We start from the raw sequence: 111,292 nt of genomic DNA on the forward strand, positions 1-111,292 counted from the left end.
AGCCTCGCCGCGGCGGCCCGCGCCGCGCGGCGCACCGGCCGAGCTGCGCGCGCCCACCCGGCACGCAGCCGCCGCGCCGGGCGAGGTGCTGCTGCGCGTCGACGGGGCCGAGAAGCGCTTCGGCGGGCTGGTCGCGGTCAACCGCGTCTCCTTCGAGGTGCGCGGCGGCGAGATCGTCGCGCTGCTCGGGCCCAACGGCGCCGGCAAGAGCACGCTGTTCAACCTGATCACCGGCCTCCTGCCCGCCAGCGCCGGCGCGATCACCCTGCGCGGCCAGCGCATCGATGCGCTCGGCGCGCGCCACGTGGCCGCGCGCGGCGTGGCGCGCACCTTCCAGCACGTGAAGCTGGTGGCCGACATGAGCGTGCGCGACAACGCGGCGCTCGGCTGCCACCTGCTCGGGCGCGACGGCTGGCTGCGCGCCATGCTGCGGCTCGATCGCCGCGAGGAGGCCGCGATCGAGGCCATGGCGCTGGCGCAGCTGCGGCGCTGCGGCCTCGAGGATCTCGCGGATGCGCCCGCCGCCAGCCTGCCTTTGGGCAAGCAGCGCATCCTGGAAATCGCGCGCGCCCTGTGCGCCCGCCCGCAGCTGCTGCTGCTCGACGAGCCCGCGGCGGGCCTGCGGCACCAGGAGAAGAAGACCCTGGCCGCGCTGCTCAAGCAGCTGCGCGGCGAGGGCGTGACCGTGCTCATCGTGGACCACGACATGGAATTCATCATGGACATCGCCGACCGCCTGGTCGTGATGCAGTTCGGCCAGAAGATCGCCGAGGGCGAGGCGCAGGCGGTGCGCGACGACCCGCGCGTGCAGCAGGCCTACCTGGGGAGCGCGGCATGACGCTGGAAGCCCGCGCCCTGTGCGCGTTCCATGGCCGCATCCCGGCGCTGCACGAGGTCGATGTGTCGGTACCGGCCTCGGGCATCGTCACCGTGGTCGGCCCCAACGGCGCCGGCAAGTCCACGCTGCTGGCCGCGCTCATGGGCCGGCTGCCGATGAGCGGCGAGGTCCGGCTCGACGGCACCGACCTGCGCTTCGTCTCGCCCGAGCGCCGCGTGGCCATGGGCCTGGCGCTGGTGCCCGAGCAGCGCGACCTGTTCGGCACCATGAGCGTGGCCGACAACCTCGAGCTCGGCGCCTTCTGCTGGCGCCGCGCGGGCCGGCGCGCGATCGCCGCCGAGATGGAACGCGTGTATGCGCTGTTCCCGCGCCTGGGCGAGCGGCATGCGCAGCTCGCGCACACCCTTTCGGGCGGCGAGCGGCAGATGCTCGCGCTGGGCCGCGCGCTGATGGCGCGCCCGCGCATCCTGCTGCTCGACGAGCCGAGCCTGGGGCTCGCGCCGCTGGTGGTGCGCGACATCTTCGCCACCGTGCGGCGGCTGCAGACGCAGGGCGTGGCGATCCTGCTGGTCGAGCAGAACGCGCGCGCCGCCTTCGAGGTGGCCGACCATGCCTACGTGCTCGAGATGGGCCGCGTGAGCCTGCAGGGGCCGGCCGCGGAGGTCGCGCGCGATGCGCGCGTCGCCGACAGCTACCTGGGGCGGGCCGCGGCGCCGTCCACCCCGATCGAATCGACGCCGCCCGAGAAGCTCGCGGCCTGACGAAGGAGACCCCCGATGAACGAAGAATCCCTCGCGCTGCGCGAGCGCCCTGTCGCCACCGTGATCCGCCAGCTGCGCGAACGCTTCGGCGAGCGCTGCGCGACCGGCCAGGCGGTGCGCGACCAGCACGGCAAGGACGTGTCCTTCCATCCGCTGCATGCGCCCGACGCGGTGGTGTTCGCCGAATCGACCGAGGAGGTGGCCGCGGTCGCGCGGCTGTGCCACGCGGCCTCGGTGCCGATGATCCCGTTCGGCACCGGCACCTCGTGCGAAGGCGGCGTCGCCGCGCTGCATGGCGGCATCTGCATCGACCTCTCGCGCATGAATGCCGTGCTCGAGATCCACGAGGCCGACTTCGACTGCCGCGTGCAGGCCGGCGTGACGCGCAAGCAGCTCAACGCGGCGCTGCACGGCAGCGGCCTGCATTTCCCGATCGATCCCGGCGCCGATGCCTCGATCGGCGGCATGGTGTCGACGCGCGCCTCGGGCACCAACGCCGTGCGCTACGGCACCATGCGCGAGAGCGTGATGTCGCTCGAGGTGGTGCTGCCCGACGGCGAGGTGGTGCGCACCGGCGGGCGCGCGCGCAAGTCGGCCGCGGGCTACGACCTCACGCACCTGTTCACCGGCGCCGAGGGCACGCTGGGCATCGTCACCGAGGTGGGCCTCAGGCTGCATCCGCTGTCCGAGCAGATCGCGGCCGCGCGCTGCGGCTTTCCCGACCTGCGCGCGGCCATCGAGGCGGTCACCGCGATCATGCAGACCGGCGTGCCGGTGGGCCGCATCGAGTTCCTCGATGCGCAGCAGGTCGAGGCATGCAACCGCTACGCGAAGCTCGGGCTGCCGGTCATGCCCACCTTGTTCCTCGAGTTCCACGGCGCGCCCGAGAGCGTGGCGCAGCAGGTGCGCGTGGCCGAGGAGCTCGCGGCCGAGCACGGCGGCGTGGGCTTCGCCTGGGCCGACACGCCCGAGCAGCGCAGCCGGCTCTGGCAGGCGCGCCACGACGTGTGGTGGGCCGCGCTCGCGCTGCGCCCCGGCTGCCAGGGCATGCCCACCGATGCCTGCGTGCCGATCTCGCGCCTGAGCGAGGCGGTGCTGGCGGCGCGCGCCGACGTCGAGGAACTCGGGCTCACCGCGCCGATGTGCGGCCACGTGGGCGACGGCAACTTCCATCTGTGCGTGGTGGTCGATCCTGCCGATGCCGACGAGATGGCGCGCGCCGAGACGCTCAACGCGCGGCTGATGCGCCGCGCCATCGCGATGGGCGGCACCTGCACCGGCGAGCACGGCATCGGCTACGGCAAGCTCGACTTCCTCGAACTCGAGCGCGGCGCTTCGATGCGCGTGATGGCGGCGATCAAGCAGGCGCTCGATCCGCGCGGGGTCATGAATCCGGGGAAGGTGCTGCGGCAACGCAGCGTTTGAATCTTTTCCGCTAGAGCGGCACCCGCGTCAGATCGAGCCGGGTGTCGTTCTTCACTTCGCGCAGCGCCACCGAGGTCTTGATCTGCCGGATGCCCTCGAGCTTCAGCATGAAGCGGTGCAGGAAGCGGTCGAAGGCCAGCGCGTCGGGCACCACGATCTTGAGGATGTAGTCGCCGTCGCCGGTGGTGACCCAGCATTCGAGGATCTCGGGCGTGGCCTGCACCGCGCGCTCGAAGGCAGCCACCACCGTTTCCGAATGCCGCTCGAGGCTGATCTGCGTGAACATGCAGCCGTGCAGCCCGACCTTGTTGCGGTCGACCAACGCGACGAAGCGGCGGATGATGCCGCTGTCCTCGAGTTCGCGCAGCCGGCGCCAGCAGGGCGCCGAGGACAGGCCCACCTCGTCGGCCAGTGCCTGCACCGTCATGCGGCCGTCGGCCTGCAGCAGGTCGAGGATGCGGCGCGTGGGCGCGTCGGACAGCGGCGTCGAATCGGTCTTTCCCATGGCGGCGTTCTCCGGAATGAAACATGCCGGGTTGTCACCAACACCGCATGGATCGCAATTATATATGCTGTCCAGACGGATTAATATTTGATCTTCCCCCCGATGGACGGATCCACACCATGCAGACAGAAGAAGCAGCGCCCGCGCTGGAGACAGGCTACCGGCTCGAAGACAACCGCACCGCGCGCGAAGGCCGCGTGTTCCTCACCGGCACGCAGGCGCTGGTGCGCCTGCTGTTTCGCCAGCAGCAGGAGGACAAGGCCCGCGGCTGGAACACCGCCGGCTACGTGAGCGGCTACCGCGGTTCGCCGCTCGCGGGCGTCGACACCGAGCTGTGGCGCGCGAAGTCGGACCTGGCCGAGCACGGCATCCGCTTCCTGCCGGCCATCAACGAGGACCTGGCCGCCACCGCGGTGATGGGCACGCAGCAGGTCGGCCTGGACCCCGAGCGCGAGGTCGATGGCGTGTTCGCCATGTGGTACGGCAAGGGGCCGGGCGTGGACCGCGCGGGCGATGCAATCCGTCACGGCAACGCGGCCGGCACCTCGCGCCGCGGCGGCGTGCTGATGGTGGTGGGCGACGACCATGCGGCCACCTCGTCGTCGATTCCCAATGCCAGCGACCTGTCGCTGATGGGCTGGGGCATCCCGATCGTGCATCCGGCCTCGGTCGATGAGTACGAGGCCTTCGGCCTCTGGGGCTGGGCCGCCTCGCGCCATGCCAGCACTTGGGTCGCGTTCAAGGCGATCTCGGAGACGGTCGAGAGCGCGCGTTCGGTCGAGGCCTCCTCGGGCGCGGCGCTCGCGTTGCCCGACGCGTCGGACTTGCCCGACACCTCCGCGCTCGAATACCGCACCAGCGACTTCCTCACGCCGGCCGTCGAGCTGCGGCTGGCCGCCAAGCTCGAGGCCTTCAGCGCCTTCGCGCGCGGCAATCCGCTCGATCGCCTGGTGGTGTCGGCGCCCGGCGCCACGGCCGGCATCGTGGCGGTCGGCAAGTCCTTCCACGACCTGATGGAGGTGCTGCAGCGTTGCGGCCTCGGCGCCGACGACCTGCCGGCGCTCGGCCTGCGGCTCTACAAGCCGGGCCTGGTGTTCCCGCTCGATGCCGAGGGCGCCGACCGTTTCTGCGAAGGGCTGTCGCATGTGCTGGTGATCGAGGAGAAGGCCTCGGTGGTCGAGCAGCAGCTCAAGGACCGGGTGTTCAACCGCGCGCGCCGGCCCACGGTCTGCGGCAAGCAGAACCTCGAGGGCCATCCGCTGCTGGCCTGGACCGGCCAGCTCTCGCCCGCGAGCATCGCCGCCGCGCTGCTGGCGTGGCTGCGCGCCGTCGACCATCCACTGGCCGCGCGCATCGACAGCGCGCGCTTCGCCGCGCGCGCTGCGCTGTCGAACGAGGCCGACGGCATGCGGCGGCTGCCGTACTTCTGCTCGGGCTGCCCGCACAACAGCTCGACCAAGGTGCCCGAGGGCAGCCAGGCGCAGGCCGGCGTTGGCTGCCACTACATGGCGAGCTGGATGGACCGCGGCACCGGCGGCCTCACGCAGATGGGCGGCGAGGGCACCGACTGGCTCGGGCGCGGCGCCTTCACGCGCGTGCCGCACGTGTTCCAGAACATGGGCGAGGGCACCTACTTCCACTCGGGCTACCTCGCGATCCGGCAGGCGGTGGCGGGCGGCGCCAACATCACCTACAAGATCCTGTTCAACGACGCGGTGGCGATGACCGGCGGCCAGCCCGTCGACGGCCAGACCAGCGTGCCGCAGATCTGCACCCAGGTCGCGAGCGAGGGCGCGCGCAAGGTGGTGGTGGTGACCGACGAGCCGCAGCGCTACCACGGCGTGACGCTGGCCGCGGGCGTGCAGGTGCGGCACCGGCGCGAGCTCGACATGGTGCAGCGCGAGCTGCGCGAGATCGCGGGCGTCACGGTGCTGGTCTACGACCAGACCTGCGCGGCCGAGAAGCGCCGCCGCCGCAAGCGCAAGAGCTATCCCGATCCGGCGCGGCGCGTGCTCATCAACCCCGAGGTCTGCGAAGGCTGCGGCGACTGCGGCACGCAGTCGAACTGCCTGTCGGTCGCGCCGCTCGAGACCTCGTTCGGCCGCAAGCGCCAGATCGACCAGTCGAGCTGCAACAAGGACTTCTCGTGCGCCGAGGGCTTCTGCCCCAGCTTCGTGAGCGTGCTCGGCGGCAGCCTGCGCAAGGGCACGGCGGCCGCGCCTGCGCAGGACCCCGAGGCGCTCGCGGCCGCGCTGCCGCTGCCCGCGCTGCCTTCGCTCGCGCAGCCCTTCGACCTGATGATCGCGGGCGTCGGCGGCACCGGCGTCATCACGCTCGGCGCGCTGATCGCGATGGCCGCGCACCTCGAGGGCAAGGGCATCTCGGTGCTCGACTTCACCGCGCTCGCGCAGAAGGGCGGTTCGGTCGTGAGCCACGTGCGTCTGGCCGACACGCCCGATCGCCTGCACGCGGTGCGCCTGCTGCCGGGCACCGCGCGCACCCTGATCGCCGCCGACCTGGTGGTGGGCGTGCTGCCCGACGTGCTGGGCGTGATCGGCGAGGGCCGCACGCGCGTGGTGGTCAACACCCACCTGCAGACCCTGGCCGAGTTCACGCGCCAGCCCGATCTGCCCTACCGCGAGGACGCGCTGCTCGCCAAGATCGAGGCCGCCGCGGGTGCCGCGCAGGTCGAGCGCATCGATGCGAACGCCACCGCCAAGGCGCTGCTCGGCGACGCCATCGGCGCCAACATGCTGATGCTCGGCCATGCCTGGCAGCAGGGCGGCGTGCCGGTCAGCCTGGCGGCACTGATGCGCGCGATCGAGCTCAACGGCGTGGCCGTGGCCGCCAACAAGCGCGCCTTCGCGGCCGGCCGGCTCACGGCCGCCGATCCGCAATGGCGCCAGACGCTGATGGGCGACCCCGGCAGCGTCGTCACGCTGAACCTGCCGCAGTCCTTCGAGAAGCTGCTCGACGAGCGCGTGCGCTTCCTCACCGACTACCAGGACGCGCGCTATGCGCGCCGCTACCTCGACACCGTGCGCCGCGTGGAGGCCGCCGAGCGCGCCGTCGCGCCCGGCGCGCGGCGGCCGCGGCTGGCGGAAGCGGTGGCGCGTTCGCTGTTCAAGCTGATGGCCTACAAGGACGAGTACGAGGTCGCTCGGCTGCATGCGCGGCCCGAGTTCCTGCAGAACCTGCGCAGCCAGTTCGAGGGCGACTTCAAGCTGCAATTCCACCTGGCGCCGCCGATCTTCGAGAAGCGCGGCGCGGATGGAAAGGTGCTAAAGCGCAGCTTCGGCGCCTGGATGCTCCCGGTGTTCTGCACGCTCGCGGCGCTGCGCGGCCTGCGCGGCACGCCGCTCGATCCCTTCGGCTGGCTGGCCGAGCGGCGCGAGGAGCGCGCGCTGGTGGTCGAGTACGAAGGGCTCGTCGGACGCCTGCTCGACGGGCTGACGAGCGAGCGCATCGGCAGCGCGGTGGCAGTCGCGGCGCTGCCCGAGAAAATTCGCGGCTACGGGCACGTGAAGGCGCGCGGCATCGCCGAGTACCGTCGCAACCTGCCCGTGCTGCTGGCGGCGCACGATGCACCGCCGCCCGCGATGCAGCCGCCCGCGCTGAAGACCGCTTGAGCCAGGAGCACCCGCCATGCCCATCGCCCTTGATTGCCGCTACCGCCCCGGCGGCGCGCGGGACCGCCTGCCGATCCGCGCGGTCCACCTCGACTACATGATCGCGAACCAGGCGCGCGTGCTGCACGGCGGCCCGTCGCTGGTCGACGGCGAGCTGGTCGGCATGTACCTGCTGCTGGCCACCGACGACCCCGCGCAGGCCGACGACTTCCTGACCGGCGAGCCCTATGCGCGCGCCGGGCTGTTCGCCGAGGTGCGGCGCACGCTCTTCACGGGCTATCTGCCCGAGCCGCGCGAAGGCTTCCTGCACGAACTGCGGCGCGAGGCGGCGCGCGGGGTCCCGGCATCGGACTGAGGCCGCGCGGCGTGCCTGCGCTAAAGTCCCCGGCCATGCCGTCCAAAGAGAGTGCCTCCCCCATGCCCCGCGATGCCGCCAGCGTTCAACCCGACGGCATCCTGCGCCTGAACGACTGGCTGCCCTACCAGTGCTCGGTCATCACGAACCGCGTGAGCGGCATGCTGGCGCGCATGTACTCGGAGGAACTCGGCATCGGCGTGGTCGAGTGGCGCGTGCTCGCCAACCTGGTCGCGTTCTCGCCGATGTCGGCGACCGAGCTGTCGGAGAGCACGGCCATGGACAAGGTCAGCATCACGCGCGCGCTGAACCTGCTCGTGACCAAGAAGCTGGTCTCGCGCCGCGTCGATGCCAAGGACCGCCGCAAGGTCGTGCTGCGCCTGACCAAGACCGGCGCCGACGCGTACGAGCGCGTGATGCCGCTGGCGCGCGCCATCGAGCAGGAGCTGACCAGCGCGCTCACGCCGCAGGAGCTCAAGACCGTGCAGGCCGCCATGCAGGTGCTGGTGGCGCGCGCCAACGCCACGCTGGACGACACGCGCGACTGGCGCGAGCTCGCGCCGGTCGACGCACTGCCGGCGGCCGCGGCCGTCTGAATCCCCGCGCGGCCGGCGCCGCGCCTTCCCCCTTTGCGATCGATCCGCGCCGCGCGGAGGCATGTGCGCGCCCGCTTGCTGGCGAGCCCACGGACAGAAGCAAGAAATCAATTTCCAAAAGAAACAGTTTCACAATGAAATGAATAAGCCTAGAATCCGGCGCACCCCCTAAAAAAAGGAGACAAGCCATGATTCGACGCCGCGACATCCTTGCCGGTTCGGCCTGCGCCGCAGCGGGTGCGCTGATCCCGGTCTTCCCCCTGGCGGCCGCCGCCGAAACCCCGCCCACGCTGTCGAAGACGGCGCGCATCGTGATGGGCTTCCCCGCGGGCGGCTCGGGCGATTCGATCGCGCGGCTGCTGGCCGAACGCATCAAGGGCAGCTACGCGCCGGTGGTGCTGGTCGAGAACCGCGTGGGCGCGGGCGGGCGCCTCGCAATGGACCACGTGAAGGCGGCGGAGGCCGACGGCAGCGCGCTGGTGCTGGCGCCCGCCTCGGTGATGGTGATCTATCCGCACGTCTACAAGCGGCTGTCGTACGACCCGCTCAAGGACTTCGCACCGGTGTCGACCGTGTGCACCTTCCAGTTCGGCCTCAGCGTGGGGCCGGCGGTGCCGCCCGAGGTGCGCACCGTGCAGCAGTTCGCGCAGTGGTGCAACGCCAATCCCTCGAAGGCCAGCTTCGGCTCGCCGGGCGAAGGCACGATGGCCCACTTCGCGGGCGTGGTGATCGGCAAGGCCGCGGGCATGAACCTCACGCACGTGCCCTACAAGGGCGGCGCGCCCGCGATCCAGGACGTGGTGGGCGGCCAGATCGCGGCCTCGGTCAACGTGCTGAGCGAGCCGCTGCCGTTCGCGAAGGAAGGGCGCATCCGCGTGCTGGCCACCACCGGCTCCGCGCGCTCGCCCTATCTGCCCGAGGCGCCCACCATGCGCGAGGCCGGCTTTCGCGACTTCGACATCCAGGAGTACTTCGCCGTCTGGGCGCCCGCCAAGACCCCGCCGGCCGTCGCGAACGCACTGGCCGCGCAGATCCGCGACGCCGTGGCCACGAAGGAACTGCAGGAGGCCTATGCCGCGCGCGCCTTCCTGCCGAGCGCGGTCACGCCGCGCGAACTCGACGCCATGGTGCGCGCCGATCTCGCCAAATGGGCGCCGATCGTGCAGTCCACCGGTTTTTCCATCGACAGCTGAAGCCAGGAGAATTCAATGACCCAGAAGGAACGTGCAGAGGTGCTCGGCACCGCGTTCATGGAGTTCGCAAGTCCCGACCCGCAGGCGCTGGCCGCCGTGCTCGAGCGCATGGGCTTTCGCACCGTCGCGCGGCACCGCGCGGGGCATGCGCTGCTGATGCGGCAGGCGGGTGTCGAGTTCATCGTCGGCACGCGCCAGGATGGGCATGCGATGCGATTCGCTGCCCACCACGGACCGTCGTGCGCCGGCATGGCCTTTCGCGTGGCCGACAGCGCGCGTGCGATGACGCTGGCCCGCGAGCGCGGCGCGCAGCCGCTCGACGCGGCGGCGACGTCGCTGCTGCCGGACTGCGCACTGCAGGGCATCGGCGGCAGCGCACTCTACCTGGTCGACGACGCGGCGCTCGCGGCGCTGCACGCGCAGTTCGAGTTCGATCCGGCCGCCGTGCCCGACACCGGCGCGGACTTCGCCCCCTTCGTGCGCGTCGACCACGTCACGCACTGCGTGCACCCGGGCAACATGCCCCAGTGGGTGGACTTCTACAAGAACATCTTCGGCTTCGAGGAGGTGTTCAAGTTCGTCGCCGGCGACGCCAGCAACGGCTTCGACACGATCGCGGTGCGCGATCCCGCGAGCACCGCCTGCGTGACCGTGGTGTCGCCCATGGGCCGCAGCTCGCAGATCCAGGAGTTCATCGACGAGTACAACGGCGAGGGCATCCAGCACATCGCGCTGTTCAGCGACGACCTCTACACCAGCGTCGAGCGGCTGCGCGGTGCCGGCGTGGAGTTCCTGCCCACGCCCGCGGCCTACTACGACGCGCTCGACACCCGGCTGCCGGGCCATGGCGAGGACGTGGCGCGCATGAAGTCGCTGGGCATGCTGCTCGACGGCGCCGCCACCGGCGAGAACCCCGACGCGCGGGCGCGCTTCCTGCTGCAGATCTTCACGCGCAAGATGATCGGGCCGATCTTCTTCGAGGCCATCCAGCGCAAGGGCGACACCTCGTTCGGCGAGGGCAACGCCAAGGCGCTGTTCGAGGCCATCAAGCGCGAGCAGGCGGGCGCGGACGCGCACTGAGACCATGGCCTGGCTCGTCCGTTGCCTCTATCGCCCCGGCGGCGCGCAGGACCGCCTGCCGGTGCGCGCCGACCACATCCGCCACATGCTGGCCTGGCTGCCCCGCACCGTGTTCGGCGCGGCGCTGCTCGACGCCGATGTGCGCGAGCCGACCGGCATGGTGGTCGCTCTGTCGGTCGCCTCGCGCGCCGAGGCACGGCGCTTCATCGACGCCGAGCCCTACAACCGCGCGGGCCTGTTCGCCACCGTCGAGCTCACGCCGCTGGTCCAGATGACCCCGCCCCACACGCCCGAATTCCTGCAGGCCGAACTGCGCAAGTGCCCGTGAACCGTCCATGAACAAACCCATCGTCCTTCCCATGCGCGCCGGCATCGCCTCGCGCCAGGCCCACGCGGACATCCCGCCCGGCACCTACGAGCGCGAGATCGGCCGCGAGGGCTTCGGCGGCCAGGCCACGCACATGTACCACCGCCATGCGCCCACGGCCTGGCTGCGCTGGGACGGTCCGCACCGCCCGCGCGCCTACGACCTCAACCAGCTGCCGGCCGCCGCGCAGGGCCTCGACTGCCCGCTCGACGCGCCGCTGGTCGCGGGCAATGCCCACATGCGGCTGCGCTGCTGGAAGCCCTCGGCGCCCATGCGCCACCTGGCGCGCAACGCCGACGGCGACGAGCTGCTGTTCGTCCACGAGGGCGGCGGCGATCTCTACTGCGACTACGGCCACCTGCGCCTGCGCGACGGCGACTACCTGCTGCTGCCGCGCGGCACCGCCTGGCGCTACGAGCCCGCGGCGCCGTCCTTCCTGCTGCTGCTCGAAGCCACGGGCGACAGCTTCCGCCTGCCCGAGCGCGGGCTGCTCGGCGAGCATGCGCTGTTCGATGCCGGCGTGCTCGACGTGCCGCAGCTCGACGAGGCCTTCGTCGCGCAGCAGCACGCCGCGCCGCGCGAGTGGGCCGTGCGCATCCAGGCGCGGCACCGCGTGTCCACGCTGACCTATCCGCACGACCCGCTCGACGCGCTGGGCTGGAAGGGCACGCTCGCGCCGGTGCGCCTCAACTGGCGCGACATCCGGCCCGTGCTCAGCGCGCGCTACCATCTGCCGCCCTCGGCCCACACCACCTTCCTGACGCAGCGCGTGGCGGTCTGCACCTTCTGCCCGCGGCCGGCCGAGACCGACCCGGGCGCGCTGAAGGTGCCGTTCTTCCATTCGAACGACGACTACGACGAACTGCTGTTCCTGCACGCGGGCCGCTTCTTCAGCCGCGACGGCATGGGGCCGGGCGCGATGACCTTCCATCCCGCCGGCTTCCCGCACGGGCCGCATCCCGCGGCCTACCGCAACAGCCTGTCGGCGCCGCGCACCGAGCTGCACGAGGTCGCCATCAACATCGATGCGCGCGATCCGCTCGACATCGGCCCGGGCATGGCGGCCTTCGAGCGCGCGGAGCATGCCGACTCCTGGCGCGGCTACCTCGATGCGCCCGAAGACAAGACCGAACAGGTGACCGCATGAGACTCGCGACGCTGAACAACGGCCGGCGCGACGGCCAGCTCGTGGTGGTGTCCGCCGATGCGCGGCGCTGCCTCGCGGTGCCCGAGGCCGCGCCCACCTTGCAGGCCGCGCTCGACGACTGGGATCAAGCGGCGCCGCTGCTGCGCGCGGCCGCGGCCCGGCTCGACGCCGAGCCCGCCGCGGGCCAGCCGCTCGAACTCGCGGCGCTGCTGGCGCCGCTGCCGCGCGCCTACCAGTGGGTCGATGCCAGCGGCTACCTGTCGCACATGGAGCGCGTGCGCCGTGCGCGCGGCGCCGAGATGCCGCCGTCGGCGCGCACCGAGCCCGTCATCTACCAGGGCTTGTCGGACCGCAACCTCGCCTGGTGCGAGGACATCCCCGCCGACCCGGCCTGGGGCACCGACCTCGAGGGCGAACTGGCCGTGATCGTCGGCGACCTGGGTCCCGCGCCCACGCCCGAGCAGGCGCTGGCCCAGGTGCGGCTGCTGGTGCTGGTCAACGACGTCTCGCTGCGCGCGCTGATCCCGGGCGAACTGGCCAAGGGCTTCGGCTTCTTCCACGGCAAGCCCGCGAGCGCCTTCGGCCCCTTCGCCGTCACGCCCGACGAACTGGGCGCCGACTGGCGCGAGGGCCGCGCCTTCGGCCGGCTGCGCGTCGAGGTCAACGGCCAGGTGCGCGGCGAGCTGCGCACCGGCGACGACCAGGACTTCAGCTTCGTCGACATCCTGCGCTATGCCACCCGCACGCGCGGACTCGGCGCCGGCAGCATCGTCGGCGCCGGCACGGTCTCCAACCGCGATGCTTCGCGCGGCGTGGCCTGCATCGTCGAGCAGCGCACGCTGCAGCAGCTCGCGGGGCAGGGGCCCGATGCGCTGGCGCCGTACCTGGTGCCGGGCGACACCGTGGGCCTGTCGTTCCACACCGACGACGGGCGCGAGCTGTTCGGCCGCATCGAGCAGAAGGCGGTGGCCGCATGAACGATGCGACCCTGGCCTGCATCGACGACCTGCGCGGCTGGCTCGGCGAGCGGCTGTCCACGGCGCCGGCCGTGCGCGACCAGCATGGCCGCGACACCACCTTCCATCCGGTGATGCCGCCCGATGCGGTCGCGTTTCCGCAGACCGTGGCCGAGGTGCAGCGCATCGTCGCCACCTGCGCCGCGCGGCGCGTGCCGCTCGTGGCCTTCGGCACCGGCACCTCCTGCGAGGGCCACATCGCTGCGCTGCGCGGCGGCATCAGCCTGGACACGCGCGGGCTGGACCGCATCCGCGAGGTTCGCGCGGCCGACATGGACGCGACCGTCGAGGCCGGCGTGACCCGCAAGAGCCTCAATGCGCACCTGCACGGCACCGGCCTGCAGTTCCCGGTCGATCCGGGCGCGGACGCCTCGATCGGCGGCATGGTGTCGACGCGCGCCTCGGGCACCAACGCCATGCGCTACGGCACCATGCGCGAGAACGTGATGGCGCTCGAGGTGGTGCTGCCCGACGGCGAACTGATCCGCACCGGCACGCGTGCGCGCAAATCCGCGGCCGGCTACGACCTCACGCGCCTGTTCGTCGGCGCCGAGGGCACGCTCGGCATCGTGACGGCGGCGACCGTGCGCCTGCATGCGCTGCCCGAGCACGTGGCGGCCGCCACCTGCGCCTTCGGCACCTTGCGCGCGGCGGTCGACACCGTGATCGAGACGCTGCAGGCCGGCGTGCAACTCGGCCGCGTCGAACTGCTCGACGCGCTCCAGGTGAAGGCCGTGAACCGCTACTCGCGGCTCGGCATGGCGGTCGCGCCCACGCTGTTCTTCGAATTCCACGGCAGCGAGCCCGAGGTCGCGCACCAGGTGAAGGTGGTGCGCGAGATCGCGGCCTCGCACGGCGGCCAGGACTTCGCGTGGGCGCACCGGCCCGAGGACCGCAGCCGGCTGTGGCAGGCGCGGCACGACATCTGGTGGGCCAACAAGGGCCTGCGTCCCGGCGCCGAAGGCCTGCCCACCGACGTCTGCGTGCCGATCTCCGAACTGGCCGACCAGATCGAGGCCGCGCAGCAGGACGTGCGGGCCGAAGGGCTGATCGCGCCGATCTGCGGCCATGTCGGCGACGGCAACTTCCACCTGTGCTTCATGGTCGACCCGTCGGACCCCGCCGAGATCGCGCGCGTGAAGGCCGCCTATGCACGAATGATCCGGCGCGCGCTCGCGGTCGGCGGCACCTGCACGGGCGAGCACGGCATCGGCCACGGCAAGGTCGAGTTCCTGCGCGAGGAGGCCGGCGGCGGCTTTCGCGTCATGCAGGCGCTGCGCGCCGCGCTCGATCCGCTCGGCATCCTGAACCCCGGCAAGGTCACCGGGTTCTTCTGAGTTCTTCGACCCCCTCAACCCCTGGAGATCTCCCCATGATGAAACGCCCCTTCCGGGTGGCGCTGCTCGCGCTCGTCCTCGCTCCTTTCGCCGCGCTGCCGGCGCACGCCGCCGATGCGCGCGTCAGTGTCACGGCCATCGTCGACCACCCTGCGCTCGATGCGGCACGCCAGGGCATCGTCGAGGAACTCGCCGCGGCCGGCTACGTGGTCGGCAAGAACCTGCGGCTGGACTACCAGAGCGCGCAGGGCAACACCGCGACCGCGGCCCAGATCGCGCGCAAGTTCGTCGGCGACCGGCCCGACGTGATCGTCGCGATGTCCACGCCCTCGGCGCAGACCGTGGTCGCGGCGACGCGCGAGATCCCGATCGTGTTCAGCGCCGTGACCGATCCGGTCGCCGCGAAGCTGGTCAAGTCGTGGGAGGCCACGGGCGGCAACGTCACGGGCGTGTCGGACCTGCCGCTGCTGGACAAGCACTTGGTCCTGCTGCGCCAGGCGCTGCCGACGGCCAAACGCATCGGCGTGGTCTACAACCCCGGCGAGGCCAACTCCGTCGCCGCGATCGCGCAGCTCAAGAAGCTCGCGCAGCCGGCCGGCCTGAGCGTGATCGAGGGTGCCGCGCCGCGCACCGTGGACGTGGCGAGCGCGGCCCAGAGCCTGGTCGGCAAGGTCGATGCGATCTACGCGCCGACCGACAACAACGTGACCTCGGCCTTCGAGGCCCTGGCCAAGGTGGCGGACCAGGGCCGGGTGCCGCTGATCGCGGCCGACCCCTCGCTCGCGGCGCGTGGCGCGGCGCTCGGCATCGGCACCAACTACCACGACCTCGGCCGCCAGTCGGGCAAGCTGGTGGTGCGCGTGCTCAAGGGCGAGGCACCCGGCAGCATCGCATCGCAGGTCAGCCCGACGCTGGAGCTGCTCGTGAACCAGGCCGCGGCGCGGCGGCAGGGGCTGGCGCTGTCCGACGCGCTGCTCAAGTCCGCGACCCGCTTGATCGACTGAGCGCCGGCCGGAGCATCGATGTCCCTCATCGCTTTCCAGGGCTCGCTCGAGGTGGGCCTGATCTTCGCGCTGGTCGCGCTCGGCGTCTTCATCTCGTTTCGGGTCGTGAACTTTCCCGACCTGACCGTCGACGGCAGCTTCCCGCTCGGCGGCGCGGTGGCCGCGACCCTGCTGGTGGGCGGCTGGCATCCGCTGGCCGCGACGGCGGCGGCCTTCGCCGCGGGCGCGCTCGCGGGCCTCACGACCGGCTGGCTGCACGTCAAGCTCAAGATCATGCAGCTGCTCGCGGGCATCCTCGTGATGATCGCGCTCTACTCGATCAACCTGCGGGTGATGGGCAAGCCCAACGAGCCCTTGCTGGGTGCGTCGACGGTGTTCAATACGCCGCCGCTCGAGGCGCTGCCGGGGCCGTGGACCACCGCGCTGGTGCTGCTGGCCGTCACCTTGGCGGTCAAGTTCGCGCTCGACCGCTACTTCGGATCGGAGGCCGGCCCGGCCATGCGCGCCACCGGCGGCAACGCGCGAATGGCGCGCGCGCTGGGCGTGTCGACCGACCGGCTGTCGCTGTTCGCGCTGGCGCTGTCCAACGGCATCGTGGCGCTGGCGGGCGCGCTGTTCGCGCAATCGCAGGGCGGGGCCGACGTGTCGATGGGCATCGGCACCATCGTGATCGGGCTGGCGGCCGTGATCATCGGCGAGACCCTGCTGCCCATGCGCAGCATCGCCTGGGCCACGCTCGGCTGCGTCGTCGGCGCGGTGCTCTACCGCATGCTGGTGGCGCTGGCGCTCAACAGCGACTTCATCGGCCTGAAGGCGCAGGACCTCAACCTCGTCACGGCCGTGCTGGTGACGCTCGCGCTCGTGATGCCGGCCTCGAAGCGCTTCCTGGCGCGGCGGCGCGGCGCCCTTGGCGCATCGAAGAAGAAGGAGGCCGGCGCATGCTGAAGGCACTGGACCTGCGCGTGACCTTCCACGCGGGCACGCCGATGGAGAACCGCGCGCTGCGCGGGCTCGACCTGACGATTCCGCGCGGCGAGTTCGTCACCGTCATCGGCTCGAACGGCGCCGGCAAGTCGACCCTGCTCAATGCGCTCAGCGGCGACCTGCTGGTCGACAGCGGCCGCATCTTCATCGACGAGGTGGAGGTCACGCGCCTGAGCGCCTGGCAGCGCAGCGCACTCGTGGCGCGCGTGTTCCAGGACCCGATGGCCGGCACCTGCGAGGCGCTGACCATCGAGGAGAACCTCGCGCTGGCCTGGCGGCGCGGCGAGCGGCGCGGGCTGCGCGCGGCGCTGCGAGGCGAACTGCGCGAGCTGTTCCGCGACCGGCTGCGCAGCCTCGACCTGGGGCTCGAGCAGCGGCTGAACGACCGCATGGGACTGCTGTCGGGCGGCCAGCGTCAGGCCGTGAGCCTGCTGATGGCCTCGCTCAAGCCCTCGCGCATCCTGCTGCTCGACGAGCACACGGCCGCGCTCGATCCGAAGACCGCGGCCTTCGTGCTCGCGCTCACGCAGCGGATCGTGGAGGAGCAGCAGCTCACCGCGATGATGGTCACGCACAGCATGCGGCAGGCCCTGAGCCATGGCTCGCGCACGCTGATGCTGCACGAGGGCCGTGTCGTGCTCGACGTGAGCGGGCCGCAGCGCGCCGGCATGGACGTGCCCGACCTGCTGCAGCTGTTCGAGCGCACGCGCGGCGAGACGGTCGCCGACGACGCGCTGCTGCTCGGATGAGCCCTGCGCGCATCGGGCTTTCGCGCGCCGCCGGCACGGCGCATGAAACATGCCGCGGCCTGCTCGCCGAAGGCCAAAGCGCCATTAAATATGCCGGCTGGACGGCTTAATATTTTCGTTCGACCATGACCCACTACCTGCAAGCGCACTGCATCGACGACTTCCGCGAACTGGCCCGGCGCGCGCTGCCGCGCATGGTGTTCGACTACATCGATGGCGGCGCGGGCTCCGAGTCGAGCGTGCGCGGCAACCGCAGCGCCTTCGACCGTGTCCGGCTGCTCGGCTCCGCGCCGGTCGACGTCTCGCAGCGCAGCACCGCGATGCAGCTGTTCGGCCGCTCCTGGACCCTGCCGCTGATCATCGGGCCCACCGGGCTGGCGGGCGCGGCCTGGCCCGGCGCCGATCGATGCCTGGCACGGGCCGCCCGCGCCTTCGGCATTCCGTTCGTGATGAGCACGGCCGCCACCGCGACCATGGAAGCCGTGGCCGAAGCGGCGCAGGGCAATGCCTGGTTCCAGCTCTACGTGTTCCGCGACCGCGCGATGAGCGCGCGCCTGATCGACCGGGCACGCGACCTCGACTTCGCGGCACTCGAGGTGACCGTGGACAACCCGGTCGCGGGCCGGCGGCTGCGCGACGAGCGCAACGGCTTCAGCCTGCCGCTGCGCTGGACCCCGCGCAAGCTCGCGAGCGTGCTCGCGCGGCCCGGCTGGGCCTGGCGCTCGCTGCGCGCCGGCGCGCCACGGCTCGAGCTGATGGCCGGCGAGCTCGGCCTGCAGGCCACCCACACCATCGCGCAGACCATGCAGGCCCAGCTCGATCCCTCGCTGGGCTGGGACGACATCGCCTGGGTGCGCGAGCGCTGGCCCGGCAAGCTGATCGTCAAGGGCCTGCTCGATCCCGCGCAGGGTCGCCGCGCGCAGCAGCTCGGCGTCGATGCCATCGTGATCAGCAACCACGGCGGGCGGCAGCTCGACGGTGCCGTCGCGCCGATCGAGATCCTGCCGGAATTCGCGAGCGAGACCGGCGGCCGCCTGCCGCTGCTGCTCGACAGCGGCGTGCGCACCGGCAGCGACATCGCGCGCGCGCTCGCGCTCGGCGCCACTGCCGTGCAGATCGGGCGGCCCACGCTCTATGCGGTCGCCTCGGGCGGCGAGCCGGCCGTTGCCAGGGCGCTGGCCCTGCTCAAGGAGGAATTCGAGGTCTGCCAGTGCCTGATGGGCGCCGGCAGCGTGGCGTCGATCGGCGCCCACATGGTGCGCGGGGCCGCGTCCGCGGCACCGCAAAAGGAGACGGCATGAACATCGAGCGACTGCACACCGACGAACGCATGAGCCAGGCCGTGGTGCATGGCGGCATCGTCTACCTCTCCGGCCAGGTGGATCTGGTGCAGCCCGCGGCGACCGTGGGCGAACAGATGGCGCGCATCCTGCGGCGCATCGACGCGCTCCTGGCGCAGGCGGGCTCGAACAAGTCGAGGCTGCTGAGCGCCACCATCTGGCTCGCCGACACCGACGACTTCGCCGAGATGAACCGCGTGTGGACCGACTGGCTGCCGCCCGGATGCGCACCGGCGCGCGCGACCGTGGGTGCGCGGCTCGCGCTGCCCGCGCTGCTGGTCGAGGTGGCCGTGATCGCCGCCACCGGCACCGACTGACTTTCCTTCCCTCCCTCGACGCCCATGAGCACAAACCCCGCGCACACCGCCGTCAGCCGGCGCCAGACCATCGTCGCCACCACCATCGGCAACGGCCTCGAGATCTTCGACTTCACCGTCTACGGTTTCCTCGCACTGGTGATCGGCAAGCTGTTCTTTCCCACCTTCAGCGGCTACGGCCAGCTGCTGCTCACGGTCGCGACCTTCGGCGTCGGCTTCATCATGCGGCCGCTGGGCGGCATCGTGATCGGCGCCTATGCCGACCGCGCGGGCCGCAAGAAGGCGATGACCTTGACCATCTTCCTGATGGCGCTCGGCTGCGCCGTGATCGCCTTCACGCCCACCTACGCGAGCATCGGCGTCGCGGCGCCGGTGCTGATCGTGCTGGCGCGGCTGATCCAGGGCTTCTCGGCCGGCGGCGAGGTCGGTGCTTCCACCACGTTGCTGGTCGAACATGCCACGCCGCGCAACCGCGGCTACATGGCGAGCTGGCAGTTCGCGAGCCAGGGCCTGGGCGTGATGCTCGGCGCGGTGGTGGTGGGCACGCTGACCTTCACGCTGTCGCAGCAGTCCATGGAAAGCTGGGGCTGGCGCGTACCCTTCTTCATCGGCATGCTGATCGCGCCGGTGGGCATGTACATCCGCCGTCACCTTCACGAGTCGCTCGAGATCGCGCCCGACGCGAGCGCGAAGCCGCGCGAGAGCAGCCTCAAGATCGTCTGCACGCAGCATGGCGGCACGGTGCTCGCGGCCATCCTCACCATGGTGGGCGGCACCACGGCCGCCTACGTGATCACCTTCTACATGCCGACCTACGCGGTGCGCGAGCTGGGGCTCGCGCCTTCGGTGGCGCTGTTCGGCGCGGCGATCACGGGCCTGATCCTGTTCGTGGTGTCGCCGCTGGTCGGTGCGCTGTCGGACCGCGTGGGGCGCAAGCCGCTGATCCTCTGGAGCCGCGTGTTCCTCGTGCTGCTGATCTACCCGGGCTTCCTCTGGCTCAACGCCTCGCCCACGCCCGCCGTGCTGTTCATCGTGCTCGGCGTGCTGAGCCTGGGCCTCGTGGGCCAGACCGCGCCGAGCATCACGATGCTGCCCGAGATGTTCCCGAAGGCGGTGCGTGCCAGCGGCATGTCGCTGGTCTACAGCGTGGGCGTGGCGCTGTTCGGCGGCTTCGCGCCCTTCATCAGCACCTGGCTGCTCAACGCCACCGGCAGCAAGCTCGCGCCGGCCTGGTACCTGGTCGCGATGACGGCCGTCTCCTTGCTGGGGCTGATCTGGCTGCGCGACCAGACGGGCCGCGACATCGATGCGGCCGGTGCGCACGCCTGAACGATCGCCTCTTCGAAGCTTTCCATGACCATCTCCAATCACAGCAGCGCCGCCACGCGGCATTTCTCGGCCACCTATGTCGAGGCCCGCGCCAAGTTCCTCGAAGCCGCGCGCGCTCGCGGCGCTTCGATCGAATCCTTCGTCAACGAGGCCCACCGCGGCGCCCTCGGCGAGGAACTCGCGACCGACGTCGCGCTGCTCGGCGCCATCGACGCGAAGAAGCTGCTGCTCGTGACCTCGGGCACGCACGGCCCCGAAGGCTTCTGCGGCTCGGGCACGCAGGTCGCGACCCTGCACGACGAGGACCTGCTCTCGCGCCTGCAGCAGGCCGGCGTCGCGCTGCTGCTGGTGCATGCCGTCAATCCGCACGGCTTCTCGCACCTGCACCGCACCAACGAGGACAACATCGACCTCAACCGCAACCACATCGACTTCGGCGCGCCGCTGCCGGTGAATGCCGAGTACACCGACGTCGAGCCGCTGGTGCTGCCCGCGAGCTGGCCGCCCACGCCGGCCGATGAAGCGGCCGTGGCCGCCTACATCGACAAGCACGGCATGCGCGCCTTCCGCGCCGCCGTCACCAAGGGCCAGTACGTTTCGCCCGACGGCCTGTTCTACGGCGGCACCGCGCCTTCGTGGAGCAACAGGACCATCCGGTCGATCCTGCGCAAGTACGCGGCCTCCGCCACCCACATCGGCTGGATCGACGTGCACACGGGCCTCGGCCCCTACGGCCATGGCGAGAAGGTCTACCCGGGCCGCAACGCGCCCGAGGACCTCGCGCTCGCACGCGCCTGGTGGGGTGCCGACGTCTTCGCGCTGTTCGGCGAGGACTCCGTGTCCGCGCATGTGTCGGGGCCGGTGGTTTCCGCGGCCTACGACGAATGCCCACGGGCGCGCATCGCGCCCATGGGCCTAGAGTTCGGCACCATCCCCGTCGACGACATGCTGTTGCGGCTCAGCGCCGACACCTGGCTGCGCCGCCACCCGGAAGCGCCCGAGTCGCAGCGGCGAGAGATCCGCCAGCAGCTGCGCGATGCCTTCTACTGCGACAACGACGAGTGGAAGGGCATGGTGCTGGGGCAGACGCGCGTGGTGCTGCTGCAGACGCTGCAGGGCTTGCGCGAAGCCTGAGTGCTCACTTGCCTGGGTCGGACGCGAGCGATCGGTTCATCGCGTGGCGGCCGCGCGAGGCTTTCTGCGCGGCGGCTGCGTGTTCTGCAGCGCCTGCTCGACGGCCTCGCGCACGAAGGCGGTGAAGCTGCGCACCAGGGGCCGGATCATGCTGCGGTGGGGCAGCACCGCATAGATCGTCTTCGCGCGCAGCGGGTTCCTGGGCAGCACCTCCACGAGCGTGCCGCGCGCCAGATGCTCGGCCACATGGAAGCGGTAGAAGTTGCCGATGCCCGCGCCGGCCAGGCAGGCGCTGCGCAGCGCATCGCCGTTGTCCGATAGCAGCACGGCCTGCGGCCGGATCGATTGCCACTGGCCCTTGACGTTGACGTGCCAGGTCTCGGCGACCTCCGAGAAGCGTGGGCACAGGCAGCGATGCCGCGCGAGATCGTCGACCGAGCGCGGCGTGCCGTGCGATTTCAGGTACTGGGGCGATGCGCACAGCACCTGCGGGCTCTGGGCCAGCACCAGCTGCGCCTGCTTGGTCGGCAGTTCCTCGCCGATGAACAGCGCGAGGTCGACCCGCTCGCGCACGAGATCCGGCACGTTGCTGTTGACCACCAGGTCCACGGTGGCACCGGGATGGCTTTCGAGGAATTTCGGCAGGGCGGGCGCGACGACCGCGGAGGCGAAGGAGGGCGGCGCCGTCACGCGCAGGTGGCCGCCGGCGGCCTGCTCGCCCGCGATGCCGGCCACGGCGCCCTCGAGCTGTTCGAGGATGTCGACACAGCGCGCATAGAAGGCCTCGCCCGCATCGGTGACGCTGATGCGCCGCGTGGTGCGGTGAACCAGCGCGGCGCCGGTCGCGCGCTCGAGCAGTTGCAGGTGCTTGGTGACCGAGGAGGGCGCCATGCGCAACTGGCGCGCGGCGGTCGTGAAGCTGTTGGCGTTCACCACCGCCACGAAGCAGCGCAGCGACAGCACGCTGGCCTGGTTCAGGAAGTCGGGCATGGCCGATCATTGCATCGAATCTGGAAAAAGTATCTTCTTTCGTTTCCATATTGTGTGTAGCGGGCCCGATGCCGATCATTGCGCCAGCTTCCCCGCGACACCGAAGGAGACAAGAGATTGAACCCCCACCGCGCATGCGCGCCCGGCCGATGAGCCGCTCGATCACGCTCACGTTCGACAACGGCCCTACCTCGGCCGTGACACCGCACGTGCTCGACGTGCTGGCGCGCCACGGCATCCGCGCGACCTTCTTCGCGCTCGGCCAGAACCTGGCCTCTAAGGAAGGCCTTGCACTCGCCAGCCGGGCGAGGGAGGAAGGCCACTGGATCGGCAACCACACCTACACGCACGACGTACCGCTCGGTGCATCGTCCGACCCGTTGGCGCCGCAGCAGGAGATCGGCCGCACGCAGGCCCTGATCGGCGAGCTGTCGCATCCCGACAGGCTGTTCCGGCCCTTCGGCGGCGGTGGCGTCCTCGGTCCGCATCTGCTGAGCCGCGCGGCGCTCGCATTCCTGCGCGAGGGGCGATTCACCTGCGTGCTCTGGAACTCGATCCCGCGCGACTGGGACGACCCCGAGGGATGGCCGCGGACGGCGCTCGCGCAGGCACGCGAACGGGACTGGACCCTCAGCGTGCTGCACGACTACGAGACCGGCGCGATGGCTCAGCTCGAGCCCTACATCGAACAGGCCCGGGCCGAAGGCTTCCGCTTCCGGCAGGAGTTCCCGCCGGACTGCGTGCCGCTGGTGCGCGGCGTGCCCGTGCATCCCATGGAGGCCTTCGTGTCGAACGGCCAGCCCTCTTCATTTCCCCAGGAGACATGACATGCACAACGAACCCTCGAAGACCGGCGCGGTCATCGTCACGCCCGAGGAGGCCGAGGCGATCCGGCCCTTCGGCCTCGACATGCAGGTGCTGCTCGGCAGCGAACAGACGGGCGGCAGGCTCTCGGTGATCATGGCCTGCCACCGGCCCGGCGAGGGCCCGCCGGACCATCTGCACTTCACGCAGGAAGAGTGCTTCTTCATCGTCGAAGGCACTTATGAAGTGACCGCCGGCGACACCACGCGCACGGTGGGCGCCGGCACCATCGTCTACCTGCCGCGCGGCGTCGTCCATCGCTTCCGGAATGTCGGCACCACCACGGCGCGCATGCTCGACTGGAGCGTGCCGGGCGGGCAGGACCGCTACTTCAGAGAGATCTCCGCGCTGGCGGGCCCCGGCTTCTCGGGCGAGAAGGTCGCGCTGATCAGCCAGAAGCACGACACCAACTTCCCCGCGCCGCACTGACGCGATCCGCGTCGTCCCGGCAGCGATGCCAGGCCTCGGGCCGGCGCCGCGGGGACACGCACGCCCCGAGAAAAGGACCACCGATGATCGTCGAACAACGCACCTACCGCGTGCGCGCGGGCACCGTGCGCGACTACCTCCATACCTACGAGCACGAGGGTGGGCTGGCGCTGCAACGCCAGCACCTGGGCCGCATGGTCGGCTACTTCCACACCGAGTTCGGACCGCTCAACGAGATCGTCCACCTGTGGGCCTACGACGACCTCGCGGACCGCGACCGGCGCCGCGCCGCCCTGTCGGCCGATCCGCAGTGGCAGGCCTACGCGCCGAAGATCTTCCGCTTCATCGAGACGCAGGAGTCGAAGCTCCTGAAACCCGCGGCGTTCAGCCCGAGCCATTGAGCGGCCACCAGAGCCCAGGAGACAGACATGAGCCAATCCCATTCCCTTTCCATTCGCAGGCTGCTGGCCGCGGGCGTGCTCGCGCTGGCGAGCGTCGCGGCCACCGCCCAGGCGAACTGGCCGACGCGGCCCATCCGCATCGTCATCGGGCTGCCCGCCGGCCTGGCCGCGGACGTCATCGCGCGCATGTACGGCGAGAAGCTGTCGAAGGCGCTCGGGCAACCGGTGGTGGTGGACAACAAGCCCGGCGCCACCGGCAACATCGCGCAGGACACGGTGGCCAAGGCGCCGGCCGACGGTTACACGCTGCTCTACGCGGTCTCGAATTCCTTCGTGAGCAACCCCCACGCCTTCGCGAGGCTGCCCTTCGATGTCGACAAGGATTTCGCGCCCGTCGCGCAGACGGTGCGCAACGGCCTGTACCTCGTGACCGCGCGGGACTTCCCGGCCAGGACGCTGCAGGAAGCGATGGCCCTGGCGCGCGCGGCGCCCGGCAGGTACAGCTATGCCTCGTACGGGCTCGGTGGCTTTCCGCACCTGGTCATGGAGCTGGTGCTTGCGCAGGAGAAGGTCGAGATGCTCCACGTGCCCTACAAGGGCGGCGCGCTCACCGACGTGGCGGCCGGCACCGTTCCGCTGGTCTGGGAGCCGGCCGCGAATGCCATTCCGTTCATGAAGGAGGGCCGCGTGCGGGCCCTCGCGGTCTGGGGCTACGGCCAGCGAAACCCCGCGACGCCCGAGGTGCCGAACATCGCCGAGCTGGTGCCCGGTGCCGACGTCGCGAGCTTCCAGGGCTTCTGGGCGCCCGCGAAGACGCCGCGCGAGATCGTCGCTCGCCTGAACGAGGAGATCACCCGGGCGAGCCGGGATCCCGCGCTGATCGAGAAGCTCCGGCTCGCCTATGCCGAGCCCGTGGTCTCGACGCCCGAGCAGATGGCAGCGGAGGTCCGGCGCGAGTCGGTGCGCTGGCGCCAGCTGATCCGCGACAAGAACATCAGACTCGATTGAGCGAATGGCCCGCAGACTCCTAGGTCTGCACGTACCCCACGCCCTTCGCGCTCGGCGCCGGCAGCGTCTCGCCCATCATCTCGCGCACGCTCGCCTCGATGGTGTGCGACATCGCATCGAGCGCGAGGTCGTTGGGCTCCATGCCGAAGGGCTCCTCGATCTCCGCGCCGAGCGCTTCGAGCGCGAAGAAGGTGTAGGCGATGAAGGCCACCACCACCGGCGTCATCGCGCCGATCGCATCGACCAGCCCGAAGGGCAGCAGCACGCAATAGAGGTAGATGGTGCGGTGGATGATGACCGCATAGGTGAACGGGATCGGCGTGCCCGCGATGCGCTCGCAGCCACCCAGGGCCTCGGTGAGCCGGCCCAGCGGCAGCTCGATGGCCGGCGCGAGCTCGGGCGCGAGCCGGCCCTGCAGGCGCTGGGCCTGCAGCCATTCGCCGACCATCAGCAGTAGCACGGCCGGCTTGAAGCGCACGGACCGCAGCCGCGCGCAGTCCTCCTGCGGCAGCAGGCGCGCGAGGTCGGCCGCGGCATCGGTGCCGCGCAGTTGATGCCGCAGCGCATGCACGAAGGCGATGAGCCGCGCGACCGGCAGTTCGTTGCCTTCGCGCGAGGGCAGCAGCGTGATCAGCTGGCGCACCAGCGTGCGCGTTTCGTTGAGCAGCGTGCCCCAGAGCGTGCGCGCCTCCCAGTAGCGCGCGTAGCTCGTGCCGTTGCGAAAGCCCAGGAAGATCGCGAGCGTGAGCCCGATCAGCGAGAAGGGCACGAAGTTCAGCGGCACCTTCCACTGGAACAGCCGGCCGTGCAGCACGGTCACGAGGACCGCGAAGCCGGTGGTCCACAACAGCTGCGGCACGATCGACGACAGCACCGAGCCATGCCAGACGAACAGCATGCGCAGCCAGTGGGGACGGGGGCGGACGATCATGGGGCGGCCATTATCGCCAGCGCCGCGGCCGGTGCGTCGTCGGCCTACAGGCGGCCCGCGCGGCGTTTGCAAGAATGCATCCGGCGATCTGTTCGTCGACCGATGAATGAACCAGGAGGAAGATTCGCATGCCCCACCGTCTCTCATGGCCGGTTTCCGGCTTCGCCCTGCTCGGCGCCCTCGTTGCCGTCCAGGCCCACGCACAGAGCGATGCCCAGGTCTATGACAACGCGATCGAGCAGGCGGCGCTCGTGTGTCCGGGCCACTCCGCCGAGCGCACCCGGCCCGGCATCCGCGCCGTGGGCGTCGGTGCCCTGCGCGTGCTCGCGCAACGCCGCATCACCATGTGCCCCGACCGCCGCCTCGACGCCGCCACGCCGGTGGTCTGGTATGGCCATGCGGGCGTCTTCGCGTGGAATCCCGAGGTCAAGGAGGCCGTGGCGCTGGTCGCGTCCAAGGTCGATGCGATGACGCGTAAAGATGAGTTCCCCGCCGACACGCTGGTATGGAAGGCCGACGGCAGCGAGGCCAAGGGCGTGACGGTGCCGATGTTCGAGCGCAGGGCGCGGCCGGCGGGCGGCTGAGGAACCGGTCGCTCCCGACGCGCTTCACTTGGTGCGGCGGCGGTCGAAGAAGGCCTGCCGCCAGGGCATGACGCGCACCGAGGCGAACAGGCCGCCTTGCGCGAAGGGGTCGTCGCCGATGAAGCGTTCCGCGTCCGCGCGGTCCTCGGCGTCCACGATGATCAGCGCGCCAACCGCGCGGCCGTCCTCGTCGAGCACCGCACCGCCGGCCAGCATGCGCTGCTGCCGCTCGCTCAGGTAGTCGAGGTGTGCCGGCTTGAGCGCTTCGCGCAGCGCCTGCGCGTCGGGCTGGTCGAGCGCGAGGATGACGTAGGGCATGCGGCGCTCCGGTTCAGCTCGGCGTGATGCCGGCCTTGGCGATGATCTCGCCCCAGGTCTTCATCTCGTGCGCGATGAAGGCCTGGAACTCCGCCGGCGTGCTGCCCACCGGCTCGGCGCCGTTGACCGTCAATGCCTCGCGCGTGGCGCGGGTCTGCAGGGCCTTGCGCACCTCGGCGCTCAGGCGCTCCACGATGGCCGCGTCGGTGCCCGCGGGCGCGAGCACGCCGGTCCAGGCACTGACGTCGAAGGGCTTGCCCGTGGCTTCGGCGACGGTGCGCACCTCGGGCAGCGAGGGCGAGCGCCGCGCGGTCGATGCGGCCAGTGCGCGCAGCTTGCCCGACTTCACGAGCGGTGCCGCCGCGACCACGTTCGCGAACATCAGGTCGACGTGGCCGCCCATCAGGTCGGCCAGCGCGGGGCCGGTGCCCTTGTAGGGCACGTGCGTCATCGTCACGCCCGACTGCAGCGCCAGCAGTTCCATCGACAGGTGGTCGGCCGTGCCGCTGCCGGTGGAGGCGAAGGACAGGCGCTTGGAGCGTGCCGCCGCGAGCGCATCGTCGAAGGACTGGATCGACGAGGTGGACGAAGCCACCATGATGAACGGCGACTGCACCGCGAGGCCGATCGGCGCGAAGGCCTTCGCGGTGTCGAAGGGCATGCTCTTCATCATCCACGGGTTGGTGGCATGCGGCACGCTCGCGACCAGCAGCGTGTAGCCGTCGGGCGCCGCCTTGGCCACCAGCTCCGAACCGATCAAGGTGCTGGCACCGGGCTTGTTGTCGACGAAGAAGGACTGGCCCATCGACTCCGACAGCCCCATCGCGATGGCGCGCGCCACCACGTCGGTGCCGCCGCCCGCGGTAAAGGGCACGACCACGCGCACCTGCCGGCTCGGATAGGGTGTCGCGGCGCGCGCCGGCGGCAGGGCGGCGGCGCAGGCGCCGGCCAGGGTGACGATGAATTCGCGGCGGATCATGGGAGTCTCCAGGGATGTTCTGGTGCGCGTGCTCGGGGCTACGCGTTGAAATGCAGCCGCAGGCCCGGCTCGGGCCAGGGCAGCGAGACGAGTTGCCCGGTGCCCGACAGCGTGACGTAGGCGGTCTGCATGTCGGGCCCGCCGAAGCAGAGGTTGGTGACGTAGCTGTCGGGAAAGACCAGCTGCCGCAGCAGCGCGCCGTCGGGCGCGATGACCGAGACCGCGCCGGTGATCAGCGTGGCGACGCAGATGTTGCCGCCGGCCTCGAGCGCGAGGCTGTCGAAGCGCTGGAAGCCCGGCAACCCGCAGACGATGCGCCCGCCATGCGGCGAGGGAAAGAGATGCTTGCGCACCACGCCGGGCTCGACGATGTCGAAGGCCCACAGCCGGGCCGTCTCGGTCTCGGCCACGTAGAGCACGCGCGCGTCGGGCGAGAGGCCGATGCCGTTCGGCGACAGCAGCGGATAGGCCACCTCGACGATGCGCGAGCCATCGGGCAGCGCGTAGTAGACGCCGCCGTAGTCGCGCAGCCGCGCATGCTTCTTGCCGAAGTCGGTGAAGTAGAAGCCGCCGTGCGCATCGAACACGAGGTCGTTCGGCGACGACAGCCGATGGCCGTCGCAGTGCGTGTAGAGCAGCGTGTGCTCGCCCGTGCGCAGGTCGAAGCGGCGGATGCTGCCGCCCTCGTAGTCGGCCGCGGGCCCGGTCGAGGTGAAGCGGCCCGGCACATAGGCGCTGCCGCCGTTGTCGCAGACATAGAGCGCGCCATCGGGCCCGATCGCCGCGCCGTTCGGACCACCGCCGCAGTCGGCGACGACGTGGCGCTCGCCATCGGGCGAGATTCGCACGACGAGGCCCGCGCGCATCTCGACCAGCAGCACCGAGCCGTCGCCCAGCGCCACCGGCCCTTCAGGAAATTGCAGACCCTCGGCCAGAATCCTCATGCGTTCCTTCTTGCCGCTTTCGATGCCATGCGGCTCGAAAGGGGCTTGTCTCTCGATGATTCGAGCGCTGAAGATACGTGAGGGGCCGTGGCGGCTCAATCACAATTAACTCATGCGAGAAATGATCAAAAGTCATTGCTCGCGAACGCGAGTCGCTGGCCCGGCGTCGTTCAGGCGGAGCGGACCCAGTGGCCGGACGCAGGATCCGGCGTCGCCGCTTCGCCATCTATCAGCACCTGCTCTTCCGCCAGCCGCGATGCCGTCGACGGATCGACATCGAAACGGATCCCCAGCGCGCGGACCAGTGCTTCGTCCTCGATCGGCAGCTCCCAGGTCAGGAACACCTGCAGGGTGTCGCGCTCCGCGCCGAAGTCCGCGGCATCGAATCCCTTGCCATCGCGCCGGATGACGGCATGCGGCTGGCAGGTGTCGAACAGCATGACCGTGCCGCGCGCGAGCGGAAGGCGCACGCCGGCCGATGGAAAGTGCACGTCGAGGCCAAGGTCCTCGCCGAGGAAGAGGTTGCAGAAGAGCGCGCCGCCGTACTGCGCGCCGTCGTGGTGATAGCGCGCGCCACGGCAGGCCATCAGTGCCACGTCGGCATCGCCCGGCAGGCCGGGCAATCCCTGCGTGCGCGCCCAGTCGGCCACCGCCTGCACGCACTGGCCGTACGCGGGCCAGCGCGTTCTCGCGCGTGCCAGCGACAGCGGCTCGACGTCGCCGGGCTCGAGCATCAGCTGCGTGCTCGCGTCGCGTCGCCAGTCGGCCACCAGCCGTGCCGGCGGCTCGGGAATCTCCAGCCTCGACGCGAGCACGACCGGGCTCACGCTGCGGCTGCGCAGGGCATCGCCGCGCCAGAAGTACGAGGTCAGGCGCTCAGGCATGGCGAGGCGCGAAAGGAACGGAAGCCATCGGCCGGCAGTGTAGGGCTCGAGCATCTCGCGCTCGATGAAGCGCGGGGCCGCCGCCTTCAAGGCCGCTCGGCGCGCCACCAGGCCAGCACGGCACCGAGCAACACCAGCACGGCCAGCACCGCGGGCACGGCCGCGATCGCACCGCGAAAGGCCTCGGCCGCCGCCGCGCCACCCGAGGCCAGCGCGCCGAACTGCCCGGCCGCCACGGCGTTGAGCAGCTCGCGCGGCACCGGCTCGCCGATGGCCGCCGCGAGCCGCGGCGCCAGGGCCTGCACCAGCACCGCACCCGGCACGATGGCGCCGAGCGCATCGCCGAGCAGCCGCAGCACGTTGAAGGCGGCCGATCCGGTACCGGCCAGCGCGTTCGGCAGGCTGGCCATCGCGAGGTAGTCGAGCAGGCCGTAGAGGCAGCCGGCGCCGCTGCCGCAGATGGCGAGCGCCAGCCACTCGAGCGCCGCGGGACGCGAGAGATCGGTCCACGCCAGATACAACAGGCCCAGGCCGATCGCCATCGCGAGGCAGCCGCCGACCAGCACGGCCCGCGTGCCGATGCGCACGGCCAGGCGCGAGGCGAGGGCCGGCATCACCATCGCGGGCATCAGCAGTGCGAGCAGGGTGCGCCCCGCGCGGTCCGCGTCGTGGCCGCGCGCGGCCTGCTGGTGCAGCGGCACGTAGATGAACATCGCGACCCACACCGTGGTGAACAGCAAGGTCAGCAGGCAGGCGAACACGAAGCCGCGGTTGCGCAGCAGCGCGGGCGGCAGCAGCGGTGCCGGATGCCGGCGCTGCGAGCGTGCGAACAGCGATCCCGCGACCAGCGCGAGCGCCAGGCAGGCGAGCACGGCGCTCGCGCCCCAGCCATGCTCGGCACCGAGGATGCCGAAGGCCATCGCGGCCGCGATGGCCGTGAAGCCCAGCACGGCGCCCACGAGATCGAAGCGTGCGCCCGACGGCCGGCCCGCATGGCTGCGGAAATTCCATAGCGCCAGCGCGAGCGCGGCCAGCACCAGCGGCAGATGGATCGCGAGCGCCGCGCGCCAGCCGCCCTGTGCGGCCGCGGCGCCCGACAGCAATGCGCCGAGCGTGAGCCCGACGCCACCGCAGCTGCCGAGCCAGCCGAAGGCGCGCTTGCGTTCGGCCTCGCCATGGAACACGGCCGTGAGCGCGGCCGGACCGCTGGCCGCGAGCAGCGCGCCGCCGGCGCCCTGCAGGAAGCGCGCGGCCAGCAGCCATTCGGTGCGCGTGGCCAGCACGGCCATCAGCGTGAAGGCGCTGAAGATCGCGCCGCCCGCGATGAAGCTGCGGCGCTGGCCGATGCGGTCGGCGAGCGCGCCGGCCGGCAGCAGGAAGGCGGCGAAGCTCAGCACGAACAGGTTGAGCACCCATTGCAGCGCACCGAAGCCGATGCCGAAGGCCGCGCCTATCGGCACCAGCGCCACGCCCGCGGCGGTGATCGACATCGCGATCGCGGCCATCGAGAGGCAGGCCGCGGCCAGGGTGGCGCCGCGCGTGGCGGCATCGGCCGGCGTCGGGGTGGTGAGAATGGAGGTCGGCATCGGCACGCGCATCGTCAAACCACCCAGGCTACGCAATCGCGACCGCGGCCGCGATACCAGCGCTGGCACGCCGCGTTGCAGCCGTAGAACGCGGCGCCGCGCCACGCTCGAGGGAAACGCAAGAAAGGCATCGACAGCATGGTGGAAGACCTCAACGACCTGCTCCTGTTCGCCCGCGTGGTCGAGGCGGGCGGCTTCTCGGCGGCCGAGCGCGAGACCGGCACGCCCAAGTCGCGCCTGAGCCGGCGCGTGGGCGCGCTCGAGAAGCAACTCGGCGTGCGGCTGATCCAGCGCTCGGCGCACCGCTTCCAGGTCACCGACGTGGGCGAGCGCGTCTACCGCCACGCGCGCAGCATGGCCGACGAGGCGCAGGCGGTGCGCGCCACCGTCGACGAGACGCTCGGCGAACCCGCGGGGCCGGTGCGCATCAGCGCCTCGCCGGTGTCGGGCGAGCTGCTGCTCGGCGGCTGGCTCGGCGAGTTCAGCCTGCGGCATCCGAAGGTGCGCATCACGCTCGACCTGTCGAACCGCTTCGTCGACCTGCTGGGCGAGCGCATCGACCTCGCGATCCGCTATGCGAGCCAGCCGCTGGCCTCGGCCGACATCGTCGCGCGGCCGATCGGCGTGGGGCGCATGGAACTCGTGGGCGCGCCCTCGCTGCTCGCGGCGCACGGCGAACCCACCGAGCCGGCCGACCTGCATCGCTTTCCCGCGCTGGGCCAGGGCGGCGGGCCCGACAGCGTGCGGCCCTGGGCGCTGATCGATGCCGACGGCCGGACGCTGCTGCACCATCCGCAGCCGCTCTTGATCAGCGACAACTACCAGGCCCTGCGCGAGGCCGCGCTGCGCGGCGCGGGCCTGGTTCAGCTGCCGATCGAGGCCTGCCGCGATGCGCTAGCCGACGGCCGGCTGCGCCGCGTGCTGCCGGCCTGGCCCTCGCTGGCCACGCAGGCCTACGTGCTGTACCCGAGCCGCAAGGGCATGAGCTCCGCGGTGCGCGCCGTGCTGGCCCTGCTCGAGACCAAGTACCGCGAACTCGAGCCACCCGGCGCGGCTTGAGAGGGCGCGCGCCGCCGCTGGCGTTGCAGCGGCGGCAACGCCCCGTTGCGCCCGCACGGCTCGTGCAACGCGCCGCGCGGCCCTACCTTCGAAGCTTCCTTGTCATCCCTGTTCGCAGAGAAAGAAGCTTCCCATGAACACACCGAACCAGAAGATCGCCGTCGTCTCCGGCGGCTCGCGCGGCATCGGCGCCGCCGTGGCGCGCCGCCTCGCGCGCGACGGCATCACCGTCGCGCTGCTGCACCGGAGCAATGCCGCCGCGGCCGAGGCGGTGGTGCGCGGCATCGTCGCCGAGGGCGGCCGCGCGTCCGCGTTCCAGGCCGACGTCACCGACGAGGCCGCGGCGAACGCGGCCGTGGCCGCCATCGCCGAGGCCTACGGCCACATCGACATCCTCGTGCACGCGGCCGGCACCTTCGTCGCGGCGCCGGTGGGCGAGCTCACGCGCGCCATGTTCGTCGAGCAGATGGACACCCATGCCTGGAGCACCATCGTGCTGACGCAGGCCGTGCTGCCGCATATCCCGAAGGCGGGCGGTGCCATCGTCAACGTGTCGACCGATCTGGTCCACATCCCCGGTGGCGGCACCGCGCTGTACTCCGCGGCCAAGGGCGCGGTCGAGGTGCTCACCAAGGGCTTCGCGATGGAGCTCGGCGCGCGCAACATCCGCGTCAACGCGGTGGCGCCCGCGATCACGCGCACCGACATGACCTCGGGCATCCCGGCCGATCACCTGCGCGAGGAGACCGCGCTCACGCCGCTGGGCCGGCTGGCCGAGCCCGAGGACATCGCCGACGTGGTGGCGTTCCTCGCGTCGAACGATGCGCGCTGGGTGACGGGGCGCACGGTGCTGACCGACGGCGGGCGGATCTAGGCTTCAGCGCTCGAACAGCAACTGGTCGAGCCTGGGCGGCGGCGTGCTGTCCAGCGAGGCCGACCAGGCCTCGAGCTGGTCGAGCACGCGCTTGAGGCGCTGCCCCGCCTCGCTGAGGCCGTACAGCGCATGCGCGCCGCCGGCTTCGTCGTCATGCCGCTGCACCAGCCGCGCTGCCGCGAGCTCGGCGAGCCGCTCGCCGAGCACCTTGGCGGACACGCCCGGCAGCCGGCGCGCGAGCTCGCCATGCCGCAGCGGCGCCGCGGCCAGGTGCCAGAGGATCAGTGCGCTCCAGCGATGGCCCAGCAGCGCGAGCCAGTGCTCGACCGGGCATTCGGCGGGCAGGCGCGGCTGCGGTGGCGTCGGGGTGCGGGCGCCGTGGATCGGTTCGACGACGGGTGCGATTTCCATTTGGTAAGTCTCGCCGGGCAATGCTCGAATGATGCCCGTCATCGAGGAGCATCGACATGCCTGCCGTCACCCATCCCGCCGAACTCAACCCGCGCTTCGCCGCGCTCTACAACGCACGCGACCTGGCGGGCCTGCTGTCGCTCTACGAGCAGGACGCCGCGCATCACAACGCGCAGACCGCCGCGACCGACCATGGCCTCGCGGCCATCGAGGCTTCGCTGCGGGCGCTGCTCGCGCTCGGCGGCACCATGACTTCGGTCAACAACTTCTGCGTGGTCAGCGGCGAGCTCGCGCTGCTGCGCGCGGACTGGACCCTTCGCGCGGCGGACGGCGACGTGATCGCGCAGGGCAGCTCGGCCGAGATCGCGCGGCGGCAGGACGACGGGGGCTGGAAGAGCGTGATCGATCACGCGATCGGCGCGAGCCTGGCGCGCGTGGCCTGAGCCGGCACCACCGCGCATCCTCGCATCGATGGCGCGGGCCGCGCATGCATGGCCCGTGCGCCGCAAGGATGTCATCCCCGCTTCATCCGAGCTTCACACGATCCCGTTTTTCACAAGAGGGGATCAGTCTTGAAACGCATTCTGAGCGCGTCCGCATTGGCGGCCGCGATGTTGCTCGCTGCCTGCGGCGGCGGTGGTGGTTCGTCGGTGGCCTTCATTCCGCCGCCCGCATCGGGTGGCGGTGGCGATACGCCCGGCACGCCCACGGCCCAGCCGATGGATCTGACGATCCTGCACATCAACGACCATCACTCGAACCTCGACAGCAAGACCAAGACCTTGCAGCTGCGCAGCGCCAGCGGTGGTGCGCCCGGCCCGGTGCAGGTCGATGCGGGCGGTTTCCCGCGCGTCACGGCCGCCATCGAGGCGCTGGCCGCGAAGTCCACCAACGTGCTCAAGCTGCACGCGGGCGATGCGCAGACCGGCACGCTCTATTTCAACCGCGCGGGCGCCGACGGCGAGGCCGATGCCGCGCTGATGAACACCGTCTGCTTCGATGCCTTCACGCTCGGCAACCACGAGTTCGACAAGGGCGACAGCGGCCTGAAGAAGTTCATCGACTTCCTGCACAAGGGCGCGTGCAAGACGCCGGTGCTGAGCGCCAACGTCGACTTCGGCACGAGTTCCGCGCTCCACCCCTCGCGCGCGCCGGGCTACGTCAACAAGTCCATCGTCGTGCAGCGCGGCGGCCAGTCGATCGGCCTCGTGGGCCTGACGATCGCGGCCAAGACCAAGGCCTCGTCGAGCCCCGACCCCGACACCACCTTCGAGGACGAGGCCGTCGCGGCCCAGCGCGAGATCGATGCGCTGAAGGCGCGCGGCGTGAACAAGATCATCGTGATGAGCCACATCGGCTACGAGTACGACAAGACCGTGATCGCCAAGCTCAGCGGCGTGGACGTGGTGGTCGGCGGCGACTCGCACACGCTGGTCGGGCCGGCCGGGCTGACGGCCTATGGCGTGGGCTCGCCCGCGGGGGCCTATCCCACGCGCGCGACCGACAAGGACGGCAAGCCCGTCTGCCTGGTGCAGGCCTGGGAATACAGCCAGGTGGTGGGCGAGCTCAAGGTGTCCTTCGACGCGCAGGGCAACGTGACGAACTGCGCCGGCACGCCGCATGTGCTGATCGGCGACGAGTTCAAGGTCGGCAGCGCTTCCAACGCGCCGGCCGCCACGCCCGAGCAGAACACGGCGATCCTGGCCGACGTCGCGGCCAGCGGCTTCCTGCGCGTGACCACGCCCAGCGTGGCTGCCGCGGCGGTGCTCAAGCCCTTCAAGGACAAGGTGGACGCGTTCACGAAGAGCGAGGTGGCCCTGGTGCCGACCGAGCTGTGCTCGCGCCGCGTGCCCGGCGGCGTGGGAACGGTCGACTACAGCCGTTCGAGCGTGGCCTGCAATGCGCTGGGCGAGGTCAGCCTGCGCGGCGGCGACATCCAGCAGCTCGTGGCCCAGGCCTACGTCGACGTGGCCAATGCCGAGTACGGCGGTGCCGACATCTCGCTGCAGAGCGGCGGTGGCGTGCGCGTGCCGCTCAACGGCCGCGTGACCGCCGCGAACGTGATCGAGGTGCTGCCCTTCGGCAACATGCTGTTCCGTCTCGACATCACCGGCCAGGAGGTCAAGCGCATGCTCGAGGACGGCATGCAGGCGGTCTACGGTCCCGGCGGCTCGACCGGCCCGTATCCCTACACCGGCAACCTGCGCTTCGACGTGGACGCGACCAAGGCCGAGGGCAGCCGCGTCGCCAACATCGAGGTGCGCAATGCCGCGGCCAACACCTGGGGCCCGCTGGACCTGACCAAGACCTACAAGCTCTTCGTGCTGAGCTTCAACGCCACCGGCGGCGACGGCTACAAGACCCTGGCCGCCGTGCCCGCCGCGCGCCGCCTCGACATCGGCGTGCTCGACGCGGACGTGTTCCAGACCTACATCGACGGGCAGGCCAAGGACGTGGGGACGGGGCTGCCGCTGCTGCGCAAGCTCGATGGGGCGCTGTACAGCACGAAGTCGTATGTGAAGCCCTGAGGGGCCGAACCAGCGGGCCGCGAGGCGCGGCTCGCTTCCCCAGCTTCGCCGCCAGCGGATGGACGTCCGCTGGCGGCGAATTCGTTTTCAATCCAAGTTGGTGCGAATTCGAACCTTATCTCTACGATTCTCATTACTTTGGTGCATAACCTTGAACTGTTTGTGCATGAGAATGCACGGTTTTGGTTAGAACGCACCTTTTTGGAGATAGAGGAATGAAGCACGCCAGCGCCCAAGACTTCCTGGCCCACGTGGCCCAGCGCAATCCCGGGCAGCCCGAATACCTGCAGGCCGTGACGGAGGTCATCCAGAGCCTGTGGCCCTTCATCGCACAGCATCCGCGCTACCAGACGCAGGCGCTGCTGGAGCGGCTGGTGGAGCCCGAGCGCGTGATCACCTTCCGTGTCTGCTGGACCGACGACCACGGCGACGTGCAGGTCAACCGCGGCTACCGCATCCAGCACAGCCTGGCCATCGGCCCGTACAAGGGCGGCCTGCGCTTCCATCCGTCCGTGAACCTGTCGATCCTGAAGTTCCTGGCCTTCGAGCAGACCTTCAAGAATGCGCTGACCACGCTGCCGATGGGCGGCGGCAAGGGCGGTTCCGACTTCGATCCCAAGGGCCGCAGCCAGGGCGAGGTCATGCGCTTCTGCCAGGCCTTCGCCACCGAGCTGTTCCGCCACGTGGGCGCCTACACCGACGTGCCCGCGGGCGACATCGGCGTGGGCGGCCGCGAGGTGGGCTACCTCACCGGCATGGTCAAGAAGCTCACCAACCGCGCCGACTGCGTGTTCACCGGCAAGGGCCTCTCGTTCGGCGGCTCGCTGATCCGGCCCGAGGCCACGGGCTACGGCAACGTCTATTTCGCGCAGGAGATGCTGCAGACGCGCGGGCGCAGCTTCGAGGGCCTGCGCGTGTCGGTCTCGGGCGCGGGCAACGTCGCCCAGTACACGATCGAGAAGGCCATGGCGCTCGGAGCCAAGGTGGTCACGGTGTCCGACTCCAGCGGCACGGTGGTCGACGAGTCGGGCTTCACCGCCGAGAAGCTCGCGGTGCTGATGGACGTGAAGAACCACCACTACGGCCGCGTGAGCGACTACGCCGAGCGCGTCGGCGCGAAGTTCGTCGCCGGTGCCACGCCGTGGCATGTGCCGGTGGACGTGGCGCTGCCCAGCGCGACCCAGAACGAGCTCGACGTCGAGGACGCGAAGACGCTGGTGAAGAACGGCGTGGTCTGCGTGGCCGAGGGCGCGAACATGCCCTCCACCATCGAGGCGGTCAAGGTGTTCGAGGCGGCCGACGTGCTGTATGCGCCGGGCAAGGCCAGCAATGCCGGCGGCGTCGCCACCTCGGGCCTGGAGATGAGCCAGAACGCCGCGCGCCTGTCATGGCCGCGCGAGGAGGTCGACGCGCGCCTGCTGCAGATCATGCGCAGCATCCACGAGGCCTGCCTGGCCCACGGGCGCCGCGAGGACGGTCGCGTGAGCTATGTCGACGGCGCGAACGTGGCGGGCTTCGTCAAGGTGGCGGATGCGATGTTGGCGCAGGGTGTGGTTTGAGTCGTGAGGGTGGAGAACTGAATTCAGTCCATAATCGGTCCTTCTTTCGCGGAAGGACAGGCCCGATGAAGTTCTCGACCCAAGTCAAACCCATCAGCTATCTCAAGAGCCACGCTGCGGAGATCGTCAAGGACATCTCCGAAAGTCGCGAACCTCTGTTGATCACCCAGAACGGCGAGGCGAAGCTCGTGGTGATGGATGTCCGTTCCTATGAAGAGCACGAAGAGACGCTTGCGTTGCTGAAGCTCCTGGCATTGGGCAATCGCGAGATCGAGCAGGGACGGTTTCGCGATGCCGACGAGGTGTTTGCCGACCTGGACAAAGAAGATCTCGAATGAGGGTCGTTTTCCTGCGGTCCGCCGAAGCGGACCTCAAGGACCTGAGAACCTACATCGTCAGGAAATTCGGCAAGAAGGAATGGCTTGCGAGCTATGCCAGGCTCAAGCAATCCGTGGCAATGATCGAGGAACATCCGCAGCTCGGCCGGATTCCCCCCGAACTCGAGGACCTCAACATTGCCCAGTACCGGCAGATCCTCTCGGGCATGAACAGGATCATCTATGAGGTTCGCGGCGACGTCGTCTACATCCACATCGTCTGCGACGCGAGGCGGGATCTTCAGGGACTGCTGATGAAGCGGATCGTGGGCTCGTGAGCTTCGATGTCGTTGCCGAGTGGAGTGCCCCGCCGTTCGGCTATCCCGCCTTCAACGCCCCGCTGAACTTGTAGCTGCCGAGCACCAGCCCCGACGGCGTCGTCTTGCTGCCCACCAGCTCGAAGGCCCGCGCCGGCAAGCCCTGCGCGAAAAGGCGCTTGCCGGTGCCCAGCAGCACCGGATAGACGATCAGCATCATCTCGTCGACCAGCCCGTGCTCGAGGAGCGCCGATGTCAGCGTCGAGCTGCCCCAGAGCACGAGGTCCGGGCCGGCGCTCGACTTGAGGCGGCCAACGCTCTCGGCGATGTCCGGTCCGAGGCCTTCGAACGGACCCCAGGCCAGGCTCTCGGGGCGATGCGTAACGACGTACTTGGTCGCCGCATTCAAGCCGTCCGCCATCGGCCCGCCCGGAGCCTTGGGCCAGAAGCCAGACCACAGGTCGTAGGTGCGGCGGCCCAGCAGCAGGTCGAAGCGTTCGCCGTGCGCGGCGAGGACTTCGTCGCGGCCCTCGGGCGTGCGGTAGGGCGCGGTCCAGTCGCCATGCGGGAAGCCGTCCTCGCTGGAGGACTGGATCACGCCGTCTAGCGATACGTGTTCCATGATCTTGAGCTTTCTCATGCGGGTCTCCTCGGTGGGGTTGGAGATTCAGGGGGCCGGAGTTTGACATCCAAGGCCTGCATTTGCTTGTGGGCCGATTCCTGTTGCTGTCTGCAAAAGAAGTTCAGAACGAGCGCGTGCCGCCTCCGAAATCCCACACCGGCGGCCAGCTGTCGATGCTGTCCGTCTTTCGCTGCCATGTGTAGCGGTGATTGCCCACCAATTCGGTTTCCAGGTGCACGACAGCTGCGATGCCATCGAGGCTCTCGAGCAACCGCTCGAACTTGACGAGCCATGCTTCCCATTCCAGTTCGATTGCCTTGAACGACGCGCCGAAATGAATGACACGGAAGGTATAGGCCACGTTGACTTCCACGCTCGAGGTCATGCTGAACATCGAGCGAACGAGGAATGGCCATTCATCCTGCTCGGGGAGTGCCAGGAGCGCTGCGTCGTTGAGAGTGTCGGCGTCCGGTTTGCTCGGTCGCGAGTGAAACACTTCGATCGCGCCGTATACGAGAGTCTGGTGGCCCATGGTGTGGATCTCGGTCTGCTTCCATGAAGATGTGATGCTGGCAAACGGTGCTCGTCAGGCATGACGAGCGACATGTCTCAACGCGGATGCGCCGCCTTCCAGAACGCCTCGACCGCCGTGCCCATCGGCTCGCGTCCGCGGTACAGCCGCACCTGCAGCGGCACGACCCATTCCTCGCCACCGGCCGGCACCAGCGTTCCCGCCGCGATGTCCTCGTCGATCAATGTCCTCGGCAGCCACGCAATCCCCCGCCCATCGAGCGCCATGGTCCGCAGCACCGAGGCCAGGTGCGCGGTGAACACCACCTTCGGTGCCAGCGCATCGAGCCGGCGGCCCAGCACGGCCTGCGCGATCCGCCCCAGCCCCGATTCCTGGCTGTAGGCGAGCAGCGGCACGGGCGCGGTGGCGTTCTTGCCCAGCACGTGCCGCGCGCGACCCCTGGCACCGCGCGCGCTGACCGGCACCAGCGCGTCGGCGCCGATCTGCGTCGACGGCGCGTCCGAGCCATCGAGAGAGTTCGCGGCCTCGGGATGCGCATGGCTCAGCACGAACTGCACCTTGCCCTGCGACAGCAGCAGTTCGCAGCGCGGCAGCAGGTCGGACATGAGCTGCACCGGGCCCAGCGCCACGCGCGATTCGAGCGTGCGCAGCCAGCGCGGCAGGAAGGTGAACGAGAGCGCGTGCGTGGCGGCGAGCCGCAGGGTCGCGGCATCGGCTTCGTTCACGGCGCGCGCATCGGCCGGAATGCGGTCGACGCGCGCACGCAGCTCGCGCGCGACCGTGCCGAACCATTCGCCCGCGGGCGTGAGCGTGGCGGGCTGGCCGCTGCGGTCGAACAGCTCGGTGCCCAGCCATTCCTCGAGCGCGCGCACGCGCCGGCTGAAGGCCGGCTGGGTCAGGTGGCGCTCCTCGGCCGCGCGCGAGAAGTTGCCCGTTTCGGCCAGCACCAGGAAGTCGTCGAGCCAGAGGAAATTCATGGCGGTGCTTTCAAGGCATCGAAGTCTAGAAAAAGGGCATTGGCCGGATCGGCGCCGCGCGGCCACCATCGGGTCTTCCTCAGCTCCTGGAGACCTCCCGTGAAGATCGTCGAGATCCGCGAACAGACCATCCCGATCAGTTCGCCCATCCGCAATGCGTACATCGACTTTAGCAAGATGACCCTGAGCCTCGTGGCGGTGATCACCGACGTGGTCCGCGACGGCAAGCCGGTGGTCGGCTACGGCTTCAATTCGAACGGCCGCTACGGCCAGGGCACGCTGATGCGCGAGCGCTTCATTCCGCGCATTCTCGAAGCGCAGCCCGACACGCTGCTCGACGCGAGCGGCCGTAACCTCGATCCGCACAAGGTGTGGGACACGATGTTCAAGAACGAAAAGCCCGGCGGCCACGGCGAGCGCTCGGTGGCCATCGGCACCATCGACATGGCGGTGTGGGACGCGGTGGCGAAGATCGAGGGCAAGCCGCTGTTCCAGCTGCTGGCCGAGCGCTACGGCAACGGCACGCCGAACCCGAAGGTCTTCGTCTATGCGGCCGGCGGCTACTACTACCCGGGCCAGGACCACGGCAAGCTCAAGGACGAGATGCGCAGCTACATCGACCGCGGCTACACGGTGGTCAAGAAGAAGATCGGCGGCGACTCGCTCGACGAGGACCTGCGCCGCATCGACTCGATCCTCGGCGTGCTGCAGGACGGCCAGAAGCTCTGCGTGGACGCGAACGGCCGCTTCGACCTCGACACGGCGATCGCCTATGCCAAGGCGCTGTCGCAATACGACCTGTTCTGGTACGAGGAAGCCGGCGATCCGCTCGACTTCGAGCTGCAGGCCACGCTGCGCAACTACTACGCCAACCCGATGGCCACGGGCGAGAACCTGTTCTCGATGCAGGACGCGCGCAACCTGATCCGCCACGGCGGCATGCGGCCCGACCGCGACTGGCTGCAGTTCGACTGCGCGCTCAGCTACGGCCTGGTCGAGTACCTGCGCACGCTCGACATGCTCAAGCAGCACGGCTGGTCCGCGAGCCGCTGCATCCCGCATGGCGGCCACCAGATGTCGCTCAACATCGCGGCCGGCCTGGGGCTCGGCGGCAACGAGTCCTACCCCGACTTGTTCCAGCCCTTCGGCGGCTTCCCCGACGGCGTGAAGGTGGAGAACGGCCACGTCACGCTGCCGCCGCTGCCGGGCATCGGCTTCGAGGGCAAGGCCGACCTGTACGCGCGGATGCGGGCGCTGTCGGATTGAGTGTCGGACGGAGGGGGCGATCGAACGCGCGGCCCGTGCGTCCGCTATATTCCGCCGGCCCCATCGCGGCCGGCGGGAGCGCAAGCCGCTGCGTCTCGCAACCCCTCAGGAGATCGAAGTGCATCCAAAGTTTTGCGGCCTCGTGGCCATCGTCGTGGCGCTGTCGGGCTGCAGCCTGTGGCCGAAGTCCGGCCCGTCCAGGGATGCGCCGAAGGCCGCGGCACCGAACGAGACCTACCACTCGGACCGGCCCAAGTCCTTCACCAACACCGCGGGCGTGTCGGTGCCCGAGAACCTGATGCTGCTGTGCCAGTACCGCGTGGGCAAGACGCTGGCGGAACAGGACGAGAAGAACCGGCAGTCGACCACGCCGCAGCGGCTTGAGTACGGCACGGGTGCGAGCGCGCCGCTGAAAGCTTGTTTGTCGGCCTACGGCTACCTGGAGCGCTGAGCGCGGCACTCATCCCGCGCCAGGGCGCAGCTCGGCGGGTGCATCCGACAGCTCGCCGACCAGGAAGTCCCTGAAGCTTTCGGCCGCCGGCGACAGTGCGCGGGCCCGCGCGCAGAACAGCGACAGGTGGCGGTCCACCGTCGGTGAGGTCAGCGGCCGCGACACCAGGCCGAAGGATTCGAGCATCGGCAGCACGCGGCTGGGCTGGGCCGTGATGCCGAAGCCGCCGCGCACCATGCCGAGCGCGGTGGTGATGAACGACACCTCGTGCGCCGGATGCAGCGCCAGCGCATCCGAGTGCTTGAACAGATCGGCCTGCAGCCGGTTCGTGAAGTCGGGCGTGAGGCTCACGAACGGATGCTGCAGCGCCTGCGCCCAGCTCACGCGGGCGCGCGCGGCCAGCGCATGGTCGCCCGGGCACACCAGCCGGATGCGATCGCGCATCAGGCTTTGCTGCAGCAATTCGGGCGGCGTCGGGCGCTGCGGCGCGATGCAGAGGTCGGCCTCGCCGCTCACGACCCGCGCGGTGGCCTGCTGGTTCAGCGAATCGAGCACGTAGACCGCGATCGCCGGATACCGGCGGCGGTAGCGATGGATCATTTCGGGCAGCGTCGTCGCCGCATAGAGCGGCGTGCAGGCGATGCGCACCGTGCCGCGCTTCTTCTGCTCGAGGTCCTGCGTGCTCTCGAGCGCGCGCGAGAGATCGTCGAGCACCTGCCGCGCGAGCGGATAGAACTCGCTGCCCGCTAGCGCGAGGGCGGTCGACCGCGTCGTGCGGTCGAACAGGCGCACCCCCACATTGCGTTCGAGATCGCGGATCAAGAGGCTCAGCGCCGAAGGCGTGAGATGGAGCCGGCGCGCCGCCGCGGCAAAGCTGCCGGCATCGGCGATGGCGACGAAGGCGCGCAACTGGCGCAGGGACACGTTTCCGATATTCATAAGACAAGCTCAACAGGGCCTAAAAAAGTCTAGCTTGTCTTAGCAATACCCGCTACCTACGATGCCCTTCATCCAAGACCAACACGAAGCGATTCCCCGATGCTGCGATTCGATCCCAACCTGCGGTGGCTGTTCACCGAATACCCGATGCTCGAGCGCTATGAGGCGGCCGCCAGGGCCGGCTTCTGCGGCGTGGAGGTGGCTTTTCCCTACGAGCATCCGGCGCGCGAGATCGCGGCCCGGCTCGAGGCCAACGGGCTTGCGCTGGTGCAGATCCTTTCGCCCTTCGACTGGGACGCCGGCGAGCGCGGCTACGCGGCGCTGCCGGGACTCGAGGCGCGGTTCCGGCAGAGCATCCGCACCGCGATCGACTACGCGGCGCAGGTGGGCGGTCCGATGATCCACGTGATGCCCGGCAACATCGGGCCGGACATGGACCGCGCCCGCTGCATGGACCTGTTCCAGGAGAACATCGCCTGGGCCGCCGACCAGGCCCGCGCGAGCGGGCTCACGCTGATCCTCGAGCCCTGCTGCCGCGCGCGCTTTCCCGACTTCCTCTACCACCGCATCGAGGAGGGCGTGGCGGTGGTCGAGGCGCTGGGCCGCGGCAACGTGAAGCTGTGCTTCGACACCTTCCACATCCAGACGGAGCAAGGTGCCATCGCCGAACGCCTGAAGGCCGCATGGCCTCACATCGGGCACATCCAGGTCGGCAGCGTGCCGGGCCGCAACGAACCGGGCACCGGCGAGATCCGTTTCCCCTACCTGTTCGAACTGATCGAGCAGATGGGTTGGGAGGGATGGATCGGCTGCGAGTACGCGCCTTCGGGCCACACGCTCGACACGCTGCAATGGGCCGCCGATCACGGCATCCGCGATCCGCGCACGGCAGCGGCCGCGCACTGAACAACACCACCCAAGAGGAGACGACCGCGATGCTCAGCGCCGCCGACAACGACATGCTCACCCGCACCGGGGCCCAGACACCGATGGGCCAGTTCTTCCGCCGCTTCTGGCAGCCCGTGGCGCTGTCGCGCGAACTGCCGGAGCGCGACGGCGCGCCGATGCGCGTGAACATCATGGGCGAGAGGCTGGTGGCCTTCCGCAACAGCGAGGGCGTGGTCGGACTGGTCGACGCGCGCTGCCCGCACCGCGGCGCGGACCTGTACTTCGGTCGCAACGAGAACTGCGCGATCCGCTGCGTGTTCCATGGCTGGCAGTTCGACCTGCAGGGGCGCCCGGTGGAACTGCCCAACGTGCCGCCCGGCGCGAGCTACCACCAGACGCTGCGGCTCAAGGCCTACCCGACGCGCGAGCACGGCGGCGTGGTCTGGGCCTACATGGGACCCGAACCCTGGGAGCGCGAATTGCCCGAGCTGCCGCAGCTCGAGTTCGCGGCGTTGCCGGAGTCGCACCGCTACGTCACCAAGAAGCTGCAGGAATGCAATTGGGCGCAATCGATCGAGGGCGCGCTCGACACCTCGCACTTCTCGTTCCTGCACATGCCGGCACCGGGCGTGCCCTCGAACGCGAACCCCGATGCGCCGGCCGACGAGAAGCGCCTGCGCTGGATCCGCGAGGACCCGCTGCCGCTGTTCTCGATCCTCGAGCACGAGGTCGGCTTCGTCGTGGGTGGCGCGCGGCGCGCCGACGATGGCGTGCGCTACTGGCGCAGCGCGCAGTTCGCGCTGCCCTCGCACAGCACCACGCCCTCCACGCTGCCCGGCGAGACCCACTTCGGCTACACCTGGGTGCCGATCGACGACGAGAACTGCTGGATCTACACCTATGCGTGGAACCCGGATCGCCCGCTCGGCGAGGAGGAGGTCGCGAAGTTCAAGGAAGGCCACGGCGTGATCGCGGAGGTGGATGCGGACTTCATCCCGATCCGCAACCGCTCCAACGAATACCTGATCGACCGCGTCCACCAGAAGCACATCAGCTTCACCGGCGTGCGCGGCGTGGCCGAGCAGGACGCGATGATCCAGGACAGCCAGGGCCGCATCGCGGATCGGACGCAGGAACATCTGTCGGCCTCCGATGCCGCCGTGGTGCGTTTTCGCCGCACCGTGCTCACGGGCGCGAAGGCACTGGCGCGCGGCATCGAGCCCGAGGCGCCGCTGCGGCACGCGGCCTACCGTCTGCGCTCGGGAAGCTGGTTCGCTTCCGAGGGCGTGTCCTTCGAGCAGGTGATGCTCGAGCGCTTCGGCGACACCGTCGGCCGCATCGCACCGAGCGCCGAGGAGGCCACCAGCGCTCGCTAGCTTTTTCCCGTTTCCCGTTCCCGACAAGAAATCCTGGAGACAAGACACGATGAATCCGATGAAGAAGTTCCGCTGGCCCGCCGCGCTGGCGTTCGCGGCCTGTGCGCTGGTCGGTGCCGCCACCGTCCATGCGAGCACCTACCCGTCCAAGCCCATCAAGCTGATCATTCCCTACGCGGTCGGCGGCTCGACCGACCAGACGGGGCGGCTCATGGCCAAGTCCCTGTCCGAACGGCTCGGGCAGGCCGTGGTGGTCGAGAACCGCGCGGGCGCCGGCGGCACCCTGGGCCAGGACTTCGTGGCCAAGGCATCGGCCGACGGCTACACGCTGCTGTTCAGCGCCGCGGGTCCGCTCACGGTGACGCCGCACACCTATGCGAAGCTGAGCTACGACCCGGTCAAGTCCTTCGAGCCGATCGCGCTGGTGGCCACGCAACCGTTGCTGCTGGCCGTGAAGCCTGGCCTCAAGGCCGACAGCGTGGCCGAGTTGATCGCGCAGGCCAAGGCGAACCCTGGCAAGCTGTCGTACGGATCCTTCGGCAACGGCAGTGCTGCGCACCTGGCCGGGGAGTACTTCAAGACGCTGACCGGCGTGGACATGGTGCACGTGCCCTACAAGGGCAGCGGGCCCGCGCTGGTCGACCTGGTGGCGGGGCAGATCGACCTGATGTTCGACGTCTTCAGCACCTCGGCGCCGCTGGTCAAGGCCGGCAAGCTGCGCGCGCTCGCGATCACTTCCACCGAGCGCTCGCCGCAGTTCCCGCAGGTGCCGACCATGCAGCAGGCCGGCGTCGCGGGCTTCGAGGCCGGCACCTGGTTCGGGCTGCTGGCGCCGGCCGGCACGCCGCGGCCCGTCATCGACAAGCTCTCGGCCGCGGTCAACGCGGCGCTCGGCGAGAAGGAGCTGCAGGAGACGCTGGCCTCGCAGGGCGCGAGCGTGCGCGGCGGCACGCCCGAGCAGTTCAGGAGCTACTTCCTCGCCGAGTACGACAAGTGGGGGCGCATCGTGAAGTCGGCCGGCGTCACGGCCGACTGAGCGCGGCCCTTCTTCCGTTTTTCTTCCATCCGCCCCTCGTCAGGGGGCCGCTTTCCGTCATGAAACTTCTGAGCTATTCCCACCAGGGGCTGGCGCGCTGGGGCGCGCTCGTCGATGAACGCATCGTCGACCTGCAGGCCGCGTCGCAAGGGCGCTGCCCCACGCTGCGCAGCGCGCTCGCCCAACTGGACCTGCCCGCGATCGAGGCCTTGGCCCGGAGCGCCGTCCCCGGCGTCGCGCTCGGCGAGGTGACGCTGCTGCCGGTCGTGCCCGACGCGCCGCGCATCTTCTGCATCGGCCTCAACTACGAGGAGCACCGCGTCGAGGCGCGACGCGAGAAGACCGGCCAGCCGACCGTGTTCCTGCGCGTGGCGTCATCCCAGGTCGGCCACGGCCAGCCGATCGTGCTGCCGCGCGAATCCACCTGCCTCGACTACGAGGGCGAGATCGCGATCGTCATCGGCCGCGGTGGCCGGCGCATCCGCGAGCAGGATGCCTGGGCGCACGTGGCCGGCTATGCGCCCTACAACGATGCTTCGGTGCGCGACTGGCAGGCCCACACCACGCAGTGGACGCCGGGCAAGAACTTTCCCGCCACGGGCGGCTTCGGGCCCTGGATGGTCACGCGCGGCGAGATCGCCGACGGCCAGGAACTGGGTCTGGCCACGCGGCTCAACGGCGAGGTGGTGCAGCAGGCGACGACCGCGCAGCTGATCTTCCCGATGCCCACGCTGATCGCCTACATCTCGACCTTCACCGCGCTCGAGCCGGGCGACGTGATCGTGACCGGCACGCCCGGCGGCGTGGGTTTCAAGCGCCAGCCGCCGCTGTACCTGCGCGCGGGCGACGTGGTGGAGATCGAGGTGGAGGGCGTGGGCATCCTGTCGAACGCCGTGCAAGCCGAATGACGGACACGCGGCCGATCGAGGCGCGCATCGCCGCGCGCGCGAGCGTGGCGCCGGACATCTGCGCCCTCGAGATCGAGGCGCGCGACGGCACGCCGCTGCCGGCCTTCGATGCCGGCGCGCACATCGACGTGCATGTCGATGGCTTCGTGCGGCAGTACTCGCTGCTCGGCGCGCCGTGCGCGGCGCCCGCGCGCTATCGCATCGCGGTGCTGAAGACCGCCGCCTCGCGCGGCGGTTCCGAAGCAGTGCACGCCCGGCTGCACGCGGGCAGCGCGCTGCGGATCTCGATGCCGAGGAACCTGTTCCCGCTGCAGCCGCAAAGCCCATGGTCGCTGCTCGTCGCGGGCGGCATCGGCATCACGCCGCTGCTGAGCATGGCGGCGGCACTGCATGCGGCCGGCGCGCCATTCGAACTGCACTACTGCGCGCGCTCGCGCGGCGCCATGGCCTTCGTCGACGAGCTGCTGCGCTCGCCGTTCGCGCACGCAGTGGACTTGCATCCGGACGACGAGGCGGCGTTCGATGCCGCTAGGGTGCTGGCCGGCCGGCCCGCCGACGCGCGGCTCTATGTCTGCGGCCCGCGGGGCTTCATGGACCATGTGCTGCGCACCGCGAAGGCCGCGGGCTGGGACGAGCGCAGGTTGCACCACGAGTCCTTCCAGCCCGTGGCGGCGGCCCAAGGCGATCGCGGCTTCGAACTGGTTGCGGCGCGCAGCGGCAGGCGCATCGCCGTCGCGGCCAACGAGACGGCGCTGCAGGCGCTGCGGCGCGAAGGCATCGAGATCGCATCGTCCTGCGAGCAAGGGGTCTGCGGAAGCTGCCTCACACCGGTGCTCGAGGGCCGGGTCGAGCACCGCGATGCCTTTCTCACAGCGCAGGAACAGGCGCTGCACGACCAGTTCCTGCCGTGCTGTTCGCGCGCGCTCGGCGAGGTGTTGACGCTCGATCTCTGAGGCCGTTGCGGGGCCCGGCTTCGAGGGGTGGCGCGTCGGCACGCCATCCTAGAATCGCCGCATGGCATCTCCAGCGGCTTCTTCATGATCGGTTCCGGCGGCAAGCCCACCAGCAGGGACGTCGCGCGGCTCGCGGGGGTGTCGCAGGCGACGGTGTCGCGCGTGCTGCAGAACTCGCCGCTGGTGCAGCCGGCCACGCGCCAGGCGGTGCTCGATGCGATCGCGCAATCGGGCTATGCGCCCAACGCGGCCGCGCGCTGGATGCGCACCAAGCGCACCGGCATCATCGCGCTGGTGGTCGCCAACCTCGCGGTCAATCCGCTCTATCCGGCGATGCTGCAGCTGCTCTCGGCGGCGCTGCGCAAGCGTGGCCTCTCGGCCTCGGTCTACGAGGAAGAAGACTTCAGCGACGCGACCATGCGCGTGATGGTCGAGAGCGGCGTGGACGGCGTCATCACCACCACGGCCACCGAGGCCTCGCTGCCGCTGCTCGAGCGCATCGCGCAGAAGGTGCCGCTGGTGCTGCTGCACCGCACGGTGGGCTCCGATGCCTTCGACCAGTTCTCGAGCGACAACCGCGCGAGCGGTGCCTCGACCGCGGGCTTCTTCATGGACCACGGGCGCACGCGGATCGGCCTGATCTCGGGCCACGACCTGCCGAGCACCTTGCGCGAGCGCGAGCAGGGCTTCGTCGAGGAGCTCGCGCGGCGCGGCGTCGCGCTGAGCCCGGGCGCGGTCGCGCGGGTGCCGAAGTTCTCCTATGCCGCAGGCCAGGACGCGGCGCGCGCGATCCTGCAGTCGGGCCGCGTCGATGCGATCTTCGGCGTCAACGACATCGTGGCGATCGGCGCGCTCGATGGGGTGCGCTCACAGGGGCTCGCGGTGCCGCGCGACGTCTGGGTCGTGGGCCACGACGACGTGCCGATGGCCGCCTGGGACAGCATCGCGCTCACGACGGTCTCGCAGTCGCGCGAGGCGATGGTGGAAGCCGCCGTCGCGCGGCTGTGCGCGCGGCTCGACAACCAGCAGATGGAGCCGGCACGCGTGGTGCTGCCGCACGCGTTCATCGTGCGGGGCACGGCCGGCTGATGGCGGCTCAGTCCAACGTGATGTTGTTCTCGTGGGCCACCTTGCCCCACTTCGCGACTTCGTTCTTCAGGTAGCTCGCGAACTCCTCGGGCGTCGAGCCGACGATGTCCGCGCCCATCGACGTGAGCTTGGCGGCCGTCTCCGGCTGCTTGAGGATCTTCACGATCTCGGTGTTGAGCCGCGCGACGATCTCGGGCGGCAGGTTGGCCGGACCCATCACGCCGCCCCAGGAGTTGGCCTCGAAGTTCGGGATGCCGCCCTCGGCCACCGTGGGCACCGAGGCCAGCGCCGACGAGCGCTTGGCACCGGTGACCGCGATCGGCTTGAGCAGCCCGCTCTTGATCTGCGACATGCCGCCGATCACGGTCGGGAAGATCACGCTCACGTTGCCCGCGATGGTGTCCTGCAGGCCGGGCGCATCGCCCTTGTAGGGCACGTGGACCATCTTGAAGCTCGCCATCGACTTCATCATCTCGCCCGCGAGATGGTTGGCCGATCCGTTGCCGGCCGAGGCATAGGTCAGCTTGTCGGGATGTGCCTTGGCGTAGGCGATCAGCTCCTTCATCGAGTTGACCGGCATCGTGGGCTGCACCAGCACCACCAGCGGCACCACCGAGGTCAGCGTGATCGGCGTGAAGTCCTTGATCGCGTCGTAGGGCAGCTTGCGGTAGACGGCCGGATTGATCGCGTTGGGCCCGAGGTTCGCCATCAGCAGCGTGTAGCCGTCGGGTGCCGCCTTGGCCACGTATTCGAGCGCGATCAGGCCGTTGGCACCGGGCCGGTTCTCGACCACGAAGGCCTGGCCCAGCGCCTCGGTGAGCTTCACGCTGAGCAGGCGCGCGGTCACGTCGGAGGCGCCGCCGGGCGGGTAGGGCACGACGAAGCGCACGGGCTGCTTCGATGGCCAGGCCTGGGCCAGCGCGGCGGCCGACACCACGAGCGAGGCCACGCACAGGCCCGCGGCGCGCAACAGGGAACGCGCCTTCATGCGGCCACCGTCGCGGTCGAGGTCGCGGGCAGCGGCAGGTCCAGCGTCGTGGTGCGCCGCAACTCGCGCCGGTACTTCTTGTCGTCGAAGGGCCGCGCGCGGTGCATGGTGGTGCGGTTGTCCCAGATCACGAAGTCGTGCACCCGCCATTCGTGGCGGTAGATGAACTGCGGCTGCGTCGCGTGCTCGCTGAGGTCGCGCAGGATCAGCCGGCCCTCGGGCACGGCCATGTCCACGATGTGCGAGGCATGCGAGGCGAGGTAGAGCGAGCGCCGCCCGGTGCGCGGCAGGGTGCGCGCCAGCGGATGCACCGCGCCCTTGAGCCGTTGCTTCTCTTCCTCGGAGAACTCGAAGCCCATGATCTGGCGCGAGTAGGCGATCGAATGGAAGACCTGCAGCCCTTCGATGGCGGCCTTCGTCGCGTCGTCGAGCGCGTCGTAGGCGGCGCGCATGTCGGCGAACTCGGTGTCGGCCCGCACGGGCGGCACCACGCGCGCCGACAGCATCGAGTAGCGGCCGGGCGGGTTCTCGAACGAGGCGTCGGTGTGCCACAGCCGGTTGCTGATGGTGCTCATGCGCAGCCGGTGGTCGGCCGGCAGGATCTGGCCGTCGGCGCCGACGTTGGAGATGTCGGTCAGGGCCTCGTTGCCGAAGCGGTTCTTGGCGAGCACGGCGACCGAGGTCTTGCTGTGCAGCGTGCCGTCGAAGCGCTCGGCGAAGGCGAGCTGCTCCTCGTTCTCGAGCGGCTGGTCGCGAAAGACCAGCACCGCGTGCTCGTCCATGCCGGCGCGCAACTGCGCGAGCGTGTCGGGGTCGGTCAGGGTGCGCAGGCTGATGCCGGTCACCTCGGCGCCCAGCACCGAAGGGAGTTTCTGGATGTGCAGTGTCATGGTGGAGTTGTCTTTGGGTACGTATTCATGAATACGTAGTCATTTTTGGCCGCATGGCCGTCGCGGCGCATCGGGGAAAGCCCGTGGCCCGGTCGAAACCCCGGGTTCAGCCTTCGGCGGCCGCCACTTCCTCGGCCATCCAGTGCTCGAAGTCGCGCACCCGCTGCGGCACCGGCCGGTCGGCGCGCCAGGCCATGAAGTAGCCGCCCTCGGTCGGCAGCCGCAGCGCGAGCGGCGCCACCAGCCGGCCGCTCGCGAGGTCGTCGCGCACGAAGGCCAGTAGGCCCATCATCACGCCCAGCCCCTCGGCCGCGGCCTGGTAGGCCATGGCGGCGTTCTCGAACTTGAGACCGCGATGGATGTCGAGACCGCTCAGCCCCGCGGCTTCGAGCCAGGCCGGCCAGTCCTGCGGCCGGTTCAGCGAGCTCAGCAGCGCGTGCTGCGCGAGGTCGGCCGGCTGCGCGAGCGGCGGATCGCGTTGCAGCAGCGCCGGCGCGCACACCGGCAGCAGCGTCTCGCGGAACAGCAGCCGGTAGCCCGGGCCCTCGGGCGGGCTGGGCTCGGAATGGATGCTCACGTCCACGTCGTCGCGCTCGAAGTCGGTCGGCTTGTGCGAGGTGGTGATCTGCACGTCGATGCGCGGATGCTTGGCATGGAAGCGCGCCAGCCGCGGAATCAGCCAGCGGATCGCGAAGGTGGGCGGCAGCTTGATGCGCAGCAGCCACTCGTCGGGGCTCTGCTGCAGCTGCCGCGTGCCGAGCTCGATCTGGTCGAAGGCCACCCGCATGCTCGCGTGGTAGCTCTGGCCCGCGGGCGTGAGCCGGATGCCGTGGCGGCCGCGCTCGAACAACTGCACCTCGAGCCAGGCCTCGAGCGTGGCGATGTGGCGGCTCACCGCGCCCTGGGTCACGCAGAGCTCGTGCGCGGCGCGCGTGAAGTTGCCGCAGCGCGCGGCGGCCTCGAAGGCGCGCAAGGCATTGAGCGGCGGCAGGCGGCGTGTCATGGGGTCTGACTTTAGCTCATGCCTGCATGCGTTAATTGTGATTGCGGCGCCTTCCTCTGCAGGCCTAGGATTCGGCCACTACAAGACAGGAGACGCGCAATGATGAAAAAACTGCATGCCTGCACGATGGCCGCGGTGCTGTTCGCGGGCTTCGGCCCCGCGCTGGCGCCGGCCCAGGACGCGGCCGCCAACTACCCCAGCCAGCCGATCAAGCTCATGGTGCCCTGGCCCGCGGGCGGCGGCGTCGACACCACGGCACGCATCGTGTCCGACATGCTGGGCCACCGGCTCGGCCATCCCTTCGTGATCGACAACCGCGCGGGCGCCGGCGGCAACATCGGCACCGAGCTCGCGGCGCGGCAGAAGCCCGATGGCTACAACCTGCTGATGTCCTCGATCAGCCCGAACGCGGTCAACGCCAGCCTCTACAGCAAGCTCGGTTTCGATCCGGTCAAGGACTTCGAGCCGGTGATCTACGTGTCGGCGGTGCCGAACATCCTCGTGGTGCCCGGCGACTCGCCGTTCAAGACCGCCAAGGACGTGATCGACGCCGCGCGCGCCAACCCCGGCAAGCTCAACTACGCCTCGGGCGGCATCGGCTCCTCGCAGCACCTGGCGGCGGTGCAGTTCGCGAGCGCGGCCAAGATCGACATCGTGCACGTGCCCTACAAGGGCACGGCGCCGGCCGAGGCCGACCTCGCGGCGGGCCATGTCTCGCTGATGCTCGACACCACCACCTGCCTGCCCTTCGTCGCCAGCGGCAAGATGCGCGCGCTCGCGGTGGCCTCGAAGAAGCGCAACCCCGCGCTGCCCGACGTGCCCACCTTCGACGAGGTGGGGCTGTCGGGCGTCTATGCCTCCTCGTGGTACGGCCTGTCCGCGCCGGCCGGCACGCCCAAGGCCATCATCGCCAAGCTCAATGCCGAGGCCAACGCGGTGCTCAAGTCGCCCGAGTTCCAGAAGCGCATGCTGGCCTTCGGCGCCGAGGTCGGCGGCGGCACGCCCGAGGAGTACGGCCGCTTCATGGCCAGCGAGACCAGGCGCTATGCCGAGATCGTGCGCATCTCGGGCGTGAAGCTCGATTGAACGCCGGCCCTTTCCCTTCTTCCCACGCTCCCGACGATTCCATGTCCGCTTCCCCCGCTCCCCGCACCCTGTTCGACAAGATCTGGGAGTCGCATGTCGTGATGCAGCGCGACGACGGCCAGAGCCTGCTGTACGTCGATCGCCACCTGGTGCAGGACGGCTCGGCGCCGGCCTTCGAGATGCTGCGCCAGCGGCAGCTGCCGGTGCGCCGGCCCGAGCGCGCCTTCGCCACGCCCGACCACTACGTGCCCACCGGCTCGCGCGTGCTGGCCGACATCGCCGATGCCGAGAAGCGCGCGATGGCGCAGGCGCTGCACGACGACAGCGCGGCCGCGGGCATCCGCTTCTTCGGCCTCGACGACATCCGCCAGGGCATCGTGCACGTGGTCGGCCCCGAGCAGGGCCTGAGCCTGCCGGGCAGCGTGATCGTCTGCGGCGACAGCCACACGGCCACGCACGGCGCGCTCGGCGCGCTGGCTTTCGGCATCGGCGCCTCGGAAGTGGCGCACGTGCTGGCCACGCAGACGCTGTGGCAGCGCAAGCCGCGCACGCTGCGCGTGACCATCGACGGCCGGCTCGGCGCGGGCGTGTCGGCCAAGGACATCATCCTGGCCGTGATCGCGCGCATCGGCGCCGCCGGCGGCACCGGCCACGTGATCGAGTACGCGGGCGAGGCGATCCGCGCGCTCTCGATGGCGGGCCGCATGACGGTGTGCAACATGTCGATCGAGGCCGGCGCGCGCGCCGGCATGGTCGCGCCCGACGACACCACCTTCGAATGGCTGGCCGGCCGGCCCGAGGCGCCGCGCGGCGCGGCCTGGGACGCGGCATTGGCCATGTGGCGCCGGCTGCCGAGCGACGAGGGCGCGGCCTTCGACAGCGAGGTGCGGCTGCAGGCGGCTGACATCGCCCCCATGGTCACCTGGGGCAACAGCCCCGAGGACGCGCTGCCGATCACCGGCCGCGTGCCCGATCCCGCGCAGGCGACCAGCGCCGAACGCCGCGAGGCGATGCGGCGCACGCTGGACTACATGGGTCTGGCACCGGGCCAGGCGCTGACCGATCTCGCGGTCGACCGCGTCTTCATCGGCTCGTGCACCAACGGCCGCATCGAGGACATGCGCAGCGCCGCCGAGGTGGTGCGCGGCCGGCGCGTGGCCGCGGGCGTGGAAGCCTGGGTCGTGCCCGGCTCGGGGCTCGTGAAGCAGCAGGCCGAGGCCGAGGGGCTCGATGCGGTGTTCCGCGACGCCGGCCTGCAATGGCGCCATGCCGGTTGCTCGATGTGCCTGGGCACCAATGGCGACCAGGTGGCCGCGGGCCAGCGCTGCGCCTCGACCTCGAACCGCAACTTCGTCGGCCGCCAGGGACCGGGTTCGCGCACCCACCTGATGAGCCCGGCGATGGCCGCGGCCGCCGCCATCACCGGCCGGCTGACCGACGTGCGCGCCATCCCGCCGGCGCACTGAAGCGCCGCTGCCACGAACCCACGCCCCGAATCCATGGAAGCCTTCATCTCCCTCGACGCGGTCGCCGCGCCGCTCGCGCGCATCAATGTCGACACCGACCAGATCGTGCCCGCGCTCTACCTGCAGAAGCCGCGCTCGGACGACTTCGGCGACTACCTGTTCCACGACGTGCGCCACGATGCCGCGGGCGCGCGCCGCGGCGACTTCGTGCTCAACGATCCCGTGTACGCGCAGGCGCGCATCCTCGTGGCGGGCCGCAACTTCGGCTGCGGCTCCTCGCGCGAGCATGCGGTGTGGGCGCTGCACGACGGCGGCTTTCGCACCGTGATCGCGCCGAGCTTCGGCGACATCTTCTTCTCGAACGCGCTCAAGAACGGCCTCTTGCCCGTGCGCCTGCCCGAGGACACGGTGCAGTCGATGCTGGCCGAACTCGCCGCCGACCCTGGCGCGCGCCTGCGCGTGGACCTGCGCGCGCAGACCGTCACGCGGCCCGGCGGCGAGGTCGAGTCCTTCGCCATCGATCCCTTTGCGCGGCACTGCCTGCTCGAGGGCCTCGACGAGATCGACTACACGCTGACCCAGCGCGCGCGCATCGAGGACTTCGAGCGGCGCCGCGCCGCCGAGTCCGCGTTGTCCCATTCCTCCCTCTGACCCGCTAGAAAAGGTTCCCAGACATGAAGATCGCAGTGATGCCGGGCGACGGCATTGGCCCCGAGGTGACCGCCCAGGCATTGAAGGTGCTGAAGGCCGTGGTGGGCACGGCCCAGCCGCTGGAACTCGCGCATGCCGCGATCGGCCAGGCCGGCATCGACAGCGCGGGCGACCCGCTGCCCGCGGCCACCAGCGAGATCGCGCGCAAGGCCGACGCCATCCTGTTCGGCTCGGCCGGCATGCCCGGCGACGAAGCCATTCCGTTCATGATGCGGCCCGGCGCGAGCCTGCTGCGCCTGCGCAAGGAGCTGGGCCTGTTCGCGAACTTCAGGCCGGCCTTCCTGTTCCCCGAGCTGATCGGCGCCTCCACGCTCAAGCCCGAGGTGGTCGAGGGGCTCGACCTGCTGATCCTGCGCGAGCTCACGGGCGACGTGTACTTCGGCGAGCCGCGCGGCAGCGGCGTCAATGCCGCGGGCGAGCGCGAGGCCTTCAACACCATGCGCTATTCCGAGCCCGAGGTCGAGCGCATCGCGCACGTGGCCTTCCGCACGGCGCGCGCGCGCAAGGGCCGGCTGTGCTCGGTCGACAAGGCCAACGTGCTCGAGGTGATGCAGCTGTGGCGCGAGGTGGTCACGCGCGTGGGCGCCGAGTATCCCGACGTGGAGCTCACGCACCTGTTCGTCGATGCGGCGGCGATGCAGCTGATGCGCGCACCCAAGCAGTTCGACGTGATCGTCACCGGCAACATCTTCGGCGACATCCTGTCCGACGCGGCCGCGATGCTCACGGGCTCGATCGGCATGCTGCCCTCGGCCTCGATGGCGGCCGGCAGCTTCGGCCTCTATGAGCCGGTGCACGGCACCGCGCCCGACATCGCGGGGCGCAACCTCGCTAATCCGCTGGCCGCGATCCTGTCGATGGCGATGATGCTGCGCTTCTCGTTCGGCCAGGCGGCCCATGCCGATCGCGTGGAGCAGGCGGTGCGCCGCGTGCTGGCCGATGGCTTGCGCACCGGCGACATCTACCAGGCCGGCAGCACGCGCGTGGGCACCGAGGAAATGGGCGACGCGGTGGTCGCGGCCCTGGGAAAGAACTGAAGGGACCAGGTCTTACGGGTTCAGGGCAGGGCGCGAGCCCTGCCTACCAGAGCTTCCACCAGCGCGGTGGCGGCTTGCGAAGTTCGAGCGGCCGGGTGTCGAGCTCCAGGCCCGCCACCGGCATCGAGGGCAGGCGCCGGCGCAGCGTGCGCTCCAGCTCGTGGGCCATGCCGCGCGCCCGCGCGTCGCCGCGCAGGGCGCGACGGCGCCATTCCGCAGCCTCTGCGGCCAGTGCATCCATGTCCATGTTGCTGATCTCCACCATGGCGCGATTGTCCCGTGCCGGCGCGCCGCGCGTGTAGGCGCAAGCAGTACGTCGGCGTACGAATGGATACGCAGCGAGGCCTGCATCCCACATCCAGGCAACAAGAAATCCGCCGCTATGTCAAAAGACATTGCGCGCCGATCCGAATCCGGGCCAAGTCGAGGCCCCGACCCGCTGATCCCGAGTGTAGGAAACGGCCTACGCGAGGACGCGGCATCGCTTGACCGACGCCGCTTCGGCCGCACCCGGCCGGGGGATACGATCCCCCACGCGAAACCAAATACTCAAAGAGGGACGGAGTCGCCGCGCGCATCATCGATGCGCGTGGCGATCGGTGGTGGGACCGGGAACCGTGCAAATACCGAGAGGAATCCATGAAGAACGACCATGAAGCGCTGCGCGCGACGCTGCGCGAGGAAGAGAACGACGTCATCGAGGGCTGGCTGGACGAAGCCCGTGTGAAAGAGCCGGGCGCGCGCCGCGCGGCGAGGGCGGAAACCGCCGATGTGCTGCGCCTGCTCGATGGCTTGCTGGCCGCGGGCGGCGATGCCCAGCGCTTCGAAGCCGCCGAATGGGTGCCGCTGCGCGACGCGCTGGCCAACCTCTCGCGCACGCGTGCGGCCAAGGGCGAATCGGCCGGCGACACCAGCCTGTTCGTGCTCGCGCTCAAGAAGCCGCTGTTCGCCGCGCTGCAGCGCCGGCTGGCGAGCGACCCCGCCGCCATGGCGGCCGCGCTGTGGACCCTGTCGGCCACCGTCGACCAGCTGGCGCAGCACACGGTCACCACCTTCCAGCAGGCGCGCGAGGACATCATCCGCCGCCAGCAGGAAGAGTTGCTCGAACTCTCGACCCCGGTCGTGAAGCTGTGGGAGGGCGTGCTGGCCGTGCCGATGATCGGTGTGCTCGACAGCGGCCGCACGCAGATGGTGATGGAGGCGCTGCTGCAGCGCATCGTCGAGACCGGCTCCGGCATCGCGATCATCGACATCACGGGCGTGCCCACGGTCGACACCCTGGTGGCCCAGCATCTGCTCAAGACCGTGACCGCGATCCGCCTGATGGGCGCCGACTGCATCATCAGCGGCATCCGGCCGCAGATCGCCCAGACCATCGTGCACCTGGGCATCGACCTGCAGGGCGTGCAGACCAAGGCCACGCTGGCCGACGCGCTCGCGCTGGCCCTGAAGCAGGCGGGCTGGCGCATCGAGCGCACGGCCTGAGCGGAGCCGCCATGGACCGCATTCCCATCCTGCGCATGGGCGACATCCTGCTGGTGACGATCCAGGTCGACATGCAGGACCAGACCGCGCTGCAGCTGCAGGACGACCTGGCCGGCCAGATCTCCAGGACCGGTGCCTCGGGCGTGATGATCGACATCTCGGCGCTCGAGATCGTCGACTCCTTCGTCGGCCGCATGCTGACCAGCATCTCGGGCATCGCCCGCATCCTGTCGGCCACCACGGTGGTGGTCGGCATGCAGCCGGCGGTGGCGATCACCCTGGTCGAACTCGGGCTGTCGCTTGAGGGCGTGAGAACGGCGCTCAATGTCGAGCGCGGCATGGAGATGCTGCGCCGCGCGCGCCTGGAGAACGCTCTTGGCCGCTGACCCCACGGGCACGTTGCCGCTGCTGTCCGAGCACAACATCGTGGCCAGCCGCCAGATGGTGCGCGCGCTGTGCCAGGAACTCAAGCTGTCGCTGGTCGACCAGACCAAGATGATCACGGCCGCCAGCGAGCTGTCGCGCAACGCGCTGATCCACGGCGGAGGCGGGCGCATGCGCTGGGAGTTCGTCGAGCGCAACGGCCGGCGCGGACTGCAGCTGCATTTCGAGGACGAGGGCCGCGGCATCGAGGACATCGCGCTGGCGCTGACCGATGGCTGGACCAGCGGCACCGGCATGGGCCTGGGGCTGCCCGGCAGCAAGCGGCTGGTCAACGACTTCGAGATCCAGTCGGCGCCCGGCGCCGGCACGCGCGTGAGCATCACCAAGTGGAAGTGATCGCGGGCTGGACCCACAAGGCGTTTCCGATCGACGATGCGAGCCGTGTCGGCGAGGCGCGCCGGCATGCGGCGCAGGCCGTGGCCGACATGGCCTGGAACGAGGTCGACGCGGGCCGGGTCGCGCTGGTGGTCACCGAGCTCGGCACCAACCTGCTGCGGCATGCGAACAAGGGCCGGCTGCTGATCGCCGCGCGGCCGCAGATGCACGAGCTCGAGATCGTCTCGATCGACGAGGGCCCCGGCATCGAGAACCTCGCGCTGTCGATGCAGGACGGCCACTCCTCGGGCAGCACGCCCGGCACCGGCCTGGGTGCGGTGCGGCGGCTGGCCGACGAGTTCGACATCCACTCCGCCGTGCCCGAGGGCACGGTCTGCGTGGCGCGCGTGCGCGAGGCGCGTGGCCGCGGCGCGGGCGAGACGCCGGGTGCGCAGCGGCTGCGGATCGGTGCGCTGTGCCTGCCGGCCCCGTACGAATCCGTCAGCGGCGATGCCTGGGCCGCCACGGTCTCGGACCAGGGCGACGCGTTCTGGGTACTGCTCGCCGACGGCCTGGGCCATGGACCCGAGGCGGCCAAGGCGGGGCAGGCCGCGGCCGAGGTTTTCGCCGAAACGCCGCAGCGCGACCTGCGCGACACGCTGCAGCAGATCCACCAACGGCTGCAGACCACGCGCGGCGCGGCCGTGTGCGTGCTGAGCCTCGATACGGAGAGCGGGCGCATCGCCTGGTCCGGCGCCGGCAACGTCGTCGGGCGCGTGCTTTCGGGCACCTTCGACAAGTCCATCGTGACCCAGCACGGCACCGCCGGCATGCAGATCCGCAAGCCCGAGACCGCCACGCTGGAGCTGCCGCCGCATGCGCTGGTGGTGCTGCACAGCGACGGCATCGAGATGCGCTGGCAGGCCGACCGCATCCGGCCATTGCTGCAAAAGGACCCCACGCTGGTCGCGGCCGTGCTTTTGCGCGACCATACGCGTCACCGCGACGATGCAACGGTCGTGGTTCTGCGGCGAAAGGAATGGCAATGAGCAGCAGCGAACCCGGAACCGCGCACGACACCGATGCCTCGGCACTGACGCGTCAGCTGGCCGAGAGCCGCCAGGAGAGCGACGACCTGCGCGCCGAACTCGAGGAAACCAACCGCGGCGTGGTGGCGCTCTACGCCGAGCTCGATGCGCAGGCCGAGCAGCTCAAGAAGGCCACCGAGCTCAAGAGCCGCTTCCTGGCCTACATGAGCCATGAGTTCCGCACGCCGATCAATGCGATCCGCAGCATCACGCGCATCCTCAGCGACCGCATGGACGGCCCGCTCACGGCCGAGCAGGAAAAGCAGGTCGGTTTCGTCGAGACCATGGCCTCGGAACTCGCCGAGATGGTCGACGACCTGCTCGACCTGGCCAAGATCGAGGCCGGCCGCGTGGAGATCTCGCCGGCCTGGTTCGAGATGGTCGACCTGTTCTCGGCGCTGCGCGGCATGTTCCGCCCGGTGCTCGGCAACCCGGCCACCGCGCTGATCTTCGAGGAGCCCGAGGGGCTGCCCAAGCTCTATACCGACGACCGCAAGCTGTCGCAGATCCTGCGCAACTTCATCTCGAACGCGCTCAAGTTCACGCCCGAGGGCGAGGTGCGCGTGACCGCGATGCGCGTGGGCGACGACCGCGTGCGCTTCTCGGTGGCCGACACCGGCATCGGCATCGCGCCCGAGCACCATGCGGCCGTGTTCGACGACTATTCGCAGGTCGATTCGCCGGTGCAGAAGCGGCTGCGCGGCACCGGCCTCGGGCTGTCGCTGAGCAAGCAGCTCGCCACGCTGCTCGGCGGCCATGTCGAGCTCGAGAGCGCGCTCGGCGAGGGCTCGACCTTCTCGGTCACGCTGCCGGTGCAGCTGCGGCGCCGGCCCGGCCCCGAAGCGCAGGATGCCGGTAACGAACAACACGCGGGGCAGGCATGAACATCGACCCCGTCATCAACATCACCATCGACCGTTCGCAGCACACGGTGCTGGTGGTCGACGACAACCCCACCACCCGCTATGCCACCGCGCGCGTGGTGCGCGCGGCCGGCTTCCATACCCAGGAGGCCGGCACCGGCGGCGAGGCCGTGCGGCTGGCGCCAAAGAACATCTCGGCCGTGGTGCTCGACGTGCACCTGCCCGACTTCAGCGGCTTCGAGGTCTGCCAGCAGCTGCGCCAGCGGCCCGAGACCTCAACCTTGCCGGTGGTGCACCTGTCGGCGACCTTCGTGCGCAACGAGCACAAGGTGGCCGGCCTCAATGCGGGCGCCGATGCCTACCTGGTGCACCCGGTCGAGCCGCCGGTGCTGATCGCCACCCTGCAGGCGCTGATCCGCGCGCGGCTGGCCGAGGAGAAGCAGCGCGCGAGCGAGGCGCGCTTTCGTGCCATCTACGACCAGGCGCCGCTGGGCTTCGCGCTGGTCGACGCCCTGGGGCGCTTCGCCGACGTCAATCCCGCGATGGTCGGCATGCTGGGCCGGCCGCGCGAGACGCTGATCGGCCAGGCGGTCAGCGCCTTCGCGCCGCCCGACTGGACCGCGTTCGTGCATGACCACACCGTCGAGAACGACGACCCGCTGCAGCCCCTGGCGACCTGGACCGGCGAGTTCCCGCTGCTGCGCCAGGACGGCCGCTGGACCCGCCTCGAATGGACCATGTCCACGGCGATCGAGCCGGGCCTGCGCGTGGGCATCGCGCTCGACGTGTCCGAGCGCTTCGAACTCGAGACGCGCCGGCGCGAGGTGCTCGAGCGCGAACAGGCGGCGCGCGCCGCGGCCGAGCGCCTGAGCCGCACCAAGGACGACTTCGTGGCCGTGCTCTCGCACGAGCTGCGCAACCCGCTCAACGCCATCGGCGGGTGGGTGCATCTGCTGAAGGTCGGCAACCGCGCGCCCGAGCAGATGGAGAAGGGGCTGAACGCCATCGACCGCAGCGTGAAGGCGCAGGCGCGGCTGATCTCCGACATCCTCGACGTCTCGCGCATCAGCTCGGGCAAGCTGCGGCTGCACCGCGAATGGGTGGACCCGGCCGCGCTGGTGACCGCCTCGATCGAGGCCTCGAACGCGGCCGTGGCCGCGAAGAAGCTGCTCATCCACTTCAACCAGGAAGGCGCCGAGCAGGCCGCCTGGCTCGACGGCACGCGCTTCCAGCAGATCGTGTGGAACCTGCTGTCGAACGCCATCAAGTTCTCGGACGAGGGCGGCCGCATCGTGGTCGACCTGGTGCGCAACGGCGACCGGCTCCACCTGTCGGTGCAGGATTTCGGCCGCGGCATCGCGAGCGACTTCGTGCCGCACCTGTTCGACCGCTTCTCGCAGAGCGACTCGCCCGACAACCGTTTCCACGGCGGGCTCGGCCTCGGGCTGTCGATCGTCAAGAACCTCGCCGAGCTGCATGGCGGGCAGGTCTCGGCGCACAGCGAGGGCGAGGGCAAGGGCGCCACCTTGCGCGTGTCGCTCGGCGTGGTGCCCGACGGCGACGGCGGGATCATCCTGCTCGATGCGCGGCAGCCGTCCGCCGATTCGCCGTCGGACCACCTGCTCGCGGGGCTCGAGGTGCTGGTGGTCGAGGACAACGCGGACGCCAGCGAGATCCTGGCCGTGGTGCTGTCCGACGCGGGCGCGCTGGTGCGCATCGCGCCCGACGTGGACGTGGCACTGCAGCTGCTCGACCAGAAGTGGCCCGACGTGCTGGTGAGCGACATCGGCCTGCCGGGCCGCGATGGCTACGACCTGATCCGCGAACTGCGGCTGCTCCAGGTCGAGCACGGCAAGCCGCGGGTCTTCGCGATCGCGCACACGGCCTTCACCCGGCCGCAGGACCATGGCAAGGCGACCGAGGCCGGCTTCGACGTGCACCTGGGCAAGCCGCTGCAGCCGCATGCGCTGATCACGCTGATCAACCAGCGCCCAGGCTGAGCGCGGCCTCCTAGGCCGCCGGGCCCTCCACGAACACATCGGAATGGAAGTCGGCGGCATCGAGGCCGCAGCGCGCGAGCGCGGCCTCGCGCACCGCCGCCACCATCGCGGGCGAACCGCAGCAGTACAACGCGTGCCCGCGCAGGTCGGGGCAGGCCTGCACCAGCGCCTCGTCGGCCCGGCCGCGGACCTGCTCGGCGCCCAGGCTGTCATCCGCCGTGGCGTCTTTGTCGCTCAACGCCGCGATGAAACGCAGCGAAGGCCACTGCCGCTGCCAGCGCGCGATCGCGGCGGGCAGATAGATGTCCTGCGCCCGGCGCGCGCCCCAGAGCAGCGTGATCGGCCGGTCGACGCGGCGTTTCATCAGGTCGTCGAGGATGGACTTGACCGGCGCGAAGCCGGTGCCGCCGACCACGAAGACCAGCGGGCCGGTGTCCTCGCTGCCACCGACCAGCGAGAAGACGCCGAACGGCAGCTCCACCTCGAGCACATCGCCGTTCGCGAGCTGCGGCACGCGCGCGCTGAAGGCGCCGCCGGGCACATGGCGCACGTGCAGCGCCAGCGTGTCGCTCTCGTGCGGCGGATTGGCCATCGAGTAGCAGCGGGTGCTGCCGTCGTCGAGCTTCAGCTGCAGGTACTGGCCGGCCTGAAAGCGCGCGCGCTGGCCCGCGGGCAGCCGAAGCTGCAGCAGCGAGACGTCGGGCGCCGCGAGCTGGTGGCGGAACACCTTGGCCGCGAAGCGCTTGCGCGCCGCGGGATCGACGCGCCGCCACGAGACCGGTCGGATCTCGAGCGCCGGACTCGCGGCCGTGCACATGCAGAACAGCACCTGGCCCGGCCCGCAGGTCTCGTTGACCAGCGCGCCGCGGCCCGTGGGCGCGACCTCGCCGTGCGCGACCGTGCCCGCGCAGTTGCCGCACACGCCCTTGCGGCACGAGTGGGGCAGCTCGATGCCGGCGCGCAATGCGGCGTCGAGCACGGTCTCGCCCTCGTTGCCGTCGAAGGCCAGGTCGCTGTCGGCGATGGCGATGCGGTGGCTCATGGCACGACCTCGCCGGGCACGGTCGGCAGGCCCGACAACAGCGCGATGGTGCGCAGCACGGCCTCGGGGCTCGCGATGCCGCGGCCCGCGATGTCCATCGCGCTGCCGTGGCCCACGCTCGACAGCAGCGCATCGGTGCCGATGCTCAGGGCGCTCGCGGCCCGCGGCGCCAGCAGCTTGACGGGGATGTGGCCCTGGTCGTGGAACATCGCCACGTAGAGGTCGTGCGCGCGATCGGCGAGCAGCAGGTCGGCGCCGACGGGGCCGTCCACGCGCAGGCCCTCGGCGCGCGCGGCCTCGATCGCCGGGGCGACGATCGCCGCATCCTCGGGCCCGAACAGTCCGCCCTCGGACGCATGCGGGTTGATGCCGAACACGCCGATCGAGGGCTGCGCCACGCCGAGCGTCGCGCAGGCCCGCGCGCCGGCACGGATCGCCTCGGTCACCAGCGCGGGCGTCATGCGTTCGAGCGCGGTGCGCACGCTCTCGTGCAGCGTCGCATGCACGATGCGCAGCCCGCCGCCCACGAGCATCAGGAACACGCGGTCTTCGGCCATGCCGCAGACGCGCGCCACCAGCGAGGGATAGCCGCTGAAGGCGATGCCGGCGCGATGGATTGCGGTCTCGTGGTGCGGGCAGGCGACCACCGCATCGAGCTCGCCGCGCCGGCAGGCCTGCAGCGCGGCCGTGGCCGACGCGACCGCGGAGGCACCTGCTGCGGCGTCGATGTGTCCGGGATGCGCTTCGAGGTCGCCGGTGGTAACCAGCGCCGCATCGCGCAGCGTCGCATCGAGGCCGAGCTGCGCCGCCGTGCGTTCGAACACGTTGGCGGGACCGTACAGCACGATGCGTTCGCGGTCTTCGCGCGGCAGCGCGGCCAATGCCTTCAGCGCGATCTCGGGCCCGATGCCGTTGGGATCGCCCGCCGTGAGCGCGAGCCGGCGCGGCGTTTCAAGAGAAGACTCGGCGTTCACAGCGGCAGCGCGAGCAGGGTATCGGTCACCGTGCTGTCGCACACGGCCACGCGCGACTGCAGCAGCAGGCGGCCCTCGCGGCGCACGAAGCGGTCCTCGTAGCTGCCGGTGGCGAACATCTCGGTCTGTCCCGTGGCCATGATGCGCGCCACCATGAAGGGCGTGCGCGCGCGCGCCGTGTCGCCCTCGACCTCGAGCAGCAGCGGCATGCCCAGCAGGTGGCGGTAGCGCTGGCGCTCGTAGATGTTGGCCTCGCGCAGCGCGGCGATGCGGTCCTCGAGCATCGCGCGCGAGTCGGCGTAGACGATGCCCGCGGGCAGTCCCTCGCGCTCGTTCTCGACGTGGGTGATGCGGTAGTGGCAGTCCTCGGCGAAGAAATCGGGCCAGCGCTCGAGCGCATCGCTGTCGATGGCATCGGCATAGGCCGCGTTGAAGGCGCACAGCGCCAGCAGGTCGATCATGGGTGTTCTTTCCTCGTCGGGTGCTCAAGCGCCCATGTGCTGCCGATAGGCTTTCCAGAAGCCGCGCACCGAGGCCTCGGTGGCGCGGCCCTCGCTCGAGACGGCACCGTCGCCGCCCATCTCGACGATGGCCTCGTGGTCGGCCGCGCCCGCGATGCCGCGCTGCACGAAGCCGCCGACCGCGCCGTCCTCCATCGAGATGAAGCCCGCGGGCCCGACCAGGTTCGACTGCTTGAGCCGCACGCGGCGCTGTTCGGGCGTGTCGTCGACGTAGCCGATGTAGGTCCAGTTGAGCTCGGTGCGCGCGCTGCCCTTGGGCAGCACCTGGCGCACCGCGAGGCAGTTCTGGATCTGCTGCAGCACGAAGCCCGGGAACACCGAGAGGATCTGCAAGGTCACGCCGTCGTCGTACTCCTTGAAGCCCGCGAGCACGCTCGGGTCCTTCAGGCGGTAGCGGTCGTTGTCGGAGCGCAGCGCCTGTTCCTTGTACGAGGCGTCCTTTTCGGCGGCTGCGTCGATCATCGAGTAGCTCACATGGTGACCGCCGCTCTCGTCGACGATCACGCCGCCCTTCTGCGACAGGCGGTTGAGCTCGAAGGTGGTGAAGAACAGGTGCAGCAGGCTCGCGTGGTAGCTGTCCTTCACGTTCTCGACGTAGAGCTTCCAGTTGTTGGGCAGCGCCTGCGTGAAGCGGCCGATCACCTCCACCGGCTTGTGCAGCACGCGCTCGATGCGCGCGCAGATCTCGTCGCCGAGGTACTCCTCGATCGAGGGCACGTCCTCCGAGAAGCTGCCGAACACCAGCCCGCAGAAGCGCGCGATGCGCAGCTTGCGCGGCCCGTGCGCCTCCTTGCAGAAGCTCGCGGGCATGCCGCCCTGGCCCTTCACGCCCTTCTCGAAGGCCACGCCCGTCAGGTCGCCCTGGCGGTTGTAGCTCCAGGCGTGGTAGACGCACTGGAAGTTCTCGCTGCGGCCCGACTTCTCGAGCGCGATCAGCGCGCCGCGGTGCGCGCAGCGGTTCTCGAAGGCGTAGATCTCGTCGTCGTCGTCGCGCACCACCACCACCGGCGTCTCGCCCGCGAAGGTGGTGCGGTAGCTGCCACCCTCGGGCAGCTCGGCCTCGAGGCACAGGTAGTTCCAGGTCTGGCCGCGGAAGATGCGTGCCTGCTCGTCGGCGGCCAGTTGCGCGTCGCTGTAGACGCCGAAGGGAATGCGCGTGAGGCCGGGCCCGGACCAGTGGATCGGTTGCGCGGGCGCGGTGGATGAAGCGATGGACATGGCGGGCTTACTCGAGGGTGACGTTGGCGCTCTGGATGACCTTGTGCCACTTGGCGGACTCGGCCTGGATGAACTGGCCCGTGCGGGCACTGTCCCAGCCGCGCGGCTCGGCGCCCTGCTCGGCGAACTTCTGCTTCACGTCGGGCAGCGCGAGCGCGGTGGCGATGGCCTTCTGCGTCGAGGCCACGATCGGTGCCGGCGTGCCCGGCGGAGCGACCACCGCGAACCAGGTCACGGCATTCATCGCGGGCAGCTTCTGCTCGGCGAAGGTCGGCGCCTCGGGCAGCGCGGGGCTGCGGTGCTCGTCGGCCACCGCGAGGATGCGGACCTTGCCGGTGCGCGCGAACTGCAGCGAGGAGGAGATGTTGTCGAAGAACACGTCGACCTGGCCGCCGATCAGGTCCACCAGCGCGGGCGCCGTGCCCTTGTACGGCACGTGCGTCATCTCGGTGCCCGTGAGCTGCATGAACAGGCTGGCCGTGAGGTGCGAGGTGGTGCCGTTGCCCTGCGAGGCGAAGCTCACCTTGCCGGGGTTGGCCTTGAGGTAGGCGATGAACTCGGCCACGTTGTGCACCGGCAGCTTCGGGTTCACCACCAGCACGTTGGGCACCGTCGCGAGCACCGTCACCGGCACCCAGCGCGTGGGATCGAAGCCCAGCTTCTTGTAGAGGTGCTGGTTGATCGCGATCGGCGCGGGTGGCGAGGCCAGCAGGGTCTTGCCGTCGGGCTCGGCGCAGTAGACCACGTCGGCGCCGATGTTGCCGCCGGCGCCCGTGCGGTTCTCGATCACCAGGCCACCGGGGAACTGGTCGCGCAGCTTGTCGGCCACCACGCGCGGCAGGATGTCGGCGGTGCCGCCGGCGGGGAAGGGCACGATCATGCGCGCGACCTTCTCGTTGGCGGTCTGCGCCTGCGCGGCGGGCGGCAGCGTGGGCAGCATCAGCGCGGCCAGGGCCGCCAGGCCGAGCGTGCGCGCGGCGAGTCTGTGGAACATCGTGTGTCTCCGTCTTGTTCGTGCATCGAGGGGTTTTCAGTGTCCTTGCGAGCCGGTGGCTGGACAAGCTAGATTTGCGCTATGCGCAAAAACGAAACCGAAGCCTCAAGCGAGGACGAGGCCGTCCCCGACAAGAACTTCGTCGCCTCGCTCGAGAAGGGGCTGGCCGTGCTGACCTGCTTCGGCCGCCAGCACAGCCGGCTCAACGTGTCGGAGGTCGCGCGGCTCACGGGGAGCACGCCGGCCTCTGCGCGGCGTTCGCTCCTGACCCTGCGCGCGCTCGGCTACCTGGACAGCGACGGCAAGCGCTTCTGGCTGCTGCCGAAGGCGCTGCTGGTGGCGCATGCCTATCTGGCGTCGCGGCCCGAGCCTTCGGTGGCGCAGCCGCTGCTCGACGCGCTGTCGGAACGCACGCGCGAGTCGGCCTCGCTCGCGCTGCTGCAGGACGACGACGCGATCATCATCGCGCGCTCCACCGCGCGGCGCAGCCTCAGCACCGGCCTGGGCATCGGCTCGCGCCTGCCGGCCTACTGCGCGGCGCTGGGCCGCGTGCTGCTCGCGAGCCTGCCGCCCGAGGAGGCCGAGCGCCGCATCCGCGCCATGCCGCGCCCGCGGCTCTCGCCGCGCACCGTCACCGACGCGGCCGAGGTGCTGGCCATCGTCGCGCGCTGCCGTCGCGAGGGCTACGCCAGCAACGACGGCGAACTCGAACTCGGCGTGCGCTCCATGGCCGTGCCGGTGCGCGACCGTGCGCAGCAGGTGGTGGCCGCGATGAGCATCGCTGTGCGTACCGAGCGCATGACGCTGGCGGAGTTTCGCGAGGCCTTTCTGCCGGCGCTGCAGAAGGCCAGTGCGAGCTTGAGTGCGCGCCTGTATCCGGGATGATGCGAAGCCGCCACCGGCAGGCGGCGATGCAGAATGCCCCGTCGCCAGCGACCACAACTTCGACAACAGCTTCATGAACCTGCGTCCCTCTCTCGCTCGCACCCTTCTCGCGGGCGCGACCCTCGCCCTGCTGGCCGCCTGCGCCGCGAATCCACCCGCGGACCCCGGCGAATGGAAGCCCAACCCGCCCAACCCCAATGCGCCGTATCCCGCCGAGTCGCGCACGAATGGCGAGCAGGGCATGGTGATGCTGCGTGTGCGCACCACGCCGGCGGGCAAGCCGGCCGCGATCGAGGTGCAGAAATCGAGCGGCTATCCGCGCCTGGACCGCTCGGCGGTCGAGACGGTGTGGAAGTGGCAGTTCAAGCCCACGCCCGACGACGGCACCGTGGTCTGGCGCGAGGTGCCGATCCGCTTCTTCATCACCTCGCTGCCGCAGCAACAAAGGCTCGACTGAAAGCGCCGCCGCTCAGGCGATGGCCGGCGCATCGTCCGTGAGCTGGCGCAGCGCCTCGCGCAGCTTGCCGAGGTCGGCCGGCTTCGAGAAGTGCGCGTCGAAGCCCGCCTCGAGCGCCTGGCGCCGGTCCGATTCCTGGCCATAGCCGGTCAGCGCGATCAGCGCCATCCGGCGTGTGCCCGATTCGCGCTCTCGCTCACGCACGCGCCGCGCGAGTTCATGTCCGCTCATGCCGGGCAGCCCGATGTCGAAGATGCCCGCGTCCACGGGCCCGGCCTCGAGCAGTTGCAGCGCCTCCTCGGCGCTGCCGGCCTTGCGCACCTCGTGCCCTTCGAGCGCGAACCACTCGGCCAGCACATCGAGCGCATCGAGGTTGTCGTCGACCAGCAGCAGGCGCAGCGTGGGCGCGCCGATGGCGGCGGCGTCGGCGGGTGCCTCGGGTTCGGTGGCCGCGGCGCCGGCCAGCGGCAGGCGCACGATGAAACGGCTGCCCTGTCCCGCGCCGGCGCTCTGCGCCTCGATCAACCCGCCGTGCAGCTTCGCGAGGCTCTGCGCGATGGCCAGGCCCAGGCCCAGGCCGCCGGCGGCGCGCTGCAACTGCTGCGCGCCCTGCACGAAGCGCTCGAACACGTGAGGCAACAACTCGGGCGCGATGCCGATGCCTTCGTCGGCGACCGACAGTTCGGCCTGGCCGTCGACCGTGCGCAGGTCCAGCGCGATGTCGTCGGTGGGCTGGGTGAACTTGGCGGCGTTGTTGAGCAGGTTGCACACGATCTGCACCAGCCGCAGCGGATCGCCGAGCACCGGCACCGGCTGGTCGGGCAGGCTCAGCCGCGGCATGCGCGCGCGCGGCTGCAGCGCGGGCTGCGTGAGCTCGATTGCCTTGGCGGCCACGTCGCGCAGGTCGACCGGTTCGGGCCGCAGCACGATCTTTCCCGACACGATGCGCGAGATGTCGAGCAGGTCGTCGACCAGCCGCGACAGGTGGCGCACCTGCCGCTCGATGATCTGGCGCTCGCGCGGAAAGGCCTTCTCGTCCTTGCGCTCGATCAGCGTGAGCGCGAGCGAGATCGGCGCCAGCGGGTTGCGCAGCTCGTGACCCAGCATGGCGAGGAACTCGTCCTTGGCCTGGCTCGCCACCTCGGCCTGGGTCTGCGCCTTGCGGGCGCGCGCGAGCAGGCGCACGTTGTCCAGGGCCAGCGCGGCGCGCTGCGCGAGCTCGCCGATCAGGGCACCGTCGGCCGGCGAGAAACGCCGCTTCGAGCGGTCCTGCAGGATCGCCATCGCGCCGATGGTGCGGCCGCGCGCCACCAGCGGCACCACGCAGCCGGCCGTGATGCCCAGCATCTGCACGAAGGCGCGCAGCTGCGGGTCGAGCAACTCGAAATCGCCGGGACGGTCGAGGTTGCCGATGAAGGTCTGGCCGCTGGCGATGGCCCAGGGGAACGAGCCCGGGCCCGTGGTCGGGGCCGCGCTGTTGTCCACGAACTTCGCGATCTCGGCGCTGCGCACGGGGTCGGCATGGTGGGTGAGCTTGCGCTCGAGCACGTCGTGCTCGTCGAGCAGGTCGATGCGGCAGAGGTCGGCCACGTGCGGCACGATGATGCCGGCGATGGCCTGCAGGGTCGACTCCTCCTCCAGCGAGCGCGACAGCACCGCGCTCGCGCTCACCAGCCGCTCGAGCTGGGTCTGCGCCGCCTGCGCCACGGTGCGCGCCTCGCGCTCGGCGTTCAGCAGGCTGTCGCGTTCGGCCTCGTGCTCGGTGCGCTGCGTGGCGGCATCGGCCAGCGCATGCGCCACGGCGTCGATCTCGGCGATGCCCGAGGCATGGGGCGAGACCGGCAGGCCGTGGCCGAGCGCGTCGGCGCTGCGGCGCAGGCGCGCCATCGGCCGCGTGATCGAGCGCGACATCCACCAGGCCACGAGCGCGCCGAGCAGCAGCGACACCAGCAGGCCGCCGCCATAGGCGACCAGGGTGCGGCGCAGCGCGTCGTCGGCCACCGCGGTGGGGGCGCCGAGCGCGACGATCCAGGGCGTGACGTCGATGCGCGCCACGGCTGTCTGCACCTCGGTGCCGTCGACGTTGCGCGTGGTGCCCACGTATTCGCGCCGGTCCTTCATCGTCTGCAGCAGCGCGCGCAGGCTGTCGCTGGGCGCGCGGCCGCGAAAGCGCTCGTCCTCGCGCGAGCGCGCCACGCGCGTCAGCGCCGAATCGAAGACCGAGACCGTCCAGCCTTCGGGCACGCGCTGGCGCGCCAGCACGGCGCCGATCGCCTCGGGCCGCACGATGGCGGTGAGCACGTAGCGCACCGTGTCGTCGCGTATCACCGGCACCCGCACCGCGAAGGCCAGGTTGCCGCGCGGTCCCGGTGTCAGCGCGCCGATGCCGGGCTGGCGCGTGCGGATCACCTCGGCCAGGCTGGCGGCCTCGACCACCTCGCCGTCGGGTCCGGCCACCGAGCCCTCGCTGCTGAAGACCACCTTGCCCGAGGGCGCGATCAGCAGCACGCCGCGCCATTCGGGATGCGTGGCGCGCAGCGACTTGGCGAGCACCAGCGCGTCGATCAGGCCGCTGTCCTCGTTGGCGCCCAGCGGCTCGGCCAGCGCCAGCGCCTGCAGCGCCGAGATCGTGAGCCGCAGCTCGCTGTCGACCGAGGTCGCGAGCGCGCGCGCCACGCCCATGGTGGAGGTCTGGGTCTGCGCGCGCTGGGCCTGCAGCAGGCCGTTGAGCGCGAAGCCGCAGACGACGGCGAGCGGCAGCAGGGCCGCCGAGGCGACCAGCAGGAGCCGGACCGAGAGGGAGGGAGCGCGCATTCGCCTGAGGTGATCAACCGCGGAAGCGGTGATTGTTGCTCAGCCGGCGCGGGCGGCCATCCCGGGTTTTCGGTAGCTAGAAGGTCCAGCGTGCGCTGACCCGCGCGCTGCGCGGCTCCATCGGATGGATATGGCGCCCGTCGATGCCGTCGCCGCAGGCACCGCGCGCTACTTCGCCCGCGCTGCACGAGGCATAGAAGTACTCGATGTCGTTGCCCTTGCGGCCCGCGAGGTTGAACACGTCCAGGCCCAAGGTGAGCTGCTTGTTCACTGCATAGCGCGCGCCGAAGTTCAGCAGCGTGGTGGCACGCGAGCGCACCGTGTTCAAGGTGTCGAGCGCGCGAGGGCCCATGTAGCGCAGTCGAAGCGAGGCCGTCAGCGGGCCCTCGGTGTAGATGACGCCGGCCGCGAACACGCGCTCCACCGCGTTGTCGATGTAGTTGCCTTCGCCCTCGGGCGCCAGGCCTCGGAAGCGCGCGCGCGAGATCGCCGCATCGGCCTCGAAGCGCCAGCGCGAACCGAGCTTCCAGCGCAGCGTGGCCTCGATGCCGCGGCGGCTGCTGGCGCGGCCGGGCTCCGTGGTGCCGGCGTCGCCGACATAGACCAGCTCCGAGTCGAGCTGCAGCTGCCACAGCGCCGTGGTGAGGCTGAAGTCTTCATCGGGCTGGAAGCGCCAACCGATCTCGGCACCGCGCCCCTTCACGAGCGCGGGCACGCGCTCGGCGGGCAGGCCGTTTGTCGGATCGACGTTGATCGTCGCGCCGCGCACGTCGTTGCTGTGGAAGCCCGTGCCGATGTTGAGGTAGAGCTCGTGGGCCGGCGTCACGGTGAAGGCCAGGCCGGCCTTCGGGCTCACGAGCGAGTCGTGGCCGCGTCCGCTGTTGACCGGGCCATAGAGCGGCTCGCGCCCCTGCACGTCGTAGCGCAGCAGGTCACCGCGCAGGCCCACGTAGCCGCGCCAGCGCTCGCTGAAGTTCACGAGTTGCTGGGCGTGCATGGAGAACAGGTCCTGCTGCACCTTGTCGTTGCGCACTGTCGAGATCCGCTCGCGGGCCACGGTGTTGTAGAGCCCGACCTCGCCGATGCGGTCACCGCGCCAACTGCCTCCGAAGCTCAGGACGCCATCGAGTCCCCCGATCTGATTCGGCCGGCTGTGCGTGCCCTGCAGCCCGAAGACCCGACGACGATCGGTCTGCTCGAACTGGTCGCCCTGCTCGGGGTTGTTGAGGAAGTAGGTGAAATCGGAGAACAGGTCGAAGCGGTAGTCGATGACATAGCCGCTCAGTTGCGTCTGCCCCTCGGGGCTGTTGTCGAACCACTTGCCTGACAAGCTGAGGCGCCGCGTCTTGCCGCCGTCGGTGCTGTTGAGCGAGCCGAAGCGCGAGAGCTCGCCGCTGTCGACCAGGCGCTCGGGGATCTGGTCGGTGGAGTTCCAGCGGCTCTGGTAGGCCATGGCCGTGATGCTGAGCCCGCGCACCGGCGAGCCCTGCGAGTAACGCAGCACGGCGTTGGCCTTGCGCAGGCGTTCGGGCGTGTCCCAGGGCCCATTGTTGCCCTCGAGCTCGATCGCACCGAGCCAGGTCTGGTCCTGCACGGTGCGCGAGCCGGCCGCGAGCAGGCGGCGGAAGTTGTTGGCGCCCAGCGTGACCTCGGCGAAGGGCGCATCGAGCGCGCTCACGTAGTCGAGCGAGGCCGTGCCCGCGAGCGCGAAGTCGCCGCCATCGGCGAAGTAGGGCCCCTTGCGGTAGCGCACGCCCGAGACCAGGTCGGGGATCAGGAAGTTGAGGTCCGCGAAGCCCTGCCCGTGGCCATGCGAGGGCATGTTGACGGGCATGCCGTCGACGGTGACCGCGAAGTCGGTGCCGTGGTCGAGATTGAAGCCGCGCAGGAAGTACTGGTTGGCCTTGCCGTCGCCCGAGTGCTGGGTGGCGACCACGCCGGGCACGGCCTCGACGATGTCGCCGGGGCGCAGCTTGGGGCGGGCCTGGAACGAGGCTTTCTCCACCGCGCCTTCACTGGCGCTGTCGGCGGTGCCGATGGCCGCATCGCGCGGGCCGCTGACTTCGATCGGGGGCAGGTGAACGGGTTGGGCCCAGGCCGGAACGCCGGCAAGCATCGCCGTGGCGAACAGGCACGGGGAGCGCCGCGGGAGGATGCGCATGGGTCCCTCTTCTTGTGTATGAACAACTTTGAATTATTCATACGACAGGGCGGGAAACCATACGCCAATCGGCGCACGCGGCCGGCGCGGCGCTCAGTTCAGCGGCTTCAGGTGGCGGTGCGGCCTGGCGTTGCCATGGGCATGGGACTCGCCCGCGTCGAGCGGCACGAGGTGCACGTTGCCATGGCGCACCCCGCGCAGCGCCACCAGCTGCTCGGCGCAGGCCCGCACCGCGGCGGTGGGGCCGCGCAGCACCACGGTCTCGAGGCAGTGGTCATGGTCGAGGTGGGTGTGCAGGCTGGTGATCACCAGGTCGTGGTGGTCGTGCTGCAGGTCGAGCACCCGCGTGGTCACGGTCTGCTCGTGGTGGTCGTAGACATAGCTGACGTTGGCCACGCACCAGTTCGAGCGCTTCGCCGCGGGCTTGTCGAGCGAGGCGCTGCCCAGGCGCGAGCGGATCAGGTCGCGTACGGCCTCGGAGCGGTTGACGTAGCCCTTGGCGGCGATGAAGGCGTCGAACTGGGCCGCGAGTTCGTCGTCGAGGGAAATGGTGAAGCGTTGCATGGCGCGGGCGGGAAGGGGAGGGCGCCCGCATCATAGGAGCAGCGCGTGCCGATGCGGTCGATCCGTCCCGTGCCAGCCCATGCCGAAAAGCCCTCGATCCTGCGAAGGACCGAGGGCTTTTTCATGGTCGAAACCCGCGCGCCGGAGGCGCCGCAAACGCGATCCATCGGGTTTGCACTACATCAAACATGATATATCATGTGTCAAACTTCGAAAAAGCAGCCAAGGATCCCGCATGCCGTCCGTGTCTTCCGCCGCCTCTTCCCCTTTGTCGAACCGTCACGATCTCCAGCTCCGGCAGCGTGCCGCCAAGGTCGTGCCCGGCGGCATGACGGGGCACCTGAACGCGGCCTCGCTGCCCGCGGGCTATCCGCAGTTCTTCGAGCGCGGCCAGGGCTGCCGCGTCTGGGACGTCGACGGCAACGAATACATCGACTTCATGTGCAGCTGGGGTCCGAACCTGCTGGGCCATCACCATCCGGTGGTCGATGAGGCGGCCCGCAGGCAGCAGGCGCTGGGCGACTGCCTCGACGGCCCCACGGCGCGCTTCGTCGAGCTGGCCGAGCGCTTCGTCGCGCGCAGCGCCCATGCCGACTGGGTGCTGTTCCAGAAGAACGGCACCGATGCCACCACCGTCTGCCTGATGGTGGCGCGCGCGGCCACGGGCAAGCGCAAGGTGCTGGTCGCGACCAAGGCCTATCACGGCGCAGACCCCTGGTGCACGCCGATCCCGCAGGGCATCACGCCCGAGGACCGCGCGCACCTGATCCACTACACCTACAACGACATCGCGAGCCTCGAGGCTGCCGTTGCTCAGGCAGGCACGGACCTCGCGGCCATCGTCTGCGCGGCCTTCAAGCACGACCTGGGCATCGACCAGGAGCTGCCCACGCCCGAGTTCGCGCGCCGTGCCCGCGAACTCTGCGACCAGGCCGGTGCCGCGCTGATCCTCGACGAGGTGCGCGCGGGCTTCCGCGTGCATGCAGGCGGCAGCTGGGAGACCGTGGGCGTGCGCCCCGACCTCAGCGCGTGGAGCAAGTCGATCGCCAACGGCTATGCGCTCGCGGCCGTGACCGGTGTCGATGCGCTGCGCGAAGCGGCCACGCGCATCTACACCACGGGCTCTTTCTGGTCGGGCGGCGTGGCGATGGCCGCAGGCCTGGCGACGATCGAAGTGGCGGATGCGCAGGACGTGGTGGGCCATGTGCAGGCCATGGGCCAGCGCTTCAGAGACGGCATCGCCGCGCAGTCCGCGAGCCATGGGGTGCCGGTGCGCCAGACGGGCCCGGCGGCGCTGCCGCTGATCCTGTTCGACGAAGACCCGGGCTTCGACAAGGGGGCAGTGTTCACGGTCGAGGCGCTGCGCCGCGGCGTCTACCTGCATCCCAAGCACAACATGTTCCTGTCGCTGGCACACACCGTGCAAGACATCGATCGGGCCCTGCAGGCCACCGACGCGGCCTTCGCCGCCGTCGCCCAACGCTTCGGCCACCGCTGAGCCGCTCCCCCGTGCGAGTCCCTGAAACGCCGACGCCACAATAGCCGCGCGATTCACGCACCCGCACTCAAGGAGAGAGAAGCCATGGCAACCCCCGTCATCAACGTGGTCGAACGCACCAACCTCGCGAGCCAGATCTACGAGCATCTGCGCGAGCAGCTGATGTCGGCCACCTTCCAGCCGGGCCAGCGCCTGAAGATCCGCGATCTGGCCAAGACCATGGGCACCAGCGAGACGCCGGTGCGCGAGGCCCTGATCCAGCTCGTGCGCGACCGCGCGCTCGAGATGAAGGAGGGCTACTTCATCCGCGTGCGCCAGCTCACGCTGGCCGAGTACCTCGAGCTGCGCGACATCCGCTTCGCGCTCGAGCCGCTGGCGGCCGAGCGTGCCGTGCCCTTGCTCGACAACGCCACGATCAAGCAGCTCACCGAGAGCCATCGCCTGCTGGTGCGCGCGGAGAAGACCAAGGACTACCGCGCCGCCCTGCAGCACAACTTCGATTTTCACTTCGGCATCTACCGCCACTCGGGCATGCCGCAGCTCACCGAGCTGCTGGACCGCATCTGGGTGCAGGTCGGACCGATGCTGAACTTCCTCTACCCGCACGGCCATCCGACCTACGACGCCGAGCACCAGCACGTGAACGTGCTGCGTGGGCTGCAGCAGCGCGACACGGCGATGGTGCGCAAGGCCATCGAGGACGACCTGATCGAGGGCGGCCGCGACTTCGTGCGCGTGCTGAAGGAAATCGACGCCAATCCCGCGCGCGCCGAGGAACTGCTCGCGCTGCGCAACCAGCCACCCCCTTCCAGCAGAAAGAAAAGCCCGACATGACGGACCCCGGCAGCGCCCTGCACCCCACGGCATTCCCTCCCGACTGGCAACGCCGCGACCGCCTCGCGCTGCCCGTGCCGGAACTCCGGCGCGTGGCGCACACCTTGCGCCGACAGGTCATCGAGCTCGTGCGCCGCCATGGCCAGGGCTATGTGCAGCAGGGCCTGGGCGCCGCCGAGATCTTCGCCAGCCTCTACTTCCACGAGGCGCGCATCGACCCCGCCGACGCACGCTGGGAGGAGCGCGACCGCTGCATCCTCTCGACCGCGCACAACTCCGCGCTGTTCCATGCGGCGCTCGCGCTGCGCGGCATGATCCCCTCGGCCTCGCTCGACGACTACGTGAAGGACGGTTCGGCGCTCGAGATCAACGTCTCCGAGCGGCTCGGCCCCGTGGTCGAAGGCACCTTCGGTTCGCTGGGCCAGGGCATGTCGGTGGCCGCCGGCATGGCGCTGGCCTCGCGCATCCGCGGCATCGACTACCGCGTGAACGTGGTGCTCGGCGACGGCGAGCTCGAGGAGGGCCAGGTCTGGGAGGCCGCGATGCTCGCGGGCTCCGAGGGCCTGCACAACCTCTGCGTGGTGCTCGACCTCAACTGGATGCAGGTCGAGGGCCACACCGACAGCGTGCTGCGCCTCTCGCCCATCGCCGACAAGTTTCGCGCCTTCAACTGGCAGGTGATCGAGCTCGACGGCCACGACCTCGAGGCGCTGCTCGCGGCCTTCGCGGCCGCGCGCGGGCAGACCGCGCGGCCGACCATGATCGTCGCCACCACGGTGCCCGGCAAGGGCGTGAGCCTGCTCGAGGGCGTGATCAGCCACAACGCGAAGCTGCCGGCCGAGGTGGCCGACGCGGCGCTGCGCGAACTGGGAGAGATGGCATGAACGCGAACATCAAGGCGCCGGCGCGCGCGCTCGAGGTCGAGGACTTCACGCAGGGCGGTGCCCACACCGCGATGTCGGCCGCGCAGTCGACGGGTGCATCTTCGGTGCCGCGCTACTACGGCGAGGCGCTGCTGGCATTGGCGCGCGAACGCAGGAACATCGTCGCGCTGTCGGCCGACCTCACTTCGTCGACCGAGACCGACATCTTCCGCGACACCTTCCCCGAGCGCTTCCTGAACCCCGGCATCGCCGAGGCCAACATGGTGGGCGTGGCCGGCGGCCTCGCGCGCAGCGGGCTGCAGGCCTGGGTCCACACCTTCTGCGTGTTCGCCACGCGCCGGCCCTTCGACCAGATCGCGATGCAGGTCGCCTATCCACGCACCGACGTCAAGATCGTCGGCTTCCTGCCGGGCCTGTCGACCATCCTCGGCGTGAGCCACCAGGCGATCGACGACATCGCGCTGATGCGCGCGCTGCCGAACATGACGGTGATCGAGCCCTCGGGCCCGGCGCAGGTGCCGGCCGCGGTGCGCGCCGCGGCCGACCACAAGGGGCCGGTGTACCTGCGGTTGCTGCGTGCGTCCGCGGCGCTGCCCGAAGGCACGGCCTGGGAGCCGCTCGAGCTCGGCCGCATCCAGCCGCTGGACGACGGCGATGGCGAGGCGCTGATCGTCGCGAGCGGCCTGATGGTCGAGCCCGCGAAGGCGGCGGCGCGCGCGCTGCGCGCGCAGGGCATCGCGGTCGGCGTGGCCAACGCGCACACGCTCAAGCCTTTCGACGAGGCCTTCATTCAGCGCCAGCTTGCGCGCCGGCGCCTGATCGTGACGGTGGAGAACCACTCGATCGTCGGCGGCCTGGGCTCGGCCGTGGCCGAGGTGCTGGCCGAGGCCGGTGCCGGCACGCGGCTGGTGCGCCTGGGCGTGCGCGACCGTTTCGCGCAGGGGGCGTCGATGCCCTGGCTGTTCGAGCGCCACGGCCTCACGGCGCAAGGCATCGCCGACGCGGTGCGCGAGGCATTGGCGTCGGGCGAGAAGACGCGATGAGCGACGCCGTGCTGGTGCCCGAGCTCTGCCGGCTGCCCGCGCGCGAGCTGGCCGCGCTGATCCGGCGCCGCGCGCTGTCGTCGCGCGAGGTGGTGAGCGCCTTCCTGCAGCAGGTCGATGCGCTCAACCCGCGCTTCAACGCGATCGTCTCGCGCGTCGAGCGCGAACAGGTGCTCGCCGAGGCCGACGCGGCCGATGCGGCGGTGGCGCGCGGTGACGCGCTGGGCGCGCTGCATGGCCTGCCGCAGGCGATCAAGGACACGGCGCCGGTGCGCGGCCTGCGTTCCACCTTCGGTTCGCCGCTGTTCGCCGACCACCTGCCGGCGGCCGACGCGATCATGGTCGAGCGCATGCGCGCGGCCGGCGCGATCTTCATCGGCAAGACCAACGTGCCCGAGTTCGGCCTGGGCTCGCACACCTACAACCCGGTGTTCGGCGCCACCGGCAATGCCTGGGACCCGCGCTTCAGCGCCGGCGGCTCCAGCGGCGGCACGGCAGTGGCGCTCGCGCTGCGCATGCTGCCGGTGGCCGACGGCGCCGACATGGGTGGCTCGCTGCGCAACCCGGCGGCCTTCAACAACGTGCTGGGCCTGCGGCCCTCGCAGGGGCGGGTGCCGTTCTGGCCGCGCGGCGATGCCTTCGCCGGACAACTGACCACCGAGGGCCCGATGGGCCGCAGCGCCGACGACCTCGCGCTGCTGCTGTCGGTGCAATCGGGCTACGACGCGCGCGCGCCGCTGTCGCTCGACGGCGCGGTGCCCGACTGGCACGACCGCCTCGAGCGCGACTTCGCCGGTGCGCGCATCGGCTGGCTCGGCGACCTCGGCGGCCACCTGCCCTTCGAGCCCGGCATCCTCGCGTTGTGCGAAGCGGCGCTCGCGCGCTTCGGCGATGCGGGCCTGCAGGTTGAGCCGGCGCGTACCGACTTCGACTGGGAACGCGTCTGGCACGCCTTCACCGTGCTGCGCCAGTTCATCATCGGCGGCAAGCATGGCGCGCACTACGACGCACCGGCCTCGCGCGCGCTGCAGAAGCCCGAGCTGCAATGGGAGATCGAGCAGTACCGCAAGCTCTCGGCCGACGACCTCTACCGCGCCGCGCTCGACCGCACCGCCTGGTACGACTGCCTGCTGGGCCTGTTCGAGCGGCACGACTTCCTCGCGCTGCCGACTGCGCAGGTCTTTCCCTTCGCGATCGAGGCGCACTGGCCGCGCGAGATCGCGGGCCGTGCCATGAGCAGCTACCACCGCTGGATGGAGGTGGTCACGCCCGGCACCTTGTCGGGCTGCCCGGTCATCAGCCTGCCCGTGGGCTTCGATGCGCGCGGCCTGCCGATGGGCATGCAGATCATCGGCCGCCCGCGCGACGACCTGTCGGTGCTGCAGCTCACCCACCTCTACGAAAGCCTCAGTCCCTTCCTGCGGATGGCGCCGCCCGCGCTGCGCATGGATTGAGGGGCGGGCTCCCGCACACACACAGAACGAACGAGACAAGGAGCACCCCCCGATGAACCCGACCCGCCCGCTCAAGGGACTGCACGCCCCGGTGGACCTGTGGCGCGATGCCTGGGGCATTCCGCACCTGCGCGCCGCCAACGCCGACGACGCCTTCTTCGCGCTCGGCCATGTGCATGCGAGCGACCGCCTGTGGCAGATGGATGCGCTGCGCCGCCGCGCGATCGGCCGCTATGCCGAATGGATCGGCCCGGCCGCGCTGCCGATGGACATGCTGGTGCGCCGGCTCGGCCTGGCCGAGTGCAGCCGCCGCGACCTGGCCGCGCTCGGCGCCCCCGCGCGCGCGATGCTCACGGCCTACACCGCGGGCGTGAATGCCTTCATCGCCGAGGGCGAGCTGTCGCCCGAGTACGCGCTGCTCGGCGAGACGCCCGAGCCCTGGGAGGAATGGCACAGCATCGCGGTGCTGCGCCAGACCGGGCTGCTGCTGAACTCGGTCTATCCGAAGCTGTGGCGCGCCATCGCGCTGCCGGTGATCGGCGCCGAGGCCATCGACCGTCTGCGCATGGACGACGGCGGCGAGGAACTGGTCTGCCTGCCGCCGGGTTCGCTGGCCGGGCGCCTGTCGCCCGACATGGCCGAGCTGGCCGACGCCATCTCGGCCTTCATCGGCGAGGCCGACACCGAGGCGGCCGGCGGCGGCAGCAACAACTGGGCGGTGCACGGCAGCCGCACGCGCAGCGGCCGGCCGCTGGTGGCCGGCGATCCGCACCGCGTGCTCGACATGCCCAACATGTACCTGCAGTGCCACCTGGCCTGCGATGCCTTCGACGTGATCGGCCTGACCTCGCCGGGCGTGCCCGGCTTTCCGCACTTCGCGCACAACCCCGACGTGGCGTGGTGCGTGACGGTGGCCTTCGTCGACACGGCCGACGTCTACCTCGAGCGCTTCGCGGACGAGGGCCGGCGCTACCTGCGCAGCGACGCGCCCGGCGGCGGCGATGCCCAATGGGCCGAGGTCGAGCGCCGCGTGGAACGCATCCGCGTGCGCGGCCAGGCCGACGTGGACTGCGAGATCCTCGTGACCGCGCGCGGCCCGGTGGTGGCCGGCGATGCGAAGAGCGGCAGCGCGCTGGTGCTGCGCCACTCGGCCGACGTGGAGGCCGACCGCTCGCTCGACTGCATGCGCCCGATGATGGAGGCGCGCAGCGTCGATGCGCTGTTCGAGTCGGTGCGCGGCTGGGGCCTGGTCGACCACAACCTGGTGGCCGGCGACACGCAGGGCCACATCGGCCACCATGTGCGCGCCAAGGTGCCGCGGCGCGCGGCCGCCAATGGCTGGCTGCCGGTGCCGGGCTGGCTCGACCGCCATGCCTGGAAAGGCTGGATCGACTGGGAGCGCATGCCGCGCCAGATCGATCCCGCGGCGGGCCTCATCGTCACCGCCAACAACCGCGTGGTCGAGCGCCATGACGACTACCTCTGCACCGACTGCCATCCGCCGCACCGCGCGCAGCGCATCTGGCAGCTGCTGGTGGCGATGGAATCGGCCGACGTCGCCGGCATGGAAGCCGTGCATCGCGACACGCTGAGCCTGCCGGCGCGCGAAATCTGTGCGCGGCTCGCACCGTTGACGCTGGCCGATGCCCCGTCGCGTGCATTGCGCGACCGCCTCGTGGCCTGGGACGCGCGCCTCGAGGCCGATTCACAGGAAGCCGATGCCTACGTTTCGCTGCGCATGGCGCTGGCGCGCGCGGTGGCGCGGCGCAGCGGGCTCGCCGCGCTCGACGTGAGCCGGCAGCGCACCGTGCCGCCCGGCCTCGCGATCGACTACCAGCTCGGCTGGTGCGTGCCGCAGTTGCTGCGTGCCGACGATCGCGCGCTGCTCGGCGGCGCGAACTGGGACGAGGTGCTGACCGAGGCCCTGGCCGAGGTCGCGCGCCTGCCGGTGGCGGCATGGGGCGAGCGGCACCGGCTCGAGCTGCGCCATCCGCTGGCGCCGGTGTTCCCTGCCGAGCCCTTGGTGGCGCCGCGCGACATGGGCGCGATCGGCGGCGACAACGAAACCGTCTTCACCACCGGCTACCTGCCGCACCTGGGCTCGCACGCGCACTACGCCTCGCTGGCGCGCTACGTGTTCGACGTGGGGCAGTGGGAGGCCTGCCGCTGGATCGTGTTCCACGGCGCGGCCGGCGATCCGCGCGATGCGCACTACACCGACCAGAGCGACACCTGGCGGCGCGCGGAAACGGTGCCGATGCACTACGACTGGCGCACCGTCGCGGCCGAAGCCGCCTCGCACACGCGGCTCGCGCCGGCCTGAGGCCGCGGCGCGCGAGCGCCGCCGGCATCGCGAGCACAGCGCCTGCCGCAAGGTCGGCGCAAAAAAGAGAAAGCGCGCACAGCTCTTGCATGGGAGATGCCCGGATTGTCTTCGTTTGACACATGATATATCGTGTATCAAATTTCATATCGAGAGATTTCCAGCGTTTTTCCACGAACCCTCGAAACCCCTGAAAGGAACCCGGCTCATGAAGAATTCCCCTCCCCTGTACGCACGGCTCGCCGGCTGGGCGGTGGCATGCGCGATGGGCGCTGCCGCGACCGCCGTGTGCGCGCAGAACGCACCCGCGCCGGCCAAGACCCTGCGCATGGCGATCAACAACGACCTCAAGGTGGTCGACCCGCTGTTCAGCAACACCTACGTGACGCGCGACTACGGCTACATGGCCTTCGACACGCTGTTCTCGCGCGACAGCAAGGGCGAGCCCAAGCCGCAGATGCTCGAGCGCTTCACCCAGTCGCCCGACAACAAGGCCTGGACCTTCACCCTGCGCCCTAGCCTGAAGTTCTCCGATGGCAGCGCCGTGACATCGGCCGACGTGGTGGCCACGCTGCAGCGCTGGGCCAAGCGCGCGACCATGGGCCTGCTGCTGGCCGACTCGGGCGCGGAGTGGAAGGTGGTCGACGACAAGACCTTCTCGCTGCAGCTCAAGGAGGGCATGGGCCAGGTGCCGCTGATCCTCGCGGCCAAGACGTTGTTCATCGTGCCCGAGAAGCAGGCCAAGGCCTTCCCCGACGCGCCGATCCCCGAACCCATCGGCTCGGGCCCGTTCATCTTCAAGCGCGACGAATGGATCCCGGGCAACCGCATGGTGTTCGTGCGCAATCCCAACTACGTGCCGCGCAGCGAGCCGGCCGACGGCCTGGCCGGCGGCAAGCGCGTGAAGCTCGACCGCGTCGAGTGGCGCTACATGCCCGATGCCAACACCTCCACCTCGGCGCTGAAGAACGGCGAGGTCGACATCGTCAACGTGGTGCCGCCCGACTACCAGGCCGCGCTGCGCACCGACGCCAACGTGCGGCTGGCGCAGACCGGCATCTGGCAGCCGTTCATGGTGGCCAACACGCTGGCGCCGCCGTTCAACAACCCGAAGGCGCGCGCGGCGCTGATGCACCTGGTGAACCAGGAGGAGATCCTCGCGGGCATGGGCTTCACGCCCGAGCCCGGCAAGTCCTTCTACTGCCCGGCCGTGTTCATGTGCGGCGCGCCCAACGAGACCGCCGCGGGCGCGGAAGCCTTCAGGAAGCAGGACTTCGAGAAGGCCAAGGCGCTGCTCAAGGAGGCCGGCTACAAGGGCGAGAAGATCGTTTTCCTGCAGCCCACCGACGGCACGCAGTCGATGGCCGCGCTGATCTGGATCCAGTACCTCAAGAAGGCCGGCCTGAACCTCGACGTGCAGGTGATGGACCAGTCCTCGGTGCTGGCGCGCGTCTACAAGAAGGAAGGCCCGGCGCAGGGCGGCTGGAGCCTCTACCTCACGGCCTCGAAGAATGCCGACGTCGACACGCCGCTGACCAACGGCTGGGTGCTCTCGTCGTGCAAGGGCAGCGTGGTGCCGGGTTGGCCGTGCGACGCCAAGATCGACGAACTGCGCGACGCCTGGATCCGCGAGGGCGATGCCGCCAAGCGCAAGCAGCTGGTGGACAACCTGCAGCGCCGCTTCTATGAGGCGCCGCCCTACATCCCCTACGGCCAGTACCCGGCCACCTTCGCGGCGCGCAAGGACGTGAAGGGCACCGAGCTGTTCGGCATGGGCATCCCGATCATGTGGAACGTCGAGAAGTAAGGGGACCGCGGCATGGAATATGTGATCCGGCGCGTGCTCGCCACGGTGCCGGTGATGCTGGTGGTGTCGGTGATCGTGTTCCTGCTGATCCACCTCGCTCCCGGCGACCCGGTGCTGCTGATCGTCGGCGACTTCGCCACGCCCGAGCAGATCGCGCAGACGCGCGCCGCCCTGGGGCTGGACCAGCCGCTGTGGCACCAGTTCGTGGTCTGGGTGGGCAACGTGGTGCGCGGCGACTTCGGCGTCTCGCTGTTCAACCAGATGCCGGTGTCGCAGCTGCTGGGCCAGCGTATCGGCGCCACGCTGTCGATCGCTTTCTTCACCATCCTGGTGGCGGTGATGCTGTCGATCCCACTGGGCGTGCTCGCGGCCTACCGCGCCGGCAGCTGGATCGACCGGCTGGTGATGGTGTTCGCGGTGTGCGCGTTCTCGATGCCGGTGTTCCTCACCGGCTACCTGCTGGTCTACACCTTCGCGCTCAAGCTGCAGTGGCTGCCGGTGCAGGGCTACCGCGGCATCGCCGAGGGCGTGCTGCCCTGGCTCAAGCACCTGGTGCTGCCGTGCCTGAACCTCGGGCTGCTCTACACCGCGCTGCTCACGCGCATGACGCGCGCCTCGATGCTCGAGGTGCTGCACGAGGACTACATCCGCACCGCGCGGGCCAAGGGCCTGGGCGTGCTGCCGGTGCTGGGCCATGCGCTGCGCAACGCGGCGATCCCGATCGTCACCACCATCGGCGTGGGCATCGCGCTGCTGCTGGGCGGCGTGGTGGTCACCGAGACCGTGTTCTCGATTCCGGGACTCGGCAGCCTGGTGGTCGATGCGGTGCAGCACCACGACTACCCGGTGATCCAGAGCCTGCTGCTGCTGTCGGCGGCGGCCTATGTGCTGATCAACCTGCTGGTCGACCTGAGCTACAGCCTGTTCGACCCGCGCATCCGCTATTGAGGCCCCGCCAATGACCGAAGCCATCCTGAACCCCGGCGCCGCGCGGCGTCCTCCCTCGCCGGCGCTGCGGCTGCTGCGCAAGCACTACACGCTGATCCTCGGCGTGCTGATCCTGCTGGTGGTGGTCACGGCCGCGCTGGGCGCGCCGTGGATCGCGACCCACGATCCGCAGGCCATCAACCCGATCGCGCGCATGAAGGCGCCCTCGGCCGAGCACTACTTCGGCACCGACGCGCTCGGGCGCGACACCTTCAGCCGCGCCGTCTGGGGCGCGCGCGTCTCGCTCGTGACCGGCGCCTCGGTGGCGCTGCTGGCCACGCTGCTGGGCGTGCTGCTCGGCCTGCTGGCGGGCTTCGTGCGCTGGACCGACGGGCCGATCATGCGCGTGATGGACGGCCTGATGGCGATCCCCGGCATCCTGCTGGCGATCGCGCTGATGGCGCTCACCAAGGCCAGCCTGACGACGGTGATCGTTGCCATCACCGTGCCCGAGGTGCCGCGCATGGTGCGGCTGGTGCGCGCGCTCTCGCTGTCGCTGCGCGAGCGGCTCTACGTGGAGGCCGCGCATGCGCTGGGCACGCGGCTGCGCACCATCCTGTGGCGGCATGTGCTGCCCAACATCCTGGCGCCACTGCTGGTGCAGGCCACCTTCATCGCCGCGTCGGCGGTGCTGGCCGAGGCTGCGCTGTCCTTCCTCGGCGTCGGCGTGCCGCCGCAGGTGCCGAGCTGGGGCAACATGATCTCGGAAGGCCGCAACCTGATCGCGATCGTGTTCTATCCCATCGTGTTCCCGGGCCTGCTGCTCGGGCTCACGGTGCTGGCGATCAACCTGCTGGGCGACGGCCTGCGCGATGCGCTCGACCCGCACGTGGCGCGCCAGCTCTGAGGACATGTCCATGAACGACACCCCCCTGGCCGCCAAGGGCGCGGCGCATCGCGCGGGCGATGCGCCGCTGCTCGAGATCGACGGCCTGCACACCTACTTCGACACCCTGGCCGGCGAGGTGCGCTCGGTCCACGGCGTCTCCTACCGCGTCGAGGCCGGCCAGACGGTCGGCGTGGTCGGCGAATCGGGCTGCGGCAAGAGCGTGACGGCGCTGTCCGTGATGCGGCTGATCCAGACCCCGCCCGGACGCTTCGCCGGCGGTGCCATCCGCTACCGCGGCACCGACCTGCTGAAACTCAGCGAGGCCGAGATGCGCCGCATCCGCGGCAACCGCATCTCGATGATCTTCCAGGAACCGATGACCTCGCTGAACCCGGTGCTGACCGTGGGCCGGCAGATCGCCGAGACCGTGATGCTGCACCAGCAGGTGGGCCGCCGCGAGGCGCTGGCGCGCGCCACCGAGATGCTGCGGCTGGTGCAGATCCCCGAGCCGCAGCGGCGCGTGAACGAGTATCCGCACCAGCTCTCGGGCGGCATGCGCCAGCGCGTGATGATCGCGCTGGCCCTGGCCTGCCATCCCGAGCTGCTGATCGCCGACGAGCCGACCACCGCGCTCGACGTGACGATCCAGGCCCAGATCCTCGAGTTGCTGCGCGGCCTGCAGCGCGAGCTCGGCATGGGCATCGTGATGATCACGCACGACCTCGGCGTGGTGGCCGAATGCTGCGACCGCGTGGTCGTGATGTATGCGGGGCGCAAGGTGGAGGAGGCCGACGTGCTCGACCTGTTCGAGCGGCCGCTGCATCCCTACACGCGCGCGCTGATGGCCTCGATGCCTTCGATGAACACGCACAGCGCGCGGCTGACCGAGATCCCCGGCATCGTGCCCTCGCCGCACGAGGCGGTACGCGGCTGCGCCTTCGCGCCGCGCTGCGGATTCGCCAGCGAGCGCTGCCGCAACGAGGTGCCGCCGCTGCAGGAACACGGCGCGGGCGCGTCGCACCTGTCGGCCTGTTTCCATGTCGAGGAGCTGGTGCGCACGACCGAAGTACCGACGGCCCGGGCCGCGTTGATGCAGGAGGCCGGCGCATGAGCACGAACGCGACAACCGAGGCGGGCACGCCCCTGCTCGAGGTGCGCGACCTGCGCAAGCACTACCAGTCGCCGGGCTCGTGGATCTCGCGGCGCAAGGCCTCGAAGGTCTATGCGGTCGATGGCGTGTCCTTCTCGGTGGCCGCGGGCGAGACGCTGGCGCTGGTCGGCGAGTCGGGCTGCGGCAAGACCACCACCGGCAAGTCGATCCTGCGGCTGATCGAGCCGACCTCGGGCACGGTCCGGCTCAATGGCCGCGACCTGCTCTCGCTCGACGCGGGCGCGATGCGCGAGCAGCGGCGCGAGATGCAGATCATCTTCCAGGACCCCTACGCCTCGCTCAATCCGCGCATGACGGCCGGCGAGCTGGTGGCGGAGCCGCTGCGCAACTTCGGCGAGTCCAATGGCGCGCAGCGCAACGAGCGCGTGGCGTGGCTGTTCTCGAAGGTCGGCCTGCGGCCCGAGGCCATGAAGAAGCTGCCGCACGAGTTCTCGGGCGGCCAGCGCCAGCGCCTGGGCATCGCGCGCGCCCTGGCGCTGAACCCGAAGCTGATCGTCTGCGACGAGCCGGTGTCGGCGCTCGACGTGTCGGTGCAGGCGCAGGTGATCAACCTGCTGACCGACCTGCAGGCCGAGTTCGGCATCGCCTACCTGTTCGTCGCGCACGACCTCGCGGTGGTGCGCCACATCAGCCACCGCGTGGCCGTGATGTACCTCGGCAAGATCGTCGAGATCGCCGGGCGTGACACGCTGTTTCGCGCGCCGCTGCATCCCTACACCGAGATCCTGCTGTCGGCGGTGCCCGTGCCCGACCCGCGCGTGCGCACGCAGCGCCGGCTGCTCAAGGGCGATCCGCCCAACCCGGCCGCGCCGCCCTCGGGCTGCCGCTTCCACACGCGCTGCCCGATGGCGCAGGCGCGCTGCGCCGAGGAGGAGCCGGTGCTCGAACAAAAGACGGCGGGCCAATGGGTGGCCTGCCATTTCCGCTGACTGCAAATCCACTCACACAAGGAAAGCGATACCGATGATTGCCGAATACGACAAGCTCGATGCCGTGGCCATGGCCGACCTGGTCCGCCGCCGCGAGCTCAAGGCCGAGGAACTGCTCGACGAGGCCATTGCCCGCACCGAGGCGCGCGACACCGTGCTCAACGCCGTCACCACGCGTTTCTTCGACCTCGCGCGCGACCGCATCGCGCAGGGCCTGCCCGACGGCCCGCTGCGCGGCGTGCCCTTCCTGCTCAAGGACCTGGGCGTGTTCTACGCCGGCACCAAGACCACCAGCGCCTCGCGCCTGTTCGCCGACTTCAGCTCGCCGATCGACAGCACCCTGGCCGAGCGCTACGTGCGCGCCGGCCTCGTGATCTTCGGCAAGTCGAGTCTCTCGGAGTTCGGCATCAGCGCCACCAACGAGCCCGAGATGTTCGGTCCCTGCCGCAACCCGTGGAGCCTGGAGCACACCACGGGCGGTTCGAGCGGCGGCGCCGCCGCGGCCGTGGCCGGCGGCATCATCCCGAGCGCGCACGCGGCCGACGGCGGCGGTTCGATCCGCATCCCCGCTTCGCACTGCGGCCTGTTCGGCTTGAAGCCCACGCGTGCGCGCGTGCCGCTCGGCCCGCACATCAGCGAGAGCTGGGCCGGCATGACCATCCACCACGTGGTGACGCGCTCGGTGCGCGACAGCGCGGTGCTGCTCGACGTCTCGCAGGGCGCCGCGCCCGGCGATCCCTACTGGGCACCGCCGCCCGCGGCCTCGTACCTCGAGCTGACGAAGCGTGATCCGCAGCGCCTGCGCATCGCCGTCTCGCTCAAGTCCTTCGAGGCCGTGGCGCTCGATCCGCAGGTGCGCGCCGGCGTCGAGAACGCGGCGAAGCTGTGCGAATCGCTGGGCCACCAGGTCGAGTGGGTCGATCCCGCACTGGACGACGTGATCTCCGACGACGAGTACCTGCAGTGCCGCGCCGACATCATCCACGCCAGCATGTACACCTCGCTGCTGCGCCGCAACCGGCAGCTCGGCCGCGACTTCAGCGGCCGCGACCTGCAGCGCGTGACCGCGCTGTTCGCCGAGGCCGGCCGCGAGGTGAGCGCGCAGACCTACCTCAACGCCATCCAGACCCTGCAGCGCGCGAGCCGCGCGCTGGGCCAGCAGTTCGAGAAGTGGGACGTGCTGCTCGGACCCGTCTGCGCCACGCCGCCGCACAAGCTCGGCGAGGTCGACATGGAGAGCACCGACCTCGCGACCTACAAGGCCATCGCGCGCAGCCACACGGGCTACACCTCGATCTGGAACGTGGCCGGCAACCCCGCGATGTCGGTGCCGCTGCACTGGTCGACCGAAGGCCTGCCGATCGGCGTGCAGTTCACGGGGCGCTTCGGCGCGGAAGATACGCTGTACCAGCTCGCTGGGCAGATCGAGCGCGCGGCGCCTTGGGCGGACCGCAGGCCGGCGGCGTTTCCGGCCACGGCCTGACAAGGTGTGAATAAACCTACTGCGCGCCCCGATCTCGCACCTGCGGTCCTCACCGTACAAGGTACGGCTCCGGTCCTCGGCGCGACCTCGGGGCGCTCGCTACGGTTTCTTCACACCTTGTGGGTCCGCCTCGCGCCCGTGGCGCCTAGCGCCGCGCGGTGAGCCACTGCGACGGCGTCAATGCCGCCGCGACCACGCGCACCTCGCCGATGTTGCCGAAGAAGCCGTCGGCGCGGTCGCCGTCCCACGAGCCGCCGCCCACCACCCAGGGCGAGCTCGCCGACAGCGTGGCCAGGCCGGGGATCGCGGCGGCGTTGCGCAGCACCGGTGCGCCCTCGACGTACATGGTGGTGTCGTGCGAGGCCGGGTCGTTCACGATGGCGATGTGCACCCAGCGGTCGGCGATGACCTCGCCCGACCAGTTGGCCTTGGGCTCGCGCCGGCCGGCGGGGCTCGGCACCACCTCCCACTGCACCTCGCGCAGGCTCGAGATCGCGAACAGCATCGGCGGCGATTCGCCGTCGCCGCCCGCATAGCCCGCGAGGTCGCCGCGGCGGCCGTCGCGCGTCATGATGTTCATCCACGCTTGGTTGCCGCTGGTCCAGCTCTTGTCGATCTTGACGAAGGCCTCGACCGTGTAGCCGTTCTCCAGCGTCTGCGCATTGATCGGCGCGCTGGCGTCGGTGAGGAAGTAGCTCAGGCGCGGCGTGTTCTTGTTGGTGTTGAGGAAACGCACCGAGCCCGGCGCCGCCGACAGGTGATGGCGGTCGTCGGTCCACACCACGTCGCCATTGGCCGCGCCCTTCACGCCGCCCTGGTCGAGCGCATCGCGGTGCAGCGGGTTGTGGCCCGTGACGTCGGCCACCACCGTGCCCGGCAGCACCGGCTGGTTGAGCGCGCCGCCGAAGAAGCGCCAGTGCGCCAGCGTGTTCGCGACCTTCGGATAGTCCTCCGCGTCGGCGGCGGGGCGCTGCGCGACGGTCTCGGGGTCCTTGTAGTTGGCGAGGATCATCGCGCGCGCCTTGTCGACCAGCGAACCCTCGATGACCGCGCTGCCGCTGCCGAAGGCCTTGTTGAAGCCGGAGAAGCGCTGCGCGAAATCCATCTCGATCTCGAAGGCCTCGTTGGGCGTGGTCAGCACCGCCTGGTCGAAGGTGTTGAGCGTGGCGGCCGGCTTCTGCGGCACCCATGGCGAGAACGACAGCACCTTGATCTTCTTGTTCGTCAGGTCGAACTCGTAGAGGCGCATCAGGCCGTTGCCGCCCTGGTAGGCCATCTGGTAGTCCACCACCATCTCCTCGACCTTGTGGCCGAAGTCGTTGGTCTTCGTGAGGTGCGCGGCGCCGTGGTGGTGGCCGTTGAGCGTCATGAAGATCTGGTCGTTGTCGCGGATCAGCTTCTCCCACAGCATCTTGCCGTAGTCGGTCTCGAGCGGGCTGGTGCCGTCGGCATCGATGTTGAGCAGCTGGTGGTTCGACAGGATCACCGGCAGGGTCGGGTTCTTCGCGATCACCTGGCGCGCCCAGGCGATGCCCGCGGCGGAGATGCGCCACGACAGCGACAGCACCATGAATTTCTGGCCCTGCGCCTCGAACACGTGGTACTCGTGAAAACCGCTCGGGTCGCGCCCGCCGAAGGTGGCCTGCTTCTTCGCGCGCTCGGTGCCGAACCACTGGATGTAGGGCTCCTTGCTCGGGTCGCGGTCGGCGTCGGTGCCGCCGACCGGGTCGACGCCGTAGTCGACGTCGCGCAGCACGTCGTGGTTGCCGGCCAGCACGCTGTAGGGCAGCTTCGCGTCCTCGAGCAGCTTCATCGCCGCATCGGCCACCTTCCACTGGTCGGGCTTGCCGACCTGGTCGACCACGTCGCCGAGATGGATGGTGAAGGGGATGTTGAGCGCCTTGGCGTTGTCGGCGATCCACTTCGTCTGCGCGGCGAAGGGCGCGCTGCCGAAGCGCTTGTCGTACTGGTCGCTCTCGGCCGCGGTGGCGTAGCGCGCGTAGAACTGGGTGTCGGGCATCACGGCCAGCGCGAAGCTCGAGATCTTCGCGGCGACCGGCGGCGCCGGTGCCGGCGCGGGGGCCGCCGGGGCGGGCGCGGGCAGGGCGCCCAGCACCGGCGAACCGCCGCCGCCGCCGCAGGCGGCGAGCAGCGCGCCGCTGATGCCGAGGGTCAGCAGCGAGGCGCCGAGCTTGAGCAGGTCGCGCCGCGGCGGCGTGGTGGATTCGGGAGCGGGGGCCGGATGCGGCGTGGAAGGCGAGGCGTCGCGCGGCGAGGTCGTGCCGCGCGGATCGTCGGAGAAATTCATTGCAAGCTGAACGAAAGGATGAAGGCGCGCAGCGTAGGAAGACGGGGTGACGTGGGCGTGTCAGCGGCGTGACGCTTGCGGCTGTCATGGCGATCGCGCGCTGGACGCCTGAAGCGGCGCCCGGCGCGCGTCGAAGCGACGCTCAATGCGCGCTGGCGGTGGGCCGGATGACGATCTCGCTCGTGTCCACGTCCTCCGGCTGCGAGATCGCGAAGTCGATGGCGCGCGCGATCGCCGATGCGCTGATCGCCACCTTCCTGAACTCCTTCATCTCTTCGCGGCCCTTCTGGTCCGAGATGGTGTCGGCCAGCTCCGACTCGGTCACGCCCGGGCTGATCGTCGTGACGCGGATGTCCTGGTGCTCCTGCCGCAGGCCCTCGGAGAGGGCCCAGACCGCGTACTTGGTCGCGCAATAGACGGCAGCCGTGGGCGAGACGGCGTGCGCCCCGATCGACGCGACGTTGATCACGTGGCCCGCGCCCTGCTTCTGCATGGTGGGCAGCACGGCGGCAATGCCGTGCAGCACGCCGCGGATGTTGACGTCGATCATCCGGTCCCACTCGTCGAGCTTGAGCGAGGCGAGCGGCGACAGGGGCATGACGCCGGCGTTGTTGACGATGACGTCGATGCGGCCGAAGCGCGCGATGGCGTGGGCCGCGAAGGCCTGCACGTCCTCGCGCCGCGTCACGTCGAGTGCGCGCGCCTCGGCGATGCCGCCGGCGGCGACGATGTCCGCGACGATCCGGTCCAGCCGCTCGGTGCGCCGGGCGCCGAGCAGCACGGTGGCGCCGTTCTTCGCGAGCAGGCGGGCGGTGGCTTCGCCGATGCCGCTGCTGGCGCCGGTGATGAGGACGATCCTGGAAGTCTTGGCGTTCATGGTTGGGTCTTTCTAAGGTTGGAAACGAGGGTTCGGGTCATCGGGTGCTGGCAGGCGCGCCGCGCCGCAGCACCATCCCGCCGTGATGCAGCACGCCGTCGATGAAGTCGCCATCGGCCGTGAAGCCCGTGTCGTCGACGTACTCGATGTGGTTGCCTTCGACGACGTAGCGGCCGCGGTAGGCGCTCTCGCGGCTGCCGCGCGCCTCGTCGTAGCGGCCGTTGGGCAGCAGCTGATGGCGCACGTGGCCGTCGCCGGTCACCCACATGCCGAGGTAGGGATGGGTTGTCATGTCCGATTCCTTTGGAGATCGAGCCTGGGCTCGGTGAGGGGCGGCGAGGGCCGTGCCAAGGGTCACGAGCCCGAGGGCCAGCAGACCGCGCCGCGTGGGTTTCCGGCGGTTGCGAGCCGCTGGAGAAAGGGTGGTTCGTGAAGTCATGGGCGGACTTTAGGAAGGCGCGGCGGTTAAGAGAACTCCCCGATGGCTGACTGCGCCGGTTAGCATTGCTAACCAATGGATGCCGACTTCAACCTGTTGCGCTTCTTCCTCGCGGTGGCGAAGGAGCAGAACTTCCGCGCCGCCGCGGACCATCTGGGCGTGACGCGTTCGGCCGTCAGCCAGGGCATCCGGCGGCTCGAAGACAGCCTGGGCATCGCGCTGGTCCAGCGCTCGACGCGCCACGTGCGCCTGACCGAGGCGGGCGAAGCGCTGCACCGGCAGATTGCCGAGCCGCTGTCGACGGTGAGCGCGGCGCTGGAAGAGGCCGCGGTCGAAGGCCCTTCGCGCGGTGTGCTCCGGGTCGCGGTGACCTCGATCGCTGAGCGCTTCCTCTCGGGCCCGCTGATCAGCACTTTCGCGGCGGCCCATCCCGGCGTGACGCTCGATGTGACCGTGACCGACGACGAGTCGGACATCGTCGCCGCGGGCTTCGATGCCGGCGTGCGGCTGGGCGAGGTCATCGAGCAGGACATGGTGGCGGTCCCGCTCACCGGGCCGCAGCGCCAGATGGTCGTGGCGAGCCCGGCCTACCTGGCCGCGCACGGCGTGCCGACGCATCCGCGCGAGCTGCTCGCGCACTGCTGCATCGGATGGCGACGTTCGCCCAAGGAAGCGCCGTACCGCTGGGAGTTCCGCGAGGACGGGCGCGACTTCGCGCTGACGGTGGCGCCGAGGATCACGACCAACGACATGCTGCTGATGATCCGCACCGCGCTCGCGGACACCGGCATCACGATCGGCATGGAGGAGACCTTCCGGCCCTACATCGAGCGCGGCGAGCTGGTCTCGGTGCTCGACGATTTCCTGCCGAGCTTCGCGGGCTTCTTCCTGTACTTTCCGAGCCGCCGGAACCCGCCGCGCAAGCTGCGCGCGCTGGTCGATCACGTGAAGTCGTTCGCGCAGCGCTGAGCGCGGCGGGGCATCGGCCGGGTCCGTACCGATTCGAACGGAAATCGACTGCTTCGGTCGGACCCTGCGCTAGACTGCCCGCATGCTCAGGCCGACCAAGTCCCAGATGAACGCCCGGATCGTCGATTGCGCCGCCGGCCTGTTCGCCAAGCATGGGTTCGAGAACACCTCGCTGCAGCAGATCGCGGATGCGATCGGCTATTCGAAGACGGGGCTGCTCTATCGCTACCCGAGCAAGAAGGCGATCTACGAGGCGGGCTTCCAGGCCGGGCGCGACCACGTGACGGCGTTGCTGGCCAGCGTCGAAGGCATGCGCCCCGGCATCCGGCGCGACCGCACCGTCGTTGCCTCCTATGTCGACTTCACCTTCGAATGGCCGGGCGTGTCGGCCTTCGCCAACCGGCTCTCGGGCGCCGAGGAGAGCACCGAGCCGCAGCTCATGGAGATCGCGCTGCTCATCTACCAAGCGCTCGGCACCGATCCGTTCAAGGCCAAGGCGCAGCGCATCGTGCGCATCACGCTCGCGTTCTCCGGCCTGGGCATCGCGGCGATCTCGGCCGTTCGCCTGGGTCAGCAGAAGGAATGGCGCGACGACATCATCGCGTCGGCGATGAATGCGCTGGGCCACTGAGCACGGTCGCTAGAGCGTCGGCAATGTCGCTCGCAGGTGATCGGCGAATGCCGCCGCCATGGCGGTTGCGGGCTCGAGGCTGAATTCGACCGCCAGCCCGATCGTGGGCAGCGCGGGCAGCACGTCGCCGGTCTCCAGGATCTGCAGGTCCGGCGGCACGGCGGACCGGGTGAGCACCGCGATGGCCTGGCCGGAGCGCACGATGGCCAGCAAGCCCGAGATGCTGGCGCTGGCATAGGCCAGCCGATAGCTGCGTCCGGCGGCATCGAGCCGCTCGCAGGCCACGCGGTGGTCCAGCGTGTCGGGGTCGGACAGCGCGAGCTGCAGCGGCTCGCACGCCGCCGCGAGATCATGCCGCAGGCCGACCCACACCAGCGCTTCGTGGCGAATCACGGGAAGCTTGCGCTCTGCGCCGATGGTGGAGACCAGCGCGAGGTCGAGTGTGTGCTTCCTGAGCTGGTCGTCGAGCCGGGCGGTCGGCGCGCAGAACACCTCCACACGCACCTGGGGATGCCGGTCCGCGAAGCCGCGCAGGATCTGCGGCAGGAAGGCGACGGCGTAGTCCTCGGGGCAGCCGAAGCGCAGCGTGCCCGACAGCGTCGCGCCCGAGATCTCGGCCAGCGCCGCATCGTGATGCTGGAGGATCGTGCGCGCATGGCCAAGCAGGCGCTCCCCGTGCAGCGTGGGCACGACGCCGCGGCCGGTGCGATGCAGCAGCGGCTGGTTCAGCGTCTCCTCGAGCTTCTTGACCTGCATGCTCACCGCGGCCTGCGTGCGGCCGATGCGGGCCGCGGCCTGGCCGAGCGTGCGCGCCTGCGCAATCGCCACGAAGGTGCGCAGCAGGTCGATGTCGAGATGGCGGCTCAAGGCATGGTGTTTCTGGGGTGCGCGATTTTCGTACCGATTCGGTCTGATTGCAACCACAGTGGTCTGTGAGCCCGCTGCCGCAAGCGGCGCTGATAGCTGGAATAAGAAATATTGGCTTGGCGCATGCCCCCCGTGTTCCTAGACTTCGCGGCCTCGAACAAAGGGAGCTCTCCATGTCTTGCGGCGTCGATTCCGCCTTCTGGGCCAACACCCGCCGGCACCTGATCCGGTACGGACGCGCCGGCGTGATGCTCGGCATCGAGGGCGACGCGCCCGACCTTCACGCGCTGTCGCAGGCGCTCAGCGTCGAGCTGCCGCTGGCGGCGTGGCTGACACCGGGGCAGACCGCGGAGGGGCGTCACGCCGGCGGCTTCTTCTATCTGCCTCGCGCGGGCGATGGGGTCGCCGCAGTGCTTCCGCGACGGCTCGAAGTGGCCGTGCGCGCCGATGCCTGGCCCGACAGCGGCCTGCACGCCTTGCGGCGATCCTTCGACAGCGACGAGGCCGGAAATGCACCGGGCCGCGGGCTGCTGCTGGGCATCGAGATCGTGCAGGCGCGCGAGCGCGCGACGCTGGGCCTGCGCATGGACGTGGTCGCACTGCATGGCCGGCAGGGCGTCCAGGCGAGCGAAGCGGAGGCCGAGCTCGGCACGAGGCTGCTGAAGCAGGCCGTCGCGCACGGCGCGTAGCCGCAAGAGCGTTGCGCTTCGTCCGCCATGGGTACGCAGAACTATCTCCACCTGTGGGATGACCGCTTCCTCTACATCACGCCGGCCATCCGCTCGGGCCTGACGGCCCGCCCCTCGGCCACGCTGCTGGTGTCGGCCAGCGGGCGGCCCTTCGCGCTCGAAGGGATGGACGGCACGCGCGTGCGCTGCACCGCGGCGCTCGTGGCACCGCACGTGCCGCGCCGGCTCGATGTCGACGGCTGCGGCCTGCTGTCGCTCAACATGGAGCCGTCTTCCAACGTGGCGCGCATGCTCGAAGGCGTGCAGGGCGATCGCGGCATCCAGGTCATCGATGCCCAATGCTTCGGCCGCCTGCGCGAGCGCTTCGAGGCCGCGCTGCAGGGCGAACTGCGCGACAGCCAGCTGCGCGAACTCAGCACGCGCATGGTCGAGGCCGTGGCCGGCCGTCCGCTGCGCCATGTGCCACTGGACCCGCGCATCGAGCGCGTGCTGGAGCGCGCGCGCACCCATGTCGGCCCGCTGCCGCTGCGCGACCTGTCGGCCGAGGCCTGCCTCTCGCCCGACCGGCTGACGCATCTGTTCCGCCAGCAGCTGGGGCTGTCGATCAAGCGCTACCTGCTGTGGACCAAGGTGCGGCGCACGGTCCAGCAGTTCGCGGGCCGCAGCGGCCCGCTGGCGGACATCGCCCACCAGGGCGGATTCACGGACATGGCCCACATGAGCCGCACCTACCAGCGCTGCTTCGGCCTGGTGCCTTCCTTTCTCGCCAACGGCGCGCAGGTGCAGGTGCGCTCCGATGTCGGTGCGTTGCACACCTGGGGTCCACCCTGAGCAAGACGGCGGGTGCGTACAACGGGCGCGCGGCTGCCGTCCCTAAGCTCCTCGCCACTCCCCCGCGGAGTGATTCACAGGAGACACGATGCAACAACGACAACTCTGGCGCGCCAGCAGGCCGCTCGGCCTGCTGGCCATCGCAGCCACGCTCGCCGCATGCGGCGGGGGCGGTGGCGACAACGGCTTTTCCTTCGCCGGCACGACACCGCCCGCGCCCGGCAACCCGGCGCCTCCGAGCGCCGGCGCTCCCGCTTTCAAGGCCGAGATCCGCCGCACCGCGATGGGCGTGCCGCACATCAAGGCGGCCGACTGGGGCGGCGTGGGCTACGGCTATGGCTATGCGCAGGCGCAGGACAACCTCTGCACCATGGCCGATGCCTTCCTCACCTACCGCGGCGAGCGGTCGAAGAACTTCGGTGCCGATGCACTGCTCGTGTACCCGGGAACGATCGGCCGGCCGAAGAACATCGAGTCCGATTTCTTCCACAAGCACGTGCTCTCGAGCGAGACGATCGATGCTTTCGCGCAGGCCCAGCCCGACAAGCTGAAGCAGCTGGTCGAAGGCTTCGCGGCCGGCTACAGCCGCTATGTGCGCGACCTGAAGGCCGGTGGCGAAGCCGGCGCGCATGCGGCCTGCCGCGGCGAAGCATGGGTGGCGCCCATCGCGGCGGGGGATATCTGGCGCCGCCTCTACGCGGCCAACCTCACGGCCGGCTACGGCAATTTCGTGACGCAGATCGCGAGCGCGGTCGCGCCTGCGTCGACGGCCGGGCAGGCGCAGGCATCGGCGCGCGCATTGCGCCGCGCGCAAGGCACGCAACTCGCCGCGCTGCGCACGCAGCCCCCGAAGGCGCCCGCCCTCGAGGTGGGAGGCAAGCATGGCGTGGGCAGCAACATGTATGCCTTCGGCACCGCGGGCACGGGCGACGACAGCGCGCTGCAGTTCGGCAACCCGCACTGGTACTGGCGCGGCCCCGACCGCTTCTACCAGGCCCAGCTCACCATTCCGGGCGAACTCGATGTGAGCGGCGCTTCCTTCCTCGGCGTCCCGCTGATCCTGATCGGCTTCAACCAGGACGTGGCCTGGAGCCACACCGTCTCGGCCGCGCGGCGCTTCGGCCTCTATGAACTCGTGCTGGCCGAGGGCGACCCGACCAGCTATCTGCGCGACGGCAAGCCGGTGAAGATGAAGCCCAGCACCATCGCCGTCGACGTCAAGGGCGGCCCCGCGCAGACCCGCACGCTCTACAAGAGCGAGTACGGCCCCCTCATCAACCTCGCGGGCATGAGTCCCGCGCTGGCCTGGAGCCCACGCACGGCCTTCGCGATCCGGGACATCAACGCCGACAACTTCCGCGCCTTCCGGGCCTGGCTGCGCTGGGACCAGGCGAAGTCGCTCGACGAGTTCATCGCCATCCAGCGCGAGGAGGCGGGGATCCCGTGGGTCAACACCACCGCCGTGGGGCGCGGCAGCGCCAAGGCCTGGTACGCCGACATCACGGCCGTGCCGAACGTCTCGCCGCAACAGACCGAGCGCTGCACCACGGCCGTGGGCCAGCTGCTGGCCGCCGCATTGGAACGCGTGCCGGTCTTCGACGGATCGCGCAGCGAGTGCGATTGGCAGACCGACCCCGACTCGGTGCAGAAGGGGGCCGTCGGACCCGCGCGCATGCCCAGCCTGCTGCGCGACGACTACGTGGCCAACATGAACGCGAGTGCCTGGCTCACCAACCCGAACGAGCGGCTCACCGGCTACCCGGCCATCTTCGGCGGCGTCGAGACCGGGTTCACCACCCGCTCCCGCCTCGGCCACCTGATGGCGCAGGGCCGCCTGAGTGGTACCGACGGCTACGCGGGCAAGACGGCCACCGCCGCGACGGTGCAACGGATGGTGCTCGACAGCCGCGTCTATACCGCGGAGCGCTTCAAGGCGCAGGTGTTGGCGCTGGTGTGCGCAACCCCCGACATCGACGTGGCGGCCTACAACGACCCCTACCTGGGAGACACGCCCGCGGGCACCGTCCGGACCGCCGAGGCCTGCACCGCGCTGCGTGCCTGGGACGACACCGACAACATCGATGCGCGCGGCGCGCATGTCTGGGACGAGTTCTGGGGCCGCGTGGAGAACGCGATTCCCAAGAACGATCTCTATGCCGTGCCCTTCTCCTCCGAGGATCCGCTCAACACGCCGCGCGAGATCCGGGGCAGCGCGAGCGATGCGTTGCGCCAGGCTTTCGGCGCCGCGCTGATGCGCGTCGAGGCCAGCCCCTATCCGGTGAATGCGCCGCGCGGCGACTACCTGTTCGTCACGCGCAACGGCCGCAAGATTCCGCTGTTCGGCGGCATGAGCGACCTCACGGGTGTCTTCACCACCACCGCCACCTTCAACCGGCTCGACCGCGGCGGCTACAGCCTCGATGGCGATTCCGTCATCGCCAACAGCTACATGCAGATCGTCCGTTTCCCGGCCGGCAAGGTGGAGGCCGACACCTTCCTGACCTACTCGCTCTCGGACGATCCTGCCTCGGCGCACCATGCCGACTACACGCGGGCCTACAGCGCCAAGCAGTGGCTGCGCGTTCCCTACACGGAGGCGGAGATCGCCGCGGACCCGGCGTACCGGAGCATTGCTCTGAGCGAGTGAGATGGGTGGGCGCCGGCGTCGTGCCTTCAGCGCGGCGCCGGCCCCGTGCTCGCGCGTTCCATCAGCCGGACCGGCAGTGCGACGGGTGCCGTCGCACTGCCCGCACCCAGCCGCGCCAGCAGCTGCCGTCCCGCCTGTTCGCCGATCTCGCGGATCGGCAGGTGCACGGTGGTCAGCGGCGGGTGCAGATAGGGCGCGAAGTCGTTGTCGTTGAAGCTCGCGACCGACAGCCGGCGCGGCACCTCGATGCCGGCCTGGTCGAGCGCGGCCAGCGCGCCGGCCGCGAGGTAGTCGCTGCCGCAGACGATGGCGCTGACGGGCGGCTCGCGGCGCGCGATGGCCTGCATGGCTTCGAAGCCTTCGCGAAAGCCATGGTCGGTCTCGATGACGGCCTCGGTGCGCAGCACGAGCGAGCGCTCGGCCATGGCGAGCTTCAGGTCGCGCAGGCGGCGCCTGGCGCGCTCGCTGTCCGCGGTGCGCCCGCCGATGTAGCCGAGGCTGCGATGGCCGAGCGCGCGCAGGTGCTCGACGATCAGCACCGCCGCCGCCTTCTCGTCGAAGCCGATGCTGCTGCCGCTGGCATCGGGCGGCGCCCACATGCACACGAAGGGCGTGCGGCTCGCGCCGAGCATGGCCAGCACCTGCTGCGGCTGCTCGGCGCCGAGCAGCGCCACCGCGTCGACGCCGCGCTCGAGCAAGGCGCGCAGGATGCTCGTGTCGGTGGCGGGCCTCGGTTCGGGCGCGGACAGCAGCAGCGTGTAGCCGCCGGCCGCCAGCGTCGACTCGAGCGCCTGCACCAGCGCCGGGAACGACGAACTGCCGAAGCGCGGAACGATCGCGCCGACGGTCATGGTGCGGCGCATCGCGAGCGCGCGCGCGGTGCCGTTGGCCACATAGCCGAGCCGGTCGACCGCATCCATCACGCGCAGCCGCGTCGCCTCGCTGATCATGTTCGGCCGGCTCAGCACGCGGGACACGGTGCCGGTCGACACGCCCGCGAGCGCCGCGACATCGGCCAGCGAAGCGGCGCGGGCACCGGGCGTGGGAAGAGGGGAGGACGGGCGCGAGGCGGTCATGGAGGGTCGATGGACAGCGCATGTTAGCCGCCCCGTGCAAGCGCATGCAGGCCTAGGTGCTAACCCCGGGGTCACGTGGATTCGATTGCTCCTATGCTTCGTGCAAGCGCTTGCATAAACCGCCTGGAACGCGCTGGCGGGCCCACGAATGGAGACAGTCCGATGCATCCGATCCCCACGCTTCGCCGCGCGCTGCTCGCTGCCGCCGTGCTCGCCGCCACCTGCACGATGGCGCCGCTCGCGCTGGCACAGCCCGCGGCATGGCCGGTTCCCGGCAAGCCGGTGCGCATCGTCGTGCCGTTCCCCGCGGGCTCGGGCTCCGATGCCACGGCCCGGGTGATCGCCAAGCTGATGACCGACGAACTCGGCGGCGCCCCCGTGATCGTCGACAACAAGCCCGGTGCCGGCACCTTCATCGGCGCGCAGGAGGTGGCGCGCTCGCCGGCCGACGGGCACACGCTGCTCTACACCATCGTCATCACGCACACGCAGAACCCGCACCTCTACGCGAAGCTGCCCTACGACCCGGTCAGGGACTTCACGCCGCTGGCGCAGATGGTGAAGTCGGCCACGGTGCTGATCGCGCCGCCCGATGCGCCGTTCAGGAACATCGGCGAACTCGTGGCCTATGCCAAGGCGAACCCGGGCAAGCTCAACTACGCCTCGTTCTCGCAGGGCTCCACGTCCCACCTGAACGGCGAGCTGCTGCAGATGCGCACCGGCACGAAGATGACGCACGTGCCCTACAAGGGCACGGCCGACGCCTCGCGCGCGCTGGTCGCGGGCGAGGTGCAGCTGTACTTCGACGGCACCGCCACGGCGGTGCAATTGATCAAGGCCGGCAAGGCCATCGGCCTCGGCACGGCCACGCCGGCGCGCGTGCCGGTGCTGCCCGACATGCCGACCATTGCCGAGCAGGGCGTGAAGGGCCTGGACATCGTGGGCTGGCAGGGCATCTTCGGCCCCGGAAACATGGACCCGGCCGTCGCGAAGAAGATCGGCGACCTGCTCGCGAAGATCGCGCGCTCGCCCGAGATGCTCAAGCTGATCGAGACGCAGGGCAACGAACCATCGGGCGCCTCGGGCCCCGCCTTCGCCGCCATCGTGAAGAACGACAGCGAGCGCTGGGGCGAGGTCATCAAGGCCGCCAACATCAAGCTCGACTGAGCGCAGGAGACATCGGAATGTTCGACACCATCATCCGCGGCGGCACGCTGGTCGACGGCAGCGGCGGCCCGCGCTTCACGGGCGACATCGGCATCGCCGACGGACGCATCGCCGAGGTCGGCGGCAAGCTGGGCGCCGCGCATCGCGAGATCGATGCCAGCGGCGCCATCGTCACGCCGGGCTGGGTCGACGTGCACACGCACTACGACGGCCAGGTGACCTGGGACCCCTACCTCAGTCCCTCCACCGACCATGGCGTGACCAGCGTCGTGATGGGCAACTGCGGCGTCGGCTTCGCGCCGGTGCATCGCGACAAGCGCGAGTGGCTCATCAGCGTGATGGAGGGCGTGGAGGACATTCCGGGCACCGTGCTGGCCGAGGGCATCGACTGGCAGTGGGAGAGCTTCCCCGAGTACCTCGACGCGCTCGAGCGCATGCCGCGCGCGCTCGACGTCGGCGCGCAGATTCCGCACTCGGCGCTGCGCACCTACGTGATGGGCGAGCGCGGCATCACGCACGACGAGGCCACGCCCGCCGACATCCAGGCCATGGTGCAACTGGTGCGCGAAGGCATGCGGGCCGGCGCGCTGGGCTTCTCGACCAGCCGCACCATCATCCACAAGTACCAGGGCCGCAAGTACCCGCCGGGCACCTTCGCCTCGCCCGACGAGATCCTCGGCATCGCGCGCGCGCTCGGCGAGGTCGGCCATGGCGTCTTCCAGATGACGTCGAACCACTACCAGATGGAGACCGAGCTGCCGTGGATGACGCAGCTCGCGCGCGAGAACAACCTGCCGGTGGCCTTCGCGCTGGTGCAGACCGACCAGACGCCCGACACCTGGAAGCGCCTGCTGGCCGCGCTCGACGAGACCCACCGGCAGAACGTGCCGCTCTACGGCGCGGTGGCGGGCCGGCCCGCCGGCATCCTGATGGCGTGGCTCGGTTCCACCCATCCGTTCATGGCGCATCCGCTGTGGCAGCAGATCGCGCCGCTGCCGTGGACCGAGAAGCTCGCGCGCCTGCGCGACCCGGCGGTGCGCGCGCAACTGACCGACATGGATGCGCTGACCGGCTCGGCCCGGTACGACAGCCGCATGGCCTACCTGACGCAGAGCTTCCACAAGATGTATGCGCTGGGCGCCGAGCCCGACTACGAGCCGCCGCAGGAACGCAGCGTGGCCGCGATCGCGCAGCGCGACGGACGCACGCCGCTGGAGGTGGTCTACGACATGCTGATGGACCTCGACGGCAAGGGCATCGTCTACTTCCCGAGCTTCAACTACGCCTACAACGACCTGAGCCAGCTGCATGCCGAGCTGCAGCATCCGCGCACGATGATGAGCCTGGCCGATGGCGGCGCGCACTGCGGCTACATCTGCGACGTGAGCATGCCGACCTACATGCTCACGCACTGGGCGCGCGACCGCAGTCGCGGGCCGACGCTGCCGCTCGAGCTGATGGTGCAGCGGCAGACGCGCGACACCGCGCGCATCTATGGCCTGGAGGACCGCGGGCTGCTGCAGCCGGGCTACCTGGCCGACATCAACATCATCGATTTCGACCGGCTGCGCATTCCGCCGCCCTATGTCGCCTTCGATCTGCCGGCCGGCGGACGGCGGCTGGTGCAGACCGCCGAGGGCTATCGCGCGACCCTGAAGGCGGGGCAGACCATCATGGAGAACGGGGAGCGCACGGGGGCGCTGCCCGGGAAGCTGATGCGGGGACCGCAGCGCCGCGCGTGAGGGCGCCGGGGGACGTCAGCGCGCGCAAGTGAAGCTGCTGGCGAGATCGACGTCGCCCGTTCCGTCGTAGCGCGGCCAGGCCGGGTACTCGCACAGCGGACGGGTGCGGCCGTTGTTGCCGGCATTGGCATCCGTCACCGTGAGCCTGGAGGGCGCGACGCCCTGCTCGACCCAGCGTTCGAGCGCGTCGACCGCGTCGAAGCGCACGTCGTAGGCGCCGCCGCCATGCCCGTAGCCGGGCACCTCGTAGTACTTGAGGAAGGCGCCGACCCGCTCGCTGCCCATCGCCGCGACGGCGCGCCGGTGGAACTCCTCGGACGAGCCCGCGGGAATGAGCGGATCGGCCATGCCGTGCACGATCAGCACCTTGCCGCCCTTGTTCGCGAACGCGCTGAGGTCGGGGTTGACGTCCAGCCGCGACGAGATGTAGCGCAGCCGCTGCTGCACGTAGCCGTTCGCATCGACGGCGAACAGGAAGGGGTCGTAGCTGGCATCGCGGTAGACCATGTACTTGACGAAGGATTCGCCGATGTAGGTCGCGAAGGCCATGTCGAAGCGCGAGGGCGTGGCCGGTGCGCTGCTGCCCATCGCGGGAATGACGCCGCCATCGAAGATATTGAGCGCGGCATAGCCGTCGGTGCCGTTGGCCAGCAGGTAGGGCAGCTTCAGTGGCGTGGCATAGGCACGGAAGCCCCCGATCTGGGCCGTTGACAGGCAGCCGTCGCCGCTGTCGGCGCCGCCCGGGCAGGCGAGGGTCGCGGGATCGAAGGCGCAGGCCGAGACCTTGGCGATCACGCCGTCCGTCGCGCCATCGAGCGCATCGCAGGCCGCGACCACCGAGCGGGTCAGCAACTGCTGCTTGGCCGGGTTCGACCAGGCGCCGGGCGCGGCGAGCGCCTTCGAGGTGATCGCGTAGTTGGTCAGCATGCCCGTCAGCGACCAGGCGGGGAAATAGGCGATGACACCGTCGTAGAGCGCGGGCCAGCGGTCCGCGACGTAGAGCGCCTCGCGGCCGCCGCCGGAGCCGCCGGCCGCATAAGTGCGCACGGGAGCCGCGCCGTAGCGCCGCGCGATCAGTTTCACCGCGACGTCGCGCGTCTTGCGCAACTGGTCGCCGAAGTAGTTCTCTAGCGCCTCGTCGTTGAGCGCGAAGCTGGCCTCGGCGGCACTGCCGCTGTGACCCGAATCGCTGCCGAAGGCGGCATAGCCGCGCGCCAGCGGCGTGGCGAGGCCCGAGGCGCCGGGTGCGTTGCCGTTGCCCGCGATCACGCTGCCGTCGTAGCCGCCGCCCGTGAGCTGCATGGCCTTGCGGTTCCAGGCGGTCGGCAGGGCCAGGTCGAACTGGATCGGAGGAGCGCTGGCGTCGACCGGCGCGATCGATCCGGTGACGCGGCAGTACTCGCCGACCGCGGTCGATCCGCTGCCGGCCGGCGCGACGAGCGTGGTGCTGGAGACCACGGCGCCCGAGGTCGGCAGCGCGATGTCGGTGGCGGGGATGCTGAGCCCGTTCAGGGCGGCGCAGGCCTCGGCCGCGCTCAGCGCGGGTGCGGGAGGTGGTGCGGGTGTGTTGGAGGCCGGCGCGGGCGCGGGAGCGAGGCCCGAAGCCACCGGGGCGAATCCGCTGCCTCCTCCGCCGCCGCCGCATCCGGCCTGCACCGCGAGCGCGATGACCGAGACCGCGAGCGAGATCCTTCGCTTCGAAACCTGGGTCGTGGGGGTGTAGCTCTTGTTCATCTCGTCGTCTCCTGCATCTGCGTTGAAATCTCTGTCGGCCTCATCGCCCGCGATAGACCGGCGGGCGCTTCTCCATGAAGGCACGCGGCCCTTCGCGCGCGTCCTCGCTGGCGAGCACGCTGGCCTTGGCCTGGTTCTCGAGCGCGAAGCCTTCGGCGAGCGACAGCCCGCTCGCGGCGCGCGCGGTGCGTTTGATCGCCTGCAGCGCGAGCGGCCCGTTGCGTGCGATGCGTTCGGCCAGCGCGCGCGCCTCGGTCAGCAGTGCCGGGCCCGGCACCACGCGGTTGACCAGGCCGATCTCGCAGGCCCGTGCCGCGTCGATGGGTCCGCCGCTCAGCATCAGTTCCATGGCCAGCGGCCACGGCAACTGCCGCGGCAGCCGCACCATAGAGCCCGCGAAGGGAATCAGCGCGCGCGTGGCTTCGGGCAGGGCGAATCGGGCGTGCTCCGCCGCGATGCGCAGGTCCGTGCCGAGCATCAGTTCGAAGCCCGCGGCCATGCACACGCCGTTGATGGCGGCGATCACGGGCTTGTCGAGTTCGAAGTCGCGCAGCCCCGAGGCCGCGAGCACGCGCGGGTCGGACAGCAGGCGCCGGTCCCATTCGTTCTCTGGCGCGCGGGCCCCGCTCATCAACGGCAGCGTGAGCGACAGGTCGCCGCCGGCGCAGAAGGCGCGCTCGCCGGTCGCCGTGACGATGGCCACGCGCAAGGCGTCGTCGGCCGCGAAGCGCATCACCGCATCCGCGAGCAGGCACAACATGCGCGGCGTCAGCGCGTGGTGCGTGGCGGGCGCATCGAGCGTGATGGTGGCGATCGCGCCGTCGATGTCGAGGCGCACCGACGGGTTCATGCGGCGTCTCCGGCGCGATCGTCGATCTCGTACGGGATCGCGAACGCGCGCATGAGCGCGTGCAGGCGCTCGGCGTCGGGTGCGGCATCCACCGCGGCGCGCCGGCGGAACCGCGCATGCAGTCCGCGCGCGCCGTCTTCCACCGCGACCGCCACGCCATCGAGCAGGCCGGCGTCGCGCAGGCGCTGCGTCAAGGCATGCTCGCAGGCCAGGGCCCGCAGCCGCGGCTTGTAGACCTTGCCGACGGGGGTCAGCGGGATCGCCGCGAGGATCTCGATGCGCTTGGGGAACGCGGGCCGCTCCGGAATGCGCGCGTTGGCGAAGGCCGAGAGCGCCTCGGCGTCGATCCGCGATCCCGGCCGCAGCGACACGTAGGCCACCGGCAGTTCGCCCGCGTACTCGTCGGGCTCGCCCACGGCCGCGGCCAGTTCGACCTCGGGATGCTGGAGCAGCGCCGCCTCGATCACCTGCGGATCGATGTTGTGGCTGCTGCGGATGATCAGGTCCTTGGCGCGCCCGGTCACGAACACGCGACGCTGCGCATCGACATGGCCGATGTCGCCGGTGATCAGCCAGCCGTCCTCGAAGGTGCCGGCGTTGCGGTGCGCTTCGGTGTAGCCAGGGCCTACGTTGGGGCCGCGCAGGCGCAGCACGCCGCTCTCGCCCGGCGCGCAGTCGCGGCCGTCGTGCGCCACGGCCTTGACCTCGGTGAACGGCAGCGGAATACCGCAGGAGCCGTGGACGCGCGGCGCGAGAAAGGGTTCGATGCTGACCACGCCTGCGCACTCGGTCATGCCGAGGATGTTGCGCACCGGGATGCCGAACTTCCGCTCGAAGGCGTTGGCCAGTTCATTGGGCAGCGGCGAGCCGCCGGTGAGCAGGGCGCGGACGCGGGCATGGCCTTCGGGTTCGGCCTCGAGGCCGAGCAGCGTCGCGATCACGGTCGGCACCGTGGCGAGCAGGCTCACGTCGTGCTCGCGCACGACGCTCCAGTAGCGCCGCACCAGTGCCGGGTTGCGCAGTCCGAGCAGGGTCGGCAGCACGATCCGTGCGCCGCTCAGCAGCGCCGAGAGGCCGTAGACAAAGGAGCCGGCGACATGGAACAGCGGGAAGCCGTTGAGGATCACGTCGTCCTCGCGCATCGCGTAGAGCTGGGCCGCGCTCCAGGCGGCATGCAGCTGGTTGCGATGCGTGTGCTGCGCGAGCTTGGGCGCGCCGGTCGTGCCGCCGGTGTGGAAGAGGGCGGCGAGGCCGTCGGCGGATCGTGTCGGGCGCGCGAGCGACGCATCCGGCGGCATCCGCGACAGGGCCGCGTCGAAGTCGGTCGCGCCCGGTGCCCCGCCGACCGCGAGCACCTGGCGCAGCGCGGGGCAAGCGTCGGCCAGTGTCGCGGCGCGCGACCAGATGTCGAGCTCCGGATGCGGTCCCAGCGCCACCAGGATGTTCGCGCCCGAGGCCCGCACGAGTTCGGCCAGGTGCGCGGCGTCGAGCAGGTAGTTGATCGGGCAGACGAGGCCCGCGGTCTCGGCGCCCAGCAGCGTCAGCCAGGCCTGTGGGATGGCCGGCAGCAGCATCGCGACGCGCGGTGTCTCGTCGGGCACGAGGCTGGCGAAGAGATTCGCGGCGCGGCGGATGTCGGCGAGCAGGTCGGCGTAGCACCAGTGCCGCGGCGGCGTCGCGGGATCGGCGTCGAGCAGGTAGCTCAGCGCGATGCGCGCGGGATGCAGGGCGGCGACCTCGCACAGCGCGTCGTACACGTGGCCGTGGGCCATGAAGGAGGCGTAGGGCCGCGCTTCGATGCGCGCGAGGTCCTCCGCATCGCGGATCCGGTGGTGTTGCATGGGTCGATGGGGCGCGGTCGGCGCCCGTTCCTTGTTCTCAGTCGCCGCGGAACCCGGAGGCCTTCACGACCGCGGCCCAGCGTGCCGCTTCCTCGCGCAGCATGCGGTCGGTGTCGGCGCGGCCCGCGCCGACGATGCTGAAGCCCGCTTCCACGAGTCGGGCGCGCGCGTCCTCGGGCTGGACGGCCTTCACGGCCTCGGCGCCGAGCAGGTCGAGGAGGGCCGGCGGCGTGCCCTGGGGCGCCATCAGCGCGAACCAGGAGGAGATGTCGATCTTCGGATAGCCCGACTCGGCCATGGTCGGCACCTCGGGCAGCAGCGGCGAGCGCCGCGGCGCGGTGGTGGCGAGCGCGCGCATCTTGCCGCCCTTGATCTGCGCGTTGCCGAGGGCCGTGGAAACGAACGCGGCCGCGACGTCGCCCGAGAGGATGGCCGTGACCGCGTCGCCGGTGGTCCGGTAGTGCACCGGCTCGACCTGGAAGCCGGCCGCCTCGCCGAACAGCTCGGCGCCGAAGTGGCCCGAGGTGCCGGCGCCGAAGGTGCCGAAGTTGAGCCGGCCGGTCTGCGCGCGCGCCGCCTTGACGAAGTCCGCCACCGTCCTGTGCGGCGAGTTCGCGGGCACGGCCAGCAGGAAGTCGACGCGCGCGACCTCGCTGATGCCGGTGAGCTCGCGGCTCGGCGCGTAGCCGAGCTTGCCGAAGGCGGCCGGCGCGATCGAGATCGAGCCGACCTCGCCGAGCAGCAGCGTGTAGCCGTCGGGCACGGCCTTGGCGACCGTCAGCGCCGCGATCTGCCCGCCGGCGCCGGGCTTGTTGTCGACCACCACCTGCTGCTTGAGCAGCTCCGACAGCCGGATCGCGAACAGCCGCGCCAGCACGTCGGGCGCCGTGCCGGGTGCGTAGCCCACGGCCAGGCGGATCGGGCGGTCGGGATAGGCCTGCGCGCGGGCGGCGAGCGGCCACTGCGCGAGGGTGGGCACCAGGGAGGCGGCCAGCAGGGTGCGGCGTGAGAGCGTCATGGGGGATTCCTTTGGCCGCCAGTGTCGCGATGGGAGGCTTTTCGTCTGTCCCCTGCGATGTAGACAGGGCGCGCCCTGAGGGGGAAAACCCGGTGCGGCCGGAAGGCGGCACGCCGATAGGCTCCGTGCATCCCACCGGCCGTGCCCATGCAGCTCATCCCCCTTTCGTCCGCCACGCCCGCGCTCGCCACCAGCGCGGACGGACGCGCCGTGGATGCCATGGCCGGACTGATCGCCTGCATCGGTGCCCAGGGCTTCGCCAACGACGCGCTGGCGCAGCTCAACCGCTGGCTGCCGGTCTCATGGCTGTCGGTGTTCCGGCTGTCCGACCATGCGCCGCCGCGCATGCCGGCTTCGGGCAGCTACCGCGCGCCCGACGGCACCGCGGAATCGTGGGCGGTGTACCGGTCGTCGCTGTACCGGCAGGACCAGACCTTCCTCGCGGCGCGCGAGCAGATCGGCCAGGCCCGCTGCACGCTCGTGCACTGGCATGCGAAGGAGATCCCGGCCGCGCATCGCGAGCGCATCTACACGCGGCACGGCCTGCGCGAGCGGCTCTCGGTGGTCTGCAAGGACAAGGACGACGGCCTGCTGGCGATCAACCTCTATCGGCACGAGAGCCTGCCGCTCTTCACGGGCGAGGAGATCGAGTGGGTCGGCATGGGCGCGCCGATCCTGACCTCCTGCGTGCAGCGCCACCTCGATCTCGCCGGTGCGCGCGAGCAATCCTTCGACGCCAGGCTGTCGGTGCTCACGCGCAGGGAGCGCGAGGTCTGCGAGCGCATGCTGAAAGGCTGGACCTACGAGGGCATCGCCAACGACCTCGGCATTTCCGCCGGCACGGTCAAGACTTTCAGGGACCGGGCCTTCGATCGCCTGGGCATCCACCACCGCAACGAGCTGTTCGCGCTGGTGCTGGTGAATACGCCCTAGAGGTGCAGCGCCGCGAGCGCGCCGATCGCGATGCCGGCGAGCGCCACGCCGTACATCGCGCGCTCCAGCCACTTCCTGCGGGTCAGCAGCGCGATGGCCGCGAGGGCGATCGACACCTGCAGCACCGTGGTGGCCTGCGCCCAGCGGTGGTGCTGGTGCATCTGTTCCTCGGAGGCCGTGTCCCAGCGGACGGACTCGTCCTCGAGCTTCTTCGCCGCGGCCTGGATCTCGCCCTTCTCCTGCTCGTAGCGCGTGACCTTCGCCTGCCAGCCCTGGCGGCGACCGTCATCGGTGGCGGTGTCGCGCGCGAACTCGGCCAGCGCCTGCTTGGTGCTCTTCGACTGGAAGTAATTCCACTGGTTCGAGGCCTCGGTCTTCTTGATGGCCGCGTTGTTCTTGTAGAGCCCGGCGTTGGCCTGCGTGGCACCGCCCATGTACGAGAAGATCGCGCCGATGGTGGCGATGGCCGCGGTGCAGACGGCGATCTTTCCCGTGACGCTCATGCCGGCGCCTTCGGCCGCATCGCCGTGGCCATGGCCGTGACCGCCGGTAGCGGCATGTTCGAGTTCGTGGTCGTGCGGGCCGTGCACGTGAAATCCGTGTCCTGACATGGGGTCCTTTGTTTTCAGAAAGATCTGGACGGCGCGGGAGTATGCACGGGCGCGACGCCGTTGCGGCCTTGGGGAAAGTCCTGTCGGCTGGGGCTGCCTGCCAGGGGCGGCCGCGGGTTCACTTCCATAATGGCGGCCAGTCCATCTCTCTCGAGCCTTCCGCAGACATGTCCGTCACCAAAGCCGCCACGCCGCGTCGCGCCCCCCGGGGCGAAAAATCCGAGCGCACCCAGGCGAGCCTGCTGGCGGCGGCGCGCGAGGTCTTCGCCGAGCGCGGTTTCGAGCGCTCGACGACCTCGGAGATCGCCCAGCGCGCGGGTGTGTCGGAGGCGACGCTGTTCACCTACTTCGAGAGCAAGCGGCGCCTGTGTATCGACGTGGTGGGCCGCTGGTACGACGAGATCAGCATCGAGCTCGAGGAGCAGGTGCCGGCGATCGCCGGCTTCGAGGCCAGGCTGCGCTTCGTGATCCAGCGGCATCTGACCCATCTGATGGGCGACGGCATCGGGCTGTGCGCGCTGGTCCTCGGCGAAGGGCGGATGGTCGATGCCGAGTTCTCCGGGCTCATCGCCGAGCTCAAGCGGCGCTACACCTCGTCCTTCATGGCCGCGCTGAGCGAGGCGCGCGAACTCGGCGAGGTGCGTGGCGACGTGCCGCTGCGCCTGATGCGCGACATGGTGTACGGCTC

Annotated in this window: 107 protein-coding genes (1 of these 107 cut by a window edge); 72 read left to right on the forward strand and 35 right to left on the reverse strand. The window is 70.4% G+C overall.

Going from position 1 to position 111,292, the window contains the following annotated elements; translation table 11 throughout:
* The 3 genes from AC07RV_RS38180 to AC07RV_RS38190 form a co-directional block, all read left to right on the forward strand.
* A partial coding sequence (locus tag AC07RV_RS38180; RefSeq protein WP_495338104.1) for an ABC transporter ATP-binding protein occupies positions 1–838 on the forward strand: 838 nt, incomplete at its 5' end.
* Positions 835–1,599 carry an ABC transporter ATP-binding protein gene (locus AC07RV_RS38185; protein ID WP_296779558.1) on the forward strand — a complete coding sequence of 255 codons (765 nt, stop codon included), beginning with the start codon at positions 835–837 and terminating at the stop codon, positions 1,597–1,599. The genes AC07RV_RS38180 and AC07RV_RS38185, both read left to right, overlap by 4 nt.
* Before the next feature lie 15 nt (positions 1,600–1,614).
* Positions 1,615–3,024 (forward strand): FAD-binding oxidoreductase, encoded by a 1,410-nt coding sequence (locus tag AC07RV_RS38190; protein WP_296779561.1) that lies wholly within the window; start codon positions 1,615–1,617, stop codon positions 3,022–3,024.
* Between the two features lie 10 nt (positions 3,025–3,034).
* On the opposite strand, the gene AC07RV_RS38195 is transcribed toward AC07RV_RS38190, so the two are convergent.
* Complete coding sequence (locus tag AC07RV_RS38195) at positions 3,035–3,529, reverse strand: Lrp/AsnC family transcriptional regulator (RefSeq protein ID WP_057589770.1); 495 nt, start codon at positions 3,527–3,529, stop codon at positions 3,035–3,037.
* Positions 3,530–3,648: 119 nt separating this feature from the next.
* On the opposite strand from AC07RV_RS38195, the gene AC07RV_RS38200 reads away from it, so the two are divergent.
* From AC07RV_RS38200 to AC07RV_RS38275, 16 genes are all read left to right on the forward strand, one after another.
* Positions 3,649–7,158 carry an indolepyruvate ferredoxin oxidoreductase family protein gene (locus AC07RV_RS38200; RefSeq protein ID WP_296779565.1) on the forward strand — a complete coding sequence of 1,170 codons (3,510 nt, stop codon included), beginning with the start codon at positions 3,649–3,651 and terminating at the stop codon, positions 7,156–7,158.
* 16 nt (positions 7,159–7,174) lie between these two features.
* The gene (locus AC07RV_RS38205; RefSeq protein WP_296779568.1) at positions 7,175–7,513 is read left to right on the forward strand and encodes a YciI family protein; all 339 of its coding nucleotides are present in this window, start codon (positions 7,175–7,177) and stop codon (positions 7,511–7,513) included.
* A 62-nt stretch (positions 7,514–7,575) separates the two neighbouring features.
* Positions 7,576–8,109: a MarR family winged helix-turn-helix transcriptional regulator gene (locus AC07RV_RS38210; protein WP_296779571.1), complete on the forward strand. Its 534-nt coding sequence runs from the start codon at positions 7,576–7,578 to the stop codon at positions 8,107–8,109.
* Between the two features lie 188 nt (positions 8,110–8,297).
* The gene (locus AC07RV_RS38215) at positions 8,298–9,302 is read left to right on the forward strand and encodes a Bug family tripartite tricarboxylate transporter substrate binding protein (protein ID WP_296732266.1); all 1,005 of its coding nucleotides are present in this window, start codon (positions 8,298–8,300) and stop codon (positions 9,300–9,302) included.
* A 15-nt stretch (positions 9,303–9,317) separates the two neighbouring features.
* Positions 9,318–10,382, forward strand: coding sequence for a 4-hydroxyphenylpyruvate dioxygenase (gene hppD / locus AC07RV_RS38220; protein WP_296779573.1), 1,065 nt, complete (start codon positions 9,318–9,320; stop codon positions 10,380–10,382).
* Between the two features lie 4 nt (positions 10,383–10,386).
* Complete coding sequence (locus AC07RV_RS38225) at positions 10,387–10,710, forward strand: YciI family protein (protein ID WP_296779576.1); 324 nt, start codon at positions 10,387–10,389, stop codon at positions 10,708–10,710.
* 7 nt (positions 10,711–10,717) lie between these two features.
* The gene (locus AC07RV_RS38230) at positions 10,718–11,896 is read left to right on the forward strand and encodes a homogentisate 1,2-dioxygenase (RefSeq protein ID WP_203207864.1); all 1,179 of its coding nucleotides are present in this window, start codon (positions 10,718–10,720) and stop codon (positions 11,894–11,896) included.
* On the forward strand, positions 11,893–12,873 hold the full coding sequence (locus AC07RV_RS38235) for a fumarylacetoacetate hydrolase family protein (protein WP_296779583.1): 981 nt from the start codon (positions 11,893–11,895) through the stop codon (positions 12,871–12,873). Before AC07RV_RS38230 ends, AC07RV_RS38235 begins: the two co-directional genes overlap by 4 nt.
* Positions 12,870–14,249, forward strand: a complete 1,380-nt coding sequence (locus tag AC07RV_RS38240; protein WP_296779586.1) for an FAD-binding oxidoreductase — start codon at positions 12,870–12,872, stop codon at positions 14,247–14,249. The genes AC07RV_RS38235 and AC07RV_RS38240 overlap by 4 nt, the downstream gene beginning before the upstream one ends.
* 38 nt (positions 14,250–14,287) lie before the next feature.
* The gene (locus tag AC07RV_RS38245) at positions 14,288–15,253 is read left to right on the forward strand and encodes an ABC transporter substrate-binding protein (protein ID WP_296779613.1); all 966 of its coding nucleotides are present in this window, start codon (positions 14,288–14,290) and stop codon (positions 15,251–15,253) included.
* Positions 15,254–15,271: 18 nt separating this feature from the next.
* Positions 15,272–16,198, forward strand: coding sequence for an ABC transporter permease (locus AC07RV_RS38250; protein ID WP_296779588.1), 927 nt, complete (start codon positions 15,272–15,274; stop codon positions 16,196–16,198).
* On the forward strand, positions 16,192–16,986 hold the full coding sequence (locus tag AC07RV_RS38255) for an ABC transporter ATP-binding protein (protein ID WP_203207860.1): 795 nt from the start codon (positions 16,192–16,194) through the stop codon (positions 16,984–16,986). The genes AC07RV_RS38250 and AC07RV_RS38255 overlap by 7 nt, the downstream gene beginning before the upstream one ends.
* 125 nt (positions 16,987–17,111) lie before the next feature.
* Positions 17,112–18,287: an alpha-hydroxy acid oxidase gene (locus tag AC07RV_RS38260; protein ID WP_296779591.1), complete on the forward strand. Its 1,176-nt coding sequence runs from the start codon at positions 17,112–17,114 to the stop codon at positions 18,285–18,287.
* Positions 18,284–18,643, forward strand: coding sequence for a RidA family protein (locus AC07RV_RS38265; RefSeq protein ID WP_296779594.1), 360 nt, complete (start codon positions 18,284–18,286; stop codon positions 18,641–18,643). Before AC07RV_RS38260 ends, AC07RV_RS38265 begins: the two co-directional genes overlap by 4 nt.
* A gap of 24 nt (positions 18,644–18,667) precedes the next feature.
* Complete coding sequence (locus AC07RV_RS38270) at positions 18,668–19,972, forward strand: MFS transporter (protein WP_444813861.1); 1,305 nt, start codon at positions 18,668–18,670, stop codon at positions 19,970–19,972.
* A gap of 24 nt (positions 19,973–19,996) precedes the next feature.
* The gene (locus AC07RV_RS38275; protein WP_444813860.1) at positions 19,997–21,106 is read left to right on the forward strand and encodes a M14 family metallopeptidase; all 1,110 of its coding nucleotides are present in this window, start codon (positions 19,997–19,999) and stop codon (positions 21,104–21,106) included.
* 36 nt (positions 21,107–21,142) lie between these two features.
* Here the strand turns inward: AC07RV_RS38275 and AC07RV_RS38280 are convergent, their stop codons facing one another.
* The gene (locus AC07RV_RS38280; protein ID WP_296787197.1) at positions 21,143–22,096 is read right to left on the reverse strand and encodes a LysR family transcriptional regulator; all 954 of its coding nucleotides are present in this window, start codon (positions 22,094–22,096) and stop codon (positions 21,143–21,145) included.
* Positions 22,097–22,245: 149 nt separating this feature from the next.
* Here AC07RV_RS38280 and AC07RV_RS38285 point away from each other — a divergent pair, with 149 nt between their 5' ends.
* The 4 genes from AC07RV_RS38285 to AC07RV_RS38300 all read left to right on the forward strand — a co-directional run bounded on the left by AC07RV_RS38285 (position 22,246) and on the right by AC07RV_RS38300 (position 24,798).
* Positions 22,246–22,923: a polysaccharide deacetylase family protein gene (locus AC07RV_RS38285; protein WP_296787199.1), complete on the forward strand. Its 678-nt coding sequence runs from the start codon at positions 22,246–22,248 to the stop codon at positions 22,921–22,923.
* Position 22,924: 1 nt separating this feature from the next.
* Positions 22,925–23,389 carry a cupin domain-containing protein gene (locus tag AC07RV_RS38290; protein WP_296787202.1) on the forward strand — a complete coding sequence of 155 codons (465 nt, stop codon included), beginning with the start codon at positions 22,925–22,927 and terminating at the stop codon, positions 23,387–23,389.
* Positions 23,390–23,472: 83 nt separating this feature from the next.
* Positions 23,473–23,790: an NIPSNAP family protein gene (locus tag AC07RV_RS38295; RefSeq protein WP_296787203.1), complete on the forward strand. Its 318-nt coding sequence runs from the start codon at positions 23,473–23,475 to the stop codon at positions 23,788–23,790.
* A 27-nt stretch (positions 23,791–23,817) separates the two neighbouring features.
* Complete coding sequence (locus tag AC07RV_RS38300; RefSeq protein WP_296787205.1) at positions 23,818–24,798, forward strand: Bug family tripartite tricarboxylate transporter substrate binding protein; 981 nt, start codon at positions 23,818–23,820, stop codon at positions 24,796–24,798.
* Between the two features lie 19 nt (positions 24,799–24,817).
* Here AC07RV_RS38300 and AC07RV_RS38305 read toward each other — a convergent pair whose 3' ends face one another.
* On the reverse strand, positions 24,818–25,729 hold the full coding sequence (locus tag AC07RV_RS38305; protein ID WP_296787206.1) for a bestrophin family protein: 912 nt from the start codon (positions 25,727–25,729) through the stop codon (positions 24,818–24,820).
* Between the two features lie 128 nt (positions 25,730–25,857).
* Between AC07RV_RS38305 and AC07RV_RS38310 the strand changes: the two genes are divergently transcribed.
* Positions 25,858–26,313, forward strand: coding sequence for a hypothetical protein (locus tag AC07RV_RS38310; RefSeq protein WP_296787208.1), 456 nt, complete (start codon positions 25,858–25,860; stop codon positions 26,311–26,313).
* Between the two features lie 24 nt (positions 26,314–26,337).
* Here the strand turns inward: AC07RV_RS38310 and AC07RV_RS38315 are convergent, their stop codons facing one another.
* From AC07RV_RS38315 to AC07RV_RS38335, 5 genes are all read right to left on the reverse strand, one after another.
* Positions 26,338–26,631: a YciI family protein gene (locus AC07RV_RS38315; protein ID WP_296787210.1), complete on the reverse strand. Its 294-nt coding sequence runs from the start codon at positions 26,629–26,631 to the stop codon at positions 26,338–26,340.
* Positions 26,632–26,644: 13 nt separating this feature from the next.
* Positions 26,645–27,610 (reverse strand): tripartite tricarboxylate transporter substrate binding protein, encoded by a 966-nt coding sequence (locus AC07RV_RS38320; protein ID WP_296787213.1) that lies wholly within the window; start codon positions 27,608–27,610, stop codon positions 26,645–26,647.
* A 38-nt stretch (positions 27,611–27,648) separates the two neighbouring features.
* Positions 27,649–28,554, reverse strand: a complete 906-nt coding sequence (locus AC07RV_RS38325; protein WP_296787215.1) for an SMP-30/gluconolactonase/LRE family protein — start codon at positions 28,552–28,554, stop codon at positions 27,649–27,651.
* A gap of 170 nt (positions 28,555–28,724) precedes the next feature.
* On the reverse strand, positions 28,725–29,438 hold the full coding sequence (locus tag AC07RV_RS38330) for a hypothetical protein (RefSeq protein WP_296787217.1): 714 nt from the start codon (positions 29,436–29,438) through the stop codon (positions 28,725–28,727).
* Positions 29,439–29,524: 86 nt separating this feature from the next.
* Positions 29,525–31,024, reverse strand: a complete 1,500-nt coding sequence (locus tag AC07RV_RS38335) for an MFS transporter (protein ID WP_296787219.1) — start codon at positions 31,022–31,024, stop codon at positions 29,525–29,527.
* A 138-nt stretch (positions 31,025–31,162) separates the two neighbouring features.
* Between AC07RV_RS38335 and AC07RV_RS38340 the strand changes: the two genes are divergently transcribed.
* The gene (locus AC07RV_RS38340; RefSeq protein WP_366929034.1) at positions 31,163–32,083 is read left to right on the forward strand and encodes a LysR substrate-binding domain-containing protein; all 921 of its coding nucleotides are present in this window, start codon (positions 31,163–31,165) and stop codon (positions 32,081–32,083) included.
* 133 nt (positions 32,084–32,216) lie between these two features.
* On the forward strand, positions 32,217–32,957 hold the full coding sequence (locus AC07RV_RS38345) for an SDR family NAD(P)-dependent oxidoreductase (RefSeq protein ID WP_093353122.1): 741 nt from the start codon (positions 32,217–32,219) through the stop codon (positions 32,955–32,957).
* A 3-nt stretch (positions 32,958–32,960) separates the two neighbouring features.
* Here AC07RV_RS38345 and AC07RV_RS38350 read toward each other — a convergent pair whose 3' ends face one another.
* On the reverse strand, positions 32,961–33,368 hold the full coding sequence (locus tag AC07RV_RS38350; RefSeq protein WP_296787221.1) for a winged helix-turn-helix transcriptional regulator: 408 nt from the start codon (positions 33,366–33,368) through the stop codon (positions 32,961–32,963).
* Positions 33,369–33,424: 56 nt separating this feature from the next.
* On the opposite strand from AC07RV_RS38350, the gene AC07RV_RS38355 reads away from it, so the two are divergent.
* The 5 genes from AC07RV_RS38355 (at position 33,425) to AC07RV_RS38375 (ending at position 38,110) form a co-directional block, all read left to right on the forward strand.
* Complete coding sequence (locus AC07RV_RS38355) at positions 33,425–33,811, forward strand: YybH family protein (protein WP_296787223.1); 387 nt, start codon at positions 33,425–33,427, stop codon at positions 33,809–33,811.
* A gap of 168 nt (positions 33,812–33,979) precedes the next feature.
* On the forward strand, positions 33,980–35,896 hold the full coding sequence (locus tag AC07RV_RS38360) for a bifunctional metallophosphatase/5'-nucleotidase (RefSeq protein WP_296787353.1): 1,917 nt from the start codon (positions 33,980–33,982) through the stop codon (positions 35,894–35,896).
* Positions 35,897–36,111: 215 nt separating this feature from the next.
* Complete coding sequence (gdhA, locus tag AC07RV_RS38365) at positions 36,112–37,455, forward strand: NADP-specific glutamate dehydrogenase (protein ID WP_296787225.1); 1,344 nt, start codon at positions 36,112–36,114, stop codon at positions 37,453–37,455.
* Between the two features lie 65 nt (positions 37,456–37,520).
* The gene (locus AC07RV_RS38370; RefSeq protein ID WP_296787229.1) at positions 37,521–37,793 is read left to right on the forward strand and encodes a type II toxin-antitoxin system Phd/YefM family antitoxin; all 273 of its coding nucleotides are present in this window, start codon (positions 37,521–37,523) and stop codon (positions 37,791–37,793) included.
* Entirely contained in the window at positions 37,790–38,110 is a 321-nt protein-coding gene (locus tag AC07RV_RS38375; RefSeq protein WP_296787232.1) for a type II toxin-antitoxin system RelE/ParE family toxin, read from the forward strand. The genes AC07RV_RS38370 and AC07RV_RS38375 overlap by 4 nt, the downstream gene beginning before the upstream one ends.
* 40 nt (positions 38,111–38,150) lie before the next feature.
* Here AC07RV_RS38375 and AC07RV_RS38380 read toward each other — a convergent pair whose 3' ends face one another.
* The 3 genes from AC07RV_RS38380 to AC07RV_RS38390 all read right to left on the reverse strand — a co-directional run bounded on the left by AC07RV_RS38380 (position 38,151) and on the right by AC07RV_RS38390 (position 40,220).
* Positions 38,151–38,729, reverse strand: a complete 579-nt coding sequence (locus tag AC07RV_RS38380; RefSeq protein WP_296787237.1) for a dihydrofolate reductase family protein — start codon at positions 38,727–38,729, stop codon at positions 38,151–38,153.
* A gap of 103 nt (positions 38,730–38,832) precedes the next feature.
* On the reverse strand, positions 38,833–39,243 hold the full coding sequence (locus AC07RV_RS38385) for a hypothetical protein (RefSeq protein WP_296787240.1): 411 nt from the start codon (positions 39,241–39,243) through the stop codon (positions 38,833–38,835).
* Positions 39,244–39,320: 77 nt separating this feature from the next.
* On the reverse strand, positions 39,321–40,220 hold the full coding sequence (locus AC07RV_RS38390; RefSeq protein ID WP_296787243.1) for a LysR family transcriptional regulator: 900 nt from the start codon (positions 40,218–40,220) through the stop codon (positions 39,321–39,323).
* Between the two features lie 99 nt (positions 40,221–40,319).
* Between AC07RV_RS38390 and AC07RV_RS38395 the strand changes: the two genes are divergently transcribed.
* Positions 40,320–41,486, forward strand: a complete 1,167-nt coding sequence (locus AC07RV_RS38395) for a mandelate racemase/muconate lactonizing enzyme family protein (RefSeq protein WP_296787245.1) — start codon at positions 40,320–40,322, stop codon at positions 41,484–41,486.
* Positions 41,487–41,604: 118 nt separating this feature from the next.
* Positions 41,605–41,937 (forward strand): hypothetical protein, encoded by a 333-nt coding sequence (locus tag AC07RV_RS38400; protein WP_296787247.1) that lies wholly within the window; start codon positions 41,605–41,607, stop codon positions 41,935–41,937.
* A 9-nt stretch (positions 41,938–41,946) separates the two neighbouring features.
* Here AC07RV_RS38400 and AC07RV_RS38405 read toward each other — a convergent pair whose 3' ends face one another.
* Positions 41,947–42,876 carry a LysR family transcriptional regulator gene (locus tag AC07RV_RS38405; protein ID WP_093353152.1) on the reverse strand — a complete coding sequence of 310 codons (930 nt, stop codon included), beginning with the start codon at positions 42,874–42,876 and terminating at the stop codon, positions 41,947–41,949.
* A gap of 99 nt (positions 42,877–42,975) precedes the next feature.
* Between AC07RV_RS38405 and AC07RV_RS38410 the strand changes: the two genes are divergently transcribed.
* The 6 genes from AC07RV_RS38410 (at position 42,976) to AC07RV_RS38435 (ending at position 49,126) form a co-directional block, all read left to right on the forward strand.
* On the forward strand, positions 42,976–43,782 hold the full coding sequence (locus AC07RV_RS38410) for a hydroxypyruvate isomerase family protein (protein ID WP_296787249.1): 807 nt from the start codon (positions 42,976–42,978) through the stop codon (positions 43,780–43,782).
* A gap of 29 nt (positions 43,783–43,811) precedes the next feature.
* Positions 43,812–45,140, forward strand: a complete 1,329-nt coding sequence (locus tag AC07RV_RS38415) for a Rieske 2Fe-2S domain-containing protein (RefSeq protein ID WP_296787251.1) — start codon at positions 43,812–43,814, stop codon at positions 45,138–45,140.
* A 49-nt stretch (positions 45,141–45,189) separates the two neighbouring features.
* Complete coding sequence (locus AC07RV_RS38420; RefSeq protein WP_208508594.1) at positions 45,190–46,176, forward strand: Bug family tripartite tricarboxylate transporter substrate binding protein; 987 nt, start codon at positions 45,190–45,192, stop codon at positions 46,174–46,176.
* Positions 46,177–46,235: 59 nt separating this feature from the next.
* Positions 46,236–47,084 carry a fumarylacetoacetate hydrolase family protein gene (locus AC07RV_RS38425; RefSeq protein WP_208508593.1) on the forward strand — a complete coding sequence of 283 codons (849 nt, stop codon included), beginning with the start codon at positions 46,236–46,238 and terminating at the stop codon, positions 47,082–47,084.
* Positions 47,081–48,037 carry a PDR/VanB family oxidoreductase gene (locus AC07RV_RS38430; RefSeq protein WP_296787255.1) on the forward strand — a complete coding sequence of 319 codons (957 nt, stop codon included), beginning with the start codon at positions 47,081–47,083 and terminating at the stop codon, positions 48,035–48,037. The genes AC07RV_RS38425 and AC07RV_RS38430 overlap by 4 nt, the downstream gene beginning before the upstream one ends.
* 84 nt (positions 48,038–48,121) lie before the next feature.
* A complete protein-coding gene (locus tag AC07RV_RS38435) occupies positions 48,122–49,126 on the forward strand; it encodes a LacI family DNA-binding transcriptional regulator (RefSeq protein WP_208508591.1) in 1,005 nt (334 codons plus the stop codon).
* A gap of 7 nt (positions 49,127–49,133) precedes the next feature.
* On the opposite strand, the gene AC07RV_RS38440 is transcribed toward AC07RV_RS38435, so the two are convergent.
* The 3 genes from AC07RV_RS38440 to gcvA all read right to left on the reverse strand — a co-directional run bounded on the left by AC07RV_RS38440 (position 49,134) and on the right by gcvA (position 52,007).
* Entirely contained in the window at positions 49,134–50,114 is a 981-nt protein-coding gene (locus AC07RV_RS38440; RefSeq protein WP_296787259.1) for a Bug family tripartite tricarboxylate transporter substrate binding protein, read from the reverse strand.
* The gene (locus AC07RV_RS38445) at positions 50,111–51,004 is read right to left on the reverse strand and encodes a TauD/TfdA dioxygenase family protein (protein ID WP_296787261.1); all 894 of its coding nucleotides are present in this window, start codon (positions 51,002–51,004) and stop codon (positions 50,111–50,113) included. Before AC07RV_RS38445 ends, AC07RV_RS38440 begins: the two co-directional genes overlap by 4 nt.
* 106 nt (positions 51,005–51,110) lie before the next feature.
* Complete coding sequence (gcvA, locus tag AC07RV_RS38450) at positions 51,111–52,007, reverse strand: transcriptional regulator GcvA (RefSeq protein ID WP_093353172.1); 897 nt, start codon at positions 52,005–52,007, stop codon at positions 51,111–51,113.
* A gap of 99 nt (positions 52,008–52,106) precedes the next feature.
* Here gcvA and AC07RV_RS38455 point away from each other — a divergent pair, with 99 nt between their 5' ends.
* The 4 genes from AC07RV_RS38455 to leuB are packed head-to-tail and all read left to right on the forward strand — an operon-like array spanning position 52,107 to position 56,307.
* Positions 52,107–53,093, forward strand: a complete 987-nt coding sequence (locus tag AC07RV_RS38455) for a Bug family tripartite tricarboxylate transporter substrate binding protein (protein ID WP_093353175.1) — start codon at positions 52,107–52,109, stop codon at positions 53,091–53,093.
* A 41-nt stretch (positions 53,094–53,134) separates the two neighbouring features.
* Positions 53,135–54,559: a 3-isopropylmalate dehydratase large subunit gene (gene leuC, locus AC07RV_RS38460; RefSeq protein WP_296787264.1), complete on the forward strand. Its 1,425-nt coding sequence runs from the start codon at positions 53,135–53,137 to the stop codon at positions 54,557–54,559.
* Between the two features lie 33 nt (positions 54,560–54,592).
* Complete coding sequence (gene leuD / locus AC07RV_RS38465; protein ID WP_296787266.1) at positions 54,593–55,210, forward strand: 3-isopropylmalate dehydratase small subunit; 618 nt, start codon at positions 54,593–54,595, stop codon at positions 55,208–55,210.
* Positions 55,211–55,233: 23 nt separating this feature from the next.
* Positions 55,234–56,307: a 3-isopropylmalate dehydrogenase gene (gene leuB / locus AC07RV_RS38470; RefSeq protein ID WP_296787267.1), complete on the forward strand. Its 1,074-nt coding sequence runs from the start codon at positions 55,234–55,236 to the stop codon at positions 56,305–56,307.
* A 43-nt stretch (positions 56,308–56,350) separates the two neighbouring features.
* Here leuB and AC07RV_RS38475 read toward each other — a convergent pair whose 3' ends face one another.
* On the reverse strand, positions 56,351–56,572 hold the full coding sequence (locus tag AC07RV_RS38475; RefSeq protein WP_143129320.1) for a hypothetical protein: 222 nt from the start codon (positions 56,570–56,572) through the stop codon (positions 56,351–56,353).
* Between the two features lie 374 nt (positions 56,573–56,946).
* Here AC07RV_RS38475 and AC07RV_RS38480 point away from each other — a divergent pair, with 374 nt between their 5' ends.
* From AC07RV_RS38480 to AC07RV_RS38505, 6 genes are read left to right on the forward strand one after another with little or no spacing between them, the layout of a single operon-like run.
* Entirely contained in the window at positions 56,947–57,792 is an 846-nt protein-coding gene (locus AC07RV_RS38480) for an STAS domain-containing protein (protein ID WP_296787270.1), read from the forward strand.
* An 11-nt stretch (positions 57,793–57,803) separates the two neighbouring features.
* Complete coding sequence (locus AC07RV_RS38485) at positions 57,804–58,178, forward strand: STAS domain-containing protein (protein WP_203207821.1); 375 nt, start codon at positions 57,804–57,806, stop codon at positions 58,176–58,178.
* Positions 58,168–58,572 carry an anti-sigma regulatory factor gene (locus tag AC07RV_RS38490; RefSeq protein ID WP_296787272.1) on the forward strand — a complete coding sequence of 135 codons (405 nt, stop codon included), beginning with the start codon at positions 58,168–58,170 and terminating at the stop codon, positions 58,570–58,572. The genes AC07RV_RS38485 and AC07RV_RS38490 overlap by 11 nt, the downstream gene beginning before the upstream one ends.
* Positions 58,563–59,600, forward strand: coding sequence for an ATP-binding SpoIIE family protein phosphatase (locus tag AC07RV_RS38495; protein ID WP_296787274.1), 1,038 nt, complete (start codon positions 58,563–58,565; stop codon positions 59,598–59,600). The genes AC07RV_RS38490 and AC07RV_RS38495 overlap by 10 nt, the downstream gene beginning before the upstream one ends.
* On the forward strand, positions 59,597–60,523 hold the full coding sequence (locus tag AC07RV_RS38500) for a sensor histidine kinase (protein WP_296787276.1): 927 nt from the start codon (positions 59,597–59,599) through the stop codon (positions 60,521–60,523). The genes AC07RV_RS38495 and AC07RV_RS38500 overlap by 4 nt, the downstream gene beginning before the upstream one ends.
* On the forward strand, positions 60,520–62,502 hold the full coding sequence (locus tag AC07RV_RS38505) for a response regulator (RefSeq protein ID WP_296787278.1): 1,983 nt from the start codon (positions 60,520–60,522) through the stop codon (positions 62,500–62,502). The genes AC07RV_RS38500 and AC07RV_RS38505 overlap by 4 nt, the downstream gene beginning before the upstream one ends.
* A gap of 10 nt (positions 62,503–62,512) precedes the next feature.
* On the opposite strand, the gene AC07RV_RS38510 is transcribed toward AC07RV_RS38505, so the two are convergent.
* Genes AC07RV_RS38510 through AC07RV_RS38530 form a run of 5 tightly spaced genes read right to left on the reverse strand, consistent with a single transcriptional unit; the run spans position 62,513 to position 67,251 of the window.
* Positions 62,513–63,544 (reverse strand): 2Fe-2S iron-sulfur cluster-binding protein, encoded by a 1,032-nt coding sequence (locus tag AC07RV_RS38510; RefSeq protein WP_296787281.1) that lies wholly within the window; start codon positions 63,542–63,544, stop codon positions 62,513–62,515.
* Entirely contained in the window at positions 63,541–64,518 is a 978-nt protein-coding gene (locus AC07RV_RS38515; RefSeq protein ID WP_296787283.1) for a PdxA family dehydrogenase, read from the reverse strand. The genes AC07RV_RS38510 and AC07RV_RS38515 overlap by 4 nt, the downstream gene beginning before the upstream one ends.
* Positions 64,515–64,979 (reverse strand): aromatic-ring-hydroxylating dioxygenase subunit beta, encoded by a 465-nt coding sequence (locus tag AC07RV_RS38520; RefSeq protein WP_296787285.1) that lies wholly within the window; start codon positions 64,977–64,979, stop codon positions 64,515–64,517. Before AC07RV_RS38520 ends, AC07RV_RS38515 begins: the two co-directional genes overlap by 4 nt.
* Positions 64,980–65,003: 24 nt before the next feature.
* Positions 65,004–66,257, reverse strand: coding sequence for an aromatic ring-hydroxylating dioxygenase subunit alpha (locus AC07RV_RS38525; protein WP_296787286.1), 1,254 nt, complete (start codon positions 66,255–66,257; stop codon positions 65,004–65,006).
* 7 nt (positions 66,258–66,264) lie between these two features.
* Positions 66,265–67,251 carry a Bug family tripartite tricarboxylate transporter substrate binding protein gene (locus AC07RV_RS38530; RefSeq protein WP_296787287.1) on the reverse strand — a complete coding sequence of 329 codons (987 nt, stop codon included), beginning with the start codon at positions 67,249–67,251 and terminating at the stop codon, positions 66,265–66,267.
* Between the two features lie 81 nt (positions 67,252–67,332).
* On the opposite strand from AC07RV_RS38530, the gene AC07RV_RS38535 reads away from it, so the two are divergent.
* Together AC07RV_RS38535 and AC07RV_RS38540 are read left to right on the forward strand one after the other, a co-directional pair.
* The gene (locus AC07RV_RS38535; RefSeq protein ID WP_296787288.1) at positions 67,333–68,136 is read left to right on the forward strand and encodes an IclR family transcriptional regulator domain-containing protein; all 804 of its coding nucleotides are present in this window, start codon (positions 67,333–67,335) and stop codon (positions 68,134–68,136) included.
* 73 nt (positions 68,137–68,209) lie between these two features.
* Positions 68,210–68,593, forward strand: coding sequence for an energy transducer TonB (locus tag AC07RV_RS38540; RefSeq protein WP_296787289.1), 384 nt, complete (start codon positions 68,210–68,212; stop codon positions 68,591–68,593).
* A 12-nt stretch (positions 68,594–68,605) separates the two neighbouring features.
* On the opposite strand, the gene AC07RV_RS38545 is transcribed toward AC07RV_RS38540, so the two are convergent.
* From AC07RV_RS38545 to nikR, 3 genes are all read right to left on the reverse strand, one after another.
* Positions 68,606–71,407: a hybrid sensor histidine kinase/response regulator gene (locus AC07RV_RS38545; protein ID WP_296787290.1), complete on the reverse strand. Its 2,802-nt coding sequence runs from the start codon at positions 71,405–71,407 to the stop codon at positions 68,606–68,608.
* Between the two features lie 76 nt (positions 71,408–71,483).
* Positions 71,484–73,568, reverse strand: a complete 2,085-nt coding sequence (locus tag AC07RV_RS38550) for a TonB-dependent receptor (RefSeq protein WP_296787292.1) — start codon at positions 73,566–73,568, stop codon at positions 71,484–71,486.
* A gap of 93 nt (positions 73,569–73,661) precedes the next feature.
* A complete protein-coding gene (gene nikR / locus AC07RV_RS38555; protein WP_093355885.1) occupies positions 73,662–74,132 on the reverse strand; it encodes a nickel-responsive transcriptional regulator NikR in 471 nt (156 codons plus the stop codon).
* Positions 74,133–74,400: 268 nt separating this feature from the next.
* Between nikR and AC07RV_RS38560 the strand changes: the two genes are divergently transcribed.
* The 12 genes from AC07RV_RS38560 to AC07RV_RS38615 all read left to right on the forward strand — a co-directional run bounded on the left by AC07RV_RS38560 (position 74,401) and on the right by AC07RV_RS38615 (position 89,374).
* A complete protein-coding gene (locus AC07RV_RS38560; RefSeq protein ID WP_296787295.1) occupies positions 74,401–75,630 on the forward strand; it encodes an aminotransferase class III-fold pyridoxal phosphate-dependent enzyme in 1,230 nt (409 codons plus the stop codon).
* 84 nt (positions 75,631–75,714) lie between these two features.
* Positions 75,715–76,464, forward strand: coding sequence for a GntR family transcriptional regulator (locus tag AC07RV_RS38565; RefSeq protein WP_093355890.1), 750 nt, complete (start codon positions 75,715–75,717; stop codon positions 76,462–76,464).
* The gene (locus tag AC07RV_RS38570; protein ID WP_209545615.1) at positions 76,461–77,348 is read left to right on the forward strand and encodes a transketolase; all 888 of its coding nucleotides are present in this window, start codon (positions 76,461–76,463) and stop codon (positions 77,346–77,348) included. Before AC07RV_RS38565 ends, AC07RV_RS38570 begins: the two co-directional genes overlap by 4 nt.
* Positions 77,345–78,391, forward strand: a complete 1,047-nt coding sequence (locus AC07RV_RS38575) for a transketolase family protein (RefSeq protein WP_296787301.1) — start codon at positions 77,345–77,347, stop codon at positions 78,389–78,391. The genes AC07RV_RS38570 and AC07RV_RS38575 overlap by 4 nt, the downstream gene beginning before the upstream one ends.
* A complete protein-coding gene (locus tag AC07RV_RS38580; protein WP_296787302.1) occupies positions 78,388–79,845 on the forward strand; it encodes an amidase in 1,458 nt (485 codons plus the stop codon). The genes AC07RV_RS38575 and AC07RV_RS38580 overlap by 4 nt, the downstream gene beginning before the upstream one ends.
* 52 nt (positions 79,846–79,897) lie before the next feature.
* A complete protein-coding gene (locus tag AC07RV_RS38585; protein ID WP_296787304.1) occupies positions 79,898–82,168 on the forward strand; it encodes a penicillin acylase family protein in 2,271 nt (756 codons plus the stop codon).
* A gap of 208 nt (positions 82,169–82,376) precedes the next feature.
* Positions 82,377–83,975, forward strand: a complete 1,599-nt coding sequence (locus AC07RV_RS38590; RefSeq protein WP_296787306.1) for an ABC transporter substrate-binding protein — start codon at positions 82,377–82,379, stop codon at positions 83,973–83,975.
* Positions 83,976–83,987: 12 nt separating this feature from the next.
* Complete coding sequence (locus AC07RV_RS38595; protein ID WP_057597732.1) at positions 83,988–84,923, forward strand: ABC transporter permease; 936 nt, start codon at positions 83,988–83,990, stop codon at positions 84,921–84,923.
* A gap of 10 nt (positions 84,924–84,933) precedes the next feature.
* On the forward strand, positions 84,934–85,809 hold the full coding sequence (locus tag AC07RV_RS38600) for an ABC transporter permease (RefSeq protein ID WP_057597733.1): 876 nt from the start codon (positions 84,934–84,936) through the stop codon (positions 85,807–85,809).
* A gap of 10 nt (positions 85,810–85,819) precedes the next feature.
* A complete protein-coding gene (locus AC07RV_RS38605; protein ID WP_296787308.1) occupies positions 85,820–86,902 on the forward strand; it encodes an ABC transporter ATP-binding protein in 1,083 nt (360 codons plus the stop codon).
* Complete coding sequence (locus AC07RV_RS38610) at positions 86,899–87,891, forward strand: ABC transporter ATP-binding protein (RefSeq protein ID WP_208510001.1); 993 nt, start codon at positions 86,899–86,901, stop codon at positions 87,889–87,891. The genes AC07RV_RS38605 and AC07RV_RS38610 overlap by 4 nt, the downstream gene beginning before the upstream one ends.
* A gap of 34 nt (positions 87,892–87,925) precedes the next feature.
* Entirely contained in the window at positions 87,926–89,374 is a 1,449-nt protein-coding gene (locus tag AC07RV_RS38615; RefSeq protein WP_296787309.1) for an amidase, read from the forward strand.
* Positions 89,375–89,519: 145 nt separating this feature from the next.
* On the opposite strand, the gene AC07RV_RS38620 is transcribed toward AC07RV_RS38615, so the two are convergent.
* The 3 genes from AC07RV_RS38620 to AC07RV_RS38630 all read right to left on the reverse strand — a co-directional run bounded on the left by AC07RV_RS38620 (position 89,520) and on the right by AC07RV_RS38630 (position 92,851).
* Positions 89,520–91,682, reverse strand: coding sequence for a LamG-like jellyroll fold domain-containing protein (locus AC07RV_RS38620; RefSeq protein WP_296787311.1), 2,163 nt, complete (start codon positions 91,680–91,682; stop codon positions 89,520–89,522).
* Between the two features lie 142 nt (positions 91,683–91,824).
* Entirely contained in the window at positions 91,825–92,559 is a 735-nt protein-coding gene (locus tag AC07RV_RS38625) for an SDR family oxidoreductase (protein ID WP_208507989.1), read from the reverse strand.
* Positions 92,560–92,596: 37 nt separating this feature from the next.
* Complete coding sequence (locus AC07RV_RS38630; protein ID WP_208507990.1) at positions 92,597–92,851, reverse strand: Atu4866 domain-containing protein; 255 nt, start codon at positions 92,849–92,851, stop codon at positions 92,597–92,599.
* A gap of 222 nt (positions 92,852–93,073) precedes the next feature.
* Between AC07RV_RS38630 and AC07RV_RS38635 the strand changes: the two genes are divergently transcribed.
* Positions 93,074–93,967: a LysR family transcriptional regulator gene (locus tag AC07RV_RS38635; protein WP_296787314.1), complete on the forward strand. Its 894-nt coding sequence runs from the start codon at positions 93,074–93,076 to the stop codon at positions 93,965–93,967.
* 82 nt (positions 93,968–94,049) lie between these two features.
* Positions 94,050–94,598: a TetR/AcrR family transcriptional regulator gene (locus tag AC07RV_RS38640; protein WP_093355932.1), complete on the forward strand. Its 549-nt coding sequence runs from the start codon at positions 94,050–94,052 to the stop codon at positions 94,596–94,598.
* Between the two features lie 9 nt (positions 94,599–94,607).
* On the opposite strand, the gene AC07RV_RS38645 is transcribed toward AC07RV_RS38640, so the two are convergent.
* Positions 94,608–95,465: a LysR family transcriptional regulator gene (locus tag AC07RV_RS38645; protein ID WP_296787316.1), complete on the reverse strand. Its 858-nt coding sequence runs from the start codon at positions 95,463–95,465 to the stop codon at positions 94,608–94,610.
* A 173-nt stretch (positions 95,466–95,638) separates the two neighbouring features.
* On the opposite strand from AC07RV_RS38645, the gene AC07RV_RS38650 reads away from it, so the two are divergent.
* From AC07RV_RS38650 to AC07RV_RS38660, 3 genes are all read left to right on the forward strand, one after another.
* Positions 95,639–96,154: a PLP-dependent aminotransferase family protein gene (locus AC07RV_RS38650; RefSeq protein ID WP_296787318.1), complete on the forward strand. Its 516-nt coding sequence runs from the start codon at positions 95,639–95,641 to the stop codon at positions 96,152–96,154.
* A gap of 27 nt (positions 96,155–96,181) precedes the next feature.
* Positions 96,182–96,985 (forward strand): helix-turn-helix domain-containing protein, encoded by an 804-nt coding sequence (locus AC07RV_RS38655; RefSeq protein ID WP_296787320.1) that lies wholly within the window; start codon positions 96,182–96,184, stop codon positions 96,983–96,985.
* A gap of 88 nt (positions 96,986–97,073) precedes the next feature.
* On the forward strand, positions 97,074–99,632 hold the full coding sequence (locus tag AC07RV_RS38660) for a penicillin acylase family protein (RefSeq protein WP_296787322.1): 2,559 nt from the start codon (positions 97,074–97,076) through the stop codon (positions 99,630–99,632).
* Positions 99,633–99,658: 26 nt separating this feature from the next.
* On the opposite strand, the gene AC07RV_RS38665 is transcribed toward AC07RV_RS38660, so the two are convergent.
* On the reverse strand, positions 99,659–100,708 hold the full coding sequence (locus AC07RV_RS38665) for a LacI family DNA-binding transcriptional regulator (protein WP_296787324.1): 1,050 nt from the start codon (positions 100,706–100,708) through the stop codon (positions 99,659–99,661).
* 162 nt (positions 100,709–100,870) lie between these two features.
* On the opposite strand from AC07RV_RS38665, the gene AC07RV_RS38670 reads away from it, so the two are divergent.
* Positions 100,871–101,875: a Bug family tripartite tricarboxylate transporter substrate binding protein gene (locus tag AC07RV_RS38670; RefSeq protein ID WP_296787326.1), complete on the forward strand. Its 1,005-nt coding sequence runs from the start codon at positions 100,871–100,873 to the stop codon at positions 101,873–101,875.
* Between the two features lie 17 nt (positions 101,876–101,892).
* Complete coding sequence (locus AC07RV_RS38675; RefSeq protein ID WP_296787328.1) at positions 101,893–103,617, forward strand: N-acyl-D-amino-acid deacylase family protein; 1,725 nt, start codon at positions 101,893–101,895, stop codon at positions 103,615–103,617.
* 15 nt (positions 103,618–103,632) lie between these two features.
* Here AC07RV_RS38675 and AC07RV_RS38680 read toward each other — a convergent pair whose 3' ends face one another.
* The 4 genes from AC07RV_RS38680 to AC07RV_RS38695 are packed head-to-tail and all read right to left on the reverse strand — an operon-like array spanning position 103,633 to position 109,060.
* A complete protein-coding gene (locus tag AC07RV_RS38680) occupies positions 103,633–105,351 on the reverse strand; it encodes a tannase/feruloyl esterase family alpha/beta hydrolase (protein ID WP_296787330.1) in 1,719 nt (572 codons plus the stop codon).
* Positions 105,352–105,391: 40 nt separating this feature from the next.
* Entirely contained in the window at positions 105,392–106,201 is an 810-nt protein-coding gene (locus AC07RV_RS38685; RefSeq protein ID WP_296787332.1) for an enoyl-CoA hydratase/isomerase family protein, read from the reverse strand.
* The gene (locus AC07RV_RS38690; RefSeq protein WP_296787334.1) at positions 106,198–108,042 is read right to left on the reverse strand and encodes an AMP-binding protein; all 1,845 of its coding nucleotides are present in this window, start codon (positions 108,040–108,042) and stop codon (positions 106,198–106,200) included. The genes AC07RV_RS38685 and AC07RV_RS38690 overlap by 4 nt, the downstream gene beginning before the upstream one ends.
* A 37-nt stretch (positions 108,043–108,079) precedes the next feature.
* Positions 108,080–109,060, reverse strand: a complete 981-nt coding sequence (locus tag AC07RV_RS38695) for a Bug family tripartite tricarboxylate transporter substrate binding protein (protein ID WP_208508000.1) — start codon at positions 109,058–109,060, stop codon at positions 108,080–108,082.
* Between the two features lie 147 nt (positions 109,061–109,207).
* Here AC07RV_RS38695 and AC07RV_RS38700 point away from each other — a divergent pair, with 147 nt between their 5' ends.
* Positions 109,208–109,993 (forward strand): helix-turn-helix transcriptional regulator, encoded by a 786-nt coding sequence (locus AC07RV_RS38700; protein WP_296787337.1) that lies wholly within the window; start codon positions 109,208–109,210, stop codon positions 109,991–109,993.
* On the opposite strand, the gene AC07RV_RS38705 is transcribed toward AC07RV_RS38700, so the two are convergent.
* Positions 109,990–110,604: a DUF4337 domain-containing protein gene (locus tag AC07RV_RS38705; RefSeq protein ID WP_296787339.1), complete on the reverse strand. Its 615-nt coding sequence runs from the start codon at positions 110,602–110,604 to the stop codon at positions 109,990–109,992. The two genes, AC07RV_RS38700 and AC07RV_RS38705, sit on opposite strands and share 4 nt — an antisense overlap.
* 167 nt (positions 110,605–110,771) lie before the next feature.
* On the opposite strand from AC07RV_RS38705, the gene AC07RV_RS38710 reads away from it, so the two are divergent.
* Positions 110,772–111,292, forward strand: partial view of a TetR/AcrR family transcriptional regulator gene (locus AC07RV_RS38710; RefSeq protein WP_296787341.1) — the 5' portion only. Its footprint extends 205 nt past the window's final position; 521 of the gene's 726 nt are visible here — the first part of the coding sequence; the start codon lies at positions 110,772–110,774; the stop codon falls past the right edge of the window.

This window comes from Variovorax sp. GW821-FHT09B01, assembly GCF_059418345.1.

Coding starts and splice junctions, on each gene's coding strand:
- AC07RV_RS38185 (WP_296779558.1), top strand. CDS start 835: ATGACGCTGGAAGCCCGCGCCCTGTGCGCGTTCCATGGCCGCATCCCG.
- AC07RV_RS38190 (WP_296779561.1), top strand. CDS start 1,615: ATGAACGAAGAATCCCTCGCGCTGCGCGAGCGCCCTGTCGCCACCGTG.
- AC07RV_RS38195 (WP_057589770.1), bottom strand. CDS start 3,529: ATGGGAAAGACCGATTCGACGCCGCTGTCCGACGCGCCCACGCGCCGC.
- AC07RV_RS38200 (WP_296779565.1), top strand. CDS start 3,649: ATGCAGACAGAAGAAGCAGCGCCCGCGCTGGAGACAGGCTACCGGCTC.
- AC07RV_RS38205 (WP_296779568.1), top strand. CDS start 7,175: ATGCCCATCGCCCTTGATTGCCGCTACCGCCCCGGCGGCGCGCGGGAC.
- AC07RV_RS38210 (WP_296779571.1), top strand. CDS start 7,576: ATGCCCCGCGATGCCGCCAGCGTTCAACCCGACGGCATCCTGCGCCTG.
- AC07RV_RS38215 (WP_296732266.1), top strand. CDS start 8,298: ATGATTCGACGCCGCGACATCCTTGCCGGTTCGGCCTGCGCCGCAGCG.
- hppD (WP_296779573.1), top strand. CDS start 9,318: ATGACCCAGAAGGAACGTGCAGAGGTGCTCGGCACCGCGTTCATGGAG.
- AC07RV_RS38225 (WP_296779576.1), top strand. CDS start 10,387: ATGGCCTGGCTCGTCCGTTGCCTCTATCGCCCCGGCGGCGCGCAGGAC.
- AC07RV_RS38230 (WP_203207864.1), top strand. CDS start 10,718: ATGAACAAACCCATCGTCCTTCCCATGCGCGCCGGCATCGCCTCGCGC.
- AC07RV_RS38235 (WP_296779583.1), top strand. CDS start 11,893: ATGAGACTCGCGACGCTGAACAACGGCCGGCGCGACGGCCAGCTCGTG.
- AC07RV_RS38240 (WP_296779586.1), top strand. CDS start 12,870: ATGAACGATGCGACCCTGGCCTGCATCGACGACCTGCGCGGCTGGCTC.
- AC07RV_RS38245 (WP_296779613.1), top strand. CDS start 14,288: ATGAAACGCCCCTTCCGGGTGGCGCTGCTCGCGCTCGTCCTCGCTCCT.
- AC07RV_RS38250 (WP_296779588.1), top strand. CDS start 15,272: ATGTCCCTCATCGCTTTCCAGGGCTCGCTCGAGGTGGGCCTGATCTTC.
- AC07RV_RS38255 (WP_203207860.1), top strand. CDS start 16,192: ATGCTGAAGGCACTGGACCTGCGCGTGACCTTCCACGCGGGCACGCCG.
- AC07RV_RS38260 (WP_296779591.1), top strand. CDS start 17,112: ATGACCCACTACCTGCAAGCGCACTGCATCGACGACTTCCGCGAACTG.
- AC07RV_RS38265 (WP_296779594.1), top strand. CDS start 18,284: ATGAACATCGAGCGACTGCACACCGACGAACGCATGAGCCAGGCCGTG.
- AC07RV_RS38270 (WP_444813861.1), top strand. CDS start 18,668: ATGAGCACAAACCCCGCGCACACCGCCGTCAGCCGGCGCCAGACCATC.
- AC07RV_RS38275 (WP_444813860.1), top strand. CDS start 19,997: ATGACCATCTCCAATCACAGCAGCGCCGCCACGCGGCATTTCTCGGCC.
- AC07RV_RS38280 (WP_296787197.1), bottom strand. CDS start 22,096: ATGCCCGACTTCCTGAACCAGGCCAGCGTGCTGTCGCTGCGCTGCTTC.
- AC07RV_RS38285 (WP_296787199.1), top strand. CDS start 22,246: ATGAGCCGCTCGATCACGCTCACGTTCGACAACGGCCCTACCTCGGCC.
- AC07RV_RS38290 (WP_296787202.1), top strand. CDS start 22,925: ATGCACAACGAACCCTCGAAGACCGGCGCGGTCATCGTCACGCCCGAG.
- AC07RV_RS38295 (WP_296787203.1), top strand. CDS start 23,473: ATGATCGTCGAACAACGCACCTACCGCGTGCGCGCGGGCACCGTGCGC.
- AC07RV_RS38300 (WP_296787205.1), top strand. CDS start 23,818: ATGAGCCAATCCCATTCCCTTTCCATTCGCAGGCTGCTGGCCGCGGGC.
- AC07RV_RS38305 (WP_296787206.1), bottom strand. CDS start 25,729: ATGATCGTCCGCCCCCGTCCCCACTGGCTGCGCATGCTGTTCGTCTGG.
- AC07RV_RS38310 (WP_296787208.1), top strand. CDS start 25,858: ATGCCCCACCGTCTCTCATGGCCGGTTTCCGGCTTCGCCCTGCTCGGC.
- AC07RV_RS38315 (WP_296787210.1), bottom strand. CDS start 26,631: ATGCCCTACGTCATCCTCGCGCTCGACCAGCCCGACGCGCAGGCGCTG.
- AC07RV_RS38320 (WP_296787213.1), bottom strand. CDS start 27,610: ATGATCCGCCGCGAATTCATCGTCACCCTGGCCGGCGCCTGCGCCGCC.
- AC07RV_RS38325 (WP_296787215.1), bottom strand. CDS start 28,554: ATGAGGATTCTGGCCGAGGGTCTGCAATTTCCTGAAGGGCCGGTGGCG.
- AC07RV_RS38330 (WP_296787217.1), bottom strand. CDS start 29,438: ATGCCTGAGCGCCTGACCTCGTACTTCTGGCGCGGCGATGCCCTGCGC.
- AC07RV_RS38335 (WP_296787219.1), bottom strand. CDS start 31,024: ATGCCGACCTCCATTCTCACCACCCCGACGCCGGCCGATGCCGCCACG.
- AC07RV_RS38340 (WP_366929034.1), top strand. CDS start 31,163: ATGGTGGAAGACCTCAACGACCTGCTCCTGTTCGCCCGCGTGGTCGAG.
- AC07RV_RS38345 (WP_093353122.1), top strand. CDS start 32,217: ATGAACACACCGAACCAGAAGATCGCCGTCGTCTCCGGCGGCTCGCGC.
- AC07RV_RS38350 (WP_296787221.1), bottom strand. CDS start 33,368: ATGGAAATCGCACCCGTCGTCGAACCGATCCACGGCGCCCGCACCCCG.
- AC07RV_RS38355 (WP_296787223.1), top strand. CDS start 33,425: ATGCCTGCCGTCACCCATCCCGCCGAACTCAACCCGCGCTTCGCCGCG.
- AC07RV_RS38360 (WP_296787353.1), top strand. CDS start 33,980: ATGTTGCTCGCTGCCTGCGGCGGCGGTGGTGGTTCGTCGGTGGCCTTC.
- gdhA (WP_296787225.1), top strand. CDS start 36,112: ATGAAGCACGCCAGCGCCCAAGACTTCCTGGCCCACGTGGCCCAGCGC.
- AC07RV_RS38370 (WP_296787229.1), top strand. CDS start 37,521: ATGAAGTTCTCGACCCAAGTCAAACCCATCAGCTATCTCAAGAGCCAC.
- AC07RV_RS38375 (WP_296787232.1), top strand. CDS start 37,790: ATGAGGGTCGTTTTCCTGCGGTCCGCCGAAGCGGACCTCAAGGACCTG.
- AC07RV_RS38380 (WP_296787237.1), bottom strand. CDS start 38,729: ATGAGAAAGCTCAAGATCATGGAACACGTATCGCTAGACGGCGTGATC.
- AC07RV_RS38385 (WP_296787240.1), bottom strand. CDS start 39,243: ATGGGCCACCAGACTCTCGTATACGGCGCGATCGAAGTGTTTCACTCG.
- AC07RV_RS38390 (WP_296787243.1), bottom strand. CDS start 40,220: ATGAATTTCCTCTGGCTCGACGACTTCCTGGTGCTGGCCGAAACGGGC.
- AC07RV_RS38405 (WP_093353152.1), bottom strand. CDS start 42,876: ATGAATATCGGAAACGTGTCCCTGCGCCAGTTGCGCGCCTTCGTCGCC.
- AC07RV_RS38410 (WP_296787249.1), top strand. CDS start 42,976: ATGCTGCGATTCGATCCCAACCTGCGGTGGCTGTTCACCGAATACCCG.
- AC07RV_RS38415 (WP_296787251.1), top strand. CDS start 43,812: ATGCTCAGCGCCGCCGACAACGACATGCTCACCCGCACCGGGGCCCAG.
- AC07RV_RS38420 (WP_208508594.1), top strand. CDS start 45,190: ATGAATCCGATGAAGAAGTTCCGCTGGCCCGCCGCGCTGGCGTTCGCG.
- AC07RV_RS38425 (WP_208508593.1), top strand. CDS start 46,236: ATGAAACTTCTGAGCTATTCCCACCAGGGGCTGGCGCGCTGGGGCGCG.
- AC07RV_RS38430 (WP_296787255.1), top strand. CDS start 47,081: ATGACGGACACGCGGCCGATCGAGGCGCGCATCGCCGCGCGCGCGAGC.
- AC07RV_RS38435 (WP_208508591.1), top strand. CDS start 48,122: ATGATCGGTTCCGGCGGCAAGCCCACCAGCAGGGACGTCGCGCGGCTC.
- AC07RV_RS38440 (WP_296787259.1), bottom strand. CDS start 50,114: ATGAAGGCGCGTTCCCTGTTGCGCGCCGCGGGCCTGTGCGTGGCCTCG.
- AC07RV_RS38445 (WP_296787261.1), bottom strand. CDS start 51,004: ATGACACTGCACATCCAGAAACTCCCTTCGGTGCTGGGCGCCGAGGTG.
- gcvA (WP_093353172.1), bottom strand. CDS start 52,007: ATGACACGCCGCCTGCCGCCGCTCAATGCCTTGCGCGCCTTCGAGGCC.
- AC07RV_RS38455 (WP_093353175.1), top strand. CDS start 52,107: ATGATGAAAAAACTGCATGCCTGCACGATGGCCGCGGTGCTGTTCGCG.
- leuC (WP_296787264.1), top strand. CDS start 53,135: ATGTCCGCTTCCCCCGCTCCCCGCACCCTGTTCGACAAGATCTGGGAG.
- leuD (WP_296787266.1), top strand. CDS start 54,593: ATGGAAGCCTTCATCTCCCTCGACGCGGTCGCCGCGCCGCTCGCGCGC.
- leuB (WP_296787267.1), top strand. CDS start 55,234: ATGAAGATCGCAGTGATGCCGGGCGACGGCATTGGCCCCGAGGTGACC.
- AC07RV_RS38475 (WP_143129320.1), bottom strand. CDS start 56,572: ATGGTGGAGATCAGCAACATGGACATGGATGCACTGGCCGCAGAGGCT.
- AC07RV_RS38480 (WP_296787270.1), top strand. CDS start 56,947: ATGAAGAACGACCATGAAGCGCTGCGCGCGACGCTGCGCGAGGAAGAG.
- AC07RV_RS38485 (WP_203207821.1), top strand. CDS start 57,804: ATGGACCGCATTCCCATCCTGCGCATGGGCGACATCCTGCTGGTGACG.
- AC07RV_RS38500 (WP_296787276.1), top strand. CDS start 59,597: ATGAGCAGCAGCGAACCCGGAACCGCGCACGACACCGATGCCTCGGCA.
- AC07RV_RS38505 (WP_296787278.1), top strand. CDS start 60,520: ATGAACATCGACCCCGTCATCAACATCACCATCGACCGTTCGCAGCAC.
- AC07RV_RS38510 (WP_296787281.1), bottom strand. CDS start 63,544: ATGAGCCACCGCATCGCCATCGCCGACAGCGACCTGGCCTTCGACGGC.
- AC07RV_RS38520 (WP_296787285.1), bottom strand. CDS start 64,979: ATGATCGACCTGCTGGCGCTGTGCGCCTTCAACGCGGCCTATGCCGAT.
- AC07RV_RS38525 (WP_296787286.1), bottom strand. CDS start 66,257: ATGTCCATCGCTTCATCCACCGCGCCCGCGCAACCGATCCACTGGTCC.
- AC07RV_RS38530 (WP_296787287.1), bottom strand. CDS start 67,251: ATGTTCCACAGACTCGCCGCGCGCACGCTCGGCCTGGCGGCCCTGGCC.
- AC07RV_RS38535 (WP_296787288.1), top strand. CDS start 67,333: ATGCGCAAAAACGAAACCGAAGCCTCAAGCGAGGACGAGGCCGTCCCC.
- AC07RV_RS38540 (WP_296787289.1), top strand. CDS start 68,210: ATGAACCTGCGTCCCTCTCTCGCTCGCACCCTTCTCGCGGGCGCGACC.
- AC07RV_RS38545 (WP_296787290.1), bottom strand. CDS start 71,407: ATGCGCGCTCCCTCCCTCTCGGTCCGGCTCCTGCTGGTCGCCTCGGCG.
- AC07RV_RS38550 (WP_296787292.1), bottom strand. CDS start 73,568: ATGCGCATCCTCCCGCGGCGCTCCCCGTGCCTGTTCGCCACGGCGATG.
- nikR (WP_093355885.1), bottom strand. CDS start 74,132: ATGCAACGCTTCACCATTTCCCTCGACGACGAACTCGCGGCCCAGTTC.
- AC07RV_RS38565 (WP_093355890.1), top strand. CDS start 75,715: ATGGCAACCCCCGTCATCAACGTGGTCGAACGCACCAACCTCGCGAGC.
- AC07RV_RS38570 (WP_209545615.1), top strand. CDS start 76,461: ATGACGGACCCCGGCAGCGCCCTGCACCCCACGGCATTCCCTCCCGAC.
- AC07RV_RS38575 (WP_296787301.1), top strand. CDS start 77,345: ATGAACGCGAACATCAAGGCGCCGGCGCGCGCGCTCGAGGTCGAGGAC.
- AC07RV_RS38580 (WP_296787302.1), top strand. CDS start 78,388: ATGAGCGACGCCGTGCTGGTGCCCGAGCTCTGCCGGCTGCCCGCGCGC.
- AC07RV_RS38585 (WP_296787304.1), top strand. CDS start 79,898: ATGAACCCGACCCGCCCGCTCAAGGGACTGCACGCCCCGGTGGACCTG.
- AC07RV_RS38590 (WP_296787306.1), top strand. CDS start 82,377: ATGAAGAATTCCCCTCCCCTGTACGCACGGCTCGCCGGCTGGGCGGTG.
- AC07RV_RS38595 (WP_057597732.1), top strand. CDS start 83,988: ATGGAATATGTGATCCGGCGCGTGCTCGCCACGGTGCCGGTGATGCTG.
- AC07RV_RS38600 (WP_057597733.1), top strand. CDS start 84,934: ATGACCGAAGCCATCCTGAACCCCGGCGCCGCGCGGCGTCCTCCCTCG.
- AC07RV_RS38605 (WP_296787308.1), top strand. CDS start 85,820: ATGAACGACACCCCCCTGGCCGCCAAGGGCGCGGCGCATCGCGCGGGC.
- AC07RV_RS38610 (WP_208510001.1), top strand. CDS start 86,899: ATGAGCACGAACGCGACAACCGAGGCGGGCACGCCCCTGCTCGAGGTG.
- AC07RV_RS38615 (WP_296787309.1), top strand. CDS start 87,926: ATGATTGCCGAATACGACAAGCTCGATGCCGTGGCCATGGCCGACCTG.
- AC07RV_RS38620 (WP_296787311.1), bottom strand. CDS start 91,682: ATGAATTTCTCCGACGATCCGCGCGGCACGACCTCGCCGCGCGACGCC.
- AC07RV_RS38625 (WP_208507989.1), bottom strand. CDS start 92,559: ATGAACGCCAAGACTTCCAGGATCGTCCTCATCACCGGCGCCAGCAGC.
- AC07RV_RS38630 (WP_208507990.1), bottom strand. CDS start 92,851: ATGACAACCCATCCCTACCTCGGCATGTGGGTGACCGGCGACGGCCAC.
- AC07RV_RS38635 (WP_296787314.1), top strand. CDS start 93,074: ATGGATGCCGACTTCAACCTGTTGCGCTTCTTCCTCGCGGTGGCGAAG.
- AC07RV_RS38640 (WP_093355932.1), top strand. CDS start 94,050: ATGCTCAGGCCGACCAAGTCCCAGATGAACGCCCGGATCGTCGATTGC.
- AC07RV_RS38650 (WP_296787318.1), top strand. CDS start 95,639: ATGTCTTGCGGCGTCGATTCCGCCTTCTGGGCCAACACCCGCCGGCAC.
- AC07RV_RS38655 (WP_296787320.1), top strand. CDS start 96,182: ATGGGTACGCAGAACTATCTCCACCTGTGGGATGACCGCTTCCTCTAC.
- AC07RV_RS38660 (WP_296787322.1), top strand. CDS start 97,074: ATGCAACAACGACAACTCTGGCGCGCCAGCAGGCCGCTCGGCCTGCTG.
- AC07RV_RS38665 (WP_296787324.1), bottom strand. CDS start 100,708: ATGACCGCCTCGCGCCCGTCCTCCCCTCTTCCCACGCCCGGTGCCCGC.
- AC07RV_RS38670 (WP_296787326.1), top strand. CDS start 100,871: ATGCATCCGATCCCCACGCTTCGCCGCGCGCTGCTCGCTGCCGCCGTG.
- AC07RV_RS38675 (WP_296787328.1), top strand. CDS start 101,893: ATGTTCGACACCATCATCCGCGGCGGCACGCTGGTCGACGGCAGCGGC.
- AC07RV_RS38680 (WP_296787330.1), bottom strand. CDS start 105,351: ATGAACAAGAGCTACACCCCCACGACCCAGGTTTCGAAGCGAAGGATC.
- AC07RV_RS38685 (WP_296787332.1), bottom strand. CDS start 106,201: ATGAACCCGTCGGTGCGCCTCGACATCGACGGCGCGATCGCCACCATC.
- AC07RV_RS38690 (WP_296787334.1), bottom strand. CDS start 108,042: ATGCAACACCACCGGATCCGCGATGCGGAGGACCTCGCGCGCATCGAA.
- AC07RV_RS38695 (WP_208508000.1), bottom strand. CDS start 109,060: ATGACGCTCTCACGCCGCACCCTGCTGGCCGCCTCCCTGGTGCCCACC.
- AC07RV_RS38700 (WP_296787337.1), top strand. CDS start 109,208: ATGCAGCTCATCCCCCTTTCGTCCGCCACGCCCGCGCTCGCCACCAGC.
- AC07RV_RS38705 (WP_296787339.1), bottom strand. CDS start 110,604: ATGTCAGGACACGGATTTCACGTGCACGGCCCGCACGACCACGAACTC.